At 55.9% G+C, this 115,343-nt stretch carries 90 protein-coding genes (2 of these 90 cut by a window edge); 46 read left to right on the plus strand and 44 right to left on the minus strand.

Features of this window, described 5'->3' with window-relative positions; all coding sequences use genetic code 11:
• Both proB and ypfJ read right to left on the minus strand, forming a co-directional pair.
• A protein-coding gene (proB, locus tag SH410x_RS25280; protein ID WP_473671908.1) for a glutamate 5-kinase crosses the window boundary here: on the minus strand, positions 1-1,035 show its 5' portion. Its footprint begins 177 nt before the window's first position; the window shows 1,035 of its 1,212 coding nt (coding positions 1-1,035); the start codon lies at positions 1,033-1,035; its stop codon lies beyond the left edge, outside the window.
• Positions 1,036-1,066: 31 nt separating this feature from the next.
• On the minus strand, positions 1,067-1,918 hold the full coding sequence (gene ypfJ, locus SH410x_RS25285) for a KPN_02809 family neutral zinc metallopeptidase (protein WP_473671910.1): 852 nt from the start codon (positions 1,916-1,918) through the stop codon (positions 1,067-1,069).
• Between the two features lie 222 nt (positions 1,919-2,140).
• On the opposite strand from ypfJ, the gene rimO reads away from it, so the two are divergent.
• Positions 2,141-3,598, plus strand: a complete 1,458-nt coding sequence (rimO, locus tag SH410x_RS25290) for a 30S ribosomal protein S12 methylthiotransferase RimO (protein ID WP_473671912.1) — start codon at positions 2,141-2,143, stop codon at positions 3,596-3,598.
• Positions 3,595-4,572, plus strand: coding sequence for a hypothetical protein (locus tag SH410x_RS25295; protein ID WP_473671914.1), 978 nt, complete (start codon positions 3,595-3,597; stop codon positions 4,570-4,572). Before rimO ends, SH410x_RS25295 begins: the two co-directional genes overlap by 4 nt.
• Before the next feature lie 222 nt (positions 4,573-4,794).
• Here the strand turns inward: SH410x_RS25295 and SH410x_RS25300 are convergent, their stop codons facing one another.
• The 3 genes from SH410x_RS25300 to SH410x_RS25310 all read right to left on the minus strand — a co-directional run bounded on the left by SH410x_RS25300 (position 4,795) and on the right by SH410x_RS25310 (position 9,437).
• Positions 4,795-5,517 carry a 3-keto-disaccharide hydrolase gene (locus SH410x_RS25300; protein ID WP_473671916.1) on the minus strand — a complete coding sequence of 241 codons (723 nt, stop codon included), beginning with the start codon at positions 5,515-5,517 and terminating at the stop codon, positions 4,795-4,797.
• Between the two features lie 415 nt (positions 5,518-5,932).
• Positions 5,933-8,494, minus strand: a complete 2,562-nt coding sequence (locus SH410x_RS25305) for a PAS domain-containing protein (RefSeq protein ID WP_473671918.1) — start codon at positions 8,492-8,494, stop codon at positions 5,933-5,935.
• A gap of 25 nt (positions 8,495-8,519) precedes the next feature.
• On the minus strand, positions 8,520-9,437 hold the full coding sequence (locus SH410x_RS25310; protein WP_473671920.1) for an ATP-binding protein: 918 nt from the start codon (positions 9,435-9,437) through the stop codon (positions 8,520-8,522).
• 174 nt (positions 9,438-9,611) lie between these two features.
• On the opposite strand from SH410x_RS25310, the gene SH410x_RS25315 reads away from it, so the two are divergent.
• Complete coding sequence (locus tag SH410x_RS25315; protein ID WP_473671921.1) at positions 9,612-10,880, plus strand: nickel-dependent putative hexonate epimerase; 1,269 nt, start codon at positions 9,612-9,614, stop codon at positions 10,878-10,880.
• A gap of 189 nt (positions 10,881-11,069) precedes the next feature.
• A complete protein-coding gene (uppS, locus tag SH410x_RS25320) occupies positions 11,070-11,807 on the plus strand; it encodes a polyprenyl diphosphate synthase (RefSeq protein WP_473677398.1) in 738 nt (245 codons plus the stop codon).
• Positions 11,808-12,014: 207 nt separating this feature from the next.
• Here the strand turns inward: uppS and SH410x_RS25325 are convergent, their stop codons facing one another.
• From SH410x_RS25325 to SH410x_RS25335, 3 genes are all read right to left on the minus strand, one after another.
• Positions 12,015-13,907 carry a sulfatase-like hydrolase/transferase gene (locus SH410x_RS25325; protein WP_473677399.1) on the minus strand — a complete coding sequence of 631 codons (1,893 nt, stop codon included), beginning with the start codon at positions 13,905-13,907 and terminating at the stop codon, positions 12,015-12,017.
• A gap of 121 nt (positions 13,908-14,028) precedes the next feature.
• Positions 14,029-15,672, minus strand: a complete 1,644-nt coding sequence (locus SH410x_RS25330) for a permease (protein ID WP_473671923.1) — start codon at positions 15,670-15,672, stop codon at positions 14,029-14,031.
• Entirely contained in the window at positions 15,669-17,045 is a 1,377-nt protein-coding gene (locus SH410x_RS25335) for a PQQ-binding-like beta-propeller repeat protein (protein WP_473671925.1), read from the minus strand. The genes SH410x_RS25330 and SH410x_RS25335 overlap by 4 nt, the downstream gene beginning before the upstream one ends.
• A gap of 152 nt (positions 17,046-17,197) precedes the next feature.
• On the opposite strand from SH410x_RS25335, the gene SH410x_RS25340 reads away from it, so the two are divergent.
• A complete protein-coding gene (locus SH410x_RS25340; protein ID WP_473671927.1) occupies positions 17,198-19,708 on the plus strand; it encodes a family 78 glycoside hydrolase catalytic domain in 2,511 nt (836 codons plus the stop codon).
• Between the two features lie 83 nt (positions 19,709-19,791).
• Positions 19,792-20,562, plus strand: a complete 771-nt coding sequence (locus SH410x_RS25345) for a PIG-L deacetylase family protein (RefSeq protein WP_473671929.1) — start codon at positions 19,792-19,794, stop codon at positions 20,560-20,562.
• Here the strand turns inward: SH410x_RS25345 and SH410x_RS25350 are convergent.
• Positions 20,540-22,258, minus strand: coding sequence for a hypothetical protein (locus SH410x_RS25350; RefSeq protein ID WP_473671931.1), 1,719 nt, complete (start codon positions 22,256-22,258; stop codon positions 20,540-20,542). The two genes, SH410x_RS25345 and SH410x_RS25350, sit on opposite strands and share 23 nt — an antisense overlap.
• Complete coding sequence (locus tag SH410x_RS25355; RefSeq protein ID WP_473671933.1) at positions 22,255-23,298, minus strand: threonine aldolase family protein; 1,044 nt, start codon at positions 23,296-23,298, stop codon at positions 22,255-22,257. The genes SH410x_RS25350 and SH410x_RS25355 overlap by 4 nt, the downstream gene beginning before the upstream one ends.
• 296 nt (positions 23,299-23,594) lie before the next feature.
• Here SH410x_RS25355 and hisD point away from each other — a divergent pair, with 296 nt between their 5' ends.
• Positions 23,595-24,962, plus strand: coding sequence for a histidinol dehydrogenase (gene hisD, locus SH410x_RS25360; protein ID WP_473671935.1), 1,368 nt, complete (start codon positions 23,595-23,597; stop codon positions 24,960-24,962).
• 140 nt (positions 24,963-25,102) lie between these two features.
• On the opposite strand, the gene SH410x_RS25365 is transcribed toward hisD, so the two are convergent.
• Complete coding sequence (locus SH410x_RS25365; protein WP_473671937.1) at positions 25,103-26,407, minus strand: S49 family peptidase; 1,305 nt, start codon at positions 26,405-26,407, stop codon at positions 25,103-25,105.
• A 117-nt stretch (positions 26,408-26,524) separates the two neighbouring features.
• Between SH410x_RS25365 and SH410x_RS25370 the strand changes: the two genes are divergently transcribed.
• The 5 genes from SH410x_RS25370 to SH410x_RS25390 all read left to right on the plus strand — a co-directional run bounded on the left by SH410x_RS25370 (position 26,525) and on the right by SH410x_RS25390 (position 33,397).
• Positions 26,525-26,902 carry a nucleotide pyrophosphohydrolase gene (locus tag SH410x_RS25370; RefSeq protein WP_473671939.1) on the plus strand — a complete coding sequence of 126 codons (378 nt, stop codon included), beginning with the start codon at positions 26,525-26,527 and terminating at the stop codon, positions 26,900-26,902.
• A gap of 183 nt (positions 26,903-27,085) precedes the next feature.
• Positions 27,086-29,620 carry a DUF1592 domain-containing protein gene (locus SH410x_RS25375; RefSeq protein WP_473671941.1) on the plus strand — a complete coding sequence of 845 codons (2,535 nt, stop codon included), beginning with the start codon at positions 27,086-27,088 and terminating at the stop codon, positions 29,618-29,620.
• A gap of 9 nt (positions 29,621-29,629) precedes the next feature.
• On the plus strand, positions 29,630-30,934 hold the full coding sequence (locus SH410x_RS25380) for a DUF1552 domain-containing protein (protein WP_473671943.1): 1,305 nt from the start codon (positions 29,630-29,632) through the stop codon (positions 30,932-30,934).
• Between the two features lie 3 nt (positions 30,935-30,937).
• Entirely contained in the window at positions 30,938-32,404 is a 1,467-nt protein-coding gene (locus SH410x_RS25385; RefSeq protein WP_473671945.1) for an arylsulfatase, read from the plus strand.
• Between the two features lie 156 nt (positions 32,405-32,560).
• Positions 32,561-33,397, plus strand: a complete 837-nt coding sequence (locus SH410x_RS25390; protein WP_473671947.1) for a histidine phosphatase family protein — start codon at positions 32,561-32,563, stop codon at positions 33,395-33,397.
• A 387-nt stretch (positions 33,398-33,784) separates the two neighbouring features.
• On the opposite strand, the gene SH410x_RS25395 is transcribed toward SH410x_RS25390, so the two are convergent.
• Positions 33,785-35,293 (minus strand): arylsulfatase, encoded by a 1,509-nt coding sequence (locus SH410x_RS25395; protein ID WP_473671949.1) that lies wholly within the window; start codon positions 35,291-35,293, stop codon positions 33,785-33,787.
• Positions 35,294-35,477: 184 nt separating this feature from the next.
• On the minus strand, positions 35,478-36,269 hold the full coding sequence (locus tag SH410x_RS25400) for a phage integrase N-terminal SAM-like domain-containing protein (RefSeq protein WP_473671951.1): 792 nt from the start codon (positions 36,267-36,269) through the stop codon (positions 35,478-35,480).
• 269 nt (positions 36,270-36,538) lie between these two features.
• On the opposite strand from SH410x_RS25400, the gene SH410x_RS25405 reads away from it, so the two are divergent.
• From SH410x_RS25405 to SH410x_RS25475, 15 genes are all read left to right on the plus strand, one after another.
• Positions 36,539-36,817, plus strand: coding sequence for a hypothetical protein (locus SH410x_RS25405; protein ID WP_473671952.1), 279 nt, complete (start codon positions 36,539-36,541; stop codon positions 36,815-36,817).
• Positions 36,818-37,055: 238 nt separating this feature from the next.
• Entirely contained in the window at positions 37,056-37,349 is a 294-nt protein-coding gene (locus tag SH410x_RS25410) for a hypothetical protein (RefSeq protein WP_473671954.1), read from the plus strand.
• Between the two features lie 181 nt (positions 37,350-37,530).
• Positions 37,531-37,887 (plus strand): hypothetical protein, encoded by a 357-nt coding sequence (locus SH410x_RS25415; protein WP_473671956.1) that lies wholly within the window; start codon positions 37,531-37,533, stop codon positions 37,885-37,887.
• A gap of 168 nt (positions 37,888-38,055) precedes the next feature.
• On the plus strand, positions 38,056-38,355 hold the full coding sequence (locus SH410x_RS25420; RefSeq protein WP_473671958.1) for a hypothetical protein: 300 nt from the start codon (positions 38,056-38,058) through the stop codon (positions 38,353-38,355).
• 177 nt (positions 38,356-38,532) lie between these two features.
• Positions 38,533-38,982: a Clp protease N-terminal domain-containing protein gene (locus SH410x_RS25425; RefSeq protein ID WP_473671959.1), complete on the plus strand. Its 450-nt coding sequence runs from the start codon at positions 38,533-38,535 to the stop codon at positions 38,980-38,982.
• A gap of 141 nt (positions 38,983-39,123) precedes the next feature.
• Entirely contained in the window at positions 39,124-39,531 is a 408-nt protein-coding gene (locus SH410x_RS25430; protein WP_473671961.1) for a leucine-rich repeat domain-containing protein, read from the plus strand.
• 140 nt (positions 39,532-39,671) lie between these two features.
• A complete protein-coding gene (locus SH410x_RS25435) occupies positions 39,672-40,106 on the plus strand; it encodes a hypothetical protein (protein WP_473671963.1) in 435 nt (144 codons plus the stop codon).
• 960 nt (positions 40,107-41,066) lie between these two features.
• A complete protein-coding gene (locus SH410x_RS25440; RefSeq protein WP_473671965.1) occupies positions 41,067-41,444 on the plus strand; it encodes a hypothetical protein in 378 nt (125 codons plus the stop codon).
• A gap of 136 nt (positions 41,445-41,580) precedes the next feature.
• The gene (locus tag SH410x_RS25445) at positions 41,581-42,012 is read left to right on the plus strand and encodes an SMI1/KNR4 family protein (RefSeq protein WP_473671967.1); all 432 of its coding nucleotides are present in this window, start codon (positions 41,581-41,583) and stop codon (positions 42,010-42,012) included.
• A 567-nt stretch (positions 42,013-42,579) separates the two neighbouring features.
• A complete protein-coding gene (locus tag SH410x_RS25450) occupies positions 42,580-43,050 on the plus strand; it encodes a hypothetical protein (protein WP_473671969.1) in 471 nt (156 codons plus the stop codon).
• A gap of 230 nt (positions 43,051-43,280) precedes the next feature.
• A complete protein-coding gene (locus SH410x_RS25455) occupies positions 43,281-43,985 on the plus strand; it encodes a hypothetical protein (protein WP_473671971.1) in 705 nt (234 codons plus the stop codon).
• 173 nt (positions 43,986-44,158) lie between these two features.
• Positions 44,159-44,590 carry an SMI1/KNR4 family protein gene (locus tag SH410x_RS25460; protein WP_473671973.1) on the plus strand — a complete coding sequence of 144 codons (432 nt, stop codon included), beginning with the start codon at positions 44,159-44,161 and terminating at the stop codon, positions 44,588-44,590.
• Between the two features lie 159 nt (positions 44,591-44,749).
• The gene (locus SH410x_RS25465; protein ID WP_473671975.1) at positions 44,750-45,181 is read left to right on the plus strand and encodes a hypothetical protein; all 432 of its coding nucleotides are present in this window, start codon (positions 44,750-44,752) and stop codon (positions 45,179-45,181) included.
• Between the two features lie 569 nt (positions 45,182-45,750).
• Positions 45,751-46,050, plus strand: coding sequence for a hypothetical protein (locus tag SH410x_RS25470; protein ID WP_473671958.1), 300 nt, complete (start codon positions 45,751-45,753; stop codon positions 46,048-46,050).
• A gap of 173 nt (positions 46,051-46,223) precedes the next feature.
• Complete coding sequence (locus SH410x_RS25475) at positions 46,224-46,712, plus strand: SMI1/KNR4 family protein (RefSeq protein ID WP_473671977.1); 489 nt, start codon at positions 46,224-46,226, stop codon at positions 46,710-46,712.
• A 335-nt stretch (positions 46,713-47,047) separates the two neighbouring features.
• Here SH410x_RS25475 and SH410x_RS25480 read toward each other — a convergent pair whose 3' ends face one another.
• The 5 genes from SH410x_RS25480 to SH410x_RS25500 all read right to left on the minus strand — a co-directional run bounded on the left by SH410x_RS25480 (position 47,048) and on the right by SH410x_RS25500 (position 50,922).
• Positions 47,048-48,325, minus strand: a complete 1,278-nt coding sequence (locus SH410x_RS25480) for a tyrosine-type recombinase/integrase (RefSeq protein WP_473671979.1) — start codon at positions 48,323-48,325, stop codon at positions 47,048-47,050.
• A 14-nt stretch (positions 48,326-48,339) separates the two neighbouring features.
• Positions 48,340-48,705 (minus strand): helix-turn-helix domain-containing protein, encoded by a 366-nt coding sequence (locus SH410x_RS25485; RefSeq protein ID WP_473671981.1) that lies wholly within the window; start codon positions 48,703-48,705, stop codon positions 48,340-48,342.
• A 49-nt stretch (positions 48,706-48,754) separates the two neighbouring features.
• On the minus strand, positions 48,755-49,759 hold the full coding sequence (locus SH410x_RS25490) for a hypothetical protein (RefSeq protein WP_473671983.1): 1,005 nt from the start codon (positions 49,757-49,759) through the stop codon (positions 48,755-48,757).
• Positions 49,760-50,258: 499 nt separating this feature from the next.
• Positions 50,259-50,534, minus strand: coding sequence for a hypothetical protein (locus tag SH410x_RS25495; RefSeq protein ID WP_473671985.1), 276 nt, complete (start codon positions 50,532-50,534; stop codon positions 50,259-50,261).
• A 55-nt stretch (positions 50,535-50,589) separates the two neighbouring features.
• Positions 50,590-50,922: a four-helix bundle copper-binding protein gene (locus SH410x_RS25500; RefSeq protein WP_473671987.1), complete on the minus strand. Its 333-nt coding sequence runs from the start codon at positions 50,920-50,922 to the stop codon at positions 50,590-50,592.
• A gap of 121 nt (positions 50,923-51,043) precedes the next feature.
• Here SH410x_RS25500 and SH410x_RS25505 point away from each other — a divergent pair, with 121 nt between their 5' ends.
• The 4 genes from SH410x_RS25505 to SH410x_RS25520 all read left to right on the plus strand — a co-directional run bounded on the left by SH410x_RS25505 (position 51,044) and on the right by SH410x_RS25520 (position 57,285).
• Positions 51,044-53,527 carry a heavy metal translocating P-type ATPase gene (locus SH410x_RS25505; RefSeq protein ID WP_473671989.1) on the plus strand — a complete coding sequence of 828 codons (2,484 nt, stop codon included), beginning with the start codon at positions 51,044-51,046 and terminating at the stop codon, positions 53,525-53,527.
• A gap of 147 nt (positions 53,528-53,674) precedes the next feature.
• Positions 53,675-55,111: a TolC family protein gene (locus SH410x_RS25510; RefSeq protein ID WP_473671991.1), complete on the plus strand. Its 1,437-nt coding sequence runs from the start codon at positions 53,675-53,677 to the stop codon at positions 55,109-55,111.
• A gap of 115 nt (positions 55,112-55,226) precedes the next feature.
• Positions 55,227-56,759 carry a copper oxidase gene (locus tag SH410x_RS25515; RefSeq protein WP_473671993.1) on the plus strand — a complete coding sequence of 511 codons (1,533 nt, stop codon included), beginning with the start codon at positions 55,227-55,229 and terminating at the stop codon, positions 56,757-56,759.
• Positions 56,760-56,997: 238 nt separating this feature from the next.
• Entirely contained in the window at positions 56,998-57,285 is a 288-nt protein-coding gene (locus SH410x_RS25520) for a metal-sensitive transcriptional regulator (protein ID WP_473671994.1), read from the plus strand.
• A gap of 484 nt (positions 57,286-57,769) precedes the next feature.
• Here SH410x_RS25520 and SH410x_RS25525 read toward each other — a convergent pair whose 3' ends face one another.
• From SH410x_RS25525 to SH410x_RS25550, 6 genes are all read right to left on the minus strand, one after another.
• Positions 57,770-58,060, minus strand: coding sequence for a hypothetical protein (locus tag SH410x_RS25525; protein ID WP_473671996.1), 291 nt, complete (start codon positions 58,058-58,060; stop codon positions 57,770-57,772).
• 178 nt (positions 58,061-58,238) lie between these two features.
• On the minus strand, positions 58,239-59,393 hold the full coding sequence (locus tag SH410x_RS25530) for a hypothetical protein (RefSeq protein ID WP_473671998.1): 1,155 nt from the start codon (positions 59,391-59,393) through the stop codon (positions 58,239-58,241).
• 108 nt (positions 59,394-59,501) lie between these two features.
• The gene (locus SH410x_RS25535; RefSeq protein WP_473672000.1) at positions 59,502-63,101 is read right to left on the minus strand and encodes an efflux RND transporter permease subunit; all 3,600 of its coding nucleotides are present in this window, start codon (positions 63,099-63,101) and stop codon (positions 59,502-59,504) included.
• Positions 63,094-63,600, minus strand: coding sequence for a four helix bundle protein (locus tag SH410x_RS25540; RefSeq protein ID WP_473672002.1), 507 nt, complete (start codon positions 63,598-63,600; stop codon positions 63,094-63,096). The genes SH410x_RS25535 and SH410x_RS25540 overlap by 8 nt, the downstream gene beginning before the upstream one ends.
• Complete coding sequence (locus SH410x_RS25545) at positions 63,597-65,783, minus strand: heavy metal-binding domain-containing protein (RefSeq protein ID WP_473672004.1); 2,187 nt, start codon at positions 65,781-65,783, stop codon at positions 63,597-63,599. Before SH410x_RS25545 ends, SH410x_RS25540 begins: the two co-directional genes overlap by 4 nt.
• 179 nt (positions 65,784-65,962) lie before the next feature.
• Positions 65,963-66,511, minus strand: coding sequence for a membrane or secreted protein (locus tag SH410x_RS25550; RefSeq protein WP_473672006.1), 549 nt, complete (start codon positions 66,509-66,511; stop codon positions 65,963-65,965).
• 187 nt (positions 66,512-66,698) lie between these two features.
• Here SH410x_RS25550 and SH410x_RS25555 point away from each other — a divergent pair, with 187 nt between their 5' ends.
• A complete protein-coding gene (locus tag SH410x_RS25555) occupies positions 66,699-68,315 on the plus strand; it encodes a TolC family protein (protein WP_473672008.1) in 1,617 nt (538 codons plus the stop codon).
• A gap of 72 nt (positions 68,316-68,387) precedes the next feature.
• Here the strand turns inward: SH410x_RS25555 and SH410x_RS25560 are convergent, their stop codons facing one another.
• Together SH410x_RS25560 and SH410x_RS25565 are read right to left on the minus strand one after the other, a co-directional pair.
• Positions 68,388-68,969: an RNA polymerase sigma factor gene (locus SH410x_RS25560; protein ID WP_473672009.1), complete on the minus strand. Its 582-nt coding sequence runs from the start codon at positions 68,967-68,969 to the stop codon at positions 68,388-68,390.
• Positions 68,970-69,167: 198 nt separating this feature from the next.
• Entirely contained in the window at positions 69,168-69,884 is a 717-nt protein-coding gene (locus SH410x_RS25565) for a hypothetical protein (protein ID WP_473672011.1), read from the minus strand.
• 871 nt (positions 69,885-70,755) lie between these two features.
• Here SH410x_RS25565 and SH410x_RS25570 point away from each other — a divergent pair.
• From SH410x_RS25570 to SH410x_RS25585, 4 genes are all read left to right on the plus strand, one after another.
• Complete coding sequence (locus SH410x_RS25570) at positions 70,756-71,337, plus strand: PepSY-like domain-containing protein (protein WP_473672013.1); 582 nt, start codon at positions 70,756-70,758, stop codon at positions 71,335-71,337.
• A gap of 75 nt (positions 71,338-71,412) precedes the next feature.
• Entirely contained in the window at positions 71,413-72,090 is a 678-nt protein-coding gene (locus SH410x_RS25575; protein ID WP_473672015.1) for a response regulator transcription factor, read from the plus strand.
• Positions 72,087-73,499: an ATP-binding protein gene (locus SH410x_RS25580; RefSeq protein WP_473672017.1), complete on the plus strand. Its 1,413-nt coding sequence runs from the start codon at positions 72,087-72,089 to the stop codon at positions 73,497-73,499. The genes SH410x_RS25575 and SH410x_RS25580 overlap by 4 nt, the downstream gene beginning before the upstream one ends.
• A gap of 120 nt (positions 73,500-73,619) precedes the next feature.
• Positions 73,620-73,805, plus strand: coding sequence for a hypothetical protein (locus SH410x_RS25585; protein ID WP_473672018.1), 186 nt, complete (start codon positions 73,620-73,622; stop codon positions 73,803-73,805).
• Between the two features lie 156 nt (positions 73,806-73,961).
• On the opposite strand, the gene SH410x_RS25590 is transcribed toward SH410x_RS25585, so the two are convergent.
• Entirely contained in the window at positions 73,962-76,466 is a 2,505-nt protein-coding gene (locus SH410x_RS25590) for a heavy metal translocating P-type ATPase (protein ID WP_473672020.1), read from the minus strand.
• 25 nt (positions 76,467-76,491) lie between these two features.
• Here SH410x_RS25590 and SH410x_RS25595 point away from each other — a divergent pair, with 25 nt between their 5' ends.
• Entirely contained in the window at positions 76,492-76,713 is a 222-nt protein-coding gene (locus SH410x_RS25595; protein WP_473672022.1) for a hypothetical protein, read from the plus strand.
• Positions 76,714-76,810: 97 nt separating this feature from the next.
• Here the strand turns inward: SH410x_RS25595 and SH410x_RS25600 are convergent, their stop codons facing one another.
• From SH410x_RS25600 to SH410x_RS25615, 4 genes are read right to left on the minus strand one after another with little or no spacing between them, the layout of a single operon-like run.
• Positions 76,811-77,251 carry a universal stress protein gene (locus SH410x_RS25600; RefSeq protein ID WP_473672024.1) on the minus strand — a complete coding sequence of 147 codons (441 nt, stop codon included), beginning with the start codon at positions 77,249-77,251 and terminating at the stop codon, positions 76,811-76,813.
• Positions 77,252-77,277: 26 nt separating this feature from the next.
• Positions 77,278-77,481 (minus strand): BON domain-containing protein, encoded by a 204-nt coding sequence (locus SH410x_RS25605; RefSeq protein ID WP_473672026.1) that lies wholly within the window; start codon positions 77,479-77,481, stop codon positions 77,278-77,280.
• The gene (locus SH410x_RS25610; RefSeq protein ID WP_473672028.1) at positions 77,478-78,941 is read right to left on the minus strand and encodes a PP2C family protein-serine/threonine phosphatase; all 1,464 of its coding nucleotides are present in this window, start codon (positions 78,939-78,941) and stop codon (positions 77,478-77,480) included. Before SH410x_RS25610 ends, SH410x_RS25605 begins: the two co-directional genes overlap by 4 nt.
• A 2-nt stretch (positions 78,942-78,943) precedes the next feature.
• Entirely contained in the window at positions 78,944-79,834 is an 891-nt protein-coding gene (locus SH410x_RS25615) for a hypothetical protein (protein WP_473672030.1), read from the minus strand.
• 901 nt (positions 79,835-80,735) lie between these two features.
• Here SH410x_RS25615 and SH410x_RS25620 point away from each other — a divergent pair.
• The gene (locus tag SH410x_RS25620) at positions 80,736-81,086 is read left to right on the plus strand and encodes a hypothetical protein (protein ID WP_473672032.1); all 351 of its coding nucleotides are present in this window, start codon (positions 80,736-80,738) and stop codon (positions 81,084-81,086) included.
• Between the two features lie 122 nt (positions 81,087-81,208).
• Here SH410x_RS25620 and SH410x_RS25625 read toward each other — a convergent pair whose 3' ends face one another.
• The 9 genes from SH410x_RS25625 to SH410x_RS25665 all read right to left on the minus strand — a co-directional run bounded on the left by SH410x_RS25625 (position 81,209) and on the right by SH410x_RS25665 (position 93,858).
• A complete protein-coding gene (locus tag SH410x_RS25625) occupies positions 81,209-83,617 on the minus strand; it encodes an efflux RND transporter permease subunit (protein WP_473672034.1) in 2,409 nt (802 codons plus the stop codon).
• Between the two features lie 15 nt (positions 83,618-83,632).
• Positions 83,633-84,724: an IS630 family transposase gene (locus tag SH410x_RS25630; protein WP_473668492.1), complete on the minus strand. Its 1,092-nt coding sequence runs from the start codon at positions 84,722-84,724 to the stop codon at positions 83,633-83,635.
• 70 nt (positions 84,725-84,794) lie between these two features.
• Entirely contained in the window at positions 84,795-85,559 is a 765-nt protein-coding gene (locus tag SH410x_RS25635) for an efflux RND transporter permease subunit (protein ID WP_473672036.1), read from the minus strand.
• A gap of 30 nt (positions 85,560-85,589) precedes the next feature.
• Positions 85,590-85,940: a four helix bundle protein gene (locus SH410x_RS25640; RefSeq protein ID WP_473672038.1), complete on the minus strand. Its 351-nt coding sequence runs from the start codon at positions 85,938-85,940 to the stop codon at positions 85,590-85,592.
• A 31-nt stretch (positions 85,941-85,971) separates the two neighbouring features.
• A complete protein-coding gene (locus SH410x_RS25645) occupies positions 85,972-87,492 on the minus strand; it encodes an efflux RND transporter periplasmic adaptor subunit (RefSeq protein WP_473672039.1) in 1,521 nt (506 codons plus the stop codon).
• Between the two features lie 231 nt (positions 87,493-87,723).
• Entirely contained in the window at positions 87,724-88,242 is a 519-nt protein-coding gene (locus tag SH410x_RS25650) for a putative periplasmic lipoprotein (RefSeq protein ID WP_473672041.1), read from the minus strand.
• 93 nt (positions 88,243-88,335) lie between these two features.
• Positions 88,336-88,680 (minus strand): hypothetical protein, encoded by a 345-nt coding sequence (locus tag SH410x_RS25655; RefSeq protein ID WP_473672042.1) that lies wholly within the window; start codon positions 88,678-88,680, stop codon positions 88,336-88,338.
• Between the two features lie 130 nt (positions 88,681-88,810).
• Complete coding sequence (locus SH410x_RS25660; RefSeq protein WP_473672044.1) at positions 88,811-92,197, minus strand: efflux RND transporter permease subunit; 3,387 nt, start codon at positions 92,195-92,197, stop codon at positions 88,811-88,813.
• A 101-nt stretch (positions 92,198-92,298) separates the two neighbouring features.
• Positions 92,299-93,858 carry an efflux RND transporter periplasmic adaptor subunit gene (locus tag SH410x_RS25665; protein ID WP_473672046.1) on the minus strand — a complete coding sequence of 520 codons (1,560 nt, stop codon included), beginning with the start codon at positions 93,856-93,858 and terminating at the stop codon, positions 92,299-92,301.
• Between the two features lie 1,957 nt (positions 93,859-95,815).
• On the opposite strand from SH410x_RS25665, the gene SH410x_RS25670 reads away from it, so the two are divergent.
• Both SH410x_RS25670 and SH410x_RS25675 read left to right on the plus strand, forming a co-directional pair.
• Entirely contained in the window at positions 95,816-96,376 is a 561-nt protein-coding gene (locus tag SH410x_RS25670) for an STAS domain-containing protein (protein WP_473672048.1), read from the plus strand.
• Between the two features lie 171 nt (positions 96,377-96,547).
• Positions 96,548-96,832, plus strand: coding sequence for a hypothetical protein (locus SH410x_RS25675; RefSeq protein ID WP_473672050.1), 285 nt, complete (start codon positions 96,548-96,550; stop codon positions 96,830-96,832).
• A gap of 49 nt (positions 96,833-96,881) precedes the next feature.
• On the opposite strand, the gene SH410x_RS25680 is transcribed toward SH410x_RS25675, so the two are convergent.
• Genes SH410x_RS25680 through SH410x_RS25695 form a run of 4 tightly spaced genes read right to left on the minus strand, consistent with a single transcriptional unit; the run spans position 96,882 to position 102,913 of the window.
• Complete coding sequence (locus tag SH410x_RS25680; protein WP_473672052.1) at positions 96,882-97,793, minus strand: cation diffusion facilitator family transporter; 912 nt, start codon at positions 97,791-97,793, stop codon at positions 96,882-96,884.
• A gap of 1 nt (position 97,794) precedes the next feature.
• A complete protein-coding gene (locus SH410x_RS25685; RefSeq protein ID WP_473672054.1) occupies positions 97,795-98,289 on the minus strand; it encodes a hypothetical protein in 495 nt (164 codons plus the stop codon).
• Between the two features lie 29 nt (positions 98,290-98,318).
• Positions 98,319-101,438 carry an efflux RND transporter permease subunit gene (locus tag SH410x_RS25690; protein ID WP_473672056.1) on the minus strand — a complete coding sequence of 1,040 codons (3,120 nt, stop codon included), beginning with the start codon at positions 101,436-101,438 and terminating at the stop codon, positions 98,319-98,321.
• A gap of 2 nt (positions 101,439-101,440) precedes the next feature.
• Positions 101,441-102,913 (minus strand): efflux RND transporter periplasmic adaptor subunit, encoded by a 1,473-nt coding sequence (locus SH410x_RS25695; RefSeq protein WP_473672058.1) that lies wholly within the window; start codon positions 102,911-102,913, stop codon positions 101,441-101,443.
• Between the two features lie 847 nt (positions 102,914-103,760).
• Here SH410x_RS25695 and SH410x_RS25700 point away from each other — a divergent pair.
• The 6 genes from SH410x_RS25700 to SH410x_RS25725 form a co-directional block, all read left to right on the plus strand.
• Positions 103,761-105,284, plus strand: coding sequence for an efflux RND transporter periplasmic adaptor subunit (locus SH410x_RS25700; protein ID WP_473672060.1), 1,524 nt, complete (start codon positions 103,761-103,763; stop codon positions 105,282-105,284).
• 7 nt (positions 105,285-105,291) lie between these two features.
• Complete coding sequence (locus tag SH410x_RS25705) at positions 105,292-108,396, plus strand: efflux RND transporter permease subunit (protein WP_473672062.1); 3,105 nt, start codon at positions 105,292-105,294, stop codon at positions 108,394-108,396.
• Between the two features lie 146 nt (positions 108,397-108,542).
• The gene (locus tag SH410x_RS25710; RefSeq protein ID WP_473672064.1) at positions 108,543-109,217 is read left to right on the plus strand and encodes a response regulator transcription factor; all 675 of its coding nucleotides are present in this window, start codon (positions 108,543-108,545) and stop codon (positions 109,215-109,217) included.
• On the plus strand, positions 109,214-110,614 hold the full coding sequence (locus SH410x_RS25715; RefSeq protein ID WP_473672066.1) for a sensor histidine kinase: 1,401 nt from the start codon (positions 109,214-109,216) through the stop codon (positions 110,612-110,614). The genes SH410x_RS25710 and SH410x_RS25715 overlap by 4 nt, the downstream gene beginning before the upstream one ends.
• A gap of 303 nt (positions 110,615-110,917) precedes the next feature.
• The gene (locus SH410x_RS25720) at positions 110,918-112,573 is read left to right on the plus strand and encodes a TolC family protein (RefSeq protein WP_473672068.1); all 1,656 of its coding nucleotides are present in this window, start codon (positions 110,918-110,920) and stop codon (positions 112,571-112,573) included.
• 79 nt (positions 112,574-112,652) lie between these two features.
• On the plus strand, positions 112,653-115,343 hold the 5' portion of the coding sequence (locus SH410x_RS25725; protein ID WP_473672069.1) for an efflux RND transporter permease subunit. Its footprint extends 453 nt past the window's final position; the window shows 2,691 of its 3,144 coding nt (coding positions 1-2,691); its start codon is at positions 112,653-112,655; its stop codon lies off the right edge, out of view.

Consider the following 115,343-nt stretch of genomic DNA (forward strand, 5'->3'; position numbering starts at 1 on the left):
CACGACATTGCCGTGCGAAAACGTACCTTCCACCCGGACGATGCCCACCGCGAGCAGACTTCGGCCCTGTTCGGTGAGCGCGCGGGCGGCACCCTCGTCCACGTGCAGGTTCCCTTGGATGATGGCGGCACTGCCAATCCAACGCCGCCGGCCCTTGAGTGTCCGCTTGGGGGGAATGAAAAGCGTCCCCACCTGGGCACCGGCAAAGATCTGATCGAGCACATCGTCTTGGCGACCCGGACCGATAATGGTGGGATTGCCATGCGAATTCGCCAGCTTGGAGGCGCGCAGTTTGCCTTCCATGCCGCCCTTGCTGACGGAGGACGATTTGTCGTCGGCCATCGACATCACGTCGCCATCGAGATCGTGCACGACCTCGATCTTCTTACTGCCGTCGGCATCGGGATGCCCGTCATAGAGTCCGTGCACGTCTGTCAGCAAAATTAACAACGCATCGTTGAACAAGCCGGCCACATGAGCTGCCAAGCGATCATTGTCGCCAAAGGTTGTTTTCAGCTCCGCGACCGCGACCGAATCGTTCTCGTTAACAACCGCAATCGCCCCGAGTTCGTGGATCCCATTGAGTGCGTTACGAACGTGCAGATAGCCGCTCCGCCGCCGCAGATCACTCTTGGTCAACAAGACCTGAGCGGCTTGGTAACCGTGCTGCAACAACGACTTCTCGTAGGACTTGATCAGGTCAGCCTGGCCGATCGCGGCGACGGCCTGCAGTTTGGCGACCTCGGTCGGGCGAGTTGCCAGGCCGAGCTTGGCAACTCCGGCACCGACGGCACCGCTGCTGACCATGATCACGTGACGGCCCGAATCAGCGATTCGGGCGAGTTGAGCGGCCAGTAGGTCCACACGTTGAAGATCGAGCTTGCCGTCGCTCGTCGTCAAGACGCGTGTGCCGACTTTCACGACGACGCAATGCGTCTGGGCAATCACTTTTGCCCGCAGGGCATCGTTGGTCGTCTCGTTGGCGTTCCCTTTGTCGGAGCTGCCGCGGGAGGGTGTATCGCTAGCGATATTCAAAACGTTTCGGTCAATGGAGGAGAGGAACTGACTACAGCGATTTCGCGTCGAAGGTGTCGCCTTGGCTCATGTCGCCGGTCTTGAGTCCTTTGGTAAACCAGAAAACTCGCTGTTCGCTGGTTCCATGGCTGAAGGTTTCCGGCTGCACGTGGCCCGTGCTGCGTCGCTGCAGTGTATCGTCGCCGATGGCTTGGGCTGCCGTCAACGCTTCTTGGATATCGCCGTCCTCGATAATCTGGTGCATGTTGTTGTCATGATGCAGCATCACGCCCGCATAAAAGTCGGCCTGCAGCTCGAGTTTCACCGAATACTTCAGGTATTCGCTTTCAGGTACCTGGTGACGAATGCGATCGACTTCATCGGTGACGCCGAGCAATTTTTGCACGTGATGGCCGACCTCGTGAGCAACCACGTAGGCTTGCGCGAAATCGCCGGGGGCACCGAGTTGCCGTGCGAGTTGGCTGAAAAACGAAGTGTCGAGATAGACTTTCTCGTCGGCGGGGCAGTAGAACGGGCCGGTTCCACTGGTCGCTATTCCGCATCCACTGCGGACCTGGTCGGTAAACAACACCAATGTCGGCTTGCGGTACTCCCTGCCGATTTCCTGAAACTGCTCGGTCCACACGTCTTCGGTGTCCGCGAAGATGGTCGCCGCAAATTCACCATCTTCTTTTTGCTGGGGGGTTAACGCCTGCGACTGACCCGCAGCCCCCCGACCGACGTCGGCCTGCTGAGCCTGCTGGAGAAATTCGACCGGGTTGCCACCGAGCAATCCGATCACGATCGCCACCAAAATGACGCCCACTCCGCCAACAGCGGCTGGGCTCCCCATCGAGCGCCGGTCCTCCACATTTTCACTCTGCCGTCTGCCTTTCCAACGCATGGTAGTACCTGATGTCTAAGTGATATGAGCGAAAAAGGTGGTTCCAAGTGCGGGAGTGGAGGCTGAATTGTGGCAAACTTGAACAGGCTTCGGAAGGTGCCCGAAAGCAAACGGATGCACACGAATTGCAAATTTCAAATTGTCAATCCCGTTTTTTCTGGTTAAATACACGCTCGCAGCCCTACACACGCCGTCCGCACTCAGCTAACCACCCGTCGTTTGATGCAGCTCCCGATCTACCAAAAGCCCGAACTCAACGTCGCCACCCCCCCGCCGCGGGAGTCCATCAACCCTGACTCCGCTGCCCAGGGGGCGACTGCGACCGCCCGAGCCCGGGGGCAATATGCCGTCATTTCCCTCGGTTGCCCTAAGAACCTCGTCGATACCGAGCAAATGCTGGGCCGACTAGATGCGGATGGGTACCGAATGGTCGACTCGGTCGAGGGCGCTGATTTTGTCGTCGTCAATACTTGCGCATTCATCGATTCAGCCCGAGCGGAATCCATGGAAGCGATCGACGAAATGCTCGCTCTCAAACGCGAGGGGAAACTACGCAACGTCGTCGTCACAGGTTGCTTGGCCGAACGCCAGCAAGGCAAACTGCTGGCCGATCGCCCCGAAATCGACGCCCTGGTCGGCGTCTTCGGACGCAACGATATCGTCAGTGTCGTCGACGATCTGTACTCCGGTCTGGAAGAACAGCGGACCGTTTTCAAACCCGCCGCAGTCAATCCGCTCAGCGACGCGGTTCGCTCGGCCGTCACCCCCCGGCACTTTGCCTACCTGAAAATCAGCGAAGGCTGCGATCGACTGTGTACGTTCTGTGCCATTCCGAAAATGCGTGGCAAACACTTCAGCAAACCGATCGAGCAGATCATCGAGGAAGCCGAACGGCTCGGCCGCAGCGGCGTGAGGGAGCTGGTCGTCGTCGCTCAAGACACAACCTATTACGGCATGGACCGCTACGGGAAACCCCGGCTCAACGAATTGTTGCAACAACTCGATCAAGTCGAATCGATTGACTGGATTCGATTGATGTACTTTTATCCGATGTACATCGACGACGCCCTGATCGACACCATCGCCTCCGCAAAACGGATTGTGCCGTATATCGATATGCCGTTGCAGCACGCCAGTGACGCGATGTTGCGGCGAATGTCACGCAAGACCACACGGAAACTGCAGACGGAGATTGTCCAACGGTTGCGGCAGCGGATCGACTCGCTCGTCATGCGCACCACGATGATCACCGGTTTCCCTGGCGAAACGGAAGACGACTTCAAAGAACTACTCGATTTTGTCGATGAGTCGCAGTTCGAGAACCTCGGCGTCTTCACCTACTCGGTCGAGGAAGACACACCCGCAGCGAAACTTCCTAACCGCGTCGACCCGGAAACCGCCATTCGCCGCCGTGACGAATTGATGGCCCTGCAGCAACAGATCGCCTTCCGGTTCAATGGCAATCGTGTCGGTGGCGTCGAAGACGTGTTGATCGATGCGGCTCTGCCCGAGCAGGACGGAGTGTTCATCGGCCGTACACGCAACGAAGCCCCTGATGTCGATGGGCTCGTGTATGTATCCCAGGTCAGCGAAGAGTCACCTGTCGAAGTGGGACAACTCCGCCCCTGCGAAATCGTCGCCTCGCAGGGCTACGATCTCGCCGCCGCCGCGCTGGAATGATTGTCCCCGAGTATTGGGCGGAGGCAAAATGTCAAGCCGCGCAAGAGAATCACTGCCTAACAATCCGCCGCTTTGGTTGGTCCGACGACAGCCAAGCGGCAGCCCAGCAGCACGCTCAGGACCGGCTCGACAAAGCGATCGAGCGAATCAAGGCTGGTGAACAGACCCTGCTCCGCGAGCCCAAGGTGGCCTACAACGGTGCGGACGGATTGCCGATCCGCGAGGAAATTATCTCGCGACACGGCGACGCCGTCGTGACGCGTAACAGTTACGGTGCGCTATGCCTGAATACGCCCAACGTGCTCTTTGCGGACGTCGATGCACCGGCGAAGAGCAGCTGCTCGCTCTATATCTACTCGCTCTTCGTGTATGCCGCAGCGTACTTCGTCTTCGCCCGACTGTTCGCCGACGCACGCTCGATTTGGCTGTTCCTACTCGGCGCCCTTTTCTTTGTGACGCTCTTCGGCAGCGTTTGGCACTGGATCTTCGATCGACTGGCCGGATCACCGAAAGAAATGGCTCGGCAACAAATCGCCCGGTTTGCGAAGCGTTCTCCGAACTGGAGCCTGCGACTCTACGAAACGCCAATGGGCTGGCGCGTGCTGGTCACGCACAAGATCTTTGACCCGCGCAGTGACGAGGTCCGTGAGTTCTTCCAAGCCATCGGTGCCGATCCGATTTACGTGCGAATGTGCTTCAATCAGAACTGCTTCCGAGCACGCGTCTCACCGAAACCATGGCGTATCGGCATCGCCGACCACTTCCGTCCTCGCCCCAGCGCGTGGCCCGTCCCCGCAGAGCGAGCGACCGCTCGCACGCAGTGGGTACAACACTACGAACAGACCGCCGACGGCTTCGCCGCCTGTCGATTCGAATCCACACTGGGCCATTCCGTGTCATGCCCCGAGGCAAACGCGATCGTCCAGCTGCACGACAGCCTTTCACGTGCTCAGTCACACCAACAGATTGCTTAGTTGTCGCAGGTGCACTCGCCAGAGCGTGGGACCCCACCGCTTGGCGACGGTAGCTACGGGCGAGAATCCGTCACTTGTTGTTCACACAATGCGGTTGCCGCACGGTCGCGGCAACAGCATGAAGAGAATCTTTCGGCTGACAAACGTCGATCGCTTCGGTTCCGCGATCAGCTGCCCAGTCGTGCTCGATCCGCGTTCACTCGCGTGATCGCGGGGCTACCATCATTCACCGGCAATCGGTGTCGGGAACGATTCATCCAGGCGGCGGACGCGGATATTGCGATACGAGACGATGTCACCGTGATCCTGCAAACAGATGTGTCCGGAACCAGCGGCTCCGAAGCCGGGGAGCTTCCCGAATTTGCTCTTGGCGAGCTTCTGATTCCAATCGTCGCTGCCGATTTCGTAGGTGAAGTATTCGACACCGTTGACGACATGCTTGCAGCCTTCCGGCGAAATCACAACGCGTAGTTTATTCCACTGCCCCGCGGGCTTGGTCGCGTCCTTATCGCTCGAATAGAACTGATAGAGCCAACCGCATTTCTGAGGATCGTGTCCCGCGACATTGTCTTGGATTTGGATTTCGGGACCGGAGTACCAAGGTGGGCCGTCCTGTTCAACGACATGGAACATCACGCCGCTGTTTCCCGCCGGCGAGATTTTGAACTCGAGTTCCAGCTCAAACGCATTAAATTTCTCACGAGTGATGATATCGCCGGCACCTTTGTCGGCTCTCACCAGAGCTCCATCAATGACCTTCCATCCGCTGCTCAAGTCGTCTTTCTTGTAGTTTCGCCACGCCGCCGTGGAGTCACCGTCGAACAGCGTTTCCCACGTCGAGTCGGCAGCCGCGGGCGCGCCGGGTTCATCGCCACTGACGGTCAATGGTTGAAACGGGGGTAATAAGAACAGCAGCAGGGTGACAACAGTCCAGGGGCGATTCATGGATGATCTTTGTGTGGGAACGAGTTCGTGACGGGGAAGATTCTAGGTCGCTCGCAGACAGAGCGAGCAACGCGTCACATTGTAATCGATCGGCAGCACGGATCGAGGAGCCAGCCGAACTTCTCCACGTTGAGCGTCCCAGGCTGTCGGGGGCACGGTCGTCGGCGCGATGGCAATCCGCCGTTGTGATGGGCAGGGCTTCACGCCACGAAATACACGCACGACACGAAATAGACCCACGCCGACTTTCCGGGTGATTCGTGTCTGTCGTGGCTCAAACCTCGTGTCGGTTGATCCGTCAGCGAGCATCGTCTCGTCGAACGAACCGTCCTTCGCAACGCCCATCGTCGCCGAGCAAAACCTGAGCAACCCAGCACTTCACCGGCGTCAGAAATCCAAAGGCGGTCATTCCCTGCTACGTTGCCAGCAGGTCGTCGACGGCGTCGAGGACTCGGCCGGCTTCGCCCTGGAGCGACGCCAACAGCCGTTGGGAATGCACGGGGTCGGCCAAACCAAGGTTCCCGGCCTCCGCCTCGATCTCACAGACGACTGTTTGCAATTGATCGGCACCGAGCAAGCTACAGGCACCCTTGAGGGTGTGCGCATTACGGCGTGCCGCGTCATGGTCACCCGCGATGATGTCTTTTTCCAGCTCAGCCACCAAGCACTGGCACTCCTCTCGAAACACAGCAGCCAACCGCAGCACACCGGAAACGCCACCCGGGATCCGCGACCGGGCGGAGTCTAAATCCAAGCACCCCGCGTGGTCCTCGGCGAGTGAGAGCTGCTTATGCGAGGGTGGCGTACCGCCTCCACCACCGGCCAACTGGCTGTATTGATGGCTGCTGCTTTCGGGTGCATTCGCATCCCCGGCCATGGGCGCGGCGGGATGCACAGGATGAATGCAGGCGAGGATTTCCTCCAGGCGACGACGGCGAATCGGCTTGGTGAGGAATTCGTCCATCCCGGATTCACGGCACACGCGAGCATCTTCGGCCATCGCTGCGGCAGTCAATGCGATAATGGGAATATGATTATCACTCCCCAATTCCTGCTGGCGAATTGCACGCGTTGCAGCGGGACCGTCCATGACCGGCATATGCATATCCATCAACACCAGATCAAACGGTTCACTTCGCCATTTCACAAACGCTTCCCGCCCGTCGCTCGCGATAGAGCATTCGTGGCCAAGCGACCGCAACAGCCCCGCGATCACGTGCTGGTTGGTCACGCCATCTTCGGCTACGAGGACCCGCAATCGCTGTGTTGGCGGCGACTCATGGACAATAAGATCCTCGTCCTGGTCGGCATCGTATCGATCCGCTGCGGCGGCATCCGCGGTCAATAGCTCGAGATCAAAATAGAATTGGGTCCCCACTCCCACTTCACTGTTGAGCTGCAGCTTCCCGCCCATCAACTCAACAAGTTGGCGGGTGATACTGAGCCCCAACCCCGTGCCACCGAAACGTCTCGTGGTCGATGCGTCGGCTTGCGTGAATGGGGCCAAAACGGCGGCTTGCTGGGCAGGCGGAATGCCGATGCCCGTATCGACGATACTGATGCGAAAGGCGACCGATGGCGCTGCCGTACCCGAGCCGGACGTCGCCCCCGCCGCGGTTGTCCCCGACGACATCGTCTCACCCGGTGACGACGTGTTCTCGCCCGGCGACGACGTGTTCTCGCCCGGCGACGGTGCGGCAGAGAGTTCCTCGATCTCGATCGTGACACTCCCACGGTCGGTAAACTTCACCGCATTGCCGATCAAATTGACCAGAATTTGACGCAGCCGCCCGGGGTCACCGATGAAGTGATTGGGCAGCGATGAGTCACTCGTATAATGGAGTTTGAGCCCCTTCTCGGTGGCTTGGTACCTCAACGTGGAGATGGCCGCTTGGATCTCGTATCCGAGCGAGAACACGATCGATTCGAGTTCAAGTTTACGCGCCTCAATTTTGGAGAAATCCAGAATATCATTAAGCAATCGCAACAGGGAATCGGAGGAGCGGCGAATCGTATCGACGCATTCACGCTGGTCTTCACTGAGTGGCGTCTGCGCCAACAGGTCGGCCATCCCCACCATGGCATTCATGGGCGTCCGGATTTCGTGGCTCATGTTGGCGAGGAAATCACTTTTGGCACGATTGGCCGCGTCGGCCATACGGACGGCTTCCTGGAGTGCCGCCTCACTGCGTTTGAGTGCGGTAATATCACGGGAAATCCCGCACGTCCCAATGATCTCGCCGGTATCGCTGCGGAGCGGCATCTTCGTCGACAGGCACCACGTATCTTCTTGCTCGGGCCAGGTTTCTCGTTCCACCCGGTCGACCAACGCTTCCCCCGATTCGATCACACGGTGCTCGTCTTCAAGCGCCTGCTGGGCATGCTCGGGTGTGAAAACGTCAGCATCGGTCAGCCCCAAGATCGCTTCGTCGTGAACGTAGCCAAACTTTTCGGCCATCGCGTGACTGACGCGGAGGTATCGGCTTTGCAGATCCTTGAAATAGATCGAGTCAGGAATGGTTTCGAGCAGGGTTTTGAGCAGAGACTGTTCAAAGCGGCTTTTTTCCTCCGCTTCGATCCGCGACGTCACATCCCAAAACAAAACCTGCAGCCCGATCACCCGACCGCTGGCATCATGAATTGGACTCTTGACGCGTTCGATCCATCCGAGGCTGCCATCAGCCATGCGGGTGCGTTCGACATTGTGATTGGAACCGCCTCCGGTAAGCACGACCTGATCGTCGGCAGAGTACTTCTGGGCGATCTCAGGCGGAAACAGCTCCGAGTCAACCTTTCCGACAACGTCCTCCCACTTTACCCCACGCCATTTCAGGTAAGCGTCATTGGCGAACACTCGCCGCCCATCGCAGCCCTTGATCAAGACGCTCAGTGGCAAACTGTTCGCCAGGGCTCGGTACGTGGCCGAGCTTTGAAACTCACGTTCCATATGGTCGCTCGCTGCGTCGGAGTCAGACATTACTTATCACGCCATGGGGAACCGTTCAAACACGACAACGTTTTACTAAAGTGACTTGGTTTCCCTTTTCATTGTAAACCAGTTCATCGACAAAACTGGTCATCAAAATGAAACCCTGACCATGGGGCACGTCGCAGTCTTCGGAAAGTGATTTGGGGTCAAACTGGCCCTTCTTGGGAACCGTCGTCGTGTCGAACCCATTGCCTTGGTCCGTCACGATGACGCGGACTTGATCGGGCTGGGCGATCGCTTCGACGCGGACGGTGCGATCGCGGTAGGGAGATTCCTTGAGTCGCTGCTGCATGGCGGGGCTGGTCTCCCCAAACCTCGCCAAATCGTGGTGACTGGGACTCTGACCCGCCGGGATCTGCAAATTACCGTGCACCATCGCGTTGGCAACCGCGTGTTCGACAGCCACCCCCAAACGCACCATGTCAATGCTCGGCAGCAGTTCCATGCCCGAACTGACCTGCATGAGCAAACCCACCAGCGGCGAGATCAACATCGGATCGTTAGGCAACTCAAAGATGAAAACATTTTTGCGGAGTGTGGAAATCAGTTTCCCGTAACTGGCGTCCGTGCGAATCACGCCCAACACATCCACGATCGCATTGCCGAGCATCTCATCGATACGGTTTTTCGGGACATAACCCGCTGCCCCCAGCTGCAGGGCCTCGGCGGCGAGTTCTTCGCTGCCGTGCCCGGTTACGAGAATACAAGGCACATGCGAAAAATCGTTTCGCATCTGCTCCACCAGTTGCAGCCCATTGAGCTCCGGCATCTCAAGGTCCGTCACGACGATATCGAACGATTGGCTGTGCAACTCGTTGAGTGCCAAACGACCGTTGAGTGCATGGCCGACCTCGTGGTTGGCCGCCTCCAAAAGCATCCGAATTTGAGCCGCCTGGGTGGGACTGTCTTCGACGAGTAGGATCCTAGCCATGATGTTCGTCCTTTGGTGATGAACTATTCGCGAGCAGCTACTTACTCACCTATCTGAAAAACGGGCACCCCCCTTTTCGGATAGGATCGTACCTAAAACAATATCGGGTTGCGGCGAGTAAAACCAGTAGCCGACCCCCGTTCATCCCCTTCAACTTGACTGGATCGCTGAAACGTGACCATCTATTACGCTAACGGATCGCCGACGACCGCGCTGGACACCGACGACCTGCGTGAGGCTCTCAAAACCACATTCGCGGCGATTTCTCGGCCGCAGAAAGTACTGCTGCTGCCGCCCGACCAGACTCGTTTGTTTAGCCGAGCGGGCGAACTGACGGTCCTTTCACACGAGCTTCTCGGCGAGCGAGTGTCCGACATCATGCCCGCGTTGGGAACACACTCGCCGATGAACCCGGCGCAGCTCGACCATATGTTCCCCGGCGTGCCCCATGATTTGTTCCGCGCCCACCGTTGGCGAGATGACGTCGTGCAGCTCGGTGAGGTGCCCTCCGACTATGTCTCCGAGGTCACTGGGGGTATCTACCAGAACGCTTGGCCCGCCCAAGTCAACCGACTGCTCCGCGACGGCAATCACGATCTGATCTTTTCGATTGGCCAAGTCGTCCCGCACGAAGTTATCGGGATGGCGAACTACAACAAGAATGTGTTTGTCGGCACCGGCGGCGTCGAGGGCATCAATGAGAGCCACTACCTCAGTGCGATGGTCGGCATTGATCAAACGCTGGGGATCGCCAACACGCCGCTGCGTCAGATCCTGAACTACGCCCAAGACCACTTCTGCCAAGACCTGCCGCTGCTCTACGCGTTGACGGTCATCGAGCAACTCAAGGACGGCACGAAGCTGACTCGCGGTTTGTATATCGGCGACGATCACGACACCTTCTTTGCCGCCGCGGAACTATCCCGGCAAGTCAACATCACGCACCTGCCTCGGGCCCCTCAACACGTCGTTGCCTACCTCGATCCACGCGAATTCAAAAGCACGTGGCTGGGCAACAAAGCGATCTATCGCACACGCAAGGCAATCGCCACGGGCGGCCGACTGACAGTGCTCGGCCCCGCGGTCGAGGAATTTGGCGAAGATTCGCGAATCGATCAACTGATTCGCAAGTATGGCTATCGAACCAAGGCCGAGGTGATGGAACTCTTCGCTTCGAACGAGGACTTGGCTGCCGACCCATCCGCCGCAGCCCACCTCGTCCATGGCTCACCCGAAAACCGTTTCGAAGTGGTCTACGCGGCCGGCAAGTTGACCGACGACGAAATTCGCTCGGTCGGTTTCATTCCAGGTGATCTCGACGAACTGCTCCGGCGATACGATGTCACCAAATTACAGGATGGGTTTCACGAAGACATCGATGGATCAGAGTTTTATTTTGTGCAAAACCCAGCCTTGGGTTTATGGGAAGCACCGCTAGGATAAGACGCCTCTTGATTGCACTTCCATCCACGCTGGCCTCGAATCGGCGATCGATTCGAGCGTCTTGGTGACGTACCCGTGAGCCGCGCACCCGAAGCATCCGGCGATGCCGCCAGCTCGGCCCGCCTACGCGTCTCGGCTCACTCAATCGACAGCCCACGCATGACATCACACTCGCCACAGTCAACCGAAATGCAGAGTCCGCAGCCCCCATCCGACGATCCGGCATCCATGCCCAAACATGTCGCTATCATCATGGACGGCAACGGGCGGTGGGCACAGAACCGGGGACTGCCGAGAATCGAAGGGCATCGACGCGGTGTCAATACCGTCCGTAGCACGACGGAACTGGCCGCGAAGCTCAAACTCGAGGCACTGACGCTCTATTGTTTCTCCAGCGAGAACTGGAAACGCCCGCAAACCGAACTCGATTTCCTGATGCACCTCCTGCGTCAGTACCTGATCGAGGAGCGGGCCACGCTGATGGAAAACAATCTGCGTCTGCGGTTCATCGGACGCGTCGATCGGCTCGACGCGGGCGTACTCGAGGAGGTCGAGCGGACACAAAAACTGTGCCGCGATAACACCGGTACGGAACTGGTGCTCGCGGTCGATTACGGCGGCCGCGATGAACTCGCCCGGGCCGCCCGCTCGCTCGCTCGAGAGGCCGCCGACGGCCGGATCACCGCCGAGTCGATCGACGAGCAAGCGATCGCACGCCGCTTGGATACCCACGGATTGGCCGAAGTCGACCTGATGATCCGCACGGGGGGTGACATGCGAATCAGTAACTTCTTGCTGTGGCAACTCAGCTACGCCGAACTCTGGTTCACGTCCAAATGCTGGCCCGAATTTGAAGAAGCCGATTTCCGCGAAGCACTCGCCGATTTCGGTGAACGCGCCCGCCGCTTCGGCGGACTCGATTCGTGAGCCAACGAAAACGAAATAGGCCGAGGCGGACTGGCGACAATGGCCCGAGGGTGATGAATGACGCAAGGAGATGAATAACGCAAGGAGAGCGAAGGGCTAACTCAACTCTCCATACCAGCTCCCGGGGAGCACCCCCCCTCGCGTTGGGCCAACCGAGTTCTGCTCCCAAGCGAAGATTTTTAGCTACCCCCCCGCCAGCCCCCTTCATCACCGCCCCAATCGCTCCACCCAATCCCGCAGCAACTCGTTATCGGGAGGCCCGTTCCAATTACCCTGTTCATCGAGCACACCCCGCGGCACCATCGTTTCATCGAGTAGCGAAAACCGCACGCCTGTCCCAAACACCGCGTTCGATCGACGACCGGCTGAGGGAACGAGAATGATATCCCGGCCGACTGAGTTCGAAATGGAAAACACGCGTGCTCGCAACTCAGCCTGCGTGGCCGTCGCTAGATCGAGACCATCGAATTGATCGGGCCGCGAAACCTCGATTCCCGCTGCTGCGAGCAGGGTTGGCAACACGTCCATATGCGTCGTTCGCTCGTCGATCTCGCGGTGGGACAGTCGCGGCCCACGGATCATCGCCGCCGTTCGCGTCTGAACCCGTGATAACTTCGTGCCGTGCCCGACCGTGCCATCGTCGAGAAATGACTCGCCATGGTCACCGACTAACGCGACGACCGCATCGCTGCGGAGCACCTCCGCCAACTCGGCATCGAGCGATCGAGCGGCATTGCGGTACCGGTTCCACACACTGTTTCGCCACGACTCCGGGAAGGGGATGGGATAGCTCGCTGAGGCCGACGGTTGATCGCGTGCTTGAACGTCTGCGACCGCAAAGGGAGCGTGTGTGCTGTAGAGAAACAGCACCGCCAATCTCGGTGAACGGGTCGCGGGCGACTCAGGCTTCCGAAGAAACTGCTTCGCCTTAGCAATCGACCGTCGATCCGACGCCAACCAATCCATCGATTCGATGTCATAGCGATCGAACTGCCGGGGCGATAGAAACGCATCCATCTGGAATGCATTCCAATCATCATGGCCGGCAAAGAACCCCAACTCGTAACCCGCTTGACGAAACAGTCGGTTCATTGCCGGGGCGAAACGAACCTCGGAGCGATAGAACCAGATCGATTCCAAACCACTGACCAGCGAAAAGATCCCCAAACTCGTGGCGTTGCCGCCTGAATAATGCTGCCGCAACCACCACCCCGAACGCGCCGCGGCGAAAGTGTGCGGCATGATACCGGGATGCAGCATTTCGCTACGCAGGGACTCAAGAATGATGATCAAAACATCCGGTCGCTCGCTAGCCTCCGTAGCGGCAGGTCGCTCCATGACCACGTTCATTCGCATCTGTGACATCCTGCTGCTCACGTCCTCGACAAATCGCGAGCGGTCAAACCGAAAGGCCCTGATCGGCTCAACCGAGTGCTGGTCGGAATCGCTCTGGCCAGCGACCGAGATAGGGACGCTGCCATACAGACCAAGAAGGTTCGCGGGATGACGCGTCGCGTGTGCCTGCATCATCGCATGCGTTTCGTCGCGGCCTTGCGAAAACCATAACCATGCACCGGACGCAACCGAGACGATCGACAAGATGGTGGCGAGCCAACACACACGCAACGGCAGCGGATGCTTGACAACCCACCGCGACCACAGCTTCGAAAACGCCAACCCAACAACGACGTAGATCGCGAACCCGAGTATCGGAACAAGCATCCCCCAGGAAACGAACGCAATCAATCGCGGCAGATGCTCACGAGCCAACCCCAGAAAATCACCCTCCGCCAAATGCATCCCGCTACCGCGAAAAACGAGCACATCGCCAGCGAACCCGATCGGCACCCACACAAATAAATAGGAACCGAATCTCTCCGCCGCCAAGGGACGCTTGAGACACCAACCGATCGCAATCAGCAGTGGCACCATCTGCAGCAAAACACACTCTGCCGCAATCCACGCCACCTCTGCCACACCAAGTGTTAAAACGGGCGTTCCGAGCGGATGCAACACCACCAAAAAAAACATCCAAACGCACCACCACCACCACTGCACGAGCAGCATTCGCAGCGCGGTCGATGGGTCACACGGATGCATAAAATTCAATTCGATTCAATTCAATAAACTTGCTCGGCCCACCAGAGTCGCTAGCGCGTACGCCCCTCGCTTTCGCTGCAGCATGCTGGGGGACACTCATACAACGCTCACCCACCACAGCCTATCGACGGGCCCCATCCTTCTCGGCAGGCAAAACCCAACACCACAGCAATACGAACAATCCCGCCAACGAATATCCAACCACATACTGCAGCACTGCCGAGAGCGATTCCGCGGGCAACGCCAGTGGGCTGCCCTCGCCGACCAAGAACGGGACAAACAAACGGTTGCCTTGCAGAGGTGAGTGCATCACGCCGATCGATGTTAACGCGGCGCAGAGAAACAACACACCAGCGGCGAGTTTGAGCTTATGGTCGATCATAGACGCGAGCATCCACGCCCATAGCAGGCCTGTGATGATGAATCCATTGCTCAGCATCCGCAGCGTTTGCAAGTCTTGACGGAGCGGCTCACTGGCGAGATCTCCGATCGACATCTCGGCAGCGAACATCGCCGCATCACCAAAAATACGATCCGGCAAACTGATGGCCAAATACGCCAGGGCTGGCAAACAGGCAATCGCCACCGCAGCATAGTGTCTGCGAGGTGTCGCCAGAAAGGTTTGCGACGTGATCTCCAAGCCCACGAAAACCAAAATCGGATAAACCGCCGGAGCGGGAATCCAAGCGTTCAACCAGGCAAAGTAGCCGAACGTGCCTGCCGTCCCAATGAGGATCGCGGTCGCCAACGTGTAGGCCGCCCGGCCACCCATCGCTTTATAAGCGGGGTGCCCGATGTAGGGCGTGGTCTGGATCACGCCACCGGACAAACCAGCGATCAGAGTCGCGACGGCCTCGACGCCGATCACCACGCGGGTGTCATACTCATCACCGACCGACGCGGCGCTCTCGGTGCAGTCGATCCCGCCGACCACCGTCACCAGTGCAAAGGGCAACACAAACGGCAGGTACGCAATCGCAGCGGGGAGGGCTTCGATCCAGCCACCCCGCCAGGCATCCATCCACTGCACCGAAAACCACTGAACTTCAACAGCCTCCGGGAACTCATAGCCGAACCACCCCAGCCCACACATCAGGTAGTAAACCGCTCCGGCAACAACGAGTGCCCCCAGTGTGCCTGGCGTGCGACCGGGCAAGGACACTCGCCCGATCAATGTCCCCAGCACGATTACCAATGCCAGAATCCCCGGGATCGGCGAACCTAAAATATGCGTCAGCGGAAAAAAGCTAATCAAGACGAGCGCAATCGCTGCGAGTGAACCGAGCAACCCCGCGCGCGGCACGACGGAACGCACCCACTGCGAAAACGGAGCGCAGGCAAGTTTGACGACCGCACAAAAAACCATGCACCAAATCCCGATATACCAGGTGTGCAGTGCGGCCGCCTCGACCTCCATCCCCGTCGCCCGCGCGGCCGTGAATGCAGGGCCGAGCACCAACAGAATCATCCCGAACGTCGATGGGGTGTCCAACCCCAATGGCATCGCCGTCACATCGACCCGCTGTTCGCGACGCGCCAACGACAGGGCAATGAAGAAGAACGCCAGATCGCCGACAAAGACGCCGATCGCCGTTCCCGGAACCATGTGCGTCACCACAAACGAGGCGGGCAAGCCGAACCCGGCCAGCAACGCCACCATCAACAGGAGACCTGCCAGGTTGTCGAGCATCAACCCAAAGAAGGCATTGATGTCACCCGCTGTCGCCCACCAAAAACGCCCCGGCGTCTGCGCGTCGTCGGTCATGAAGTCGGGCCAGACTTTTCAAACCGATACAGGGCCGTGTCAGTGCGCAGGATCAATGCATTGTCGATCGCGGCAGGAGACGCCATGATTTGCCCATCCACTTGATTCGTCTGAACAATCTCGCTCTCAGCGCCCAACGTCAATACAAAGACTTCACCCTCATGGTTGCCGAAGTAGAGATGCCCGCCAGCGAGTAAAGGGGATGCCGAAAACTTACCCCCCAACCGCTTCTTCCACACCATGTCGCCCTGCGCTGCGTCAAAGCACGCTGCGACGCCATTGTCATCGACGAGATAAATCAAACCATCGTGCAGCAGCGGCGATGACTTCGATGGGATGCCTTTTTTGACTGCCCAAACCGCATGGGTATCCGTGACATCGCCCTCACCGTCGATCCGCCCAGCCCAAAGCTCCGGCTTGCCGAATCCGGTTGCAAAGAATACGACGTCGTCGAGGACAACCGGACGCGGCACCACCGAAAAACCTTTGCCGTGATACAACCGCCAGTACTCCTCGCCGCTCTCTGCGTTGTACGAAACCATCCACTGCGATCCCATGCACAACAATTGCTCGCGTCCTGATGAATCAGTGGCGACGACGGGTGTGCAGTAAGACTTTTTCGAGTCGCCGGTAGGCGCTTCCATGGGCGGTCGCTGCGTCGTCCATAACGTCTGCCCTGTCGCCGCATCTAAAGCGGTGACGTACTGTTGATCCATTCCGTCTTGGATCAATATCAATCGTCCGTTGTGAACGATGGGTGAACTGCCGGGGCCCACACCGTGCTCAAGCGGCAGGGTTCGCTGCCAAACAATTTCTCTCGACCGGCGATCGACACAAAACGTCCCAAAGGTACCGAAGTGGCAGTAGACAAAGTCACCCTCAATAAACGGGGTAGGGGAGGCATACGAGTTGGTGGCATGAATGGCATCGGGTGCTTCCACCGTCTTCAGGTCCACGGCACCGAGCAGCTCCCCCGTCTCCACGTTGACGCTGAGCAACTTCAGCTCAATCGCTTTGGCAATCGCCAGACTCTTGAATTGTCGCTCGTCCGCATTCGTGTTGCGAAGCAGTGCTTCACGTTCGTCCTCCGTCGCCGTACGCTCGATGGCCGTTGTTAACCAGGCGACGCCATCGGCGATCACCGGTGAAGACCAAGCCTTGCCGGGGAGTTCCGTTTTCCAAACCAGGTTTTTATCTTCGCCAAATTCAAGGGGTGGCGTTTGATCGGCCGCGATCCCGTCCCCTGCGGGACCTCGAAACTCCGGCCACGCATCGGTCCCCGAAGCGGTTGGCGCCAGACCGATGAACAGTATCCAAAAGGAGAACGCGGCAGCCAAAGGGCCTAGAAAAGGCGGTTGGTGACAAAACGACATATTGGCTGGCAGCAATCGAGATGGGAAAGCAGGGAAACTCCGCGGGGAGGGCCCCGCTAAGATACTCGATTTCCACTCTCCTCACAAAGAAGCACGTTTGCACAATCACGATAGGCTGCTGAGAATCCGCAATTTCCGTATACTGCTACCTTATGAAAACACTCTTCATCACGCTGCACGCGTTCGCCCTATCGTTGTTCGCATTGGTTTCCGTGACAAACGTCTCAGCCACCGATCCGACGGTTTCCACCCTCAGCAAACCTAACATTGACGTCGATCCGGCATTGACCTGGGATGCCATGCTCAGCCGCGGCTACACACCGCTGTTCAACAAGCAGAACCTCAACGGCTGGCGGAACCCGTACTCCTACGGCAACGCCGCTGTCGTTGACGGGGAGATCCATCTCACCGCGGACAAAAAGTTCTTCCTCGTCACGCAACAGAAATTCAAAAACTTCCGACTATCGGTCGACATCCACCTGCCCGATGGGCCCGCCAATTCGGGTGTGATGTTTCGCTGCCACGTCGACCCGGAGCAGCAGAAAAAAGTCTATGGCTATCAAGCCGAATGCGATGGTTCGGATCGTCGTTGGTCCGGCGGTCTCTACGACGAAGCGCGGCGCGGCTGGATTTGGCCAAGCACGGCAGGTCGATCCGAGGAGCAATTCCTCAAGCATGAACAAAAATCGAAAGCGGCGTTCGCGAAACCCGAAATTCGCGATGCCCTTCACCGAAACGGCTGGAACCGGTATGTCATCACCTGCATTGACGACTGGATCACGATTGAACTCAACGGCGTTCAGACCGCGAAACTGCGTGATGATACCGATGCGTCCGGATACATCGGTATCCAGCATCATGGCGAAAAAGATCAAACCTATCGTTTTCGCAATCTATTCATCAAAGAACTGCCAGTCATTCCTGCCACTGAAACGGTCGAACTCATCGAGCAGTCACCCGTCAGCGTTCGCAAGATCAATGAGACCACGAGCCTCGTCGACTTTGGCAAAGTCGCCTTTGGCAACGTTGCGATCGATGTGCCAGACTCCGTCACGATATCAGGAACAGTGAAAGTTCACTTTGGTGAAAAACTCCAGGGTGACCGCATCGACCGCCAACCGCCCGGTACTGTGCGCTACGGCGTTAGCGAAGTATCACGGGCGGAGGCGTCACGGGCGAACACGTCGGGCGCGACAATTGTTCCGGCCCCCATCGTTGGACGCAACACCGAGCAGACCAATCCCGCTGGGTCCCACCCTCCCGCAGTGCTAACACCGCCCGAATGGCAACCGGTCATGCCCTTTCGCTGGGTAGAGATCGAGGGTTTGACGGGCGATTTGCCACCCGAGTCGATCACCCGCCGGGCCGCGTTCGCAGACGGCTGGAACGACGACGCGAGCTCTTTCGAGTGCTCCGACGAAACTCTCAATCGCATCTGGGAACTATGCAAATACAGCATCAAAGCGACGACCTTCGGTGGCGTCTACGTCGATGGTGACCGCGAGCGGATTCCCTACGAAGCCGACGCGTACCTGAATCAACTCAGCCACTACGCCGTTGATGATGACGTAAAAATGGCGGCGAGAACTTACGACTGGCTCATGGAAAACGGCACCTGGCCGACCGAATGGGCACCCCACATGGTTTTCATGGCCTACGCCGAGTGGATGAATCACGGCGATCCCGAGTGGCTGGCCGAGCGATACGAATCACTCAAAACGAAGACGCTGCTCCAGCGTGCGGGCACGGATGGGTTGGTCCGTAGCGACCAGCAAGACCGCACCAAGCACGACATTGTCGACTGGCCCCAGGCCGAACGCGACGACTTCGTCTTTACCGAGATCAATACCGTCGTCAATGCGTTTCACATCGAAGCGCTCCGCGGCATGGCCGAAATGGCTCGCGTGGTCGGCAAAGACGATGAAGCGGACCTCTTCGCAGCTCAAGCCAAACTCGCCACCGCAGCATTCCAAGAACAACTCTTCGACGAGGAGGCGGGTGTCTACCGCGACGGTGTGGGCACCGACCATAGCAGCGTCCATGCCAACTTCATCCCGTTGGCGTTTGATTTAGTACCCGATGACAAGGTCGCCGGTGTGGTCGATTGGCTGCGGAAACGCGACATGCAGTGCTCGGTCTATGCGGCTCAGTATTTCCTCGATGGTTTGTTCATGCACGGCGCGGATGATAAAGCCATCGAGTTGATCCTGGCGGACAACGATCGGAGCTGGAAACACATGATTGAGAGCGGAACATCGATCACGTGGGAAGCGTGGGACATGAAGTACAAACCCAACCAAGACTGGAACCATGCATGGGGGGCGGCCCCCGCCAACCTCTTGCCTCGTCACGTGCTCGGCGCGCAGCCGGCTTCACCGGCTTGGACGACTGCATCGATTCGACCTTGCACCGGAGGTTTGGAATACGCACGCGGCAAAGTCCCCACGCCCAATGGACCGATCGAAATTGATTGGAAATCAAAAGAGGGATTCGACATGGAGCTGAGACTCCCCGACGGGACGGACGCCTTCGTGAATGTCCCCGCGAGCGAAGGCAGCACGCAGGTACTCGTCGATGGAACACCCGTCAGAGCTACTCGGGTTGCCGATCGCTGGGTGCTCAGCGATAAAGTCAGTGGAAATGTAGTTGTCAGCGTAAAGTGACCCAAACCGAGCGGGCGTCCTGCTCGGCCGAGCTCTACCTGACATCCTGAACGCCTGTCTTACGCTATGCCAAGGAACCCACCATGCCGTCTGCTCTCGCCATTGCCGCTCATCCCGATGACATTGAGTTCCTGTTCGCCGGGACGATGCTATTGCTCGCCGAGCAAGGCTGGGACCTGCATTACATGAACATTGCCGACGGATCTCGCGGCAGCACAACGATGGACCGCGAAACCTGTGCGGCGACGCGGCTCACCGAAGCACGAAACGCGGCAAATCTGATCGGCGCCAGGTTTTACGAGCCGATTTGCCACGACATGGAAATCGCCTACACGACCGAAAATTTGCAGAAGGTCACCGCGGTCGTCCGCCAGTCCAAAGCGTCCGTCGTGCTCGTCCACTCGCCGATCGACTACATGGAAGACCATGAGATCGCCTGCAAGCTCGCCGTCAGCGCCGCGTTTAGCCACGGGATGCCCAACCTCGAAAGCATTCCGGCAACGGCGCCGTACTACGAACCGGTCACCGTCTATCATGCCCAGCCGCTCGGTAACCACCAGCCCACCGGCGAGTACGTCCGACCCCACTTCTTCGTCAACACATCCTCGGTCATCGAGAAGAAAACCCAAGCGTTGGGCTGTCACGCCAGCCAAAAACAATGGCTCGATGAGAGCCAAGGCATGGAGAGCTATCTCGAGACGATGCTCGAAGACTCCCGGAATGTGGGCCAGTTCAGCGGAAAGTTCGAGCATGCCGAAGGCTGGCGGCGGCGCGAGCACCGCGGATTTTGCGGTGCCCAAGACGATCCGTTGCGTGCGGTACTCGGGGACCTCATCGTCGAATCAAAACCGTAACGCTGCCAAACCGGTATCCTGCAATCCCAGCAGGCAGTTGTTCAATTTGTCGAGATCGACGCCGTGTGAGTAAAAACTGCGGCGGGTCGGCCGAGACGCCCGGCGATGGGGCGAGCCACGCTGAGATCCCGCCGCGTCCGATCCCGATCGCGCGAACCCCCTCGCCCAAACGATACGGCCCCGCCGTGACGTATCTCAAGTAAGCTTCTCGTGGCCGATCGGCCACGAGCGTCGGTAGCCCGTTCTGTTCGATCAGACCAGCATCAACCCATACCTGATCACCGTCGGTCGCCGACCTGCGAATGAACGCCACCGCCGAACTCCAATTCTCGCCACGGCGCGCCAATTGCGATTCGCCTCGCAGCCACGCAGCCACGGTCCCCTGGTGATAAGTCAGCAGCAGGACGCAGGCGAATGCGAGCCCCAATGGGTAGATCGGGAATCCAGGTCGCTCACAGGTACCTTCCAACCGCCCCCTGGGGGATTCGAGCGTAGCGGGAAGAGTGCTGGGCGTGGAATCAGCACTCGCGTTGCCCGGCCTGAAGCGGCCCGTTCCTCCCCGCCGGTGGGCAACAGCGACGCCTGAATTTCCGATCGCTCCGATCAACCAGCCCATCGACGCGCACAACAACGGGAGCGCCGCGATCAGGTATCTGCGATGCCACAGCGGGATGCCCGCGTAGGCGGTCAACAGATAGCACGCGACCGTCGAACCGATCACCCCCGCCAAAACCAACAAAGCGATCAGTACGTTTCGTTGACCGAACGCTTGACGCAGAGAGCGACCTGGCAATCGACATCCTATCACCGCGCCCGCAACCGGGACCAATACAAGCGCCCCCCACGGCCACATCTGCCACACGTCGCGCCAGCCATGAACCGTTGCAAACGCACCCCAATTGCCGCGTGATTGCCATAGGCCAAGATGCGAGTTGAGCCACCACAGAGCCACCGCGCCCCACGCCAAACCAGCGCATACATGCGTGAGCACGACGGCGCGGCGGGACGGCGATGTCGCGGGACGTTGCCACACGTCACCGATCGCAAAAATCAACATCTGCGGCGCCAGCACGATCAGCGAGGTGATGTGAATCGCCGCAGCCATCAGCACAACTCCATGCAAGGCAACCCGCGATAGGCAGCCACCCATTCCGATCGCCCCTGGCGGAATGAAACTGCCGACCGAACGAGTCGCGTCGGGCTCGGCCAGCCGACGACCAAGGGCCAACGCCGCCGTGGCGAGAAACATGATCGCTGCGTAGGGACGCAGTTCGGTGCCGAAAAAAATCGCGTTGCGTTCGAGGCTGAGAGCCAGTCCTGCGGCAGCACCACCGACGAGCAGGCTGAGGTGCGATGCCCCTCGTTCGACGGCCACGCGGTTGTATTTCCCACTCACGATCGCCACTAACCAGGCCGCTGAAAACGAGGTGAGGAACACGCTCGTCGACCGCAGTGCCGCCTCGGTACCGTAGATCGCAACCACGCTCGCAGGCAAACAGAACCGCCACAGATAAAGAACGCCAAAGTAGGCAGGCTGCTGATTGCCAATCGCCGCCCGATCCACAACTTGATCGAACGTTCCAGCGATACACCACGCCGTGTGCAGTTCATCCACCCAAAAACTCTCGCCGCACGAGGGCCATCGCGCCGCCACAGCAATCACGAAAACCCCGGCGATGATGGCCAACCGGATCAAGAGGGACCTCTCGCTGTGGTCAGGGCATCTCGCAGGATCCGGCAAGCCTGATCAACTTGTTCGGGCGTCACGTCCAAATGCGTGACAAACCGAATCATTTGCTCTCCCATGGCAAAACTATCCACCCCCGCAGCGAACAGCCGTGATTGCAAATCCGCAGCCGACCCCCACGACGGATCGATCTCCAGCATAACGATATTGGTATCGACCCGCCCGCCACGCACCGTCACCGCAGCGTGAACCGCCGCGGTATCAGCGAGTTGCTCAGCCGCCTCGTGATCAAGGTGCAGCCGATCGCGATGATGTTGCATCGCGTACAGGGCTCCAGCGGCAATGATGCCGGCTTGCCGCATCGCGCCGCCGAAGAGCTTTCGCGCCCGACGAGCTTTGGCAATGAAATCTTGCGAGCCAACCAACGCCGAACCCACAGGCGCGCCGAGCCCCTTACTGAAACAGACGCTAACCGAGTCGAAAGGCGCGGCCATCCGCGATGGGTCCATTGCCGTGGCGGCGGCCGCGTTCCAAATCCGAGCCCCATCCAGATGTGTTTTCAATCCGTGGTCGTGCGCCCACTGACAGACCTCATCGATCGTGTCTTGAGGCGTCACACGTCCCCCCCATCGATTGTGCGTATTCTCCAAGGACAACAATCGGGTCCGGACCATGTGGTCATTTTCGGGACGAATGGTCCCGCTCAGATGATCGATACCGAGCACCCCTTCGCACCCCGCGATGGGCTGGGCTACCAAACCGGACAATTGAGCAAACGCTCCCTGCTCGTATTGATAGATATGGCAGTCCGCCTCGCACAAAAACTCGCTGCCGCGGTCGCAGTGGATCCGAACACCAACCTGGTTCGTCATCGTGCCGCTGGGCATGAACAAAGCGGCCTCCTTGCCGAGCAACGCCGCTGTCTCACGCTCGAGCAGGTCCACGGTGGGGTCGATATCAATCACACCATCGCCCACCGGGGCGTTGGCCATCGCACGCCGCATCTCAGCGGTGGGTTGGGTGACCGTGTCGCTACGCAAATCAATCATGGCAGGGCGGGGAGACTGGGAGAGCCTTAGCAAACGGGGACCGCGTCGCTAAGATGGTGGATACTACGGAAACCGTTGGAACGAATTAAAAGTTGTGAAATCCAAGCTGCAAATTGCCCCCCAAATCGCGTGACTGGGTTTGACAATTTGCAACGATCATTTTGCAATTTGCGATCGTGGTCAGCCGATTTCGATCTCGTATCGCTCCGCAGGCTTGCGGGGACGTTCACGTTATCGCATAGAGTCCCTTTCCTCCGCCACCACACCACTTCCGCTACCAACCCCAAATCTTCAAAATGTCTGAACGAACTGAAACTGTGATCCGATACGTCGATGCACGCGACGGTGGCGAGGGCGTGCTGGCCGAGCTTCGTGAAAAGCTCAGCCCGCGCGGCGACTTGGTCAGCCCCCGCGGACGCGAACTCACTCAGGCCGTCTTCGGCAAACCGCTCAGCCCCGTCGAAGTTGTCGAGACGATTTGTCGGGACGTGCAGACGGAGGGGATCACTGCGTTACTGCGATACACCCGCGCCCTCGACGGGGCGGAATTGACCGCCCAGAGCTTACGCGTCCCCGCCGCCGACTTGGCCGCCGCTCACGCCGCGGCCGATCCGGAACTCCTGCAATCGATTCGGCGAATTCGCGACAATATCATCCAGTTCCAGACCGCGATTCGGCATAGCGACGTAACGATTCAACCTCGACCAGGCGTGCGTTTAACGCAGCGATACGTCCCTCTCCGGCGAATCGGCATCTGTGTTCCCGGTGGCGCAGCAGCGTACCCTTCAACCGTACTGATGACAGCGGTGCCCGCCCAGGTCGCTGGCGTCCAGGAGATCGCAGTGGTCGCGCCGCCCACCCCATTTGGTGCCTATAACAACGACATGCTGGCGACCTGTCACGAACTCGGGCTGAGCGAAGTCTATCGCTGCGGGGGAGCGCAGGCGGTCGCCGCGATGGCGTACGGGTGTGATGGCCTGCCCGCGGTCGACAAGATCGTCGGCCCCGGCAACCTGTTCGTGGCACTGGCCAAGAAGCATGTGTTTGGCACCGTCGACATCGATTCCTTCGCCGGCCCCAGCGAAGTCATCGTGCTGGCCGACGAAACGGCGTCCCCCGCTTTCGTCGCCGCCGATCTACTCGCCCAAGCCGAACACTCGCCCGGTTCGGCGATCTTGATTACATGGCATCCGCAGCTAATCGAGCAGGTGCAACGAGAACTGACCTCACAGCTCGCCGATTTGCAGCGAAGCGATCTGGTGCGGGATGCGTTGGCTGATTTCGGCGCACTCATTCTGGTCCGCGACGCCGAGCAAGCCTGTGCGTTAACGGACTCGTTTGCTCCGGAGCACCTCCACATCCAAACGGCCAGCCCAGGCGAATTGATCGAGAACATTCACAACAGTGGTGCCGCGTTTCTGGGCCACCACACCCCGGTTGCTCTGGGCGATTACGCTGCCGGACCGAGTCATGTCCTGCCCACCGGCGGGACATGCAAATGGGCCGAAGGGCTGTCCGTCAACAGCTTTTTGCGGTCCGGCAGCGTCACGTCGTTTGCGAACGATGCCACGCATGCGATCTCATCGGACGTCATTCGATTGGCCGAGAAAGAGGGACTCACCGCTCACGCAAACAGCGTTTCCATCCGGTCCCAAGCGAAATAACAAAGGCCGCATCGAGACATTCCCCGAGGGCGTTCGCTTTGCGAAACCACCGGCGAGTCTCTCCATCGCCCGGCGACGTGAGGCTCTTCACGCAGAGTTGTCCCGCCGAAACCTCACGCCGAAACCTCCAGTCGCGACAATCATCCAGCCGCAGTGACGAAACTGGGCTCGGGTTGCCAGAGGTACAAGAAGGTTGGCATTTTGGCCCGATCGAGCCCCGGAATGCTGATCGGCAATAGCGAACTCATCGGCGAGTTCGGCGTGACGTCAAATTCGCTCAACGCCCGATCATTGTCCCGTCGCAGCAGCACCACGGGAGCGTCGGCGGGCAACCCGGCCATGCGGCCCGCGATATCAATCGCATCATCGAGGTACCCCGTGCTGTCGACTAAACCCTGCTCAACGGCTTGCAGACCCGACCACACGCGACCGTCAAAAATCTCATCGACGTCACTAGATGAATTTGGCTCGTCGCCGTCGGGATCGCTACCCAACTTCTGATCGCTCAAGCCGAGTGCCAATGGCGATTGCCCCACGCGGAGTTTGGTACCGCGTGAACGCTGGACTTGAGCAATGAAACGCTCATGAAATTGGTCCGCCATCACTTGCAAGATTTCTCGCTCGGAAACCTTCATCGTCCGCTGTGGTGATCCCAAATCGATTTTTTCGCCGGATTTCACCGGCACCGGAATAATGTTGTACTGCCCCAACGTGTCTTCCATGTTGTAGCTGTTCAGGATCACGCCGATGCCCCCGACGACCGAAGTCGGATGAGCAATGATTTGGTCGGCATGAGTGGCGAGATAATACCCACCGCCACAGCCTGTGGTCATCAAACAGGCGACGACCGGGATGTCCCGGGATTGTTTCAATCGGGTCACATCATGTGCGAGAATGTCCGACGCTGTCACACCACCACCGGGTGTGTTGATCCGCAGCACCACGGCGGAAATCGACCCATCACATTCGATCCGTCGGATCTTTTCCCGAAAGATCGCAACCGGATTTTCACCCATCGAGTTCAGGCCACTGAAGTTGCGGTTGACGATCAAGCCGTCCACATCAACGATCGCAATCCGACCGCCCGTACTTCCTGCCCGACCGTCAACCACCACGCTTTGAATCGGCGAGGCCGTATTGTCGCTGCGTGAGACCGTCACCATCTCACCGCTCATCCTGACGTCGCCATCGATCCCCATCTTGCCAGCAAGGTCCATATTGCCGCCCACGAGCGCCCGGATCGGCGTCTGGCAACCGGCGACCGCCACCACAAGTACAATGCAGCCCACCAGCCATGATGCCGCCCCGCGAGAACTGGCGTGTTGGCGAGACGGGCGGCAGGAAGTAATCGGCGAAAACATACGAGTCCATTCGTAATCGAACGTGGGGACAATCTCCGTAGCGTGTGAGTTGCCCGTACCGACCTCATCATCGTCGCCAATCACCGATTGCCTCAATGCGCACTGTCAACTCAATTGCGATCGCTACGTTGCGGCCAACCGGAATAACCGGCATCGCAAACGCAACCCACACACCCTCTGCGAACCCTTCGAGCCCGCCGCATGAATGCCCCCCCAAACGCCACCGCTGACCCCAATGACGACCATACGACCGTCGAGCAACTCAAAATGGTTGTCGAACAATTTGTCGACGAGCGAAACTGGCACTCATTTCACAACCCGAAGAATCTGGCGATGTCGTTGGCCATTGAAACGGCCGAATTGATGGAGCACTTCCAGTGGCTCACGCCCGAACAATCGCTCGCCATCATGGACGATCCCGAGACGCGTGTGGCCGTGGGTGAGGAGGTCGCCGACTGCCTCGCCTACCTCCTCTCGATTGCCAACCAACTCGATATCGACCTGGCAACGACACTCCGCGCCAAAATGATCCGCAACGCAGAAAAATATCCACTCCCCGATGAGACCGGGGCCCATTGAGCGTTTTACCTGCCCCTGCCGAGGCAATGCAATTGCTTCGGAAACGAACTGACGCGATGCGAATTCGATTCCAATAGCGTATTCAATACGTTAGAATTGAGGTTCCCCTGGACTGCTCGCACCTTTCCATCCCGCCGCGCACCGCAGTCACCCGCCCGCCCTTCTATCACCGTTCTCTCGATCATGCGCACGTTTTTTAGCCTGCCGGTCGCTCTCGCGTGGCTTGTCGTCTGCGGCCTTGCCCTGCTGGTCGATACGGCTACGGCCGAGTCGCCAGCGGCACGTGAAATCCCAAAATCGTCCGTGAATTTCCTACAGGATCACTGTCTTGATTGCCATGACGGGCCGGGGGGCGAGGGTGATTTCGATGTCTCGTCCCTGACGAGAACGCTCGACGACCCCCAGGACTACGAATCGTGGGTGCGAATTTACGACCGGGTTGAAAAAGGGGAGATGCCGCCGCCAGAGGACGGCGTTTTGGAACGCCGGGAGCTGAAGTCCTTCCTGCCCGCCACCGGCGACGCCCTCAACAACGCCGCTCGGTGGTACCGGCAGCGCGACGGTCGCGTCCAAGGCCGCCGGCTGACGAACATGCAGCTGCAGAGCAGTTTGCAGGATCTGCTCGGAATAGACGTGCCTCTAGCCAGGCTGATGCCCCCGGAAACCCGTACCAGTGGCTTCGTCCATTTGGCGGATTCGCAAACGATGTCTCACTTCCAATTGCAGACTCACCTGCGGGTCGTCGATGCGGCGCTCGACGCGGCAATGGATCGTGCGATGCTGCCCCCCAAAGACCTGTCGCTTGATTACGGGCCATCCAAAATCGCGGACAAGAAACCAGGACGCCGCAATCGCGAACCGGAACTCCGCGACGACCTCGCCGTGATCTGGTCGAGTGGCATGACTTTTTACGGCCGCATCAACTCGACGACCGTTCGCCATCCAGGTTGGTACCGGATCACGTTAACCGCATCCGCCGTCCGACCGACCGCTGGTCAAGCGGCGAAAACGAGTTCATTGTCCTCCGAGCCTGGTGTGTGGTGCAGTGTTCGCAGTGGCGAATGCGTTTCGAGCGCTCCGCTGCTGAACTGGATCGGTGACTTCCGCGCCACCGAGCAACCCCAGACAATGACCTGGGACGCATGGATCCCGAAAAATCACAAGCTCGAAATCCGCCCCGCTGATGCCACGCTGCCACGCGGCCGTTTCCAAGGCGGCCAAGTTGGCTTCGGCGAAGGCGAAAGCCAGGACATCCCTGGGCTGGCAATGCATCACCTGAGGATGCAACAAATTCATCCTGGCGGCGACATCCCAACGGTTCGATCTCGTTTGTTCGATCAGGATTCATTTCGCTACGACAAACCGACAAAACGCAGCCTACCGGACCTCTCCGATCTTAGCGATGCCGACGTCGAGTTGCGACTGAGTGAACAGATCGAACGTTTTTCCCAACGTGCCTTTCGCCGGCCGACCCCGCGTGAGGATCTGTCGCCATTCATCGACTTCGCCACCGCCACGTGGAAACAAAATTTATCCGCGGGTGAGGGTCGTGAACCCGCCTACGTCGAAGCAGTCCGCGCCGGATATCGAGCGGTCCTCTGCTCGCCACGATTTCTGTACCTCTGCGAATATGCCGACGCGAGCGAAAACACCGACGCGAGCGGGCGACTCGACGATTGGTCGGTGGCGTCTCGATTGAGTTATTTCCTATGCGGATCGATGCCCGACGACCAGCTTCTTGACGCCGCTTCGCAATCCAAGGTGCACACGCCGGCCCAGCTCCGCCGGCAAACCGATCGACTGCTCGCGACGCCCCGCGGGCAGCAATTTATCGCGAACTTCGCAGCCCAATGGCTTGATCTGGTTGATATCGATTTCACCGAACCGGACCGGCGACTGTTTCGTGATTTCGATCCTCTCGTGCAAAACGCGATGCTCGCCGAGACGCATCTCTTTCTGCAAAAACTGCTCGACGAAGACCGCCCCATCGCCCGGCTCGTCGATAGCGATGAAACCTTCCTCAACGAACGGCTGGCGCGGTACTACGGCATCAGCGTCGATGAGATTCGTGGTGCAGCGACGCTCGGCGGGCAGATGCAGAACGTAGCCCTCGATCGTAGTTCGCATCGCGGTGGCCTACTCAGCCAGGGATCCATTCTCAAAGTCACCGCTAACGGCAACGACACCTCACCTGTCGTCCGTGGCATTTGGGTTTGTGAGCGTTTGCTTGGGGAAGAGATCCCACCTCCTCCGAGTAATATCCCCGCAGTGGAACCTGACATTCGTGGGGCGACCACGATCCGTGATCTGCTTGCCAAGCATGAATCGAATGCGTCTTGCGCAGCATGTCACAAGAGCTTTGATCCGCCGGGCTTTGCCCTTGAGGTCTTTGACGCCGGTGGGCAATGGCGAGAGCGTTATCTTCAACTTCAAAAGGGCCGCTACAAGCCTGGCCCGCGCGTCGATCCCGGCCACACCATGGTCGACGGACAATCATTTCAAACATTTGATGAGTTTCGTCAGCTCGTCGCCGCTGACGACGAACGGCTCGCGGCGAATCTGGCTGCCCAGTTTCTCGTGTTTGCAACAGGAGCAAAAATTCAATTTTCAGACCGCCCCGTTCTCGATCGGATCGTCGATCAAACGGGCGACACGGACCACGGATTCCGTTCGATCTTGCATGCTGTCGTGGCGTCGGACACGTTTCTCAATAAATAGGATCTCGCGATGAAATCGCAGACAACTCAGTTTAATTTCCAAAAGCAATTGCATCGCCGGGCGGTGCTCCGTGGCAGCGGTGTGGCGATGAGCCTGCCGTGGCTTTCGGCGATGCGGCCTGCCTTCGCCCGCGACGTCGATGGCCTCGATCGCCCCCGCGACCAACCACTGCGATTCATGGCCGTGACGGTGGGCCTCGGTTTGGTCAGTGAAAACTGGATGCCCAAAGAGGAAGGTAAACAATACACACCCTCTCCCTACCTTCGCTCGCTCTCAGACCTACGCGACCGATTGACCGTTGCCTCGGGCGTGTCGCATCCGGATGTGACGGGCGGACACCGGGCCGAAGCAAGCATTCTGACTGGCACACCGATGGGTTCGGCGGGGCGCGCGGTCAACACCATTTCCATCGACCAGTTGCTGGCGAAGCATCTTGGCGATGCGACCCGGTTTCCCTCACTCGTGCTCGCGACAGGCGGCAGCAACAGCCCCTGCTACACCGATAGCGGCGCGACCATTTCACCGACGACCTCGGCGGCGGCCTTGTTTGCCGAGCTGTTCATTAATGATTCGCCTGTAGAACGAACGAAGCAGGCCGCGCGGGTTCGCCAGGGACGCAGCATCATGGATGTCGTTGCCGACGACGCTCGATCCCTACAACGAACGCTCGGACGTGGCGATCGCGATCGACTCGATTCCTATTTCACTAGCGTCCGGGGCCTTGAGCAACGGATGCAGCAATCCGAAGCATGGGCGCAGCGCCCCAAACCCGAAGTGGATGCGGAACAGCCGGTCGATATCCGCAACCCAAACGACTTAATCGGCCGATTCAAAACCATGTGCGATGTCGTGAAGTTGGCGTTGCAGACGGACTCCTCACGATTCATTACACTGCACCTGCCGGGCACGGGCGGCGTGGTGCCCATCGATGGGGTCAGTCAAGCCTACCACTCCCTCAGCCACCATGGACGTGACGAAACCAAACTCTCACAACTCGCGATCGTCGAAGAGGCCATCGTGAACCAGTGGGGCGACTTCATGCGTTCGCTCGCTCAGGTCGATGACGCCCATGGCAGCCTGCTCGACGACACCACGACGATGTTGACGAGCAACCTTGGAAACGCCTCCAACCATAGCAACCAGAATATGCCCGTGATGATCGGCGGCGGACCGTTCCAGCATGCCGGGCACCTGGCGTTCAGCCAGCAGAACAATTACCCACTCGCAAACTTTTACGTTTCCGTGTTGCAAAAGTTCGGATTGGAAATCGACCAATTCGCCAGCAGCACCGGCACCATGAACGGATTGAGCTAAACTATGCGGTACGTCACTCTCATCTTGCTCGCCTCAGTAACGTGTGCTGTGCCGTCGGGCGTGTTCGCCGAGCGACCACAGGGCACACCGCCCAACATCGTGCTCTTTGTGGCCGATGATCTGGGCTACGGCGAACTCGGTTGCTACGGCCAAAAAACCATTCGCACCCCGCGGATCGATGCCATGGCGAGCCAAGGGGTTCGCTTTACAAATTTCTACAGCGGCAACGCGGTCTGTGCCCCCAGTCGCTGCTGTCTGATGACCGGCAAACATCCCGGCCACGCATTTGTGCGCAGCAACGGCAACCCAAAACACGATCCCGATTTTGCCCGAAAAATGGGATTTGAATTCCCCGGCCAAATCCCGATCCCAGCGGAGGAGACCACGCTGGCGGAATTACTCCAACAGCGCGGCTACGCAACGGGTGCCTTCGGCAAATGGGGACTCGGCCATTTCGGTACCTCCGGCGATCCGAACACACAGGGATTTGACCTGTTTTACGGTTTTAACTGCCAAGTCCACGCCCACAATCACTACCCTACCTTCTTGTGGCGCAACCGCGTCAAAGAACAACAACCGGGCAACACGAGGGCGCTGCGCGGTGAAACGTACTCGCAAGACCAATTCGTCAATGAGGCTTGCAATTTCATCGAAAGCAACGCGGCCGGACCGTTCTTTGTCTTCATGCCGATGGCGGTGCCACACTTGTCGATCCAAGTTCCCGAAGAGTCGCTCAAGCCGTACCTCGAGACGATTGAGGAAGCCGACTATGTTCACAAAGGCTACCTCGAACATCCCCATCCACGAGCTGGGTACGCCGCGATGGTCACCCACATGGACACGGGCATTGGGCGAGTCATCGATCAAGTCGAATCCCTGGGCTTGAGCGAAGACACATTGTTCATCTTCACATCCGACAACGGCCCTACCTACGATCGGCTGGGCGGATCGGATAGCGATTACTTTCATTCAGCCGGACCGCTCAAGGGACTGAAGGGCCAGATGGACGAAGGCGGCATTCGCGTGCCATTGGTCGCCAGCTGGCAGGGACACATCACCGGACCACGTCAAAGCGATTGGATCGGGGCCTGGTGGGATTTCTTGCCCACACTCTGCGAAGTCGCTGGGCAAACCCCACCGGATGCCACCGACGGCGTCAGCTTCCTGCCCACGCTACTGGGCAATACCGAGGAACAACCCCAGCACGAATTCCTGTACTGGGAATCGCCCGGGTATACCGGCCAACAAGCGGTCCGCATCGGCAACTGGAAGGCGATTCGCAAAGGACTCTCAAAACGCCCCAAGCGGGGCGAAGCGATCCCAGGTTGGCAGCTCTACGACCTGGCCAACGACATTGGCGAAACCACCGATATCGCCACCGACCATCCCGACGTGATCGAGCAAGTCGAATTGATCGCTGACCGCGAACACACACCCAGCAAACAGTTTCCCTTGCGCGCGATCGATTGAGAATGTCGCTCGGCTCCCCGAGGCAAAAGCCGAGCAACGGAGAGGCCCCGTGCGACACATGCAACCCCGGATGGACCGCGTGCGGGGGCATCGAGATGCCAGGGGCGATCGCTCATCCATAGATTCTGCGCCCCCAACCAACGAGATCAGAACGTGATGGAAAGCCGAATGATTCAGAGAATGCTGTCCCGTGGCCTACGGAATGGCCTGCTACTTGCCGTCGCCAGCGTGTCGCTGGCAACAAGTGCTGCTCAGGCGGAAGGGCTGAAGATCTTCTACATCCGTCATGCCGAAGGCGGACACAACGTGACCCAGGATTGGGCGGATGTGCCGCAGGAGCAATGGCCCGCCTATGTTGGGGATGCCAATGCCTTAACGCCCAAAGGAAAAGAGCAACAGGCCGCAGTGTCGGAGAAGCTTCAGGAGTTTCAGCCTTTTGATTTCATCGGCGTCAGTCCCGCTTGGCGAGCACGCAACACGGTGCTGCCCTACCTCAAAGAGCTGGGAATCAAGGGCGAAATCTGGCCGGAGTTAAACGAAATTTACGCCAGTCACCTGGTTATATCCCCCGATCTAACTCCGCCCGTGGAAAAGATACTGGGGGCAGGGGCGCCGGTAAAACTGCCCTCCGATGAAGCCCCCTATTTTTCCTTGCGAGAAGGGGGCGAGAAGATGTTCAAGCGGCCTCGCTTCCCAGCAGACCATAAGGACATGGAGGGCGAAGCGGCGGTGGCCCAACGGATCCTCCGGCATGTGATTGACATGATTCAGGAGCGCTTCGGTGGATCGAACAAAACCATTCTATTGGTGGGGCACGGTAGCAGCGGCAAAGGGCTGCTCCGACTGCTCACCAACGACCGGCAGTCGGACCTTCCCGCCGGCATCGCCAACACGGGTATTTGGATGGTGGAGGAACAACCCGGCGGCGAATTCAAATTGAAAATGTACAACGACGTTCCTATCGAAAGCGAAGAGCCGGTCCCTGCTCAGTAGCGCACTTCGTATGCCGGACGCGACATCTCACCTCATCGCTCCGCTGCCCGGTCAGGCACCATCGACGAACCGACCGGCGGCAACGCAGCCGTCACTTCCGCTTGATCCAGACTCCGCAGCCTCGCGTAGCTGGCCGCAGGATTAAAAAACTACGTTCTTCACGGAATTGAGTGGCACGCTACCGATTGCGCAGACCGATCCAACGTGATGGACTTTCTAAGTACTTAGAAAATCTCGCATCCTGGATGACGGCCACTCATTTCCGAGAAGAACCCAAAACGAAACACCTCAACGCAGAAACTCCAGGCGGGCGCAACCGGGGGCGGAGCATGTGACGGTAATGTCACGCACCGCCGAATGATGAACGTCAGCCGGAGATCTCTTGACTCATAGCGCGGAAGGCGTCCATCGAGGGATGCCTCGTTCTCTGAGCTGTTTTTCATAGCGAACGTCCTGGGGATGCTCCGCCGCGTAGGGTGCATCCTCGTTGACCATCAGCGGCAGCGTCTCGGTCCACCATTGATCGTAGGCTGCTCGCATGTCGGCCACGACGTCGGCATGCGACTCCGCGACGTTCACCTTTTCGTACGGGTCAGAAGAGATATCGTACAGTTCGCTGTTGTTGACGAAACGCCATCGCTGGGTTCGCACCGCACATTTATTAAACTTGCTGTCCGACGGAGCCGCACCCTTTTCCCAACGACCAACGTGAACGAACAAGTGGCGATCCGGCCACGCCGCCTTCGGGTTTTCTAACAGCGGTAGCAGGGAACGCCCATCGATTGGCTGGGCGCCATTGGGGATTTCTGCCCCGGCGAGATCACAGAACGTCTTGTAGAGGTCGATCTGCGCCGTCAGGGCTGGAATATCGACTCCTTCGCCCAGTTCACCTTTCCATCGCCAAAATGCGGGCACGTGGGTCCCACCTTCGTAGGGCGAAGCCTTGCCAGTCTTGAAACCCGCGGTAAACATCGCCTTGCGTTTGCCGTTGAGCTTTCCGCTCCGCCCTGCTTGGCCATTGTCCGTCATGAAGATCACCAGCGTATTGTCCCACAAATTCCACTCGTCCAACTTCTGCATCAGCACGCCAAAATTATCGTCGATATTCTCGATCATGCCGTATCGACCCTGCGTGCCGGCATCCCAGCCCAAGTCCGCGAACCGCTCCTTGTACTTCTCGGGAGCCAGCATCGGTCCATGCGGCGCATTGGTACTGACGTATGCAAAGAACGGCGTCTTGGCGTCATGTTGCTGCTTGATCCAGCCCAGTGCTGCCTGAAAGAACACGTCGGTGCAGAACCCTTCGGTCTCGACAATCGTGTCGTTGTGCAGAATCAGGTTGTCAAAATAGCGCCCCTGTTTCTCGCGATTCGGCGGGAAGTCCGCACAACTCCCCTCGTAGGCCTGCCCAATGCCTCCCGCCCCATGGATGAAGACTTCACTGAAACCACGGTTGTACGGTTGGTACTCGTCCTCGTCGCCCAAATGCCACTTGCCGAAGATGCCCGTCTCGTAGCCAGCATTCCGGAGCAGTTGCGGAAATGTGATTGTCGAAAGCGCCATCCGCTCCCGCTCCTTAATCGTGTGTGTCACACCATTTCGGAATTCATGGCGGCCACTGAAGATCGCCGAACGAGACGGAGCGCATGTTGGACTGACGTGAAAATCGGTAAACCGAGTCGACATTTTATAAAAGCGATCGATATTCGGCGTCCGCAACACCGTGTTGCCCAGGCACGATAAATCACCCATCCCCTGGTCATCAGTCATCACCAGAATGATGTTTGGTCGTGAACCAACCAGCGTTTGCGCATGTGCCCTTGGAGCTGCGACCATGGAGGCCATCATGCCAAGCCAAGCAAGGACCAACGTTGCGTATACTGAGAAAACTTTCATGAATCATCTACCTTTCATTCTCTATCTGACACCGGTTTTGTCCCGGCACACCCAGTCACATTTCCCGGCAAGCAGTCTAACGCTGTCAATCCAATCCCACAAATAGATCATTGGATACTTGAGACAGTACTCCAAAACATCCGACGCACCCTTCCGTCGGATGATCCCGAAATGGTCGTTGTTTCTAACCTGGCATGACCCAGTACTTTCTGGATGCGGCGAATACCACAACCGTCTTAAAAACGGTGGGTGGCGAAAAAGTAACGCAAGCTGTGCGGCGTGGCAGGCTTGGTGATCCCCGCAGCGTCACGGCAGCCTCAATCAACTGCCGGACCTCGTCCTTACTCAACACAATTGGTTTCTTTTTGTCTCGCTTGGGTGTCTCAATCCCCAGCGTGATATCGAGAAAGCAAAACTTATCGAACGCATCTCGGATCGCCGATAGATGAACGCCCAGATGAGAAAAGCCGCGGTCTGTCTCGACGAGGTATAGCAAGTATTCCTTGACCGCCTCTCGATCCATTTCATGCGGGAGTCGCCCCGACCAACGCAGAAACGATTTCAGTGCGGCGATGTAGGGCTTCACCGTCCTCCTCTTAAAATTCCGAATCTTCATCTCACGGTACATCAGCCGGACAAATTCCTGCTGGGTTGGGCGCTGTGTTCTCAGATCGACGGCTGCCATCTCACTGCGAAAATCCCGTGTATCGATCACTCGATCGCGCGGCGCATCGCGTCCCATCGCAGCACGGTACGCCGTCGCGTCGCGATAGCGATGAATCGGATCCCGCAGCGGTTTCTCTGTTCGTTCCTGACCAGAGGCCTCATTCGACCTCAGCGTCTCCTGGGAACTGGCACTCCCCAGAGCCACGGGGGAGGAATTACCCATCAGTGAACGCTGCTCCTCGCAGGCTACCGAGACCGCATTTCGCGAGGTGATCTTCGCCGCCTCATCAAACAGATCATTCGGGTCCATCGCCTCGCTCCCCCTACGCGGCCGGCAGTCGTCGGCGGCCGCATCCGATAAAAGCCTTCAGCTCAAATAGCCAAAATATCCATCTCGAATCTAACGCTCGACACTCACCAATCAAGAAAAAAGACGTCGAATCCGTTGGAAAATCAAGAAAAGCAAAAACCAACCTTGCACACCGCTACCCAAACCACCAAAATAACCCACTTTCCGACACCTTGCGTTTAATGCGACAGGGTGTCGCCTATAAACATGTTAGGCGACCTAGATCAATCGTGACTCAACGCCAACCAACTGCTGCGGAACTGACGTCAATGGTGCGTTTGTCCCTCTGGCGCGATTGGGACCCAATCGGAATCAACGACGTGTCACCTGCTGATGACGAATACGACTCTTACGTCGGAGGCGTTTGTTCACTACTGCTTTCCGGCGCAGACGCCGTTAAACTTCGCCAGCATCTCGCACACATCGAGACCGACAACATGGGACTCTCGTCGCCATGCTCGCATCTGGACGCTGTCGTGACCAAACTTTTGGCGATGGTTGGCCGATAACCAGTGGCAACGGTCGCCTAACATGGTTTTTACGCAAGGCCGCGGCTTCGTCGTTGGAGAATCGTTTGGCTTGTCACGTAGCTCGCTTCGATGACGCGTTTAGGTTTGCCACGCCGTGGACACCGCCTCTTTGGCAACGTCCATTCTTTTTGGTAAACTGTTTGGTGTTGCGACGCTTTTTGCCTTCGGAGAGAAGCGGTGTCGTAAAAACCTTCCGTTGCACGACCTCAGGTATTCGATGGTTGACAATCCCATCACCATCGACGATTCGCTTCGACTCGTGTTCGCCCGCCTCGAAGGTGCGCTCGGCGTGTTCTTCCCCGCCGCCGAGATTGACAGCGTTTTCCTTGATGCCCGCGAGAATCAGCGCGACGAAAAACGCTACGTATTCTTTGACTCGCCCAAAATTCGCGTTTCCGGCTACGTCGAGGATTACGAACCAGAGACTATTGAAATCACGGTTAGTGCGTCGCGTCCGCAGATGGCACGCGTGAATTCGATTATCGCGGATGCTTGCAGTCGTGGACTATGATTGCGGCCGTTTTGGCGGCGCGGCGGTCGTGCAACATGGTTTTTACGCTAGGCCTTCGGCACACCTTCTTTGGTTGGTCACGCACGCTTGCCTTGGTACAATCTCTCGTAGTTCAGACATCACTCGCTTCGTTCAGGGCGGTGTCGTAAAAACCTTCCGTTAGGCGACCTACCGTATCCAGATGACTGACATTCACGATTCTGTTCGCGACAAAGTACTCGCAATCTTCCGCGAGGGTTTCGGCGATCTTGCCGGCCGCCTCGACGGTTCTGTGATGGCAACCCCCGCGATGGACGCAATCACCGCTACGCTGATGGATGAACACGGCGTGGATCGCGCCAATGACATCGCGCTGCACATGGCCGACTGGAATTGGGACGCCGCATTTATCGTCGCTCTTCACCTCTACCCCGAACGATTCACCAAGGAGGAGATCGACGCGGGGCTCGGACTGTTTCTTTGTCATGCGCCAAACCACATTCGCGAAGCATGCCGCCTGACTGACACTTACGTCTGGGAATCGTGGCCGGAATCGTAGTGCACCGGTCGCACAACATGGTTTTTACGCTAGGCCTTCGGCACACCTTGGCTCTTTGGCAACGGGCCATGGCATTGGTATAATCCCTCGTAGTTCAGGCGTTGCTCGCTTCGTTTAGGGCGGTGTCGTAAAAACCTTCCGTTGTCGGACCCTAGTCGGTTGCATCCGATGCCAAACTGGCTGCCACGCCGAATTCGTTTGCGAACTTTGTTCGTCTTGGTCGCAATTGCTGCCGTTCTGATGGCATACGCCGGACGCTACGTTCAACTACGACAACGCTCTTACGCCGAGAGCGTCGAGCATGGCATGGTCGGGATACTCTACACGCCTTCCGCCGACGTATTCCGGACTCAAGACTTGTCGCTACACTATCGGCGTTGCGTGATCTTCGCGCCCGCCAACTGGGTTGACCAAACATTCTTTGGCGGTGATGGCCCGATACGTTGCATCATGTTTTCGCTCGAATAGCGATTTGCGCAGTTCAGCCGGGGCGGACAACATGGTTTTTACGCTAGGCCTGCGGCACACCTTCCCTGTTTGGCGACGCGGGCTGGCCTTGGTACACTTTCCCATAGTTCAGGCATCGTTCGCTTCGTTTACGGCGGTGTCGTAAAAACCTTCCGTTAGGCGACTCAGGTTTCCCCGATGTTTGACCGTTTTACCGAACGCGCCAAAGCAATCATTGCAAACGCACGCGAACTTGCATCGCAGGCTGGCGAGTCCGAACCGCGAACGACTCACTTGCTGACCGCAATGCTGTCCGAGCCGCGCGGAATAGCGGGCAACGTACTTCGGGATCGCGCCGTCGATGCCGCAGCGATCGAAGCCGCAGGGCCACATTGCGGAAATCCTGATGCAACATTCTCTGAACTTGCGTCTGCCGCAACGTCGTCGGCGGTTTGGCTCGGCCACAATTTTCCCGGTACCGAACATCTGCTACTTGGTGTGTGCAATCTACCGCACTCCCATGCGTACGCTTGCCTAACTGCGTTTGATGTTCCACCTTTGACGTGCTGCCAAGACGTTCTGGAAATTCTGGGCCATCACGATGACTGGGATCGGTGGCAACGGGATCACGCGGGTAACGTCGCCTAACATGGTTTTTACGCTAGTCCCTTCGGGATCACCTTCGTCCTTTGGCACCGGGCGCTCGCATTGGTACAATTTCATTTACTCAAAGTCGCTCGCTTCGTTCACGGCGGTGACGTAAAAACCTTCCGTTAGGCGACTCAGCTAATGGCAAAATTCGACGACGAATCCCTCGTGGAACACGGATTGAATATGCCTTCGATGGTCAAACGTGATGAAGATGGCAGGATTGTCGACGCAGACTTTACTTGCGGCCTGTTGACGGATGGCGCCGTCAAATTGCTCGCAGCTCGCAATGATGTGGCTAGTATTCTGATTCTGAATCTCAGCTGGTGTCCAATCTCCGACGATGCACTTGCATCTCTGACCGTTCTCCAGTCCCTTGAAACGCTCGTACTTTGCAATACCCGGGTGACCAACTCCGGCTTGGCCTTCCTCGCAAAGATGCCCAACTTGTCTCACATTGCCCTTGAAGACACCGATGTTACACATGACGGCGTTGCCAAATTACAACAACAGTTGCCAAATTGTGTGATTGGCGCGAGAGTCGCCTAACATGGTTTTTACGCAAGGCCGCGGCTTCGTCTTTGGACAACTATTTGGTTTACCATATTGACCGCTTCGATGACGCGTTTTGGTTTGTCACACCGCGGACACCGCCTCTTTGGCAAACTGGTTTGTTTTTGGTAAACTGCTTGACGCTGCGACGCTTGTTGGCTTCGGTGAGAAGCGGTGTCGTAAAAACCTTCCGTTATGCGGCCTACGCTCGATTGAAATCCGACCCATACCGCAGCCCAGCCGTAACACCCGACGACAACGTCGTCCCCTCCGTCCCGGAACGTGGTTCGCGTTTCATCCGCTTCACGCTCTACGCACACCTGTCCGTCGTCGTGCTGACTGCGATTGCATTGGCTCACGACTCCGCAACGTGGGTGTGGTCTGATTGGTGGGAACCGATCCTCAAAGTCCTTCTCATGATCGGACTGCTCGGGTTCATCGCTTGCCCTATTTTGCTGATCGTCGCGGTATTGCGTTCCTCTCTCTCGCCCGCTCGACGGTTGGTGGTTCTCTGTGTTGGCGGCGCGATAGCGTTCGCCCACTTCGTTGCTCTCCTCCCCGGCGTCCAGTAGTTGCCGGCCGCATAACATGGTTTTTACGCTAGGCCTTCGGCACACCTTCGCTTGTTTGGCAACGGGCGTTGGCATTGGTACAATCTTTCGTGATTCAAACTCCACCACTTCGTTTAGGGCGGTGTCGTAAAAACCTTCCGTTAGACGATGCTGGGGTTTGGTTGCGCGGACGGGCTGGTTGACGTGGAGCATCGAATCACGGGCTTGAGTATCAACCGCTTTGGCGGCGTCGTGGGACTCACGACGAGGCCCCCCTTGCGCAGATCGGTGCTCTGACCATCCGTGTAAATCCGTGCCGATCCGTGGCTTAAAACGTGTCCGATGTCGTGCCACGAATGCACACCGGTTTGCGCGGTCGGCTTGCACATCTTTCGCGAGTTGATACTGTCTTGGCACTTCAACGCATCGTCTAACATGGTTTTGCCGCAGAGGCCCTACGGGCACGCCTACGTTGGTAATTCACCTTCCCCCAGCGTATCATTAGCTGTTCGCAATTCCACGCCGCTCGCTTCGGTCACCACCGGCGTCGGCAAAACCTCCCGTTAGACGATGCTGGGGTTTGGTTGCGCGGACGGGCTGGTTGACGTGGAGCATCGAATCACGGGCTTGAGTATCAACCGCTTTGGCGGCGTCGTGGGACTCGCGACGAGGCACCCGTTCCGCAGTTCGGCGCTCTGACCATGCGTGTAAATCCGTGTCGATCCGTGGCATAAAACGTGTCCGATGTCGTGCCACGAATCCACACCGTTTTGCGCGGTCGGCTTACACATCTTTCGCGAGTGGATACTGTCTTGGCACTTCAACGCATCGTCTAACATGGTTTTGCCGCAGAGGCCCTACGGGCACGCCTAAGTGGTAATTCACCTTCCCCCAGCGTATCATTAGCTGTTCGCAATTCCACGCCGCTCGCTTCGGTCACCACTGGCGTCGGCAAAACCTTCCGTTATCCGCTCGCAGCCAATGGATGCTCCAATCGCCGAGACCACGTTTGATTGCGTCGACCGTGAAGGTGCATCGTTCACGCTTCACGTGCGCATCGGAGACCGCCACGATATCCCAACGAAATCTGGTGACACCGACGTCGGTTTCTACGTCGAACTCGACCCTCTGATGGAACGCCGGCGTCAAGGTGGTCACGACACTCTCACCGCGATGTGTTTCAGCATCCAAATGGTGCGAACCGCACTCAAGACGTTTGTTGCGCACGGTGGGGCAGTGTACTTCGCGGGCACCCGTTCACCGATCGACCTCGACGACTACTGGTTCGCGCCGATTCACGGCCTAATTCGTACTGAATACCTGCTACCCGATCCGGATTCCGCTCCAAGCGGCGGATAACATGGTTTTTACGCTAGGCCTTCGGCACACCTTCCTTGGTTGGTCACGCGGGCTGGCATTGATACAATCTCCCTTAGTTCAGGCATCGCTCGCTTCGTTTAGGGCGGTGTCGTAAAAACCTTCCGTTATGTGACCTATGTCGATTCGTCTTCTTGCCGCTGCGAACCTTGAACGCTGGGTCGATGCTAACGCTGGTGCGACGGATAGCGACATCGACGCGTTGACTAACACGTCACCTCATCCGCTCCCCAACACATTTCTTTCGCTGCTTCGCACCGCCAACGGCGGCGAAGCTGAAATTGCGGGCACTGACACCAGCGATGAATCGTACCTCGTTCTTTGGTCGGCCTCCGAGTTTGTACCATTTAACGCCGAATACGAACTGCACGAACATGCTCCTTCTTTCGTTGCGTTTGGCTCCAATGGCGGCGGCGAACTCTTTGTCTTTGACTCTCGGCTGTCAAATGATGCCGTTTTCATACTGCCCACGATCGGCATGTCCGACGACGACGCAACGCCTTTCGCTGATTCGATGGACGCGTTTGTGCGACGCATAGCGGCGACGTAGCGCACCGGTCACATAACATGGTTTTTACGCTAAGGCCTTCGGCACACCTTCCTTGGTTGGTCACGCGGGCTGGCATTGGTACAATCTCTCGTAGTTCAAACATCGTTCGCTTCGTTCAGGGCGGTGTCGTAAAAACCTTCCGTTAGACGATGCTGGGGTTTGGTTGCGCGGACGAGCTGGTTGACGTGGAGCATCGAATCACGGGCTTGAGTATCAACCGCTTTGGCGGCGTCGTGGGACTCACGACGAGGCCCCCCTTGCGCAGATCGGTGCTCTGACCATCCGTGTAAATCCGTGCCGATCCGTGGCTTAAAACGTGTCCGATGTCGTGCCACGAATCCACACCGATTTGCGCGGTCGGCTTGCACGTCTTTCGCGAGTGGATACTGTCTTGGCACTTCAACGCATCGTCTAACATGGTTTTGCCGCAGAGGCCCTACGGGCACGCCTAAGTTGGTAATTCACCTTCCCCCGGCGTATCATTAGCTGTTCGCAATTCCACGCCGCTCGCTTCGGTCACCACCGGCGTCGGCAAAACCTCCCGTTGTACGCCCCAGTCACTCGTTGATGCAGCCATCACCTCCATTTGACGACGCTGTTTCGACGTTTCGCGACTTCCTCCGATCGCAGAACGTGTCGGACACTCTGCGCTGGATTTGGCGTGACTCTATCATCTCGCGCCGCGGTGTTGGCTCCCGCTATCTGGCGACTCGGCCTATCTACATCGACCAATCACAGCTCGCCGCCGAATCCGACATCCGCGACTACTACCAAACTGGCGTTGACCGCAATCTTGGGATTCGACTCGCCGTATTCTGTGTCGCCAACGACGATCCATACTGCTACATCGAACTTCCTGAGGACGAGGCTCATGCCTCGAACATGATGATGTCGTCCCTCAAATGCTCAATTCCCGATCCACCACCAAACGGCACGCTCATTTGGTTTGCGCTTTTCGCGCGGTTTATGCGTGTATTCAATCGCATGCCCGAATCGTCTTGGGCCAACGAATGTGTCCCGCCAAAACCCAGCGAGTAGGGGCGTACAACATGGTTTTTACGCAAGGCCGCGGCTTCGTCGTTGGAACATCGTTTGGTTTGCTATGGCCTTCGCTTCGGTGACGTGTTTTGGTTTTTCCGTGCCGCGGACACCGCCTCTTTGGCAACGTGGTTTCTTTTTGGTAAACTGTTTGGTGTTGCGACGCTTTTTGACTTCAGAGAGAAGCGGTGTCGTAAAAACCTTCCGTTAGTGGCCACTAGCGTTCCCTGATGCAAACCGACCTTTCCGCAATTGAATCCGCTCTGGCTGAACATCGCGTCAACTTGGATGCATGGCTGGACACCGCATACGACCAACCACACGCTGACCGTGAGTACTCCGGCGAGCTTGATTGCTCCTACGACCTTTGGGGCCACATTGAATCTACCGTCGGCGTCGTTTTCGACTCCGAACTCACCCAACAGCTATCACCGGACGCACTCGATTCCGTACTCTTCTTCGCGTCACGCAACGAAGAAATCGGCTGTGTCATTGCGTGGTTGGGGCGTATCGGCCCGTTTTCCCACGCTGGAAATCTCACACTTTCAGATTTCACGTTTCTCTGTGAAACCTCACTCTCCCGACACGAGGATTACGTCGACTACGAACTCGTCAACTGCTTCCACAAACTCTCTGACCTAACGACCGCACAATTCGACATCGTTCTTCGATTTTTTCGCCGCGACTATGCTTACACAAAGCGATGCGCCATCGACGTTCTCGCCACAAAGGGTTTCGTCGGTATTCCTGACCTTGCTCGCGACTTGTGGGCGCACGACGACTGCGAATACACGAAACTTAGTGCCTTAACCGCCCTTAAACATTCATCTTCGGACGATTCGTTGTTTCGTGACCTGCTTGTGGACTTCAAGACGCAGTTTCCTGTCGACGAATGCAAATACCGCGTCAAAAATGTCGCATACCTTGAATCTTAGCCGACCGTCTTTCACAGGCCACCGTGGCCACTAACATGGTTTTTACGCTGAGGCCCTTCGGGCACACCTTCCGCGTTTGGACACGCGGGCTGGCATTGGTACAATAATTCGCAATTCAGACATCGTTCGCTTTGTTTAGGGCGGTGTCGTAAAAACCTTCCGTTATGTGACCTATGTCTATCGGTGCTATCATTGCCTCCAGCCTGTCGCGTTGGGTTTTCGCCAACACTGGCGCAACCGACGACGACATCCGTGCGCTCACCGGTGCTACATCGTTCTCCCTTCCGCCCGCATATCTCGATCTGCTTCGCGCGGTCAACGGCGGTGAGGCCGATATCCCTGATTTGGACGGCGACGACGGCAGTTACCTCGATCTATGGGCGGCCGCGGACGTTGTTCAATTCAACACGGACTACATGCTGCCCCAATTCGCTCCATCTTTCTTCGCGTTCGGGTCCAACGGTGGTGGCGAGCTTTTCACGTTCGATTCTCGCCGCAACGACGACGCCGTGTTCATGGTTCCCTCAATTGGCATGTCCGACGACACCTCACTGCCCTTCGCGGATTCGGTTGACGCTTTCGCCCGGCGCATAGCGGCTACGTAGCTCGCCGGTCACATAACATGGTTTTTACGCAAAGCCGCGGCTTCGTCCTTGGAGAGTCTTTTGGCTTGCCGCGTCGTCTGCTTCGTTGACGCGTTTTGGTTTGCCACGCCGCGGACACCGCCTCTTTGGCAACGTGGCTTCTTTTTGGTAAACTGATTGGTGTTGCGACGCTTTTTGACTTCGGTTAGAAGCGGTGTCGTAAAAACCTTCCGTTATGCGGCCTACGCTCGATTGAAATCCGACCCATACCGCAGCCCAGCCGTAACACCCGACGACAACGTCGTCCCCTCCGTCCCGGAACGTGGTTCGCGTTTCATCCGCTTCACGCTCTACGCACACCTGTCCGTCGTCGTGCTGACTGCGATTGCATTGGCTCACGACTCCGCAACGTGGGTGTGGTCTGATTGGTGGGAACCGATCCTCAAAGTCCTTCTCATGATCGGACTGCTCGGGTTCATCGCTTGCCCTATTTTGCTGATCGTCGCGGTATTGCGTTCCTCTCTCTCGCCCGCTCGACGGTTGGTGGTTCTCTGTGTTGGCGGCGCGATAGCGTTCGCCCACTTCGTTGCTCTCCTCCCCGGCGTCCAGTAGTTGCCGGCCGCATAACATGGTTTTTACGCTAGGCCTTCGGCACACCTTCGCTTGTTTGGCAACGGGCGTTGGCATTGGTACAATCTTTCGTGATTCAAACTCCACCACTTCGTTTAGGGCGGTGTCGTAAAAACCTTCCGTTAGACGATGCTGGGGTTTGGTTGCGCGGACGAGCTGGTTGACGTGGAGCATCGAATCACGGGCTTGAGTATCAACCGCTTTGGCGGCGTCGTGGGACTCACGACGAGGCCCCCCTTGCGCAGATCGGTGCTCTGACCATCCGTGTAAATCCGTGCCGATCCGTGGCTTAAAACGTGTCCGATGTCGTGCCACGAATCCACACCGATTTGCGCGGTCGGCTTGCACGTCTTTCGCGAGTGGATACTGTCTTGGCACTTCAACGCATCGTCTAACATGGTTTTGCCGCAGAGGCCCTACGGGCACGCCTAAGTTGGTAATTCACCTTCCCCCGGCGTATCATTAGCTGTTCGCAATTCCACGCCGCTCGCTTCGGTCACCACCGGCGTCGGCAAAACCTCCCGTTGTCGGACCCTAGTCGGTTGCATCCGATGCCAAACTGGCTGCCACGCCGAATTCGTTTGCGAACTTTGTTCGTCTTGGTCGCAATTGCTGCCGTTCTGATGGCATACGCCGGACGCTACGTTCAACTACGACAACGCTCTTACGCCGAGAGCGTCGAGCATGGCATGGTCGGGATACTCTACACGCCTTCCGCCGACGTATTCCGGACTCAAGACTTGTCGCTACACTATCGGCGTTGCGTGATCTTCGCGCCCGCCAACTGGGTTGACCAAACATTCTTTGGCGGTGATGGCCCGATACGTTGCATCATGTTTTCGCTCGAATAGCGATTTGCGCAGTTCAGCCGGGGCGGACAACATGGTTTTTACGCTAGGCCTGCGGCACACCTTCCCTGTTTGGCGACGCGGGCTGGCCTTGGTACACTTTCCCATAGTTCAGGCATCGTTCGCTTCGTTTACGGCGGTGTCGTAAAAACCTTCCGTTAGCGGACATAAACTAAATGGAGTTCGACGCTTTTCGCCAGTTCGTTGAATCCAACGCCGACTGGTTTCGCGGGCGTCTTCCCGAATCCGATTGCACATTGGCGCAATACGAAGCTGACCTCGAATGCCGCTTCCCACCTTCAATCAAGTGGTTGCTCACGACCTACGGCTACTGGCACGCAACGGGCATTCCCAACCTTTCTGAATCGGTTGCCCTTACTCTCGAACTGCGGCATTCAATCTCTCTTCCGCACCATTTTGTGATCCTCAACGACATGGGTGATGGCGGCGTCGTTGTGCTCGATACTTCTTCGCGTACGCTTGGAGATGAATTCGCAATCCATGACGTTGATGCCGCAGAACTGCACAATCTCAATTCGCGCCCCTTCACTCCTGATATCGTGCACGAATCGTTTGGCCTTTACGTCAAATCCGTCTTGGAAACGGAGCGGTCAATCATCGACCCGCCAAATGTTGTGTACGATCCGGATGCTTATGGTGATTGATGCGTCTTCTCCGCTCCCATGTCCGCTAACATGGTTTTTACGCAAGGCCGCGGCTTCGTCGGTGGAGCATCGCTTGGCGTGCAGATTCGTTCGCTTCGTTGTCACGTTTTGATTTGCCACGCCGCGGACACCGCCTCTTTGGCAACGCGGTTTCTTTTTGGTAAACTATTCTGTGTTGCGACGCTTGTTGGCTTCGGTGAGAAGCGGTGTCGTAAAAACCTTCCGGTGGGATTTGGTGTTTGTTTTTGTGCGTGTTTTGCGGGGTCAAATGCGTGGTCGGAGCTGGCACATTCTTGATTGTGACAGGAGTGTGACAAATCGCTCGCCGTTGCTGCCTATGTTTCGTCTGTGTCAGGTGCTTTCGAGTCGCCAGCCTCCGGTTCATCGGGGTTCAAAAGTGTGTCGTCGGTACAGCCCTCGGACACGTCCAAAAGTGGTTCGAGTTTTTCAATGTTGCGCAGGGAGGCTTCGTCGTTGCGGTGGAAGTATCGCTTTGACATTGAGTCGGTACGATGGCCCATCCACTCCATCACTGACTGCTGAGCGATGTTGTTGGCGGCGCAGTTGGAGTTGAAGAAGTGGCGAAACGAGTGTGCAGTGATTTTTTGAAATTGGGCGTGCGGGAAGCGGCTTTTGAGGGGTTGCAGCGCGTGCGTCCGCAGGTGATTTGCGAAGGTGTCACACCGAAGTTTGCCACCCCGTGGTCCGTGCATGAGTTGGTCATCATTGCTGTCTCGGCTTAGCCCGTCGAGGATTTCCGCAACAAAGCTATTGATCGGAACCTTGCGGCTGTACTTGGACTTGGTCTTCTTCGTTCCTTGTCCGGATTCGTGTCTGACATGGAGAAACCCCTTGCCAATTGGTTTGTCTGACTGGATACGTTCGACATCATCATAAGTCATTTGAACCAGTTCGCCAAACCGCAGGCCGGTGTGGCTGAGGATTGCCACTGTGTCATACAGCCATTTCTCTGCGGGCAAGTTTCTCAACGTCTCCAAGATCGTTCTCAGTTCCTCGGTCGATGGACAGTATCGGGTCGGTTCACCGGAGCGATGAATCGGATAGTCTAGAGCATGCCTCGGATCGAGTCGCTTTTTGCGAATGAGATAGCGATGAACTTGACAGAATAGCGTTAGCTCAGTCGCCACCGAACTTTCGGTGCAATCGATGGATCTCCAGTTAGCATACTCGTCGAGAAAGTCCTCATTGATTTGTTCCCAATACCGAACATGTCTAGTTGCGATGAAGCGTTCGATTGCTTTGAGACCGCGTTCATAACGACTCTGCGTGCTAACTGCGATTCCCTTTGAGGCCTTCGGGCGTTTCATATGTTCGCGGAATACCACAAACCCGGTTTCGATCGGCAATCCAAAGCCTGTGCTTTGCTCGAGCAGCCGCGGTTCAGCCAGGCCGAGCTTGACCGCAATGTGCAGGTCCAAATCGTGAGTGAGTTTCTTGGCCTCTTCAAAGTCTCGCGTACCGAGACTGTGTCGCTTCAAATCTACATCGTTGCTTCGTCCATCTGCTTGGTAGACTCCATTGCGTGCTGTGAGCAGCCAGGTGAAAAATCGCCCGTCGACTCGGTAGGATTGGTTTCTCTTCTTCTTGCCCATGAGGTCCTCCTATATTATTTGCCACGCAACCAATTTGGGCGTCGGCGTGGCTCTGGTTTTTGACTTGGAAAACTGGCTTTGCCGCGTTTGGCTTTCGGGCTGCCAACGGGTACAATTGCTAGACGTTCTAGCGCGTCGGCGGGCACCAGGATTTTGGTGTTCTCGCCACCGGGCTGAATCGATGGAATGTGGCCGGCCTTAATTCGGCGGCGCACGGTCGATTCCGAAAGCGGGCAACTTTGGATAAATTGCCGCAAGGTCAGGTAGTCGTGCGCAGATTGTGGATCGTCCACGTTGGGGTCTCCGTGAGTGTGGGCTAACAGTTCACGGATTTTGCACTGGCACAGCGGTATGTCGAAGTGGAAATGAATGTCGCTCATTTCCACTATTTCTTAGGCGGCAATTCGAAGCCACGAAAGCAATCGACGTTTATCTCTCGCTCAGGCGACGGTCAAGCTGGGTGTCCAACTCACTACGATCGGACTTGATCATGTCAGTACTAACATCAAAAAAGGATGCGAACAAACTGTCCAAAACGCCCACTTTCCGAGCGAGCGGCCCCGGGTAACGCTGGGTAAGGATTCGCCAGTAGTGCTGGAGTGCGAATCGACGACGGTATGTGTCGAGCCGTTTTTTTGATCGCGAAGAGGAGGAGATCAAGTCTTTCCACGACTCAAGATGGGGTGCATGGACACTTCGACGTGCCGCTTCCAGAGATCGGTTTAGGATCCCGCTTCCATCGATTGGGAAAATGTCGGGAATTACTGGATTGACCGTTCCTGGCAGGGAAGCGAGATTGTAAACCGTGGTTGCTGTCAGCTGTGGAGACAGACAAACGGGCAAGTCGTGTGTCGCGAGAGACTGCAGCCTCCACTTTTCGTAGAACTCTTGGTATCGCTGCATGACAGCAGCCTGCTCAGCAGTTGCAGGAGGTAGTGCTTCTCCTCCAAGAATTGCTGGCACAGGCGCAGGTAGCTTGGACGATTCGATATCCTCTTGCGCGACCAATTGATCCAAGTCGGACCAGAACGCGGTCTGGCTCACGAGCCATCCGCAGTAGGCTTGAGAATATCGAAAATAGTGTGGCAATGTGTCGCCAAGTTCTTCGAGTACTTTTTTGGAATCTTTGGCCCCGGCCGCTTGGAGAACTTCAATGGTAAGAGCGGGACTACGGTCAATCAGATACGGGTATTGAACCGCCACACCACCTCGAAGAGCCGCGGCGCCTCGCTGGTCGGCAAGTTCGGCGATCTCACGTTCATCTGCGACCGCTACTTTGCCGATGATTTGCGCAAGCTGCTGGTCAACGAGTTCGACCAGCGGCATCGGCAATGGATAAAACAGATGACCACTCAGTTGCAGACGTTGGGACAGTGCATCCGGAAAATCCGGATGCCGTCGAACGTCTCCCTGGGTTTGGGCTGCAATTCGCATTTCAAGGTTCCACGAGTTCTGGATCGAGTGTGCCAACACGAACTTATCCATACACCAATGGCCACGCAAACCCTTCAACGACCCTTGTTCGTTTTTTTGCAGAGCGGAGGTGGCACCGACAGTCGCAGGCGGAGCCAATTGTGCTAGGCGATTGGTTGGACCTCTGAGAGCTAAGTGGTCTCTCAAGTAATGATGACACCGATTCGACCGAAATTCGGGTGCGTTTCCATCCATGAATCACGAGGCGATCTTTGTCAATCGGGCATCACCACCCAGGCCAGTTTTTGCTTCCAATTTAGCAAAATCGCCGTCAAAAAGGCTCTCGCCCCCGGGAAAATCGCGTTTTTACCCCGCAAAACACGTGAAAACGACATCAACGAGTCGTCCGCGCCGACATCTGCGGGCGCGCATGAATCGTTGATTTTGTTGTCATCCGTGCACCTACGCAACCGCTGTTCCTCACGCGATAGATCGGTGGCTGCCAGCAACGCCATCGAGCCTAAGACGATTCCGCGTCATCCGCCGGTGGCGTATCACTTTCCGGTGAGTTCTGCTTGCTCTCACCTTCGAGCATGCGCGACTCCGCTACTTTCTGCAACTCCGTCAATGTCTGGGGATAGTCGCCAGCCAGATAGCGGACGCCGCGCGCTTTAACCAAAAGGACCCTCAGATAGAAGACCGAGAGAACCAGGATTAAAACGTTCTTCCCGTGGACCTCGTCGATCTGTTTGAAGTCCATGGCCAGTGAATCCATTTCTCGCTGCAAACGAGCCATGTCAATAGACGACAGCCCGCTGACCTCCCATGAGGCAGCCTTGTCAAGATTCTGTTTAACTGGCCATTGCTGAACAGCTTTCGTGGCACTTGCGGCAGCACTGGACGCACTTGTCCATGTCGCCCACCTTTTCGCAACTGTCAGCACATGCCTTGCAGATTTCCGCACACGCTTTGCAGTAATGAGCGTGGTGATCGCTGTTTCGGCTCATGAAGTCGATGCAGGCGGCGCAGGCCGCCGCACAATCGAGCATGAGCTTGACGTGTTGCTGCTCGACGTGTGCACCGCCTTCGGCAAGGCAGTGGTTTGTCAACATTTCGTTGAGGGTGGTTTGGCATTCTTGGCAGTTTTTCAAGCAGTTTTGCATAGAGGCGGTTTGGCTTTCCATCTGTTTTTCCTGTGAATTGTGGTGAACGATTGGCGAAGTTGCCGTGTTCTTTGGAATGCAACTTGCATACCATTACGGGGTATAATGCAGCCTGACAAATTGACACCTGAGGAATTCCCCGATGGACCATGCTCAACACGATCACACTTTGCCCGTTACCGATTGGCCTTCGAAGGTGGCCCCGGTATGCGGGATGACCGTACCCGCTGACAGTCCGCGTTCTGCGGATTTCGAGGGGAAGAGTTACGCCTTCTGCAGCGATGGTTGTCTGAAGAAATTTGAAGCTGATCCCAAAGGTGTGTTGGCGGCCAGGAGGAAGAAAGAGGGGGAGCAGAAAGAAGTGGAAAGGGCGAGACAGGGAGAAGGGGAGCATTCGTGTTGCGGTGGATCGTCGAACACGGAGAACGTTAGTCGCTCAAGCTGCTGCTCTCCCGCCTCCCAGTCCCCCAACTCCCAGTCCCCCAACTCCCCCTCTCCCGACTCCCAGTCTGTTTACACCTGCCCCATGCACCCTGAGATCGAACAGCTTGGTCCCGGTGACTGCCCGATTTGCGGGATGGACTTGGAGCCGAAGTTCGTCGATATGACTGATGACGGTGATGACAAGCAGTACACCGACATGAAGCGACGTTTTTGGGTAGGCGTGGCATTGTCGGTTCCGCTGCTCATCATCGCGATGGGGCCGATGGTGGGACTGAATGTCGCGGATTGGATGAGCAATTCCGCGAATGGATGGTTGCAGTTGGCGCTTGCGACGCCGGTGGTGTTTTGGTGCGGTTGGCCGCTGCTGGTGCGGGGCGCAAAATCGTTTCGCACCATGAACCTCAATATGTTTTCTTTGATTGCCGTGGGAACGCTGGCTGCGTATCTGTTCAGCTTCGTTGTTGTCTTGTTGCCAGGTGTGATCCCCGAAGCGTTCTTTGAACATGGTGTTCCGCCGCTGTACTTCGAGGCTGCCGCGGTGATCATCACGCTGGTCTTGCTCGGTCAGGTACTGGAACTGAGAGCACGCGAACAAACCGGCGGAGCGATTCGGGAGTTGATGCAGCTCGCGCCCGAGACGGCACACCGAATCACCGACGACGGCGAGGAAGTGGTGTCGCTCGATGCGGTTCACAAAGGTGATCACTTGCGAGTTCGGCCTGGCGAAAAAGTGCCAGTAGATGGACGCATACTCAGTGGATCCAGCAGCGTCGATGAGTCGATGCTCACCGGCGAGCCGATCCCGGTCAAAAAGTCGGAAGGCGATGATGTCACTGGCGGAACGCTGAATCAAACCGGCGCACTGGTGATGGAAGCGGTTGGTGTGGGCGGTGATACCGTGCTCAGTCGTATCGTGCAGATGGTTGCTGACGCGCAGCGAAGCCGGGCTCCGATTCAAAAGTTGGCCGATGTGGTTGCTCGGTATTTTGTTCCGACGGTGATCGCATGCTCGACTGCCGCGTTCTTCGGCTGGGCCGTTTTTGGGCCTGAACCACGACTCGCTCATGCGTTTGTCGCAGGAGTTGCAGTGCTGATCATTGCGTGCCCGTGTGCGTTGGGATTGGCGACACCGATGTCAGTCATGGTTGGCGTCGGGCGTGGAGCAACGGAAGGCGTGCTGATCAAGAACGCCGAAGTGCTGGAGGTGATGGAGAAGGTTGACACCATTGTGGTGGACAAGACCGGAACCCTGACGCAGGGCCGGCCGGAATTGACGGCCATCGAAGTTTTCGGTGACTCTCAGGAGGCGGATGTCCTGAAACTCGCCGCTGCGGTGGAGGCACAGAGCGAGCATCCATTGGCTCAAGCCATCGTGCGACGTGCGAAACACGACAATCTCAATATTTCCGAAGCGACAAATTTCGATAGCATCACGGGCGGTGGCGTTCACGCATCCGTGGATGGTCGCGATGTCATGATTGGGAAGGCCGCATTGTTAACCGATCGGAGAGTGGACGGCGTGGAGGCAGGACGCGAGCGAGCAGATACACATCAGTCCGAAGGTGCAACGGTCGTATTCGTTGCAGTCGACGGAGCGTTGGCCGCCATCATGGCGATCACCGATCCGATCAAAGAGTCTACACCCGCCGCACTGCAAACACTTCACGATCTGGGCCTGCGCGTCGTGATGTTGACGGGAGATGCGGAGCCCACCGCCAAGGCTGTCTCAGCGAAGTTAGGAATCGATGAATTTCACGCGGGCGTCTCGCCTGAAGAAAAGCATGACTTTGTGCGAGAGCTGAAAAAAAGTGGCAAGACGGTCGCAATGTGTGGTGACGGAATCAACGACGCACCGGCGCTGGCGGAGGCCGATGTCGGAATCGCAATGGGTACGGGAACCGGTGTCGCGATTGAATCGGCAGGGGTAACGCTCGTCGGTGGCGATCTGCGTGGCGTGGCGGCAGCGGCGAATCTGAGCCGCAAGACAATGAGCAACATTCGGCAAAATCTGTTCTTTGCATTCGTCTACAACGCGTTGGGGGTCCCTGTCGCGGCGGGACTCTTGTATCCATTCTTCGGTGTGCTGCTGAGTCCGATGATCGCTGCTGCGGCGATGAGCTTCAGCAGTGTGTCCGTAATCGCCAACGCGTTACGATTGAGAGCGGCAAAACTGACCAGCTAGGATAGATTGCCCAGCCCGTACAACCGGAGCTGCGATACGGAGCGAGTCCATTCCGAGTCGAGTTCAATGTACCCCAACAGGGTATCGGTCCGAAAAGACTTCTGCGGCGAGATTGCCGATTCCAAGTCTGAGCAGGGGCGAACAACTATGAAACGACAATTCTCACGATCAAGCGTGCTGGGGACAATTGCATTGGTAGCCTGCGCATCGCAAGTTACGGCTCAAGACGGTTCATTTCGCCAAAACGCGGTGGGTGGGGTCGCCGCTCGTCACGTGTTGCCCAGCAGCGACTTGCCGCCGCTTCCCGAGATGCCGTCGGGCTTCATCGACGCCGATCTTGCCTTTGCCGAGTCCGATCCTCAAACGATGTCGAGTTACACGCTCGACGGACTGCTCAGCATGGCGGCAGCCAATAATCCCACGATTCGGCAGGCACGATTGCAAATTGGCGGCGAAACCGCGAAAGCTTTGCAGGCAGGCTTGTATCCGAATCCCGTTTTGATGTACGTGGGTGAGAAAATCAACAGTGATGGAACAGCCGGTGAATTCCAAGGGTTTGAAATTCAACAGCGGTTCGTTACCGCGCACAAACTGCAGCTCAGCCGCCTGAAGTACCGGCAACGCGCACGCGTCTCGGAGCACTTGGCCATCGCGCAACAGTATCGCGTCAGCAACGACATCCAGCGACATTTCTATCAGACGCTCGCCGCCATGGAGCGAGTGAATCTGCAGTCGGAGCTGCTTAAAACCGCTGAGGATGGCAGCGTCACGTCACGTGAATTATACAATCAAGGTCAAACGAATCTGCCGGGTATCCACCGCTCGAACGTCGAATTGCAACAACGGCGACTCGATCTGCTCAACACCCAGAATGAGTTCGCTGAATCGTTTCGGCAATTGACATCGGTCGTCGGCTGCACCATGCCGATCGGACGAATCGAGGGTAGCCTGCGACCTGAAGAAGCAATGCCACCATTTGAAACCGTGTACGCCGCCTTGGTGGAGGACAGTCCAGAAGTTCTCGCGGCCAAAGCAAAACTCGTTGCCGATCAAACGACGCTACAGCGAGAATCGGTACAGTGGGTTCCCGACGTCGTGGTCACCGGCGGACCTGGATACAATTTCACCAACAACGATCCAGTTTACAACGCCGCCGTGCGGCTCGAATTGCCCATCTATGATCGAAACCAGGGTACGGTCCTGCAGGCCCGGCGTGATTTGCAACGTCAGCAGGCGGAAATTCGTCGCGTCGAATTGCAACTGCGTGAACGACTAGCGATGGCATATCGCATGTATGCGACCGCCTTGCAACATGCCACGGAGTACGATCGCGTGATCATTCCACAGCGACAGCATGCCTATCGAGAGCTGTTGGAAGGCTACCAAGACAATCGCGTCGATTGGCCTGATGTCTTGCACGCACAACGCGAGTACTTTGCAGCTCGCTTACAGCAGATTGATCAGTTCCGTGACGTCCGAATTCAGGAGGTGATGATCGATGGCTTCCTGCTCGAAGGCGGACTGATGGCCGCCAAGGGACCAACGCCTCCTGGCCACATCGATGCCGTTGCGAAACCAAGGTAGAAGAAGGAGGGGGGAGACACGGAAGTGCTAAAAACGGATTCTCTCTCTCAGACCTTTAGCTTCCAACTTGCACCTTTTGTCCGCCACCACCAACATTCTCGCAAAGATTAAGAAAATGTCATCAACTGAAGACCGTCGCAAATTCTTAAAGCTCGGGTCGCTCGCTGCGGCTGGCGGATTGGCCAGTGGACTACTGGCCGACAATACCAAGGCCCAGAAGCCGATGGACGTGGAAATGGAGGATATGCCGATGAAGAAAGGGCATACACAGCATTCCAACCATCCTGAACCGAAAGTGCCTGCGGATTCGGATGTGAAAGCCGAATACGATGGGTTCTCACGATTCAAGCCTTCGCGTGGCAACGATCCTGACAGCGACTACTACCTCGGCAAATTGATGCCGGGATTTCGCAGTGCCGCTGCGGGACCAGCCCCCTTCGAAGCGCCTGACTTAAAAAAACTGGCTTGGAAAATGGTGCGAGGCGCGAAGGAGTTTCATTTGGTCCCGATGGCGGTCGAGCGGGAATTCTTGCCCGGCTACACGATGAATGTCTATGGCTATAACGGCAGCATGCCCGGGCCGACGATTGAAGTCACACAAGGCGATCGCGTTCGCATCATTGTTACCAATGAGTTGCCTGAACAAACGACAGTGCATTGGCACGGATTCGAATTGCCGGTTCAGTACGACGGCAGCGAAACGCTGACTCAGAATCCAATCGAGCCGGGAGAGTCATTCGTCTACGAATTTGATGTTCACGAGGAAGGGACGTTCTTCTATCACTCGCACGTGCCAATGCAGGAAGCGTTTGGCAGCGTCGGATGGTTCATCGTCCATCCAAAGAAGGTATTTGATCCGCCGGTCGATCGCGACTTCGGGCTGATCTTTCAAAACTTTTTTATTGATAGCAATCAAACCATCGCCGATAGTTGGCGGATGGATTGGAATTGGCATACGATCAACGGACGTAGCGGTCCATACACAACGCCACTGGTCGTCAAGCATGGAGAACGAGTGCGCGTTCGCATCATGGATTTCTCACCCATGCAACATCACCCCGTTCACATGCACGGCCACACGTTTTGGTTGACGGGACATGAAGGCGCGCGCATTCCGAAATCGGCTTGGATACCTCGCAATACGGAATTGATTGGAATCGCTCAAGCAACCGACTTTGAGTTCATCGCCAATAATCCCGGCGACTGGATGTTTCATTGCCACATGGTCCATCACATGATGAACCACATGACTCGTCAAGTCGGTCCGCGAATCCGTCAGAATGCTTCCGTGGAGAGTTACCTCGCCAACATCACGAACCGGCCTCCCGTCGACGCGGCGCGAACCGATCCGGGTTTCGCGACACCGGGATACCCGCAAGAAATGAAGTCGATGAATATGTCCGATTCGATGATAGAAGCGATCTGGAATCGTCGCGAAGTCAAGGGCATGCGTGCAATGTGGCCGATGTCAGTCATGGGGCTGATGACAACGCTGAGAGTCTTGCCGGACGATCTATACCACCGTGTGATGGAAACGGACGAAGAGATTCCCAAAGGCAGCGTATTCGAGGAAATTGTCAATCGTTTCGGCAATCCCACTGACTACGAACCCGGGAAAATGAACATGATGAGCGGGATGAAGATGTAGCACAGACAGGGGCGAGTGGTTGCTATCTCGCTCACATCTCTTCTTTGATGCCTTTCCGGATCAACCACTGTCTTACCCGATATCGATCCTCAGGTGGGCCAAGCGTTCGATCGGGAACGTGGAGTTGGGCATTTTCAGCGTCTAGTGACGCCTTTTGCGGTAAGTTACACTGGCGGCTCGCCCCGGATAATTTGCGATCCCATTTCCGCGTTAGTTCTCGATATTTCCCTATATTCCCATGCTTGACGACAACGAGAAGAAAAAACTGAGTCACCGATTGGCTCGGGTTGTTGGACAAGTCGAAGCGGTTCGCCGCATGATTGACGAGGACAAGTACTGCGTCGATGTCCTGATGCAACTTTCGGCGGCGACGGGAGCACTCGGGAAGGTCGGGCAGATCGTTTTGGAAAATCATCTCAAAACATGTGTTGCCAAAGCGATGGAGGATGGTAAATCCGCTGATCGCGATCAAAAGTTGGAAGAGCTCGTTGCGTTGTTTCGAAAGTATGCGAGCATTGTCGATTGACGTGCCACTCGCACGAGAAAGATGGAAGCGATCGTCGAGTAACAATCGAATTGTGCCCCTGCATCATTCTTCCCACTCTCCACTGGTATAGGTGTATCAGACATTCAAAGATCGCTGGTATCAGTTACCGATCAGTCGCCAATTTGCTAATCCTTGGAAATTCAATTTTGCTGGGCTTGCTCGTCATTTTTTTTCTGTTGACTATCGAGTGCGAACCGCCCGGCGACTGCATGAAAAGCAGACTGCGCTGACAGAAGAAGCGAAGACGATGTACGAATCGCTTTTAGCAGTAGAGCATCACGGAGCTGAGGCCGTGCAAGATTTAGTCGACAACGTCTGTGCTCGCATGAACTCGAAGGATTCTCCCGGCCATCACATTGCGGCGCAGTGGAACGATCGTTTCTTTCAAGCACGATCACACGGTCACGATTCCGCTGAGATGTTCTCCGGATACTCACGTCATCGATGCGTGGAAAAACACGTATCAGTTGCAGCAGCCATTTGAGCAACTTCCACCCGATCCACCACTTGGCGGTGCCGTTTTTGGAGCGGTGTAGCTTGCCGCTGGTAGTGTGCTCGGCTGATAGTTGCTGTTGAAGTCAACGGCAGTGTCGTACTGAATGTTGGACGCAGATTGAGCAATATAGCTATCCATCGATGACACGTCTTCGTTTTTCGCGAACCATGGTAAACGAACTGCTGTGCAGCCTGTGGTAGCGACCAAGAAGCCAGCAGCGACCAGAAGTATTGCGATATGTTTGATGTTCGTATTCATTTTGACAATCCATGTCGTTACAGAGTAAAAAGGCGAGGACGGCGTGACTTTCAACCGCGAACATGCCGCGATTTCCAGGGACACCGCCCCCGCGTTGCTTCAGTTGGAAGACAAGGAGTATTCGTCGAAGTCACCCTCCGTGTCTCCCCCTCTCCTGTCTCCCCTCTCACTTTCGTTCCTAGCGAAGCATCGGTGCGTCGACTCCCTGTTCGGCGAGGACCGCCAACCATTTTTGAGGTTCCGCTGCAATCTTCTTTGCGCATCCGGGACAGCAGATGTAGATCGCCTTGCCCGCAGCATGCACTTTGTACGGTCCGCCCATTGCATCGAGCGGTTCATCCATCACAGGGCACTTCTTCTGGGCAGCAATGAAGGGGGCATCGGCTGCCGATACTTTGAAAATTCCTTCACGCACTTGCTCAGTTCCTGCTGACACACTTCCATTTTCGTGGGTACCCGCTTTCCTACTCGCATCCCCATAAACCATCGCCAGATACTTTGCGGGTTCGGCTTCCAATTTCTTGATGCAGCCCTTGCAGCATAAGTAGATGGGTTTGTCGCCAACGGTCACCTTGATCGGAGTGCCCATGCCTCCGAGCGGCTCGTCCATCACGGGGCAGACCTTTTGACGAGCGATCGCGTCGGCATCGGCGGCCGTTGCGGTCGCGACCGTGATCTGCGGCCGCCCGGCAGCATATTTGGCGGGATCCGACTTAACGGCGTTGACACAGCCAGCACAACAAACGAATACACGCTGGCCATTGACGTCCACGGCAACGGGATCGCCCATGCTGCCGAGCGGTTTACCACTGACCGGGCAAATCTTCTGGCGAGCGATGGCAGCGGACGCCAGCTGAAGATCGCTGGCGGGCACCGTAGCGACTTCGTTCAGTGTCAATGCTTGGCCACGAACAGCGTCAATGCCAACCAATTGAATATCAATTTCGATTTGACGTCCAGCAATCTGGGAAAGGTTGACAGGTGCGGTCAAGCCATCTTTGCCGTCAGGCAGCAGGTCGTAGCGATAGCGTTTCGCATTGCCTTCCACACGAAGTGACGCAGCACCACGTCCACGATCGACCTTCACCGGTTGGCCGTTGAGGTCAAAGACGAACATCTGGATGCCCGCTTGAGACACTACGGTTTCGAGCTGGACGGATCCAGATTGCTTGAGCGAGCCGCCGTGTGGGCCAGTCGCCGAGCGACTCACCTGAGCAGTTGCCGTTTGTCTGGGCATCGCATGGGCATGACCGGCGTGATTATGCTGTGCACTGGCGGTCGACACAGAAGTGACTGCGATCAGTGCGGCAGAAAGTAAGATTTTGCGTTTCATAATTGAGACTCCGTTAAAGTTTCACGACCAATCCATTCGGTCGCCCGTTTCGTTAGTTTTGGTTTAGATGCTCGATCCGATTCGTTTCTTCACGAGCTTTTCAAAAAATCATGCTGCTTTCATCAATTCCTCCTCGGGCATGTCCTCAGTCCCGTCCCAAAGTTCATCCTTCATACCGAATCGCATTTTCATTTCCAAATAGGCCGAATAGAGTGTGGGCACGATGAACGACGTGAATGGCTCGGCAAGCATGCCACCAAACACGGGGATCGCCATCGCGCGGGCAACGTCGGCACCACGACCGGTGGCAAGTAAAACAGGAATCAACGCCGCGAGTGTCGTCACCGTCGTCATCATGCAGGGACGAATTCGCTTTAAACCGGCTTCATAGACGGTGTCTCGTATGTCCTGCACGCTCTTGATCCGGCGTTTCTGCAGAAGTTGATGGATGTACGTTGCCATCACGACGCCATCATCGACAGCCAAACCGAACAACGCGATGAAGCCGACCCAGACCGCGGTATTGAGTTCGACGTGCATCCAGGCGACCAAAATCATGCCACCTGCGAAGGCGACCGGAATCCCAGTGAACACCGCCATCGCGATGGGCAAGTTTCGGAACTCAAAGTAGATCAAGAGCAGATTGATCAGAATCACCACCGGGATGATCCACATCAGCCGCAGATTGGCTTCAATCTGGTTTCGAAAACTGCCAACCGGTTCGAGGGAATAGCCAGTCGGCAGTTTCAAATGATCCGGATTAAATGTCGGCAACGACTGTGCTGAACGCAACTGTGCCTCGATTGCTTCGACCGACTCCAGGTCGCCCATCGCACCATTGGTCATGAAGGCAACATGAGCAACCAAGCGACCATTCTCGCTGTTGATCGCCCCCGGACCCCAGGTGGTTTCTAACTTTGCAAGTTCTTCGAGGGGAACCACCGCGTCGCTGTTTGTGACGACAGGCAGCCGGTTCAATTGATCAATTCGCTCTCTCAGGTCGCGATTGTATCGCAGTCGAACCGGGTAACGCTCCCGGCCTTCCACGGTTTTAATCAGGTTCATCCCGCCGAGAGCGGTTTCGATCACTTGGTTCACCATCGAGGCGCTCATGCCGTAGCGCGACGCGGCGTCTCGATCGACCGTGAATTCGATATACGGTTTCCCCAGGACGATGTCTGGGTTGACGGTGCCGGCATTCACTAAAGGTGACTTCTTCAAGGTCGCTGCGACATCCATGGCCGCCGTTGCCAGTTCGCTTAAGTCGTCGCCGTAAATACGAATCGCCATCGATGCTTTGATTCCGGATTGCAGCATCACGACGCGGCCTTCAATCGGCTGCAATGCCGATGCCGGGGTGACACCTGGTAGCGTTGCGACGCGGTTGATCTCGTCCCAAATGTCTCGCGACGTCACGCCTTCACGCCACTCGCTTTCAGGTTTCAACATCACGTAGGTTTCCACCATCGCCGCCGGAGCAGGATCCAGCGCAGAATCAACGCGGCCGATCTTGCCGAGCACGTCTTTGACCTCGGGAATCTGCCCGATCAAAACGTCTTGCGTCTGCAACACCTGCATCGCTTGTGAGAAACTGGCGGCCGGATACAGGGTCGGCATGTAGAACCAACTCCCTTCGTCGAGGGCAATCCAATCATCGCTCTGCAATCCGGTAAAGACATGTTTGGCATCGACGTAGCCAGGGAAATCATTCAGTTCCGCACCGAAGACGCGGGCCACACGCTCGACGGGTTGCAATATTGTCGGCATTCCAAAAAAAGCACCGACGCCGATAAATAGCAGGATTACCGGAAACGACAGAGCAAACGCTTTGTGATTCAGAGCGTGTTTCAATCGTGCTGCGTAAACCCAGTGTACGAAGCGACTTGAAGGGATCTCTTCGATTGGCCGGATGCGTTCACGAAACAGTTGCCAACCGAAGACAAATGCTAAACATCCAGCCGCAGCAGTAATGATCCAGGTGTCGACACCGAGGTAGGCCGCCAAATCATCGCCCCACATGAAGTGAGATGTCGCGGCCAACAAGCCAGCAAACGAAATCCCCGCAGCCAGTGCCGTCCGCTTTCGATAGTTCGCGCTCTTTAGCAATAGCCGACTAAGGGCGGGCACAATCGTGACCGCTGTAATCATCGCAGCAGCAATCGCAAACGTTTTGGTATACGCCAGCGGCGAGAACAGCCGGTAGTCCCGTCCGGTCAGGAAGAACACGGGAAGGAAGCTAACAATGGTTGTCGCCACCGCAGTAACGACGGCAGGGGCTACTTCGATCGTTGCTTCATAAACGACGTCGCTCCGTGAACGAGAGGGGGAGTCAGGGAGACAAGGAGACACGGAGCTATCACTCGCCTTGTCTCCCTGTCTTCCTCCCTCCGTGTCTCCTCGTCTCCCCCTCTCGATGTCCCCTACTTCCCTCTCCCAGTCGGCCAGATGCTGATAGATGTTTTCCGAAACGATGATCCCCATATCGACCATGGTGCCGATTGCGATTGCGATGCCAGCCAACGACATGATGTTGGATCCGACACCCACGACGTGCATGGCGATGAACGAGATTAACACGGCGGCAGGCAAGCAAATCGCGACCACGAAGCTGCTGCGGATGTGCATTAAGAAAAGTAGAATGATGATCGCAGTGATGATGATCTCATCACGCAGAGCGTGGGTGAGCGTCGCCATCGTCTCGTCGATCAAGCCGCTGCGGTCATAGACGCCGTGGATTTGCACACCTTCGAGCGCCGGCGTGATTGCAGCGATCTTTTCCTTGACCCGATCAATCACGACGCGAGGATTCTCGCCGTATCGCATCACGACCACGCCGCCAACCGCTTCGGATCCGTTGTAATCGAGAGCACCGCGTCTGAAGTCGGGACCAAGTTGGACTCTGGCGACGTCACGGACGCGAACAGGAACTCCGCCGCGCTGCATGATCACGGTGTCTTCGATATCGGAAATCGCTTTCTCTTTATTTCCGTCGGTACCCAAGAAACCTTTGCCGCGGACGATGAATTCCATGCCAGTCGTCTCGACCGTCTTAGCGCCCACGTCAACGTTCGACCCCTGGATTGCCATCGCAAGTTTATCGAGCGAGATGTTATGGAACCGCAGTTTGTCTGGATCCACTTCAATCTGGTATTGGCGAACGTAGCCGCCGATGGACGCCACCTCACTCACACCCTCGACAGCTTGCAATTCGTATTTGACAACGAAGTCTTGCATGCTGCGAAGCTCCGCCAAGCTCATGCCGTCTTTGGGTGGCTGAAGCGTGTAGTAATAGATCTGCCCGAGACCGGTGGCGTCTGGTCCGAGTTCCGGCACGACACCATCGGGCAATTGAGACGCGGCCGAGCCGAGTTGTTCAGAAACGCGACTGCGTGCCCAATAAAAATCAATCTCGTCTTTGAATGTCACCTGGACGAAGCTGTAGCCGAACATACTCTTGCCACGTACCGATTCCGCGCCGGGAACCGCCAGCAAGGACACACTCAATGGGTAGGTGACTTGATCTTCAATATCTTTCGGCGAACGGCCAGGCCACGGCGTCAGCACGATTACCTGGTTCTCACCGACGTTGGGAATCGCGTCGATGGGAACCGCTTTGAAGGCAAAGTAACCACCGACGGACGCGGCAATGGTTAGTAGGACGACTAGCCATGGTTCTTTCACGCAAAAGCGGATGATGAGGTTAAGCATCGCTTCGCTCCGAGTTGGGAGAAGGGGAGTTGGGAGCTAAGAGAAGTTGTTGATCGAGTACTGGGCAATCAATCTCAATAGAATACGTCTCCCTAATCTCCTTCACTCCCACCTCCTTGAAATCAACGCACCACTTCGATGATCCGTGAATCATCGCGACGATCATCCGCAGAATTTCGTCGTAGAACTCGATGGCTTGTTTAGTTGTTTCGGCATCAAGGTAGCCATGGGCGGCGGCGTATTCGATCCAAACCTGTGTTTCGGCGGCCTCTGCCTCAGAAACATTCATCGTGCCGCAAAAGTGTTTCTCGTAACGCCGCTTCCTCCATGCTTCCGCAATGTTGGCACCTACGCTTCGTGAAGACCGTCTCACCTGATCTGTCAGCGAATACATTTCTTCACGAGGAAACGATTTCGACAATTTAAAGATTCGCTTTCCCGCCGCGAAGGACTTCTGATAGACGATTCGATCTCGATGCGTCTTAATTCGCTCACTCATTTCATCACCCCTAACGACCCACCAACGGCGAGCTGTTTCTCCCCACGCCCAGCTCCCAACTCCTCCACGACTTCCCCGCACTCCAGCATTTGATTGCCCCAGTACGGATTGCGAAGCTCAGCGTTGGATTGCATCCAATCTCCACCGCCTCCTGGGACCATCGGGCAATACATGTGGTAGATGCCACCTGCCGTGTGTGGCCCCATTGCAGATATCGTGGCCTTCAACATCGCGTGACTCACGCTTCGGTAGGCAGTGCGAGCGGATTCGAGCGAACCGCCCATGCGACCGGCACCGCGTCGCGCTGCCGCAAACTGTGTCTGGGCGTCGTCGGGAACGTCAGGCAACATCTCTAGCTTGTTTAGTGAATCCAGCAGCGTGTTGAGCGCAACTGGTGGAGGCGTCAAGTCGGCAGCCATCGCACACTGAATCTCGAAGTAGGCGTCGTAGGCTCGGTCGAACTGCTCGCCGGATTCGCCTGCCAACATGGCCGGGTCGCGTGTGGGAAGGTTAAGCGGTCCAGGTGAAAAGCTCGGCGCTCTACTGGGATCCATCAACGATGGATTGCCTGCGAGCTGCATCTGCGAGTCGATGAGGAAATTGCCGTTCGTTGCAACGGTCTCGCCCGCTGCCATCCCCTCGACAATGATCGCATCATGATCATTCATTGCGCCAACGGTAACGCGGCGAATTTCAAACCGTCCCGGTTCGGTTTCAACATAAATAACACCGTATTGCCCCGTCAGTAGCACTGATTCACGTGGTACGGTGACGACACGTTGAGACTCAACGGGTTCGGATGAATAGCCCAGTTGTGACGTCGGGATTAGGTCCATGCCGCAGAGCGGACACTCACCCGGTTCGTCGCGGATGACCTGGGGGTGCATGGGACTAATGTACTTGTCTGCCAAAGCGGGATCGTAGACCATGTCGGTCGGGATGGCGGGGACGCTGATGCGCGCCGTCGCGAAATCTCCGGGACGAAGTTTGCCATCAAAATTCATCACTTCGACTCGTACTCGCACCGTCCGAGTCGTCGGGCTGACAGTTGGATCGATAAACGCGACGCGACCGGTAAATACCTCGCCCGGCATCGACTGAATCTCCGCTTCGACTTGTTGACCGAACCGCACCGATGCGGCATCGTCAGGGAACAGATCCAGCATCATCCAAACGGATGCCAGGTCGGCGATGCGATAAATCTTTTGCCCGGTTTTTACATAGTCGCCCTCGACAGCAGCCTTCTCTAAAACGGTTCCCGTCTGCGGCGACTTGATACGGATACGCGATTGCGGCTTGCGGCTTTTACGCAGATCTTCGATTTGAGCGGTGGTCATTCCGAGTTCATTCAGATTCTCACGAGCCATCGCCTTCATGTCAGGACTGTTAACACTAAAACGCCCCATCGAATTGCTTTCTAGGCTGGTGATATACTCGGTCTGCGCGGAGTAAAGTTTCGGGCTGTAGATGAGTGCGAGGTCATCGCCCTCTTTCACTTCGACACCCACATAATCTGCATACAACTCTTCCAATCGCCCGTCGATATAGGCGGAGATCGTGGACAGTCGGCTTTCGTCGAAGTCGATCGAACCGATGGTGCGAATCGTGCGATTGACTTCGCCCATCTTGCTGGTCGCGGTTTGAATTCCAACCAAGCGACGTGCAGACGATTCAATCGTGACCGAAATGCCGTCGCCGCCACCGCCTCCAGTCGCTTCGACTAGCTCCATCGCGCACACCGGACAACGTCCCGGTTCCGTCGACGGTGGAGTACACATCATGGGACAGATGTAGCGTTTTTCTTCGCCTCCATCCGTAGCGGCAACTGATTCGCCGTCGCCGCCACCGGAAAACCCATTTGCCGTCACCCATTCAGATCGCTGTGCCACACCGATCATCAATAGAATGAGTGCAGCGAGTGCAGTGACAACGACCGCGTTCACACCGACGCGGAGCAGCCATCCGAAACCACCAACGCGCGTCTCGACGACCGGCGAGTCAATCGCGGCCTCTTCATTCGGTTCTGTTTCACTCGCAGATGTCTCAGGCGTCGACTCGTCCTTTGGATTCGCGGTTGCGATAGGCACACCAGCATCAACGTTGATCGCATTGCTCGATAGCGAGGTCGCCGACGTTCCCATCTGATCAGGCTGGATATCTTTGTTGGGGTTATCTTGGTTCATATTCAGATACCACCTTGTCAATTAAAAGGGATTGTGGACTGCTCGAACGAACTAGCTGCGGATATTGCGTGGGAAGAACGGCATACAGAGGTCCCAGGGCTTACGCCGTTGGCTCAGTACGTCCACGCGACTGTAGACTGCGTCATGAAACGCCTGTGAAACTGCCTAAACAGTTACAATCACAGTCGCCAGATACAGAGCTGGATTTGAGAGAAATGGGGCCGCATGAAATCCTCGCTACGAACGCTGCTTGGGCGTTGTGGAAGAAGCGGGCCACCGAAGAGGTCATCCAATTCCGAGTGTCGGATTGCAACCGAGTCTCGGATCGGAAGCGTGGGGCGAGCAGGCGCAGACTCTCCCAGCGGCGAGCTTTCCACTCCGCAACGACAGGTGGAAGTGAGTTCGACGTCCGCAATTTCGCCGCTCATGGCCACATCCGAATCCGCAGCAACCGAGGGTTCGGCTGTACTGATTGTGATGACCTGGAGTTCCAGGATTTCGTCGGACTGCGTCATCTCAACAGAGCTGTCTGCCGCGCTGTCTGATTCTGCTTCGCCCATGCAGCAAGTTTTTTCGGCCGCGGCAGGTTCGCCGCCATCGCAGCAAGAGCACTTCTGTTCCGGTGAGGCGACTTGGCAGCATCCACAGCCGTCGCAAACGTAGGCGGAAGCACACTTCACGCTGCAATCATTCGCAAGGGCCAACGCAATCCCCGGCTGAATCATCATTACGACGATCAGTGAAAGATTAGCGACAGTGCGAATTAAACGCGAGCGATACACCTGGTTTTCCCGAAACAGATACCTGGACCCGGTATGCCAAAGTATATCGCAAATCGGGCTCAAAAGTTCAAGACGGATTTCAATTCGTTCTAAACTTTGTAATCGAAGAGTAACTGGATGGAGCCAGTTTGTCATGCCACAGCGTCAAAAAAATAATATTTCTAGCTCACGAAAACGCCGATTTCTGGCGTTATCGCTGATCGCATGCTCCACAGGTGGCTGTGCCACCGGACCGTCGAAAACCAGTTTGGCGACGCACGCGACATCGCCTCCGGTAGTCAGCCGTATAGCTCCGGAAGCCGCCGGGAATGACGCCAAGGAGCAATCCAGTGGGGAATTATCCGACCTTCGATCGGTCGGATACGAAGACGTTCAATTGGTAAATGACAGCAACGAAGGTGCTCCGGTCTTCGCTGCGCCCGTAGCGCAACCTCAAGTCAAAATTGTAGAAAAGCCATTCAGCAAACTTCTCGAAACAGGCGGCGAGACGAGCGACAGTGACTCCCAGCCTCCCTCCCCCTCTCCCACTCTTCCCTTCTCCCAACCTTCCCACTCTGGCCAACCGGTCGACTACTTTGTGCAGCAAGCCCTGGTCACACACCCCAGCATCCGAGCAGCCCGTCAACGGGTCCAAGCCGAAATGGACCGAATCCCGCAGGTCACCGCCCTGCCTGATCCGCAGTTCAACAACACGTTCTGGCCTTTAGAGAACAATGCAACCCAAACGGCAGCGGGTCGCGTCGCCAACCAAATGTCGCTGCAACAAGGCGTGCCGTTCCCAGACAAACTACGCACGAAGGGTGCTATTGTCAGCCGCGAAGCTCAGATGGCTCAGGCTGAACTCGAGGGCATCGAACGACAGATCACCGAATCGGTTCGCCTTGCTTATTATGAAGTTTGGTACGCGACTCGAGCGATGCAGATCATCGAGGAAACCCGGGATCTCGTCGACGACCTGACCAGGGTCGCCGAAGCTCGCTATCGTTCGGGCGGCACACAGCAAGACGTACTCCGCGCTCAACTAGAGATCGATCGGTTGGACGATCAGTTGGTTCAGCTTCGGCGACAAAAAGAGGTTTCTCAAGCTGACCTCGCGGCGTTGTTGCAACAGCCCGTTTCATTGATGGCCGAAGCAACGGAAGAACTCGGCGTTGCCGACGCACCGATGCAGCTTGACGCATTGATTGCGCAGGCCGAGCAGTGCAATCCCAATCTCCGTGGGCTCGCAGCCGAAATCCAACGCGATCGCCAAAAGCAGAAGCTTGCTTGTTTGCAACAGTATCCCGACTTCATGGTGGGGTTGAATTGGGGCATCATCAGCGACAACCATAATGTGATCAGCCCCGTCGCCAACGGCAACGACAATCTCAGCATTAGCTTCGGCACGACCCTGCCGATTTGGCGAGAAAAGATCAATGCAGGTATTCGCGAAGCCAGCCGCCGCACGAGCAGCACCCAAGATAGGCTCGAGGCCGAACGGTATGAGATTTACGGTCGTTTGCGCCGCCTGCTCGCTCAAGCAGACTCGCTTGTCGAGCAGACCGATATCTACCAAACGCGACTCGTTCCGCGAACGGAAGACACGTTGAAATTGGCGATCGCCGACTATCGCGGCGAGCGCACCGACTTCTTTACGCTCGTCGAAACCTACCGGGAGCTATTGATGTTCGAGACCCAGCTCGCGCGTATCAATGCCACGCTTGCCGGCACGATCGCCCAAATTGACCGCACCGTCGGCTGCCCGTACTGAGACACGGAGAGGGGGAGACATGGAGACTTTGATCCCGTTTTCTCTTTGCCTCCCCCTCTCGCCTCTCTCTTCTCAACCCCACCCGAGCCTCTCAACGTGGTCACGCAACTCGCGTCGCGCTCGATTCAATCGCGACCCGACCGTGCCCTCGGGAATGTCCATGATCACAGCGATCTCGGCGTAGGAAAGCTCCTGCACTTCTTTCAGTGTGAGCACAACACGTAGCTCCGGCTCCAGCTTGGCGAGGCCAGCATCGAGTATCTCTGCATCCTCCATGCGTAGTTCACTTTGACTCGCTTCGGATTCCGGGTCGAGGCTGAGTGAGTCGACCTCATGTCGTCTACGACGTCGCAGCAATTGCAAAGCCTCGTTGGTCGCTACTCGATAAATCCATGTTTCGAGACTTGACTTACCGCTGAAGCGATCAAGCTTGCGAAAAACCTGCATGAACGTCAACTGCATAGCATCGTCGGCGTCCTGCCGCCCCACCACGCGAACCAGCAACGCATAGACGCGGATGCTACACAGCTCGTACAGCTGTTCCATCGCATCGTGGTTTCCCTCGATACACCGGCGAACCAGCACTTCGGTAGTTGCAGAGTCAGCGGTCGCTTCAGCCAATTCCTGGTCGTTCGTTTTGCGTGGGTTGCTCAACAAGTGGCACTTTCAGGCTAACAACAGAGTACCGAGCTGTATGGCACAAGAAATAGAACCGCGAACCAGCTTAAACATACCCGGAAAGGGTATCAAGGGCGGGTTGCTGCTTACATCGAGACGAATATCGCATCGTGGATATACCGCCAACACAGCCTTACTGTGTCTTCGTTCGATTCGATTTCGACAACTGGGACGTCACGCAACATTGGGGTGCTTCGATTCGTTTTGCTCATGCGATTGGTGGCCAATTGCTTGGCGAATACGACTTGAAAGCCGGAAGAGGTCGCCGCCATACTCGATCAGTTGTTCGATACCCAGGAAGTCAGCCATCGCGTAGTCGTAGATAGCCACTTCAACATCATACAGTATGACCTGCGTATCCACGCCGAACGTCGCGAGCCTCGGAGCCAACTGCCACGCATTTAAATACGGAAACGCGAGCGATGCCACGATCACCCTTGGCTGATAGGTGCCGCAGGCTTTGATCGCATCGGTTGATGCCATGGCTCGCACGACGCGATAGCCAGTTTCGATCAAGTCTCCAGCCAGCCGAGCGTAAACCTCATCACATGGCTCGATGACGAACGCGACTGGCTGCAGGCTTGATTGGCCACGTCGACGCGGTTGGGGAAGCGGTTCGCGGGTTTGCCGCGTCGATGTCGAACGGCGCTGTGAGGCCGGTCGTTGTGCCTGGATGACGGTCGATATTGATCGTGCGATCCTGATGCCATTCAATTGTTCGGTCACGATAAAGGTGCCGTTGCAGTGACCACACGCGACACTCTCGCCAATGAGTTGCTGACGTATCTTCGTGGGGCGTCCGCAAACTGGGCAGTCGATTAGGAGTGGCTCGCTGGTCGTACGCTGATACATTGCGGTTGCGACGGGCGCATATTGTTCTTGCATGATCATATAGAAATCACTTTCCGTTTGAGAATGTCGTATAGTTTGCTTCCGTGGGGCGAACGTCGAAAGGACGTCCGCTACAAACGAAAACGACACAAGAAAACGCAAAGCGAGGAGCCCGCCAGAACGACGGGCGACGCCTGTGCTGTCACGAGAGATAGTGAATGACCGGTCCGGTATGAAACGCGAACTCGTTCGCTCGCGAAGTTCAGCGACGGTGCCTCTGACTGCGGCTTTAAGCCTTGGTCAGGCGACGCCTCCCGGCACCCACACGGACAAGGTTGACTAGGGGGTAATGGATCCATCCCGCAGCAATACTCCGACGCACACTCGCCACCAGTGACGGATGTGCCCGTTTTTGATGGGCATTGTTCGCACTTACAAGTCGAGGGCTGCGGCGCCCCCGCCGAGAAAAGGACGACGGCGATTAGAGCTGAAAGTTTCATCAGGCTAAAGAACATTGGGTTCATGTGATCGTCCGTGATCGCGAATGGGTCAACGCCCTGGTCTGGGGCCGGTCTCGCGTGGTTGGATGCACCGGCAGCTTCGGTCCTTCACGAAATTGCGAAAAATTTGGCGAACGACTTTTTTTGTGATTTGTTGCCGATCAGGTTGGCGTGAAGTCGATCGCTGGGGCGACAGATCGGAGCAGCGGAGTTTCCTCCAGTTAAACTTGGTGAAATTGGTGGATCGAATCGGTTTTTCCTTTTCTTCTCATCTTCCTCTCATTTGCCATTCCTAAGATGTCACTGATGTCGCGATTCAGGACGTCTGATTGCGAATGAATTCGTCGCTGGCTTCGTCGCCTGACATTGAGTGAAATCACTGATTTCTGGCGATACAGTCTGCTGACTACTCTCTCTTGAGGAAGAATGTAATGTTGAAACGAATCGTACTCTCGCTGGTATTGGCGACAACGGCAACGTCGGTCTCGTGGGCGTTGTTCGAGGAACGCGAGGAAAAGAGCGAATCCTCTGAGTCCGCAAAGATTCAGTTGGATCAGACACCGGCGGCGGTCCAGAAGGCGATCCGCAAGGCCGCTGGTAAGGCCAAAATCACGAAGGTAGAAAAGGAGACCGAAGACGGTCGGACCTGCTACGAGGCTGGTTGGAAGGTGGGTGACGTCGATCAGGAAGTTGTCGTCAGCAAAACGGGGGACGTCATGGAAACGGAAATGGCCCTCACTGCAGATGCCGTTCCCGCAGCCGTTCGAAAGGCTGCCGCGAAACACTCTCCGAAAGGAGCAACCACCAAATTTGAACTCAAGACCGTGACGCTTTATGAGATCGAAGTCATGGTTGACGGCCACGAAACCGAAATGCTCGTGGACGCTACCGGCCGCGTGGTAGAACTGGAAGCTGACGATGAACACGACGAAGTCGACGCCGATGAGGAACACGAGGACGATGATGATGATGATGGCGACGACGACGATGATAACGAAGAAGAAAATGAGTAGTTTCTACTGAGTATCTGTAGAGAGATTTGGTTTCCAGGGCGTGCCACCGCGTCCATTGCAGTCGTAGGCAATTCTGTGCGTGTATTGGTAATCGAGGACTACGAACCGGTTCGCAGCGCGGTCGTACAGTCGCTCACAGAAAATGGCTTCGCGGTCGATGATGCGGAGGATGGAAACGCCGGCATGTGGCTGGCGAAGTCCGGGGAACACGACGTGATCGTCTTGGACATCATGTTGCCGAATATCTCGGGAATCGAGATACTCGAATCGATGCGGCAGCAACAACTGCACACGCCCGTGCTGTTGTTGACGGCCGCTGACGAAGTCGACCAGCGGATTCGCGGCCTCAATAGTGGAGCGGATGACTATCTGGTAAAGCCATTTGCGATGGCGGAACTGATAGCGCGAGTGCGCGCGTTGGTCCGCCGCAGTTTTGGCGATGGTGTGTCGATCATCCAGGTCCGGGATCTCCGCATCGATACCTCTTCACGATTGGTGTATCGCGGCGACAAAATCGTTGAACTGAGCGCTCTCGAATACAACTTGCTCGAGCTGCTGGTTCGGCGGCGAGGCACAGTGGTTTCCCGAACCGATATCTGGAAGAGTCTTTACGATATGGACAGCGATGCAACAAGCAACGTGGTGGATGTCTACATCGGTTATCTGCGCAAAAAGCTGGACCTGCCCGGCGAACCGTCGCTGATTGTCACCCGTCGCGGCCACGGCTATCTCATCGAGAGCAGCGATTCATGATCCAGTCCCTGCATGCACGTCTGATCACATTGATTGGAATCAGTGTGATGATCCTGTTCGTGATTAGCGGTTGTGCTGTGTGTTGGTTGATCGAAGCATCGTTGTGGGCTGAATTTGATCGCGGGCTACGCGACCACGTGGAATCACTCAGCCAACTGGTGGAACGCGATCAGCAGAAATTGGTCTTTGAGTGGCAAGAGGCTGGCGGCGTCACTCCGCGAATTGACGACAAATGTGAGGTATTGGAGATCTGGGATGCTGGCCACCTTATCCTTCCACTAGACGATCAACCCGCCCGGCTGAGCATTCCTCCCGGCACATACGCGGGAATTTTCAGCGTCCAGCTCGCGGGAAATCAGCCGGGACGTGCCGTGATATTGACGTTCCAGCCGCGTGTTGAGAGCGAAGCTGTGGAGTTCGGTGCTGGCGATGGAAAACCGTCAGCTGATGTCAGAATGGTGTTTGCCCGTCCCACTGCACGCCTCGACGCCACGATCAATCGTGTACGAGGAGTTCTGGCTGCCGTTGGAATCGGTGGTGTTCTGGCGACACTCGTCATCGTTTGGTTTGCGGTCGGCTTGGGCCTCAAGCCGATTGATCGCACCGCGGCTGAGATCGCGGCAATTGGCTCCGAGTCAATCGATAGACGTATCGGCGACGAGAACGATCAGCCTTGGGAACTGCGGCCGCTGACACAAACCATCAATCGGTTGCTCGCACGGCTGCAGGCGACGCTCGAACATGAACGCTCCTTCTCTGCCGATGTTGCCCATGAGTTGCGGACCCCGATGGCAGGATTGCGTGCCAAACTCGACGTTGCCCTCGCCAGGTCTCGGTCGGTCAGCGAGCACGAACAAACTCTGGAAAAGTGCATGGCGATCACCCTGCAAACCTCAGCGATCATCGAAAGCCTGTTGGCGACGACCAAGCTCACCCAGCGAGATTCAGCGAAGACATCGATTGACCTGCGGCGAGTACTCCTCGACATGATCCAATCCAGCGACGACGTAATGAACGAACGTCAATTGACCGCTTCGACTGATCTCCCTAACGACTTGATGATTCTGGGGCAACCCACGGCCATCAAAATGTTGCTCCGTAATTTGATCGACAACGCGCTGGCGTACGCCGACGTTGGCTCGGCGATCAATATCTCCGCCCACGAGTCACCAGAGTCATGGCAGGTACGGATCAGCAACGCAGCTCGGGGCTTTCCTGCAAGCGAAATTGAAAGAGTCTTTGAGCGATTTTGGCGTGCCGATACATCGCGAACGGCGACGGGTCACCATAGCGGACTGGGGCTGCCGCTATGCAAGCGACTAGCCGAATCACTGGGTGGACAGATCCACACTTCATACTTGGAGCAACAGTTCATCGTTGAGGTCGAGTTCAGCAAACGCGGTGTTTGACACATCTGGGATTCTCTGAAGATTTACGTGCCGAACTCATCGTGCTCTCATAAAGCGACTCTATCATCGCTTAAGGAACTATTATTTCACGAAGCAGAGCGATTGAACACGGCAGAAAATATGAGTGTCAGTAAGGTCCCCGAGATTACCTTGCTATTTTGCTTCATCAAGATCGCGGCGACAACCTTGGGCGAGATTGGAGGGGACTCGCTCGACGTTGACTACACGTTTGAGGGAGAAGCTGATTCAACGACCGAATCGACGTTCGTAAAAACTGAATCACACAGCTATCATCAAGGCAAGTGACCTGCGCCTTAATGGAAGGCTTGGTACATACGAATACACACAGTATTGATCTGAAGGCGTGACGAAACCTGTCCGCCCGCTGTGCTGGTGAAATCTTGGCCGAATGATAACGCATCGCTCCGTGTCGAGCGATCGTTGCGAAAGAATAGCTAAGCACTATTTTTCATCGGTTGAAGACGATTTGTAAGCCAACAACCTCAGTGCATTGAAGACGACGACGAGGGTACTGCCCTCGTGCAGTGCGACGGCGGGACCAATATTGAGACCTAGAATCGTCGCGGGCACCAGAAACGCAACCATGCCTAAACTCACCCAAAGGTTCTGACGGATGATGCGGCGAGTGGCTCGACTGAGGCCGATGGCAAGTGGCAGGTGATCGAGATTGTCTGCCATTAATGCTACGTCGGCGGTTTCCAGAGCCACATCGCTGCCAGCCGCCCCCATTGCGATGCCGACCGACGCGGATGCCATTGCAGGGGCATCATTGACGCCATCGCCGACCATCGCAACGCCGCCTTCACTTTGCAGTTTCTTGATCTCGGCGACTTTGTCGTCGGGCATCAAGTCGCCAATCGCTTCGTCAAGGCCGACTTCTTTGGCGACCGCGTCGGCGACTTGTTGGTTGTCGCCAGAGATCATGATCATTCGCTCGATGCCGAGTTCACGCAGCCGAGCAATCGTTCGCTTGGACGCTTCGCGAGGGGTATCCATCAGCCCAATGACGCCGAGGTAACGGTCGCCGCGACGAACGATCATCGTGGTACGCCCATTCTGTTCGAGTGAATCAACAGTCGAACGCACGCTATCGGGAAGCGGTGGGCCATCGACTTCCGCGAACAAGTCGTCCTTCCCCACATGAACCAACTCCCCTTCAACCATCGCCTGAATCCCACGCCCGGTAATGCTCTTCAAGTCAGTCGCAGCCGGAGAATCTCCCCCACTCCAAGACCTCCCCTCTCCCAACTTCTTCGTCCCGTCGCGGACGACGGCCTTCGCCAACGGGTGTTTGCTGAGTTCCTCGACTGCGACGGCAATCCGCAGGAGTTCGGATTCGTCTACCCCATCGGCGGTGCGAACGTCGGTTACCTTGGGATCGCCTTCGGTCAGCGTTCCGGTCTTATCGAATGCAATCGAGTCAAGTCCACCAAGACTCTCCAGTGGCCCGCCACCTTTGACAAGGATGCCTCCGCGAGCAGCCCGAGCGACGCCGCTTAGCACGGCACTGGGCGTGGCAATCGCGAGAGCGCACGGACTCGCCGCAACCAGGACTGCCATCGCTCGATAAAAAGAATCGCTAAAACTCTCGTCGATGACCAACGGTGCAAAAATCAGCATAACGACCCCGGTGATAACGGTCGGGACAAAGTATCGCTCAAACTTTTTAGTGAACTTCTGCGTCGGTGAAACTCGCGTTTCCGCCTCACCTACCATCGTGACGACGCGGGCGAGCGTGTTCTCCGCAGCAGTCTTTGTTACCTGCATTTCGATTGCCCCAGATTGGTTGATCGTCCCAGCGAAGACACGATGTTCAGCGGAAAGTGATTCGGGAGCAGCCGCTGCGACGTTGACGTCGTCGACCGGGCGTTTGTCGACGGGGACACTCTCGCCGGTAATGGGCGCCTGGTTAATGCTCGATTCACCTGCGATGACGAATCCATCGGCGGGAACCCGTTCATCGGGTTTGATGACAACGACATTACCAACGACCAGCTCTTCGACGGGAATTTCCATTTCCGTGCTGCCTCGACGAACACGCGCTACTTTCGGCGCGAGTTCCGACAAAGCTTCGATGGCGCGCTTAGCTTTCCCCATTGCATAGCCTTCCAGCGCATGCCCGATGCTGAATAAGAACAGCAATAGAGCACCTTCGGCCCACGCACCGAGTGACGCTGCACCCGCCGCCGCGACGATCATCAGGAAATCGATCTCGAACTTACTCGATCGAATCTTTTCGATCGCTTCGGTGACGGTGTAGTAACCGCCGAACAGGTAGGCCGTGATATAACATCCCAGCGGAATCCATTCGTTCAGTTGAGCAAAAGTCTCGATCAGCCATCCGACCAGTAAGAACACGCCACAGAGGATTGCAAAGACCAGTTCGGACTTCGGACCAAAAATGCCGCCATGTGCATGATCGTGACTGGCATGGTCGTGATCATCATCGTGGACTTCCTTGTCGTGTTGGTGCCCCTCGTGCTGGTCGGCAACGCTGGTGGGCTTTGACGCCCATTGCCCGAAAGCATCCTCAATAGCTTGCTCGGATGTTTGGCGCCGGTCGTACTCGACACGCACCGCACCGTCCGGTGAAACAGCGGCTTCCAGAACGCCTTGAATCCTTGATAGTCGGGCTTCAATGGCCGACGCCCGACGGGAGTGCATCGCGTCCGACTTGCCAAGCCAGTGTCCATATTGCTGATCCAACTGCGATCCAGTTCGCCTGGCCAGTTCTCGGACATCGCCCGTGGAAACTACGTTGCTGTCGTAGTGAATGCAGATACTTTGCGGATCGTCATCAGACGAATGTGTCACGTGAGCTGCGTCAACACCAGCTCTCGATACAAGCAAATCGGTCAGACGCTGGATGCAACGATCGTTCGCGTCGGTGACCGATGGCAAGAGCAATCTCATCTCGATCTCGTGTTTATTCAATTCTTCTGGCATAGGTCAGTTTTGTCAGTAGGCTAAGATGCTTGTTACTATTTATATGAATCTGATACAGCGACCGGCTGAGACGCTGACGTCTCAGCACGATATCGCCCTATTCGTCAGGGTTGGCAACGTCACGATCATTCAATCAAGCAATTATCATGCCCGCGAGCACACGCTTGTTGTCGCCAGCACTGTACATCGCGACACAGGTGATGAAGATAGTGCCTGCGTCCGGCAGCAAGTTCGGTTCGTGGATTAGTTCATCATTAGGTTTGTCAACCCGAATCGGAGTGTTTCGTCGAAGTGCTCGCAGGTCCGGTAGCTCCACCACGATGGCGGACCTAACGTTTCGTAGATCAACGAACCTCCGCATTGCAGGTTAGTACCGGGCAGGTTGCATGACGGACGACATGCTCCGCGACGCTGCCAAGCAGGAATCGTTCGAGGCCGCTGCGACCGTGGGTTGACATCACAATTAAGTCAATGGCCGTGTCTCCTACAAATGTGACGATTTCTTCACCAGCGACACCGCGAAGCAGTACGTGTTCGTAAGCCACAATCGGGTCATCCGGCGTAACGCCCCTAAGTTGTTCCGACAGTTCGTCATGATCTGGAACAACGGGTGGCAACGCGGTTGCGGCTCCAGCCGGTGGAAGGACCGTGACCGGCACGGTCGTTTCAGCGACATGGACAATGAATAGTTTGGCCTGATATTTTGCCGCGAGACCACTGGCCAAGGCCAAAGCACGCTTCGAATCATTTGAAAAATCAGTCGTGTACATTAGTTTTTTGAACATAAATGTCTCCTTTAGTATCGACGTCGTTACCTAATTACAGTTATCTCGCTAAGGACTTCTTGCACGCCGGGAGTGGTGCGGGCGATCGCGACCACCAATGCACGGTCATTGATGTCGCTGACGCTACCGGACAGCGTGACTTGTCCTGTTCGCCCATTGCCAACCCGAATGGTCCCAAAGCCAAACCGATGGACGATGCGTTCTACTTTTTGATGCAGTTCTTCTTTCATGACTGGGGCGTCTCCGAGCACGGTTGCTGTTTGGCGTCGATGCGGCGGCATTCGGCGATCAAGAATGTGACATCGTCCTCAATCGGCGCGGTGCCGCGATGTGCCGTGATTTCTCTTTCCAAATGAGCCGCAAAGTCTTCAATTTCACGCGAGTGGCTGTTGTTGAACAACTCCGCCAGTCGTGATCGACCGAACTGCTGGTCGTTAGGATCATGCGTCTCCGCAACACCGTCGGTGGCCAACAACAGCCGGTCACCGGGCAACAAGCTATGATGTCTCGTTGTCCAACACGCGGAGGGATCAATACCCAACGGGATGCCAGTCGCGTCCAGCTTGTTTAGCCTCCGTTGGGTGGTCAGCAAGATCGGCTCATGTCCCGCACTGGCGCAGGACAGTTCTGCCTTCTCCGGATTCCATCGCAGGATTGCTGCGGTCGCAAACTCACTGTCGGAGAGATATTGCGGGAGTATCCGATTGACGCGATTCATGATTCCGCCTGGATCGGTCGTCCCACCTGCTGCGGAGTCGATCACCATTTTCAACACCGCCGCACTGATCGCAGCGGGAATGCCATGCCCGACCAAATCCGCGATGTAGATCAACCACGACTTGTCCCGCATTTGCATGACACCATAGATATCTCCCGCAACATCTTCGGCTGGCTTAAAACGAGTTGCAAACGCCAAGCCGGGAACACTGATACGCCGCGGTAGCAAATGATTTTGAATGTCGCGAGCTCGTCGCATGGCACCGATTCGGTCGACTTCCGCATCACGCAGCGATTTCGCCATCCGGGCAATCTCAAAACTCAAGTCGTTCAGCTCACGACTGGCAAACGAAGGCGGTTCCATGTTGAAATGGTTTGACTGGAGTTGTTCAACAGCTTCAGTCAGTCGTCTCGTCGGGTTGGCGATCAAGCGAACCAAGACGATGTCGACGATAATGGCCGCAAGTGAAGCCAGACCTAATATACCACTAAGGTGAATGAACGTTTCGCCTCTGGCACTACGTCGAATCTCGGCGGCCCGCTCGGTAACTGCGACCTGCAAGTCGCTGGCTGCATATCGACCAACGATCACATCTCCTCCCTGACCGAGAGTTGGTTCGCTGTTCTGTTGGGTGCCCGGTCCTGTATGGGTGTGCAGTCGCTTACCATTCCACCGCACGTCGATCCAGTGTCCAGGCGTATCCGGTCCTGCGGTTTCCGAGCAACTGCTCTCCAGGAAAGCCGTGATCGCGGTCTCGTCATCGGGATCGCCCAGATTCAACAGTGCGTTGCCGATCACGCCGGCTTCATCACTGAGCGTGGTCCGCCGAGCTTCGGTCGCCCGCCGCATTTCGACTCGATAGTCGCTGACGAGCAAAGCGACGACCAATATCGCTAGCGGAATGTTGACCGCCAGCAGCAGCAAGGTGACCGTGGGATACGATCTCGACCGGTTTTTGGTGATATTATCCAAAATCAAATCTCGCCCGCGAGACGCTTCTCAACGATCTGCAAGATCTCTTCGCAAACGAACTCACGCGTAAAAACGGGTTCTATGTCGCGCTCGTTGGGCTGTGGAAAGTTCAATAGAACGACCGGCACCGAAATAAGCTTCGGGTCGCTTTGCATGACTTCAGCGACGCCATCACCACTGCCCCAAAGCAGATGCCGATCCAGGACCAGGATGCCGAACGTTTGATCGCGGAGTGCCGACAAACAGGACAGGCCATCGGTTGCCACGGCCACCCGGTAGCCCGCGGCTTGAAAGGCGTCGGCATAACGGAGACGTTCCTCGTGATTCCCGATCGCAATGAGCAGTGAACAAGCATTTGGTTGCCTCGATGGTCCTGTTGCGGCCGGTTGCAAATGAGCTGCGAAATGGTCTTCCACGCGTCTATTTTCGTCATCAGCCGAGTGTCGATTTCCATAACAAACAGCGAAGTCATTTGAAATATCGACGGATACCTCAAGACGCGATTGAGATGGCAGGATTTGACTCACATGTTGTTCGATGAGACGCTGGAGCTCATACTCATCAATTCGTTGTTTAAATCCTTCGACGGTACCATGACTTGCCTCGATGGGAACGCACTCCACGAGGATGGTAGGGATCGTACCGATGCGATCTTCGTTGAGCATCGCTTCGACAATCCCCTCACCATTTTCCCCTGGTAAGTTGCGGTCAACGATCAACAATGCATAAGCATTTATGCGAAGTTCCTGCAAGCAGGCTAACCCATCCTCCACTTCGACCACCGTCAACCCTTCATCGCGAATTCGTTGAGCGTAATCACGGCGGATCGTTAAGTCGGCGATCGCCAACAGCACGGTGGGCGCTGTGTCGGTTTGCCGCTCCGTCGGATGCATTGGTGGGTCATGTCTAACGACTGTTACCTCATTGCCTGAGTGAAGGCTTTGGATGGATAGAGGGACACCACTGGGGTCATCACGCCAACTTGGGGTTTCTGACGATGTTGGCTGAGCTGAGGCGGTGACATTTGATGTGTAAGATGATGCGACTTCGTCTTTACTGGTTTCATCTTTGTGGGCGAACATTACGTGCTCCATGTCGAACATTGGTTCCGGGGTGATGTTTTTTGCGCTGGTCATGATCGCGGTCATCAAATCAGAAAACGACATAGCCAAGCACATCGACCGAGACTCCTATCAAGCGAACAGAGCATGGGACGCCTCAGATGCTCCGAGCCTCCCAACACTTCAATCGCCTTGGCTGCAAGTTCGGTGAAAGGAGATGTGCGGGCAAATTGGCGTCCCGATAATTGCGGCTTCACTGCTGGTAGTTCTGTTTCGCCGCGACACGAACAGGGGGGCATGGTCGGCGGTGAGAAATGACTCGGCGTCTTTGTCTCGTAATCGCAATCACAGCAGATCGCTGGACCGACGCTGGCACAGCATCCCGCCGCGTTGTTCATCAGGCGCGAACACTCGCAATTTGACATCCCACTGAGCAGCGCGGCGGTCAAGACGACGAAAGGCATAGAAGAGTTGAACAACGTCTGAAGACTGCGACGCGAAAACCAACGCTTGATTAACCGCTGCATACGCTCACTCCTTTTTTCCCGATCGTCATTCCAGTCCTATGCATGTCCCGTTTTCGCGACACTTCTGATTCAATTTGATGGCACTTTTGGCCTTCGGGAAATGCAAGGCAGCGGAAAACACCGCCTTTTCGGTCTGCTTCACGGTTTGGCACAGCGGATGCGTATAAAGACCGCTGTTCCTTCCCTCTCACTTCAGGATGACGAAGATGAAACGTTTTTTGATAATTGCCTTTGCTACTGTCGCTTTGACGCTTGTGGTTACCTCGGGTCGAGCAAGCGCGGGTGACCACCACTACGGCGGTGGGCACGGCTACGCTAGTGGCCATTCCAGCTACGGGCGTGGCTACACGGGCGGATACGGGTATTCGAGTTACGGATACTCCGGCCATGGTCGGGCGACGCCATATTATGGATCTGCCTATCGCGGAAATGCACCGAGTCACGGTGGCGGACACTATGCTCCCAGCTATCGTTTTTACCGACCGGTCGCTGGCGGTCATGGAGGCGTCCATTTGGACGTCGGTCGCTTGCACCTCGGTGTTGGTGGACATCACTAGGTTTGAGTTCAGAAGCCCCTTCGCTTTAACTCTCTCCCCTGCAAAAACGAGGAGGGAACTGGAGCACAACGGCTGAGTGTTGATATGACTAGGTTTCTCTTCCCAATAGGCTAATGGCATTGCTATTTCTCGGTAGATGTGTTTGTGGATGAATGTTGCGTTTCGAAGTCGTCGTCATCTTCTTTTGCTTCTGCCGACGGTTCGAACCAATGGTAGATCGATGGCAGTACGATCAGCGTCAGTAGGCTGGACGTGATCACGCCGCCAATGACGACGGTTGCCAACGGGCGTTGCACCTCGGCACCACTACTGGTCGAAAACGCCATCGGCAAGAATCCCAGCGCGTCGGTAGTCGCCGTCATTAACACGGGACGCAGGCGGTCGACTGCACCGGAGAAGACAGCGTCATCGACGTCTTTTCCGGAGCCCCGCAACGCACGGATATGTTCGATCAGCACCACTCCGTTCATAACCGCGATGCCGAACAACGCGATAAAGCCTACACCAGCGGAGATCGAAAAAGGCATGTCACGAATCCATAGCGCCAGAATCCCGCCGACCGTGGCGATGGGCACGTTCAGGAAAATAAGCAACGCGAGCTTGACCGAATGGAAGGTCAGATAGAGCAGTGATCCGATGAGAAACAACGCCAGGGGAACCGCGATTGACAATCGCCCCACGGCATCTTGCAGGTTTTTGAACTGTCCGCCCCAAGTGATTCGGTAACCGGGCGGCAATTTGACTTGTTTCTCGACGGCGGCTTGCGCCTCGCCCACGAAGCCGGCAAGATCACGACCACGAACATTGACTTGTACAAGAAAACGTCGGCGGATGTCATCACGACTGATTTGCGCAACGCCTGGACCGACCGTAATCTCCGCGAGTTGTTCCAAAGGAATTTGTCGACCGGTCTTGTCCGCGATGCGTATTTTTTTGAGCGACTCCAGGTCTTCGCGATACTTTGGTGCAAGCCTTACCATCAGCGGGAAACGCTTCTGGCCTTCAAAAACTTCACCCGCCGACTTACCACCGATCGTGGATACCGCGTCGAGCACGTCGCCCGCGTTGATGCCATAGCGTGCGATCTGGTCCCGCAATATTTTCACTTGAATGTATGGCAAGCCGCCTGTCTGCTCGGGCTGGACGTCCGCCGCACCTGGGACCTGAGATACCACGCTGGCGATTTGATTGCCAATCGTTTTGAGAGTTTCAAGATCGTCACCATAGAGACTAATTCCAATGTCGCTGCGAACACCCGACAGCAGTTCTTGAACCCGTAACTCGATTGGCTGAGTGAAGCTGAAGTTGTTACCAGGAATCCGCTCATTGAGCGATTCGCTCATCGCCGCGATCAGTGCTTGCTTGTCGTCGAACCGCCACTCGCCCCGCGGCTTCATGATCACAAAGATGTCACTGGCTTCGACTCCCATTGGGTCCGTGGCGATCTCCGGACGTCCCGTTTTCGACACGACCGATTTAACCTCGTTGCCGAATTCGTCCAACAGTACCTGCTCGATGTCGGTGGTCAGCTCAATCGAACGTTCTAGCGAAACGCTGGGCAAGCGGACAGCTTGAATCGCCATATCACCTTCATCCAGTTTGGGTACGAACTCCGCACCGAACCGAGTTGCCAAGAAGATACCGATCACCAGCGAAGCGGTCGCGATGCAAACGATGACCACGGGGTGCTGCATACTCCGACGCAGCATCGGCTCGTAGCCGCGTTTGGCCCAGCGAATCAAAAATGGATCTTTTTGCGTAAATTTGCGAGCCAAAAACAGCGATGCGAGTACCGGCATCACTGTCAACGAAACGATCAACGCGCCGACAAGTGCCGACATAAAGCTGAACGCCATCGGGCCGAACATTTTGCCCTCGATACCCTGCAAAGACAGGATTGGAAAGAACACGATGATTACGATCGCACCGGCGAACAGAATCGGGCGGGCGACTTCGTGTCCGGCGTCCCGAAAGACTTTCAGCGGTGCCTTTTGCAAATCAGGATTGCGTTGTTTCGATAACCCGACTTGTCGGATTACGTTTTCGATCATCACGACAGCCCCGTCTACAATGATCCCGAAATCGAGCGCCCCCAGGCTCAACAGGTTGGCCGAGACACCGAAGTACTTCATGGCCATGAAAGTGAACAAGGCGGACAGAGGAATTGCCGATGCAACGATCAAACCGGCTCGCCAGTCGCCGACCAGCAGGAATAGCATGATGATGACCAGGATGGCTCCACCACTGACGTTTTCGACCACCGTTGCGACAGCACGTTGGACCAGGTCGGTGCGGTCGTAGAATGCGTCGATGTATACGCCTTCGGGAAGAGATTTCGCAATCTCGGCGACCTCTGCCTTGACGTCTTCGACAACGACGCGGGAATTCTCTCCGATCAACATCATCACGATCCCAACGACTGCCTCGCCCCGCCCATCGCGGGTGACATAACCTTGCCGCAATAGTGGCGCAAATCGCACCTCGCCGATATCGCGGATGTGGATGGGCGTACCATCCTCGCGACTGTCCAAGCACGTCGGGTGAATTTATTCGGCATAATTAAAAAGCGTAGGCATATACGACACTTCTCCAAACTCATTGAGTGTTTTCGTAAGTGTGTTTAGCAGTGTACTGAAGCGCTCCCAGGCGCCAGCGGGGAGCAGTTGGTACTTGAGTTTTTTCCAAAGCATTTCAATTGCATTCAGCTCTGGACTGTATGGCGGCAGATGGTAGATGTAGAGTCCTTTCTCTGCCCAGTCTTCCATGCGAGTTTGAAATGCTCCGCTCGTGTGGACTGAGGCATTGTCAAGGACCACAACAGTTGGACCGTCGATTGTTTGGCAATAATCATCGAAAATTGCAATCACCATTTCGCTGTTCACGTAGCCTTTGTGGAGATAGGTGTGGGTTTCACCGTCTTGACCCTGAAACCCAATCGCTTGAACGTTGCTGCCGTGTGCCCCGGTTACGGGTATTTCGTAGCGTCGACCGATCGGTTGCCATCCGTAGGGAACAACTCCTTTGAGCGAGAAACCCGCCTCGTCAAAGTAAACAACGTTCAAATCCGGTTCTTCGAGAAACTCGGCTAGCTCTTCCTTGGCCAATTGAAATTTCTTTTCATCCCGTTTTTGCCGCAAACTTCGACGATAACGTTTCCAACTCAGCCGAAACCGCCTCGCGTATTCTCGCAGAGTGGGTCGCTTGATTTCCTTGCCGGTTTTTTCTTTCAGCTCTTTCAGCACCTTGGCTGGTCGATTCGGGTATTTTCGAAGTAGTCGCCGGAGAGTTTGCTGCTCTGAGGCGTTGAGTATCGGCGGCGCACCGGGATGCTCGGAGTCTTCAAGTGCGTCGGGGCCGCCTTCTGAAAATCTGTCAATCCAACTGGATACCGAATCTCGATCCACGCCAAAGATATCGACAAGGGAACTTATTTCGTACTGTTGGTCGCTGAGTAAGATTGCGTGCGCACGAACTCGCGTATAGTGGCAATGATGACTTTTCCACATTTCCGTCAGTTGCTGTTTTTGCTCGACTGAGCCAATTTGTGCGAATTTTGTAGAGGGGCGTGCCATTTGAATCTCCCGGTTCGTGAAACAGGGAGAAACATGATGCTTCGCATAATCTCGACCATCGAGCATTTGCTAGCAAATCAGAAAGGATTCCCAACTCAACATGGGTGCAAAAAGCTTGCCAGTTATACCGAAATACTTACCCAGATGTGCTCAGAACGATGTCGCCGATATCGTCGAGCGAAGACACCAAACCTTCCGCTCGAATTAACTGTTGTTCGTCGTAGTGTTGGATATAGCCGCCACCAGCATTGGCATTGTTTCGATCCAACGCGTCGAACACGTCCTGCAAGTTGATGCCATAATTCAGCATCAAGGTCGGATCGACTTGCACCTCGTAGGTTTTCAATTCACCGCCGAACGAATTCACTTCAATCACGCCTGGTACACCGCGAAGCTGGAACGCGACGTTCCAATCCAGGATCGTCCGCAAGTCTTGCAGGCTGTAGTCATAGCCTTCTTTCGCTCGCACCTCGAACTGGTAGATCTCACCCATGCCAGTCGCGATGGGGCCCATCGTGGGCACACCGATATCCGCTGGAATCTGGGCGCGGGCTTCGGTCAGCCGTTCGCTAACCAACTGCCGGGCCCAATAGATGTCAGTGCCTTCCTCGAATACGACGGTCACGTTGGAAAGCCCGAATCGCGTCACGCTGCGAATTTCAGTGACCTTCGGTATCCCACTCATGGAGGTTTCGACCGGAAAGGTCACAAACTGCTCCATTTCAACTGGCCCCAGTGCAGGCGATGTCGTCAGCACTTGAACCTGCACATTGGTCAAATCGGGCACCGCGTCGACGGGCAGGCGCAGCATTGAATAGATACCGGCGATGACCAGTAATACGACGCTCAGCAGGACGACGATGCGATTATTCAGCGAGATGTCGATGATACGGTTAATCATTGGAGATTGCAGATTGGAGAGTGTTCATGGCTATTTCTTGCTGGCGGGCTTTCTTGAGGCGATCATGATTGCAGTGATTTGATTGGCTTCGTCGAGTAGTTCTTCGATTCGTGGCGCTGGCAGCAACTCGCCTTCGATGATGAGTTCCAACCAGTAGCAAATTTCGTCAGCTTCCTCGATCGCGATTTGCAGCTTCGAGAGAAATCCTGCTTTAATTCGACCGCGACATGCCGCTCGATAGTTCGCGCCCACAGACGTCGCACAGCGAACAATCTGTTTCGCAATCACCACTCCCGTCGTCGTTTTCGGCAACGCTTCAATCATCTTCATCACACGCAAAGGAATTACCTGCGTCTGCCGTTTCAACTCACGGTCATCCACTCATCAATCTGCAATCATCAATCTCCAATTCCTAATGCCCGTGGCTGATCTCCCCCTTCATCATTTCCGATTTCAACGCAAACGCGCCGGACGTCACGACCTTATCGCCGACTTTTAGACCTTGCCGCACTTCCACGACACCGTTGCTCGTCGTCCCCGTGACCACGGCAACTTTGCGAAACTCGGTTTCACCCTCCTGCACAAATACAACCTTCTGGTCATCCACTTCCAAAACGGCCGATCCTGGAATCGCTAGGATGTCCTGCGAATCCTGAGACGGTATCTCAATTTCGACAAACATTCCTGGTTTCAGGTGCCCGTCCTTGTTCTCGGCAACAGCTTGCAGTCGCATGGTCCGCGTGCCCGGATCGAGTACATCACCGCGATAGAAAATCGTAGCGGTGTGCGTATGCAGCGAACCGTCTTGGGCCGTGGGAGCCCGAAACGTCATGGTGTCGCCAAGCCGCGCGATCGCGGGCAAGTCCTTTTGGTAAATATCCGCTTGCACCCATACGGTCGACAGATCAGCCAGGCGAAACATCTCGGTGTCGGTACCGACGCGTTCGGCCATCACCACATTTTTAGCAATAATGGTCCCGGCGAACGGCGCGACGACTTCGTAGTGAGACAGGTGTCCGCTCTTCTGATCCGGTTGGATATCCGTGAGCTGCTTTTCCGAGTATCCCAGAATTTCGAGTTTGGCCTTGGCGACTTCCACTGCTTGGCCAGCCTCTTGGAGTGTCTGTTCGGCCTGCAGAGCATCTTGGGGCACCGCAAATCGCAACTGCTCGAGGATCGCATTGAAACTCGCTTTCGCGGTGTTCAGATTCGCCTCAACCTGAATCAGTTGTTTTCCCGCAATCGCTCCCGTCTCTGCAACGGACTGGATCCGATCATAGTCCGCCCGTGCTTGGACCAGCATGGTGTACGCACCCAGCAACTGCTCGCGGTATTTTCCAATCGGTTTGTCACCAAGCTTCTTTTCGATTTGCTCCGGAGAGTCCTGCTGATCGAGCGAATCGATCAGTTGCAAGGCATTGGTCTTTATCAATTGGGCAAAATCGTTCGCTTGCGTTGCGAACTTTTCCTGCAGCCTCGCTTGATACAATTCCAATTTTGCGGTTCCGACTTCCCGGCTATCAATAATCGCGAGTGTTTGTCCTGCTTTGACACGATCCCCAAGTTTGGCGGGAACCTCGTCCGCTCGCCCCTCGGTTATAGAAAAAATATTGGCACTGCGATCTTCGTTGAGGGTTAGCTTTCCGGTGGCCCAAGTTTGGACGTTGATCGTTTGGCGAGCAGCCGGCTGGACCTTCAGCTTCGCCGCTTCCCACATTTCTTTGGGCAACTTGACAACGGTTTCTTCGCCCTCCTCGTGCCCCGCTTCCTCGTGTCCGTGTCCGCCTGCGTGACCTTCTTCAGCCGGGTTTTCTTGGGTTTCTGACAATCTCGACCAATAGGGAACGCTCAAATAGACAACCGCTCCCGTAATCACCGCAGAAACGAGGCAGGCACCGATGAGGGTGAAGTTGAAAGAGGATTTCTTTTTCATGGTGGTAACCGGACTTGGCAAATGGGAGTTTTCTGACCGATCGAAATCCTTTTCGTCGAGAACACTGAATTTGATATAAAAGCGGTTCCCGGCCTCACGAGGCTAGTCGTATCCGAGGCCGGGAACCTTGCCGACCGCGGCAACGCACCGCGAGCGACTGAGTTGATTGACGATTGTTGATTTCGGATCGGAGTTTGAAAAACGTAGTCTTCAATCTGAAATCTCCAATCTTCAATGGCTGTGCCCTTCGTGGTCATGGTCATGTGAAATCTTGCCGTTGAACGACTTGCCTTGGATCTGCAAAATGACGACTCCTTCGGCTCCATATTCCATCCATTCAGCCATCTCGGGATCAATCGAGGCGAACCGAGATGACTTGCCCGGTTCATCATCTGCTTGCCTGTCCGCCAGTAACTCGAACGTCTTGACTTCGCCGTCCTTCTTAAGACTGACGGTCACCTTGTCAGCTTCGATCGCAACTGGTTTCGTAGCCGAGTCGTCGAGCACATAAAATGCTACCGCATCGGAAACGTGTAGCATTTCAATGTGGAAGGCTTCGTTGCCGAGCTCGATTAATTCCCCACCATGTGGTCCGTGTTCAGGATGGCCGCCCGTATCGAACATTGGCGGCATTTCGTCCATGACGATCGGCTCCGACGATTCGGCAGGCGCGTCGTCGAATTGAATGTCTTTCTGGGAACAGCCCGTTAGGACGAAGCATGCCAGCGTGACGGTGAGGAGTTTTTTCATTGTAGATTGCCGATTGGAGTTTTGAGATTGGTAAAAACGAAGGGCAAGTGAAGATCGCAATCTGCAATCTTCACTCGCCAATCTTCAATTCCCTTAGTGAGCGTGCTTGGTTTCGAAGCCGTACTTCTTCAACCAACTCTCCCACTGATGAGCTTCCTTGTGGCTCTTCAGAGCCAACTGCTGCCACTTCGGACAGCGGTAGTTCACATCGGCATGTCCGCCGTGTGAAGCGATTTTCACTTCGCAGCGAAGCTTTTTAAGCGTTGCCGCCAGCTTGTCTTTCTGGTCGCCTTCGGCGTGCATCGTTTTCCACTTTTCCAAGCGGTATTCGACAAGCTCTGAGGCGGCGGTGCTTGGCTCGGCGGCGCGAACCAACATGCCGCCCATCGTGACCGATGCAACCAAAGCCGCGACTGCAAGTATCCGTACTTTCAACATTGACATTCCTTCGTGGGAGTCTTCTGCAAAACAAACATCATCGTCTCGGCAACGTACCGAGACGGCAAACCATATCGCTCGCTACGAGAACGAGCGCGAGGAACCATTCCCCGGATCAGTGATTCTTTTATCATGACGCGACCGCCTCCGGCGGACCAAGGCTGCGGTGCTTCTCCGCATGTCCATAGTCTTCATCTTCCATGGCCTCGATGTGGTCGCGAACAATTTGCTTCCCAGCGCCACGGCCGATTGTCCAAAACAAGGCTGGGCGAACAAAGAACTCGGCCAGGGTGCTTGTCAGCAGACCACCCACGATCACCGTCGCGATCGGGTACAGAATCTCTTTGCCGGGTTCACCCGCAGCGAGCGCGAGTGGCAGCAACCCGATTCCGCTCGTCAGCGCGGTCATCAACACCGGAGCCATCCGTTCTTGGCCAGCCCGCTTGACCATCTCCCGCGTCCAAGATTCGCCCTCGTGCTCGACCAAATGGATGTAGTGATTGAGCAGTAGGATCCCGTTTCGACTGGCGATGCCGCATAGGGAGATGAATCCGACCATTGCGGCGACCGTTAAGTTCTGGTCCGTGAGCACGAGTGCCGCGACCGCTCCAATGAACGCGGTCGGTAGTGCCACGAGAACCTGTAGTGAGAAGTTCGTGTTACCAAACAGCGTGTATAGAACCAAGAACATTCCTAACAACGCGACCGCAGATAACACCATCAGCCGCCTCGACGCAGATTGCTGACTCTGAAACTGGCCCCCATATTCAATAAAGTAACCTGGCGGGATTTCCATGTCGGCCAGTTCGGCTTTGATATCACCCACTGCATCCACCACGCCTCGCTCAGACACGTTGGCTTGCAAGACAATCCGGCGTCGAACCTGTTCTCGCTTGATCATGTTTGGTCCGCCACTCTCGTAAATATTCGCAACCGTTTCAAGCGGCACGCTGCCGCCATCAGCCAACGGCACCGCTAATCGCTTCAACTTCGAGACATCTTCGCGATAGGGTTCGTCCATCCGTATCATCAAGTCAAACGTTCGCTGGCCAAGCAGCACTTGGCTGACCACGGTTCCGTTCATTGCCGTCTCGACAAGTTCCATGACGTCGGCTGGACGCAGGCCGTATTGATTCAGCGAAGTGCGGTTGAGCTCTATGCGAAGTTGAGGGATATTCGTCTGCTGTTCGATGACAATGTCAGTGAGGCCTTCGACACCGGAAATTCGCTGCTTCATCTCTTCCGCTTTGTTGCGAAGCACATCGAGATCGTCACCGTAAAGCTTTATCCCGATTTGCGCTTTGACACCCGAGATCATGTGGCTGATCAAGTGCGCCAGTGGTTGCTCGGTGCTGGAGACCACGCCTGGGATATCTTCCATCGTTTCGCGGATCGTTTCGAGCGTTTTCTCGCGATCTGCGTCATCGTCCATTTCTAGGAACAGCTCCGTGACGTTGACGCCTTCGGCATGTTCGTCCAATTCCGCCCTGCCCGTCCGGCGAGCGACGGACTTGACCGAATCGATCTTCATCAACTCCTCCTGCACCGCGATGCCGATTTTGTTACTGGTCGCTAGTGATGTGCCCGGGGCCAGCAACGCATTCACCTGCACCGCACCCTCATTGAATGGCGGCAGAAAGTCGCTTTCCAGTTGTGTCACCGCAATGAAGGCAAAGACCGCCATCACACCCGCGACACCTAGGACGGGTCCCGCAAATCGCGTGCTGAAATTGATAGCCAATCCCGCGATCCCTTTGAGCCCTTCCAGCAGTTTGCCCTCTTCGGCTTCTTCGCCACCGAGCAACCATTCAATGACGACCAGCAGAACCCATATCACGGGCGTCAAAACGATCGTCCACCATAGTGGATCGCCAGGCAGTTCGACCGGCAAATGCAGTATATGGATCACACGAGGCACGACCCAGTACATCGTCAATCCCGCAATACCCAACGCAAGCACGGGAACGACGAATCGCCAGAACTTCTTGCCCGAGAGTAGCAATGACGCCAGCACCGGGGTGACCGTTAGTGAAACACCGAGCGAGGCGATCAGCGAAACGACATAGCCCATTGCCAGCGGTACGAACAACTTGCCTTCCATGCCTTCGAGCGCAAAGAGCGGGATGAAGACAAGCACAACGATTGCCGTTCCGTATACCACGCTACTTCGCACTTCGATACTGGCTTCGTAAACGACTCGCAACACCGGTCTGGGATGATCGGAATGACGATTCTCCTTCAGCCGCCTGAAGATGTTTTCCACATCGACGATCGCGTCGTCGACCAGCTCTCCAATCGCCACCGCTAATCCCCCTAGCGTCATCGTATTGATCGATAACCCAAAGGCTGCGAACACGCACGCGGTGGCAATGATGGAAAGTGGAATTGCGGTCAGCGTGATGAACGTGGTGCGAAAGTTCAGAAGGAAGAGGAACAGGATCACGAGAACCAGAACACCGCCATCGGCCAAGGCCTCGACTACATTTTCAATCGCGCGATCGATGAACGCTCGCTGCGAATAGACATTTGCTAAACGTATGTCATCAGGCAACGAAACCTTCAATTCTTCGAGTGCCTCGGCGATCGCAGTATCCACGGCGCGAGTATCAGCGCCGGGCTGCTTGTTAATAGTCAATACAACCGCTGGGCCGCCTTCGATTTCACCGTCCTCAGTCCTTAAGAAAGTTGACGAGTCACCCCGCATAACCTGTGGCCCCTGAACCACATTCGCGATATCGGCGAGCGTGACAGGGCGACCTTCCCGCATCGTGATAGTAACCTGCCGTAGATCGTCCAATGTTTTGATGCGTCCCAAGCCGCGGACCAGCAACTCATTTGCGCCGCGTTCGTCCAAGTATCCACCCGTCGCATTTAAGTTGGAGCGTGATACAGCTTCATGGACATCGCCCATCGTCAACCCAAATGTGCGAAGGGCGTCTGGATCGACCAGCACTTGATACTGCATCCGTCCGCCGCCCATTGTGAATACTTGCGACACACCAGGAATCGTTAGCAGACGCTGCCGCACGACCCAGTCGGCCAGCGTCCGAACTTCCATCGGCTCGGTGACATCGCCCTCGCTCCACATGCCGTACATTAGTATCTGGCCCATGATCGACGAGATTGGGGCAAGCGTGGGGCTGACATTCGACGGCAGGCTCTCCGACGCGAGCTGCAATCGCTCGTTGACGATCTGACGGTCGTTGTAGATATCCGTTTCCCAACCGAACTCGACATAAATCACCGACAGCCCGATACCGCTGCTACTGCGAACGGCTTCGACGCCACTAGCACCGTTGAATGCTGTCTCCAGTGGAAACGTTATCAACGCTTCGACTTCCTCGGGCGCCATCCCCGGCGCTTCGGTCATGACAACCACGCGCGGTCGGTTCAAGTTGGGGAATACATCGATCGGCAACTGCGTCGTTTGCCAAGCGCCGACCCCGAGCATGATGCCGGCCACAGCCAGCACGATCAGTCGGTTGTTCAGCGAGAATTGAATGATTTTATCTAACATGATCTTTTCGCGAGTCGATTGAGTTGTTCAAATATTGAAGTTTGGGAGACAAAGGAGATGAACGCTCCTTGCCTCCCCCTCTCCTTGTCTACCGCTCATTCTTAATGGTTATGTCCTGCGTGTGGATCAATCGCGCCACCTGATTTATTCTTAAGCGCCATTTGCAATTGATGAGCACCATTCACAGCGATGGACTGTCCTGGCCAAACTTGACCATCATTCTTGATGGCAACATTCATTGAATCGCTCGCTAAAACCTCGACGGCAACTCGATCGAAATGATCGTTGTTCTCCACAAAGACAAAACGCTCAGGGCCTTCCTCGGCCACGGCTTCCTTCGGGACAACGATGGCGTTGTCGAATCCCGCGACCGGCACGCGAAGCTGCAGGCGTTGGCCCGGTTTGTAACGCCAGCTGACGTACTTGTGCTCACCGACTTTTTCTGACCGCTCTATTTCGTTCGTTAGCGACACATAAAATGGCAAAGCTCGCGAATTGCGATCGACCTCATTGCCAATGTAGATAATCTTCAGATCGTCAATGATTTGCGGTTGACCTTCTCGTGATTCGATGACCGCCTGCAGTTTCGCACCTGACTTCGACGCTTTTTGCAACGCCTCACCGTCCCGCTGGTAGGCTTGGCCCTCGATCAAAATCTGACTGTAGTCGGAGAGCTGCCCCAAATTCTGCCCCGCTACGACTGACTCGCCGCGTCTCACGCTCAGTTGGGTAACCAGGAACTCCGCCTCAATATGAGCCGGATGTGCCGACACCGGCGGTTGCATTGACGCGAATCGGGCACTCGTCGATTCCGTCGCATCGGCAGATTGTGGATGCGTCGGAGTCGCTGACTCATGCAACGATTCATGATGCAGGGATCGGTCTGAATGAAGGGAGGGAGCGTAAGTAGTAACCTCGCGAACTAGCTTTCGCGACTGCTCGATCCCTTGAACCTGGCCCTCAGTCAGTCCGTGCAGCAACAAAGACTGCTTAGCGGCAGCGAGGTTTGCCAGCAGCTTGTCCCGCTCGTATTCACGGGTTAGCAGCGTCTTGCCAGCAACCGCTCCGGTCTCGGCGAGAGTGCTCAAGCGAGCCACCTCGCGTTTCTCAACGTCCAATTGCCCCAGCGAGGCCAAAAATAGCTCTTGAGTTTGAACTAAGTCCTGGTGCGTCAGCCTTAACGTAAACATGGGCTGGCCACTTTCGATCAACTCCCCTCGCGACACGTCGATTGCGTTGATGACCCCCGTCAGTGGTGCGTTGATGGCAACGTGCGTCCGTCCTGGCCAATCGGAAACAGCAGCCGGGACTTCGATGTACTCGTTGAAGCGACCCACCGACACCGTTTGCGTCGTTAACTTCAAATTAGCTCGTGCTTGGGCACTCAGCTCGATCGAATTGGATTCGTCATGCCCTTCATGTTCATGGCCCGCGTGGTCGTCAGTACCAGCATCGCCGTGGTCATGACCCGAGTGATCATCGTGAGCATCTTCGCTATGGTCATGTCCTTCGTGGCCAGCCTCTTCGGATGCGGTAACAAGACCCAGTTTTTGAGGGAAATCCGTGAAGGCAAATCCGCCAACGATGATCGCAATCAAGATTGCGACGACCGTTAAGACTGGCCCAGCGAGTCCCGCAAAGAACGATTTTATCTTTGACATGTCACTTCCAAGGTAGAGAAATGGTGAACGGAGAATTAGCGAATATGCAGGCGCGCAATCGCCTGCTACGAACCATTTTGGGAGACCTCGTTTTCAAACAATCGCAGCACTTATGCTACGAGGACTGAATACGAACGATCGCTGAAGAACAGAAGTGGATCTTACAAAGAGACGTATCAGGCCTAGCCTGCACGAAGCTCCTCGCGCCCAAATTCTTCAGTTAGATACGCCAAGTGCAGAGAGATGCACATCGCGAAAGAGAGCTTTCCACGCCAGAAAACGGTCGCAGGCGATCGTACTGCGATGCATACGCGCGAACCCGCACCGCGCTGAGATCGATATCGTACGAGATCAACCCCACCAAGGTTGCGTCGCAATGAAAAACGACCCCGCTGGCAGGAACGAAGCTGCAACTTGCATCCGAATGGCAACCCGGAGAGTTTCCGTCGCAGGGGCCCGGTTGACACCCCAAACATGAATGAGCGACGTTCAACTCGCAATCGGAGTCAACGTCGCCTGCGCAGGAATCATCCGCCTCACAGCCATGGTCGTGCCCAAAATGGCTGTCGCAGCAATCATTTTCTACGGCGACTGTTGCGTGATCGCCTGCAGAACCGGCGTGGCTACAAAGGCCATGAGCATGTGAATCACAACCCACAGCATGATGCAACGAACACCCGAATAACGAGTGCAGCAACATGGCTACGACAGTGGTGATTCTACAGACGGCAAGCACGAACCGGCTCCTGGATTTTGAGTTACCGCGATTATCGGCAGAAATGGCCAGAAAGTCCATAGTGATTGAGGTCGCTGCGGTTTTTTTTGGGAAACTGCCGAGGTCTACCTGGCCGAACGCCGCAGCTGACAGAGTAAATCGCATCGAATCAAAGCTGGACTAAGCTCGCCAGAGCAGTGGAATCCACGTTCTGGCGAGCGCTGTAAACCGACTTATTCATTTGTGATCGCTAATATCGCTCGCGTGACGCGAAGGAGTGTGGCAGGCGGTTTTAACCCAGCTCGATCTGCGTAATTCGAAGAATGTCGATTAGCGATGCACAAAAAACCTGGCTCAGATCCATTGAAGATGCCGATCAATTGACAAGCAGATCCCACATACCGTCAATGCAACAGTATTTTCCAATGATGACTCGGTGCCGCAAACGAATCGCTCGACCAGCCATGCTGTGGCTGTTAGTGGCGATCTTTGCACTGCCAACATCGTCTGTCCGGCTTTGCCCCTGTAGCCTGCTAAGCTGCAAAAGTCAGTGTGACTGCCATGTACTGGTGACCGATCTCTCCGCTAACAATCAACCGAGCTGTTGTCGCACAAGTCACGCGTCAGCTCCGTGCAAAGCGGCTGAACCGCTTTCCGATCACGGTCTTGGTTTCAGCTTGCCTATTTGTCACTGCACAAATCACTGTCCGTGTGATTGCGAACGTGATGAACGAAAGGTTGAGAGAACGATCGGCAGTCGCCGCTTCGACCTTCGACAATCGATTGGGCGGACGCTTGAGGTCGCAACGGAATATTCTTGCGCGCAGCATCGCCAAACTCGCACCTCACGTTTCGACTGCGCACCGATCGTATACGGCACAACTGCTCAGCAGCGCTGCGCAACTCTTTCGCGTTTTCTCATCTAACGCCACCCGCTGTGAATCCTACGGGGTAGGTCATCAAAATCTAGTTTGATGCGCCTTCCGTATTGACCCCTTCCAGGTCGGTTCGCATTCATTCGCTGTGCTGTGAGTTTCGCTCACACCTCCGTCCTGGGCTGCTGCTACTGCACGCACGTTGGCGGCTGGTTGGTCACATCTAGCGACAGAATCCTCGTAGGATCGAGCCGTTTTCCTGGCTCATCTTTCGCTATGCGAGAGCAACGTCCTACGCAACTTTCGTGGAGTGAAACGCGAAAGTATTTTTCCGATCAATTATTTCATCACACAACTGGAGCAACGGATGTCTACATCTCTGGACCACCCCATTCAGCCCCATCAACAACCCAGCGAGACATCACTGGCTCGGACCCGTTGGCAGTGGACGCACGTATCACCTGCAATGTTCCTGGCCACACTCTCGCTCTGCGCCATCACGGCACTCGCATTGCATCTTTCGGCATGGACCGGAGTGGCAATCGGAGCGGTACTGTTGGTGTGTGTATCACTCTATGAACGCTCACGTCTTGATGTCCTATTGGTGCATGGTGAAGAACGCTACTGCCTCGTCGAGCTTCGTGGTGCGGCGACCATGCTGCGATCGCCACTACTGACCAGGACACTCAACCGGCTACCGATTGCCAGCGACGTCCACGTCGACATGACAGGGTTGTCACGCGTCGACCATACGTGCATCGAGTCGATGATGGCGTGGGCCGAACGACATAGGCGATCCGGTGGAAGTTTGGCGGTCGAATGGGGGCCGCTCCATGTTGACTTCAAGAGGGAGGCAATCAAAGGCGGTCGAGCACAAACTGACGCCACGCCGATAGAGCCCATTGCGGCGTGTCGCAACGCTGCCTAACAAGTCACTCGTAAACTTTTTAGTAACCACTTCCCTCACCTCTGATAAGCGACAGCGAAACAACAAAACGCGCCAAATGGTAGTGGACGAGGCGACGAGTCCCGTTATTCAGGACTCGTCGCCTCGTCCACTACTCAGGTTATTGATTCGCTGTCGCTAAGGATATCAAAAATGAGTATTTCTCAATTTCGCGGCATTTTAGCCTCTCTCGTCGCCCTAACCCTGATCGCATCGAGCGTCGGTTGTGGTTCGCTGCCATGGAAAAAACACTCAGCTCCCAAGGATATCGCATACCAAGAATACGTTGACCAGTCAGTGACGAATTCTGACTATCACGCCTCCGCTGGTACCCCTCCACCACCCGTCCGATTGTCGGGCTTGCCACCGGCCAGCCCATCGGATCGCATCACCGCAGCGGCTGATGGCGAAAGCTGCACCAGTGGCTGTTGTCATTAGGCGGTCGCGGGAATGATTGGCGGATGCCTGATGTGGGGTTGCCGCTCATTCAAGATCCCGATTCACGCGATACAGGCTCTTTGCTGGGCTCTAGATGGACGAGGACATCTCGTAAAATGGGGAATTCACTCATTAGACTCGCCTTGGCCACATGTCCGATTCGGTGGCCATCGGCCACCGTCCGCTGTGGATCGACCTCGATATGAATGTCCGCGAAGTACTCAATGCCGGATTTGCGAACCCGGAATTTCTCCACACCCAGCACACCATCGATTTGTATAGTTGTGTTACGCATCTCAGCAATCAGGTCTTCGTCAGCTTGGACATCCATTAACTCGTTGGTGCATTGACGCAAAAGAGCAATCGAGGTCCACAGAATCATGCCGACAACAATCAGTGACGCCGCTTCGTCGGCCCAAATGTAAGGTTGCCCTCCGAAATGAACAAAGGCAAGCCCGATGAGAACAGCGAGCGAACAAAGCGCGTCGCTGCGATGGTCCCAGGCATTTGCAATGATCGCGAGCGAACCCGTCCGCACGCCGATTCGAATCTTGTAGCGGTACAGGATCTCCTTCACGACAACATTGCCACCCGCGATCCATAGCGTCCAAAGGGGTGGTATCGGATGCGGCGTCGCAAATCTATGGATCGCCTCCCATCCAATCCATATTCCCGAAACAATGATCAGGACGGCTACGTTCGATCCCGCGATCGCTTCAATCCGCGTATGCCCATAGGGGTGTTCTGCGTCGGCTGGCTTCTGTGCAAGCCGAAGTGCGAACAAAACAACGCAGGAGGTCAGCACGTCCCCCAACGAATTCGCCGCATCAGAAAGCAATGCGAACGAATGGCCAAGAATGCCGCCAGTGAGCTTGACAACGGCCAATATCAAATTGACCGTCAGCCCAATCCCAGCGGCATGCGTGACTTCACGGTAAAGAGAGTCGCGACTCGGTTTCACATCAAGGTTTCAATTGATGCTCGCCATTGGCGAATTGCTGATGGCAGGCGTTGCAGTTGTCGAGCATCCTACGATAGACCTTTTGCGACTGAGGTTCATCCTTCTGCTTCGCTGCTCGATAAAGCTGTCCGCCGAACTCACGAATCTTTGTGGCATGCTCGTTCCAATCCGTTGAGTCGGATTTGGGGCTACGTATCAACAGTAGGTTGCCGCCCTCCGCCAGGATTAAAGAATCTGACTTGATGCTTTTCCAAGCTCCGCCGTCTTTCTCCGTGCCTGCCATCGATGCTTTGAGCCGCTTGTAGGTCGGCTGGAAAACGTATTCCATGAATTCATGCATGTCGTCTTCGACCGGCTGTACGCCGGCTGCCGATTCCGCATCGGGCGCCTGGGCACGAGCAGTCAGGTTAGATGATTGTGGCAGCAGCAGCAGTGCCGCCACAGCAATCAGAATCAGCAAGATTGTGATCGTCTTTGCAAAGCGTTTTTTCTTCATCAGTAAAGTTCCTTGGGTAGCGAATGTAGTTAGCCTTCAAATTGTGCTTTGTCGACCACCTCCGGTTCAACGTGTCGCGGTTCAAACCAGCGATAGATAGTTGGCAGCACCAGTAGCGTCAGTGCGGTCGACGTGATCAATCCGCCGATCACAACGGTGGCCAGCGGGCGTTGTACCTCCGCACCGGAACTGGCTGAGACCGCCATCGGAATGAAGCCAAGGGCACCGCAGCAGGCTGTCATCAGCACGGGACGCAACCGGTCGATGGCCCCGTTGATCACAGCATCGCGTTGCGAATCGCCTCCGTGACGTAGATGCCGGACATGCTCGATCAGCACGACGCCGTTCATCACTGCGATGCCAAATAATGCAATGAATCCAACACCTGCCGAGATCGAAAACGGTAAGTCACGTGCCCATAAAGCGAAGATGCCACCGGTCGCGGCAATCGGCACGTTGAGGTAAATCAGCAGGGCTAACTTGACGGAGTTGAATGTCATGTACAGCAACGCAAAGATCAGGATGAGTGCCACTGGAACGGCAATGGATAATCGCTGCGTTGCTTGTTGCAAATTTTCAAATTGGCCGCCCCAACGAAGTGTGTAACCGGTTGGCAACTCGACTTCGTCATCGACGACACGTTGAGCTTCGGCGACAAAGCCGGCCAGATCTCGCCCGCGCACGTTGCACTGGACCAACAAGCGGCGGCGAACCGCTTCGCGACTGATCTCAACGGGTCCGTCCTCCGTAATGATGTCTGCGACTTGTGAGATCGGGATGGGCCGTCCCTGCGAATCATCAATTTTGAGGTTCAGTAATTGCGAGGTGTTTTCACGCGACTCGGGACGCAGCCTAACCTGTAGTGGAAATCGTCTCTGCCCTTCAAACACTTGTCCGATCGGCATCCCGCCAACCGTGCTGACGGCATTGAGTACATCGCGAGTGTTGATCCCGTAACGTGCCAGGTCACCGCGACGCACCTTGACGCGAAAGTAGGATAGTCCGGCAATCTGCTGCGCCATGACATCGGCAGATCCTGGCACCTGGTTCAAGGCACGGACTAGCTCATCGCCCTTGACCTTGAGCACGTCTAGATCGTCGCCGTAGAGGCTCAGTCCGATATCCGAACGTACGCCAGCAACCAGTTCCTGGACTCGCAATTGGATCGGCTGAGTGAAACTATAGGAGTTCCCGGGAACCTCGCTGATCAACGCAGCCTTCATCTGTTCGATTAAATCGGGTTTGGATTCTCCGTCAGCATATTCAGCGTGCGGATCAAGTCGTATGAACATATCGGTTTGATAAACTCCCATCGGATCATTGGCTATTTCAGGGCGACCGGTCTTGGAAACTACCGTTTCCACTTGCGGAAATTTCAGCAGTGTCCGTTCCATGGCCTTAGTCATCTCGGTCGAAGTCTCCAATGAGACACTCGGCAAGCGTACGGCCTGAATCGCGATGTCGCCCTCGTCGAGGGTGGGTACGAACTCGACTCCGAAACCGCTGGCAAGCAAGACGCTGCCGACGAACAAGATCGCCGAACCCGCAAACATGGCCGCCGGTCGCCTCATCGAGAACATCAACATCGGACGATAGGTTCGCTTGAGTGAACGCACCACGAAGGTCTCATTCTGTTTCACCCGGCGGGCGAGGAACAACGAGGCCAATACGGGCATGACGGTCACGGACAAAATTAACGCTGCAGTGAGCGCAGACATGAAAGTAAACGCCATCGGACGAAACATCTTGCCTTCCATTCCCTGCAAGCTGAGAATCGGCAGGAAAACAATGATCACGATCAGGCCGGCGAACAAGATCGGCTTGCCGACCTCCTTGGCCGATTCACGAAAGACACTTTCAGGAACCTTTTCACCACCGTGGGCTTTCTGATACTGCATTGCGCGTCGCACGCAGTTTTCGACCATCACGACAGCACCATCTACAATCACACCAAAATCGATTGCCCCCAGACTCATCAAGTTAGCCGATACGCCTGCGTAACGCATGGCAATGAGCGCGCACATCGCCGATAGCGGGATCGCTGCGGCGACGATCAAGCCCGCCCGCACGTCGCCCAGCAATACAAACAAAGTCACGATTACCAACAGCACGCCCAAGCCGATGTTTTCGCCAACCGTATGGATGGTTTTGGCAACCAACTCGGTACGGTCGTAAAACGTGTCGATGCTCACGCCTGCGGGCAATGATTTCTGAATCTCGGCAATCTTGGCTTTCACATCACCGACGACTTGCCGCGAATTGCCGCCCATGATCATCATCACCATGCCCACGACCGCCTCGCGATCCCCGTCCCGGGTCACGGCACCTTGTCGTAACATCGGGGCAAACGCAACGTTGGCCACGTCAGCGATCCGAATCGGTTTTCCGTCGCGGTTGTCGACGACGATGTTGCGTATGTCATCGAGCGAACTTACCAAGCCTTCGCCGCGAATCAATCGCTGCTCAGCATTGTGGGCGATGTAGCCGCCGCCGGCGTTCCCGTTATTTTGCTCAAGTGCGTCCGTGATTTGCGTCAAGGAGATGTCATAGTTCTGCATCTTGTTGGGATCGATCTGGACCTCATAGGTTTTCAACTCACCGCCGAACGTGTTGACTTCGATGACGCCGGGAACACTTCGCAATTGAAATGCGATTTGCCAATCGAGAATGGTTCGCAGATCCGTGAGCGAATGATCAGAACCTGGATCGGCGCGGACCTCGAATTGATAGATCTCACTCATCCCGGTTGCGATCGGCCCCAATTCAGGCGTACCCATGCCGGGAGGAATCTCTTCGCGTGCTTTCAATAATCTCTCATTGATAAGATTGCGAGCCCAGTAGATGTCCGTGCCATCCTCGAACGCGACCGTCACGGCCGACAATCCGAAACGACTGATCGAGCGGATTTCATCCACCTTCGGAATCCCACTCATCGCATTTTCGATAGGAAACGTGATGAACTGTTCCACCTCGACGGGGCCGAGCGAGGGCGAATTGGTCAGTATCTGCACCTGCACGTTCGTTAAATCAGGCACCGCATCGAGCGGAATCGTCGATGCAGCAAACACACCCATGCCCAAAATCGCCAACGACAGCAGCACGACGATGAAGCGATTGTTCAGAGAGAAGTCGATCAGATGGGTAACCATGATTATTCCTCACCCATCAAATCGGCGAGCAATTGCGATTTAAGTACAAAGCCGCCTTGGACGACGATCGCGTCACCTTCGGCCAAGCCGTCTTCGACGACAACAGAAGTCTCATTGGCCATCCCGAGTGTGACATCACGTCGGTGAAACTCGTTCGCTTCTTTCAGAACGAATACAAACGTTTGGCCCTCGTGTTCTTGCACTGCCGACGAGGGAATTGCGATTGATTTGATTGATTGCGTCATTGGCAGTTCAATGTTGATGAACATACCCGGCTTCAGTTGACGACCGGCATTGTCAGCAATGGCCCTCAGTGAGATCGTTCGCGTAGCTTCGTCCATAACATCGCCGGTGTAAAACACTTTCGCGGTGAATTTCCCATCTGGTAACGCATCATTGCGAAGCTTAATCGTTTGATTCTTGAACGAATCGAGCAGCGGCAAATGCTCTTCATAGACGTTGGCAGTAACCCAAACCGTCGACAGATCGGCAATGCTGAACAAAATAACGTTGGGGCGAATCTGTTCGCGCAACACGACGTCTTTAGTTAACACGGTACCGTCGAAGGGGGCCCGGATGGCATAATGCGATATCGTTTCACCTTGTTTGACCGGATCGATATGCTCAATTTCATCTGCAGGGACGTTCAGAATCCGTAGGCTCGTTGCGGAAACAAGTGCTTTGGCTTCAGCCATTTTCACCGCTTGGGATGACATGATGGTGGTGGTGTGGAGTTCGTGCTGAATTTGCTCGATGCGAGACTGGAACGTGGCTTGATCGGCATTGCGATTTGCTCGCGCCGTCAACAAAAGCTTTCCTGAAACGGCACCTGTCTGAGAAATGCCTTCCAGCCGCAGGACATCCGCTTCCGATTTGAGAAAGGCTGCGTATGCGGCGACAACCCGTTCGCGGTAGTCGTCCATCGGTCGATCACGAAACTGACGCTCAATTTCTTCGATCCCGGTCTCCTTGCGAAGTGCATCCAGCAATTCATGGGCGTTGCTAGCAACTTTGGTTTGCATCTGGTGCTGGATATTCGCTAGTTCCACTTGCAAGCGATCTTGAAAAAGTTGCAGTTTTGCAACACCAACCTCGCGGCTGTGGATGACCGCCAGCAGATCATCGCCTTGTACGTGTTGCCCCAAGTTCACAGGAATATCACTGACAGTCCCTTCGACCATGGAATAGATGTGCGCAATGCGATCCTCATTGAGTGAAATCTTGCCCGTCAATCGCAGGGTATCCTGAAAAGCCCCGCGTTCGACCGACTTGATCTTGATCCCGGCGGCTCGCCATTGCTCTTTGGGAAGCTTTACGACAGCGTCACTCGCAGTGGTAGAGTCAGCCGATTCGTTCGAGGGAGATTGAGCGTTCGCAGACGAAAACGCGGCGAGCATACCGAGAACGATTAGCGAGAAGATCTGCATATTTCGCTTGTATCGACGTACTTTCATCGCGGGGAATGATTTGTTCATTTGGCGTTATTCCGATTGGCGGATTGACTGTATGGATTTTGGTTGTCGTCACTATCGTCGACAGACGGTGAATACCACGCGTTAGCGAGCGCAGATAGTCGCTGATCGCTCCGCCGATCAGATGCCGTTCGGGCACCGCTGAATCTGACGCAAGAGACTAGCTGATCACAAGAACGTTGGATCGGCGGAGCGATCCACGACTATCCCGCCGATTAGCAGCGGGTGACGCCCAAGAGTTCGGGCAGAGATTGACGGCTGTGCAGCAGCGCGACGCTTTGGAACGAGCACCGGCGATGCAACGGAATCGAGGGCCTGGCGAGTCGTACCTTGGTCGCAATACAGTCCAATGGCGAAATACGGGGCAAAACGAAAGTGTCGAGGGGACGCCCCATCACGATCTGGTCAGTCCGTAGTTGTGCGTCATCAACGTTCAGTTGACCGCAATGGTCCGTCGGGTAGACCCAGTGCCAATGCCAATCGTTTGGCCAGTTTTCAGAGTTTGAAAAACCGCCATGGTAGCACGCAAGATGGCGAGCCATTTGCTGACCCGACACTCGCGATGAGTAATCGCAGTGGCGATGTCCCAACGGGATCGGCGCAGGCCACATCATCAACGCGAGAAGGATAATCTCGGTCAACATGGGAACAGACGAGCGAACGAACTTCGGAAACATGCGTGCCACGCAAAGAATGGTGAAAGCAATCTTATGGCTTGGCCTTTCAGTGTAGTTTCGCGGCAGCGACTGTCAACACAACAAAACCCAACCCATTTTCCCGGTAAGATGACAGAACTGTCATGTTGCCGTCATCGTGTCGGTCGGGGACGGAACTAAAGTATGACCGCTGAATGCACAACATTCGATCGCTACTCGGAAACTACTCGGCTTTGAAAACCTCCAAAACACGATGGAAATCTATTATCTGCTTGGCGATGGCGATCGCCGTTGTGGGCGGCTTTGGCGTGTTTCGGCTATTTCGAGTGGTTAGCAAAGCCAAGGATGCGACCACGGACACAATCATCCTCGGCGACGAGCAAGTCGGTGCCAGCGATCGATTCACGTTTCCCAAAACGAAGTGGGACGTTGCTGGCATCGAAGTCCAGGCTGCTGAGAAGCTGACCATCTCGCAGGTCGTTCGCGTCACGGGAACTTTAGCTCTCAACGAAGATCGGATCGCCCAGATATCTCCACAGGTCGAGGGCGTCGTTCACGACGTTCCTATTCAATTCGGCCAACAAATTCGAGTCGGCGAGCCGCTATTGATCATCGACAGCCAGCAGATTGGTGCGGCCAAACTGGAGTTGATCCGAAACCGCTTGGATCGGAAATTGGCGGAAGTCGATCATCGATGGAAGGAGTCGGTCGCTGGCGGCGCGTTTTCATTAATCAAGTCGCTGCAAGACAACATTCCGCTCGACCAGATCGAAGCGAAGTTTGCCGACCGGGATCTGGGTGACTATCGATCGCAACTGATCACAGCCTACGCCCAGCTTTTCAAATCGCGAGCCGACTATCAGCGATTGAGAGGCTTGTCCGATCAGGGTGCCACGGCGGGCAAGGATTCGCTGGCGGCGAAGGCGGCATTTGAGGCTGATCGAGCAACGATGCAGGCGCTGCTCGAACAAATAAAATTCACAGCTAATCAGAATGAGATCGCAGCCAAACAAGCACTCGAAAAGGCTCGCACGGCAGAGTCGATCAGCGAAACGAACCTGCGGATACTTGGCGTATCAGATACCGCGTCAATCGGCGACACGCCGCCGGAGTCAGACGAGCAGTTTGCTCACTACACACTCACCGCACCGCTAACCGGAACGATCATCGCAAAAGACGTTTCATTCCGAGAGCATGTCGACCCAACGTCCCAACTGCTGACGATCGCAGACCTGTCAACGCTCTGGCTGCGCGCAAATATCTTTGAGAAGCAGGTGTCGTTGGTAGAAAGCTTGGTCGACAAAACCGTTAGCTTTCTCACCGCCTCGTACCCCAACAGAACCTTTCGAGGGAAGGTGTTCTTCACAGGTTCAGTGATCGATCCACAAACGCGGACGCTGCCGATGACGGCGCTGGTTGAAAACAGTGACGGGCTGCTCAAAGCGGGCATGTTCGTCGACATCGAGTTACCGGGCGAAGCTATCCAAGACGTGTTGGCCGTCGGCACTGATGCGCTGTTGGATTCTCCATCAGGACCGACATTGTTCGTGCAAGTCGCCGAAGAGACGTTTGAAATGCGTCAAGTTTTGACGGGGGCGTCCGGCGGCGGGCTGACGGAAATCAAAGCTGGCTTGAAATCTGGTGAATCCGTGGTGGTCAAAGGGGCGTTCTTTTTGAAGTCCGAAATGCTGGCCGATCAATTCGCGGACGAAGACTGAGGTCACCATGATTCAGAGTGTTATCGATGCCTGTCTTGCCAATCGCTTTGTGGTCATTCTGCTGACCTTGGTGCTCATAGTGGCCGGGACGGTGTCGCTCATCAACCTGCCGATTGATGCGGTCCCTGACTTGACCAATGTGCAGGTTCAAGTACTGACCCAATCCGGTGGCTTGGGGCCGGTCGAAGTGGAGCAGTTCATCACGTTTCCCGTCGAAACGTCGCTCAGTGGTCTGCCCCAAATCGAAGAGATACGTTCGCTCTCGTTACCCGGTATTTCAGCCGTCACGGTAGTGTTCGAGGAAGGCACGGACATCTATTGGGCGAGAAACCTGATCAACGAACGATTGCAAGAAGCCCGTAGCATGATCCCCGCTTCGATCAGCGATCCGCAGATGGGACCGATTGCAACGGGACTCGGCGAAATTTACCACTTCGAGGTTCGAAATGCACCGGGTTACGACCATGACCTGATGGAACTGCGAACGATCCTGGAATGGGAGATCGCGTATCAACTTCGGAGCGTCCCCGGCGTGATCGAAGTCAATACGCAGGGCGGCGAACTGAAGTCATATGAGGTGCAGTTCGATCCCACCAAGTTGCTCAACTATAATATTTCGTTGACGCAGTTATTCGACGCGTTAATGCAAAACAACGGCAACGAAGGCGGCGGCTACATCGTCCATGCGGACGAACAACAACTTGTTCGTGGCGAAGCTCTGATCACTAGCCTGGATCAAATCGCATCCATCGTCGTCGACAGTCGCAGTGAAGGCACTCCGATCACCGTCGGCGACCTGGGCGACGTTCGCTTTGCCCCCATGATCCGCTACGGAGCGGCCACGCGCGATGGACGCGGTGAAGTCGTCACTGGGACTGCAATGTTGCTGATTGGCGAAAACTCTCGCGTCGTCGCCAAGCGGGTTCGCGACCGATTAGCTGAGATTCAGAAGACGTTGCCCGAAGGCGTCGTAGTCGACACGTTCTACGATCGTACCGCGCTGGTGGATCGAACGATCGCGACGGTGCGTGAAAACATCTCAAGTGGTGCGATCTTGGTGATTGCGATGCTGTTCCTACTATTGGGGAACTTTCGCGCCGGGCTGATCGTCGCCGCGTCGATACCGCTGTCCGCGTTGTTCATGTTTACAGCTATGTATCTGGCGGGCGTACCAGCGAACCTGATGAGTCTCGGAGCGTTGGATTTCGGCATCATCGTCGACGGCTCAGTGGTCATGGTGGAGCAGATCGTTCGCCGTCTTTCCCTTGCGGGGAAATCGCAAAGTGGCAAGGCCCGAATGTCTGTGATTCGCGGCGCCGCAGGCGAAGTCGGGCGACCAATACTCTTCGCCGGTATCGTCGTCATCATCGTGTTTCTGCCGATCCTCAGTCTGCAAGGCATCGAAGGCAAGATGTTTCGTCCGATGGCGTTCAGTTTTATGTCGGCTCTCGCCGGGGCGTTGGTGTTGTCGGTGACGGTCATACCAGTGATGGCATCGTTGTTCCTGGCTCGAAATATCACGGACAAAGAAACTTGGCTGGTACGCGTTTGCAAACGAGGCTACGGCCCGATCCTGCGAGCGTCGATCGCCCATCCGGTAGCTGTGACTGGTATCGCCATTGGTGTCTTTGCCAGCAGTGTGATCATCGCAACTGGATTCGGGGCCGAGTTCATTCCGAAGCTCGATGAAGGAGATCTGGCGATGGAAGGCGTGCGTTTGCAAAGTGTTTCGCTGGACACGTCGATTCGGCTGAGCACCGATATCGAAAAATTGCTGCTGACCGAGTTTCCTGACGAAATCAAATCAGTCGTGACCAAAATCGGGCGTCCAGAAATCGCGACGGATCCAATGGGTGTCAACCGTAGCGACATCTTCGTAATGCTGAAGCCTAAGAGTGCATGGACGCGTTTCAGCGACAAAGAAAGTTTGGTCACGGCGATGGAAACCTTACTCGCCGAACGCATCCCTGGACAATCGTTCGGTTTTAGCCAACCGATCGAATTACGAGTTCAAGAATTGATTGCTGGTGTCCGAGCCGACCTCGGCATCAGCGTCTATGGACCTGACTTGAAGGAACTCTCAAGGCTGGGCGATCAAATCGCGACCGTCGTGGAGCGGGTCGATGGAGCTGCGGATGTCCGCGCCGAACAACTCGGCGGCATGTCATACCTGCGAGTCAAAGTGCGTCGCGACTCGGTGGCCCGTTACGGCATCAATGCCCGCGATGTTCTCAACGCAGTTGCGGTTGTCGGCGGCTACAAGGTCGGTGAAGTGTACGAGGGGCAACAACGGTTCGCGTTGCAAGTTCGCATCGGATCGCAATGGCGACAGAGCGCCGAGACCCTCAAGAGCATGAAAATTTCCGACCCACGGGGCCGACAGATTCCGCTCGAACAGGTCGCCGACATCGTTGTCGAAGAAGGTCCGGCGATGATCAGCCGCGACTCGATCCAGCGTCGCACACTGGTGCAAGCGAACGTCCGCGGACGTGACTTGGCCAGTTTCGTCGCCGATGCCCAATCAGCCGTCGAATCTTCCGTGACGCTGCCAACGGGCTACCGCATTGTGTGGGGCGGTCAGTTCAAGAATTTACAGGAAGCAAATCGTCGGTTGATGATTGCGGTTCCGGTGGCATTGTTTCTGATCTTTTCGTTGCTCTACATGGCGTTCAAATCCGTTCGACTGAGCTTGTTGATCTACCTCAATGTTCCGATGGCGGCTACCGGCGGAATTCTGTTGCTATGGTTTCGTGACATGCCGTTTTCGATCTCGGCGGGGGTGGGTTTCATTGCTTTGTTTGGCATTGCCGTGATGAACGGCGTCGTATTGATTGAACACATTCGAGAACTACGAAAGCAACCAAAATCGTCGAACACGGCAATTTTCGACGGAGCGATGGACCGTTTACGCCCCGTCTTGATGACGGCAACCACCGACGCGCTCGGGTTTCTTCCGATGGCAATATCGACCAGTGCCGGTGCCGAAGTCCAACGACCGCTGGCAACCGTCGTGATCGGTGGGGTGCTGACGTCGAGTCTGCTGACTCTGCTCGTACTACCAGCACTCTACCGTTGGTTTGAGGGGAAAAACGAATCTCAACCCGTAAAGTGAATTCGAGTTTATATTGGTGCTGCAGGGCTTATGTTCCCTGCTTCGCCAACCGATAATCGGTTCGGACATACGAGGCGATGATGCCATCGCAACTCTTGCCCGCTCCAATCCGAGCCACTCGATGGCGAGAGCTCACTGAATTTGCAATGCACCAAATCCTTGTCATCGAAGATCAACCGAATTTACTCAGAAGTGTTGCGCGCTCACTCGTGGAATCGGGATTCGATGCTCTCCAAGCCAATTCGTTGCGATCTGCTGAGCATTTGTTGACGCCGGATGTGGATCTTATTGTCCTGGACTTGATGTTGCCTGATGGAAATGGATTGGATTGGTTGCTGAAGTTGCGGGCGATCAGCCGGCATCCACCGGTGCTGGTGGTCACGGCACGCGACGCGATCAAGGACCGCGTGGCGGGATTGGATGCGGGGGCCGATGATTACCTCGTCAAACCATTCGCGATGGATGAATTATTGGCTCGCATCCGGATGCTGTTGCGCCGCGAGCACGCTGATTTCAGTCGACTGGTAACGTATGGTGACTTGCAGGTCGATCTAGTTTCGCGGACCGCCAGTCGAGGCGGTCAACTGCTGGATCTTCAGAATCGGCAAATTGAGTTGCTGGTATTTTTGATGCGAAACCCCAATCAAGTCGTGACACGAGAAAAGATCGCCAGTTCGGTGTGGAAGGAAGACACCGCGACCTGGACGAACGTCATCTCGGTCCATATCAATCAATTGCGAAAGAAACTGGAGGCGAACGGTCGGCCCACGATCCTGCATACTATCCGTGGACAAGGCTATTTATTAGGCGAGATTCCATGAACAAACTGTCGATACGTTGGCGACTCACGTTGTGGTACGGACTGGCTTTGGTCGTTGCGTTGGCGGGATTCTGTCTGTTGATTCTTGTGATTGCGCGGCATCATGCGTTGGCGAACGTCGATGCGTCGCTCGAGGAGGAGCTAACCGAGCGTGTGCTGGAGGTGCAGTTGGCTCGCTCGTTTCCAGAACTCGACTCCCAACTTCGCACTCGATTCTTCCAACAAAATCTATATGAGTTCCGGGTGATTGACGGCACCGGAAAAGTAGTTTTCAGTAGTGTCAATTTGACAGAGTATGCAGGGGCCTTGCCAGGTCTCGATTCACCCCCAATCGCGTCACCGAATTTTGAGACGATCACCGTTGGCCGAAACGGTGACTATCGCGTTGCGACGGAGTTGGCGAAAAGTGAACTCGGTCAGTTCATCGTCCAGACGATGGTTTCGATGAAACCGTTTTACTCTGAAATTCACACGCTCCAATCCATCATGCTAGTTTTACTGCCGCTCGCGGTCGCATTCGCGTCAGTTGCTGGATATTGGATGGCGGGGCGAGTTTTGACTCCGATCCAACAGATCATTAACGCCGCAGATGCTATTACAATTGATCGTTTAAACCGACGCATCGAGATCGTCAATCCAAACGATGAGATTGGACGGATTGCGACGACTTTGAATTCGTTAGTTGCACGACTTGAAAACGCCGTCACGGAGATCCAGAGGTTTACCGCCGATGCGTCCCACGAATTACGCACACCCTTGGCTGCCCTCCGCGCCGAAGCTGAAACGGCATTGAGCGTTCAACGCTCACCTGAGGAATACGAACAATCTCTCAATGTTATTGTCGATGAAGCGACAAGGCTGGGACGCCTCACCGATCAATTGCTGCATCTCAGCCGTCTCGACGCAGGAACGATGGACGTTTTACCTGAAGCAGTTCGGTTAGACGCGCTGCTGTTGGATGTGACAGAGCAGTTGCGCCCCGTAGCTGAGCTACGAGGTGTGACAGTTCAAATGGGCAAAGTACAAGCTTGTGAGATCCAGGGTGACGATATTCGGCTAAGGCAATCCCTTTTTAATGTTCTCGAAAATGCTCTGAAATACACGCCAGCAAAGGGACGGGTTGAAATAACTTGTCGACTTTCCGCGCGTTCGGTTCTCATCGAGATCGAAGATACGGGCATTGGTATTGCAGCGGAAGAACTGCCCCATGTGTTTGACCGTTTTTACCGAGGTGATCCGTCACGTGACTGCACGATAGGTGGAACTGGCTTGGGGCTTGCGATTGCTCGCGCCGCCGTTCACGCTCATCAGGGGACGATAAAAATAAGCAGCCAACTGGCAGCGGGCTCGACCGTGTCAATTCAGTTTCCGAACGCCCGTCCGGTCGTAGACGAGTGAGACGGATCGCTAAATCGTTTCTCTTAAGCAACCCGCCGTATCATCGGCCATTCCATTCGGATGGGGTGATTTGCAAAGCTCAGGCGGAGAAAAAGGGCCAGCCACCGCCCTGAGTCGCTTGGTGAATTCGAGTTTATGTTCTGTGTCAAAATAGATAGTTTGGCGTACAATGCCGATATTGAAGAAAAGGACTTGTCGCACGATTGCGACGTTGGATCAACACTTGCCGTTAAAACTTAATCAACCGTTTCAAGCTGCCATTGGTGTTGGCGTTTTGATGAACGGACCAAGGAGCATAGAGCTATGAATTCTTTATTGACGACTCTTCCGAGTCTTGGATTGGGAGCACTGATGGTGCTGCTGCTTGGGCCAGGATGCAAGAGCGGCAGTTCTCGATTTGCGTCGGTTAGTGATTCAAATGTCATGGCGTCGCCTGTCTCGTTGCGAACGCCTGGTGAAGAGCTAACGCCTGGTGAAGAACTAACCCTTGGTAAGAAGGCGACGACTGCCGACAGAGTTTATCTCTCGCAAAAGCCGGTTGTTGATGAAAACGTGGCCACACCGTCGAGCTTCGAGGTTCGGCTCGCTTCGGTCATTTCGCCAGCGTCGCAACTTGAAGCAGTTCAAAGCCAAGATCTCACCATCGAATCTGGTGGTTTCGTTGATGTTTCCAGCGATCCGCTAGCCGTGCCATCGCCGCAATCCGCGGAGTTGGCCTATTCGCTACAGGGTGCCATTGCTACATCACTGATGCAGAATCCTGACCTAGTTGCGGCACGCGGGCAAGAGCAGGTCAGTAGCGCCGCTGTGGGTGTCGCAGAGACCTACATTTGGAATCCATTTGTGCAGTCGCAGATCCGACCGGGTGATGGTCGCGGCGGTGAATACAATTACTACATTTGGCTGATGCAGCGTTTTGAGCTTGCTCATCAACAGAGTTATCGCGAGCAGAGCGCGACGTCTTTTCTAAACCAAACTCGCTGGACCATTCATCAAACGGAATTGACCAACATCGCGACAACCACCCAATTTTACTTGACGGCGTTGTATCAACGTGAATTGCTGGATCTGGCGAATCAAACGAGAGATTTGAACAAAGATTTGCTAGGAGTTGTCGACCGACGTTACAACGCCGGTGTTGGCTCGGCACCGCAAGTCACGACCGCGAAGGTCGCACTTCGTCAATCACGAAACCAAGCCCAATTGGCGAGTACAAATTTCCAAACGGCATTGTTGGCACTCCGGCGACAATTGAATCTGTCTCCATCCGAGCCGTTGGCCCTAACGGATCGTCTGCCCGCATTCTCCTGGAATCCCGCTAGCGAGTTTTCCAGTAGCAGAGCGCAGTCGGGGTATTCAAACGAATTGGCAATGCGGCTGATGGCTGAAGAATTGGCCGAAGGGCGTCCCGATGTTCTGGCCGCGTTGGCAGGCGTGAGCGTCGCCTGCGCCAATGCACGCTTGGCCAAGGCCGCGCAAACACCCGACGTTCAGATAGGTCCGATTTTAGATAAGAATGCGAATGGATCCTATGACGTCGGCGCTCGGATTCAACGGGACTTATTCGTTTGGAACAACGGCCGGCCCTTGACTCGCCAACGCAATGTCGAATGGCAGCAGCAGAATCGGGTTTACACGCAACTTAAAACGCGTGCGTCGCGAGAAGCCGAAACTGCGATTAATCGCTATGAGCGGGCACGGCTATTGGCGGAGGACACGCAAGTCGATTTGTCACCGTTCGATGAGGCGATGCCGCAGGATCTCAAAGACATCAAGAGCCAGTTCGAAGCTGGTCAAGCAGACATTCTAATGGTTTATGCCACTCAGAATTCGTTGCTTCAGGAGCGTAGGATCTATCTGGACTCGCTTAATGAGCTCGCGTTATCGGCGGCGACGGTCGTTCAGTCGACCGCGTTACCTGTCGACCGAATTGTTACCTTGAAGGACTCCAGATTTTAGAAACATGGGCGAAATCGCTCGCGATTTCGCCGTACCACGCGGGCACCATGCTCGCACATCAAGACCGCACTGAAAGACTATGATCGAACCGTCCGAGATTTCCGCCAATTATAGTAAACCGGGGCTAGTGCTGCGATACAGCAAGGCGATTTTGTTTATCGTGATTGCTTTGTGTTTCGCTGGGGTTTACGCCGGATTCACGATGCCGTCATCGGTCTTTCCGGAGACCAACTTCCCCCGTGTCGTGATCTTAATCGACAATGGTGTGATTCCCGGCGACGAGATGATGGCAACGGTCACGCGACCCGTCGAAGAGGCCATGAAGAACATTCCTGGCACCACCAACATTCGTTCGACAACCGGACGTGGATCAGCCGCTGTTAACGTGTTCTTCGATTGGAAGACCGACATGAGCGAGGCGGAGCAGTATGTGCTCGGTCGACTCGCTCAGATCCGCAATACGCTGCCACCCGCAGCGGCGATCCAGGTGCATCGCATGACGTTCTCCGCGTTTCCGATTCTCGGTATCAGCTTGACGAGCCAAACACGTCCCAAGACCGATATTTGGGAGACGGCTCGATATGACATCTATCCTCGCTTCCTGCGGATCCCTGGTGTCGCGCGCATCAATTTGGTCGGTGGCCGCGTTCCAGAATTCCATGTCATCGTGGATCCCTCCAAATTGGATGCCAATAATCTGACATTGGGCCAAGTCAGTACGGCGCTCGCAGGAACAAACCAATTCACTTCGGCGGGGATGCACGAGGAGAACTATCAACTCTACTTATCGGTGGTTGATAATCGTTTGCACGATCCCAAAGAAATTGAAGATGTCGTGATCGCGTGGGTCAATCAGGCACCGATCCGCATTCGTGATGTCGCGACGGTGCAGCGGGGGGCGGCACCGCAATTCAACCGCATCTCTGCGAACGGTAAAGATGCCGTATTACTGAATATTTACGGTCAGCCGAATTGCAATACGGTTCAAATAGCCGACGATCTCGACGAAGCCTTGCTACGACTTAAGAAAGAGTTGCCACCGGACATGCAACTCGGATTTTTCTATGATCAGTCGCAGTTCGTCCGCGAGGGCGTAGGCAGTGTATGGGAGGCCATCATCCTCGGACTCATCCTCTCGGTGATCATACTTTACCTATTTCTGCGGAGCCTGGCGTCGACCATCGTAGCGGCGATGGTGATTCCCGTAACTGTGATTCTGACACTGATTGGACTCCGTCTGCTGGGCATGAGTTTCAACCTCATGACGCTTGGTGGTATTGCCGCCGTGATCGGCATCGTGATTGACGACGCGATTGTGGTGGTGGAATCGATTTATGCCAAAGTGTTGGCCGGCTATCCGTCGACCGAGGCTGTCGCACTGGCCATGCGCGAGGTCGGACCGGCGTTGGTGGGCAGCACGATGACACCAGTGGTGGTGTTCATTCCACTGGCGTTTCTCGATGGCGTCGCGGGCGTATTTTTTCGTGCTCTCGCGGTGACGATGGTTGTCGCCTTGCTGATCTCATTGGCCCTGGCGGTGACGTGGACTCCCGTCACCGCGGGGTTGTTGATTCGCAGGCGAAAAGGACAGGAACAAGGCCAGCATGAGTTGGAACAGGGTGGTCCGATCTTGCGACGATTGATTGACCTATATGCTGCCGTGATGAATGCGTTGCTTCGCGTGCCGGTAGTCGCGACGATCGGAATGGCGTTGGTGGCCGTGGGAGGCTTTTGGATGTACAGCCAATTGGATTCCGATTTCCTGCCCGCCCAGGACGAGGGCGCGTTTATCATCGACTATTACTCGCGTCCCGGCACAAGTCTTTCAGAGACCGACCGGATGCTGCAACACATCGAGGAGATTCTCAACGATACCCCCGAGGTGGAAGGTTTTTCACGTCGAACCGGGGCTCGTTTGGCGCTCGCGATTGCGGAACCCAACACGGGTGACTTTTTGGTCAAACTCAATCGTCAACGTGACCGCAGCACCGAGGAGGTGATTGAGGAGGTGCGGGCGAAGTGCAATGAGGCCGAACCGGCATTGAGCTTCGAATTTCCTGGCGTGCTGGGTGACTTGATTGGCGACTTGACGTGGTCTCCCAAACCGGTCGAAATCAAGATCTTTTCGACTGATACGAAACTGTTGAAGGAGAAGGCCGAGGAGATTGCCCAAACAATCGAACAGATTCCCGGTGTCGTCGATGTCGAGGACGGTCTCGTCGTCGCCGGTCCCTCGATGCGACTGAAGACCGACCTGGCCGTTGCCGCGCGTATCGGAATGACTCCCCAAATGCTGGGCAGCGAAATTCAGAGCACCCTCCTGGGGACGATCTCATCTTACGTATTGCAAGGCGATCGTACCTATAACGTCCGCGTGATGTCGGCACCCGAATCCCACCAACGCGAGCGTTCCCTGAGCACGCTGCCGATTCACACCGCCACCGGCGCGAAATTGACGGTCCGTGACGTAGCCCAAATCGAACACGAACCGGGTTTGCTCGAAATGCACCGAGAAGACTTGCGGCAATTGGTGGCGGTCTCGGCCCGATTCGAAGGCATCGATTTGGGACACGGCATCGCGACGATCAAGGATGAGCTGGCCAACAACGTCACGATCCCGCCCGAAATGACGATCGAATTTGGCGGGTTGTTCCAGCAGCAGCAAGAATCCTTTCGAAACCTTAGTTTCGTGCTGATCGCAGCCTTGGTGCTAGTGTACGTTGTCCTGATTCTGGAATTTCGAACGTTTCTCGCGCCATTGGCAATTTGG

The organism is Rhodopirellula sp. SH410, assembly GCF_055811895.1.

What these genes read in the sequence shown, in the direction of transcription:
- ypfJ (WP_473671910.1), bottom strand. Translation starts at nt 1,918, where the DNA reads ATGCGTTGGAAAGGCAGACGGCAGAGTGAAAATGTGGAGGACCGGCGC.
- rimO (WP_473671912.1), top strand. Translation starts at nt 2,141, where the DNA reads ATGCAGCTCCCGATCTACCAAAAGCCCGAACTCAACGTCGCCACCCCC.
- SH410x_RS25295 (WP_473671914.1), top strand. Translation starts at nt 3,595, where the DNA reads ATGATTGTCCCCGAGTATTGGGCGGAGGCAAAATGTCAAGCCGCGCAA.
- SH410x_RS25300 (WP_473671916.1), bottom strand. Translation starts at nt 5,517, where the DNA reads ATGAATCGCCCCTGGACTGTTGTCACCCTGCTGCTGTTCTTATTACCC.
- SH410x_RS25305 (WP_473671918.1), bottom strand. Translation starts at nt 8,494, where the DNA reads ATGTCTGACTCCGACGCAGCGAGCGACCATATGGAACGTGAGTTTCAA.
- SH410x_RS25310 (WP_473671920.1), bottom strand. Translation starts at nt 9,437, where the DNA reads ATGGCTAGGATCCTACTCGTCGAAGACAGTCCCACCCAGGCGGCTCAA.
- uppS (WP_473677398.1), top strand. Translation starts at nt 11,070, where the DNA reads ATGCAGAGTCCGCAGCCCCCATCCGACGATCCGGCATCCATGCCCAAA.
- SH410x_RS25325 (WP_473677399.1), bottom strand. Translation starts at nt 13,907, where the DNA reads ATGCATCCGTGTGACCCATCGACCGCGCTGCGAATGCTGCTCGTGCAG.
- SH410x_RS25330 (WP_473671923.1), bottom strand. Translation starts at nt 15,672, where the DNA reads ATGACCGACGACGCGCAGACGCCGGGGCGTTTTTGGTGGGCGACAGCG.
- SH410x_RS25335 (WP_473671925.1), bottom strand. Translation starts at nt 17,045, where the DNA reads ATGTCGTTTTGTCACCAACCGCCTTTTCTAGGCCCTTTGGCTGCCGCG.
- SH410x_RS25340 (WP_473671927.1), top strand. Translation starts at nt 17,198, where the DNA reads ATGAAAACACTCTTCATCACGCTGCACGCGTTCGCCCTATCGTTGTTC.
- SH410x_RS25345 (WP_473671929.1), top strand. Translation starts at nt 19,792, where the DNA reads ATGCCGTCTGCTCTCGCCATTGCCGCTCATCCCGATGACATTGAGTTC.
- SH410x_RS25355 (WP_473671933.1), bottom strand. Translation starts at nt 23,298, where the DNA reads ATGATTGATTTGCGTAGCGACACGGTCACCCAACCCACCGCTGAGATG.
- hisD (WP_473671935.1), top strand. Translation starts at nt 23,595, where the DNA reads ATGTCTGAACGAACTGAAACTGTGATCCGATACGTCGATGCACGCGAC.
- SH410x_RS25370 (WP_473671939.1), top strand. Translation starts at nt 26,525, where the DNA reads ATGAATGCCCCCCCAAACGCCACCGCTGACCCCAATGACGACCATACG.
- SH410x_RS25375 (WP_473671941.1), top strand. Translation starts at nt 27,086, where the DNA reads ATGCGCACGTTTTTTAGCCTGCCGGTCGCTCTCGCGTGGCTTGTCGTC.
- SH410x_RS25380 (WP_473671943.1), top strand. Translation starts at nt 29,630, where the DNA reads ATGAAATCGCAGACAACTCAGTTTAATTTCCAAAAGCAATTGCATCGC.
- SH410x_RS25385 (WP_473671945.1), top strand. Translation starts at nt 30,938, where the DNA reads ATGCGGTACGTCACTCTCATCTTGCTCGCCTCAGTAACGTGTGCTGTG.
- SH410x_RS25390 (WP_473671947.1), top strand. Translation starts at nt 32,561, where the DNA reads ATGGAAAGCCGAATGATTCAGAGAATGCTGTCCCGTGGCCTACGGAAT.
- SH410x_RS25395 (WP_473671949.1), bottom strand. Translation starts at nt 35,293, where the DNA reads ATGAAAGTTTTCTCAGTATACGCAACGTTGGTCCTTGCTTGGCTTGGC.
- SH410x_RS25400 (WP_473671951.1), bottom strand. Translation starts at nt 36,269, where the DNA reads ATGGACCCGAATGATCTGTTTGATGAGGCGGCGAAGATCACCTCGCGA.
- SH410x_RS25410 (WP_473671954.1), top strand. Translation starts at nt 37,056, where the DNA reads ATGGTTGACAATCCCATCACCATCGACGATTCGCTTCGACTCGTGTTC.
- SH410x_RS25415 (WP_473671956.1), top strand. Translation starts at nt 37,531, where the DNA reads ATGACTGACATTCACGATTCTGTTCGCGACAAAGTACTCGCAATCTTC.
- SH410x_RS25420 (WP_473671958.1), top strand. Translation starts at nt 38,056, where the DNA reads ATGCCAAACTGGCTGCCACGCCGAATTCGTTTGCGAACTTTGTTCGTC.
- SH410x_RS25425 (WP_473671959.1), top strand. Translation starts at nt 38,533, where the DNA reads ATGTTTGACCGTTTTACCGAACGCGCCAAAGCAATCATTGCAAACGCA.
- SH410x_RS25430 (WP_473671961.1), top strand. Translation starts at nt 39,124, where the DNA reads ATGGCAAAATTCGACGACGAATCCCTCGTGGAACACGGATTGAATATG.
- SH410x_RS25440 (WP_473671965.1), top strand. Translation starts at nt 41,067, where the DNA reads ATGGATGCTCCAATCGCCGAGACCACGTTTGATTGCGTCGACCGTGAA.
- SH410x_RS25445 (WP_473671967.1), top strand. Translation starts at nt 41,581, where the DNA reads ATGTCGATTCGTCTTCTTGCCGCTGCGAACCTTGAACGCTGGGTCGAT.
- SH410x_RS25450 (WP_473671969.1), top strand. Translation starts at nt 42,580, where the DNA reads ATGCAGCCATCACCTCCATTTGACGACGCTGTTTCGACGTTTCGCGAC.
- SH410x_RS25455 (WP_473671971.1), top strand. Translation starts at nt 43,281, where the DNA reads ATGCAAACCGACCTTTCCGCAATTGAATCCGCTCTGGCTGAACATCGC.
- SH410x_RS25460 (WP_473671973.1), top strand. Translation starts at nt 44,159, where the DNA reads ATGTCTATCGGTGCTATCATTGCCTCCAGCCTGTCGCGTTGGGTTTTC.
- SH410x_RS25470 (WP_473671958.1), top strand. Translation starts at nt 45,751, where the DNA reads ATGCCAAACTGGCTGCCACGCCGAATTCGTTTGCGAACTTTGTTCGTC.
- SH410x_RS25475 (WP_473671977.1), top strand. Translation starts at nt 46,224, where the DNA reads ATGGAGTTCGACGCTTTTCGCCAGTTCGTTGAATCCAACGCCGACTGG.
- SH410x_RS25480 (WP_473671979.1), bottom strand. Translation starts at nt 48,325, where the DNA reads ATGGGCAAGAAGAAGAGAAACCAATCCTACCGAGTCGACGGGCGATTT.
- SH410x_RS25485 (WP_473671981.1), bottom strand. Translation starts at nt 48,705, where the DNA reads ATGAGCGACATTCATTTCCACTTCGACATACCGCTGTGCCAGTGCAAA.
- SH410x_RS25490 (WP_473671983.1), bottom strand. Translation starts at nt 49,759, where the DNA reads ATGCGAATTGCAGCCCAAACCCAGGGAGACGTTCGACGGCATCCGGAT.
- SH410x_RS25495 (WP_473671985.1), bottom strand. Translation starts at nt 50,534, where the DNA reads ATGGCTCGTTTGCAGCGAGAAATGGATTCACTGGCCATGGACTTCAAA.
- SH410x_RS25500 (WP_473671987.1), bottom strand. Translation starts at nt 50,922, where the DNA reads ATGGAAAGCCAAACCGCCTCTATGCAAAACTGCTTGAAAAACTGCCAA.
- SH410x_RS25505 (WP_473671989.1), top strand. Translation starts at nt 51,044, where the DNA reads ATGGACCATGCTCAACACGATCACACTTTGCCCGTTACCGATTGGCCT.
- SH410x_RS25510 (WP_473671991.1), top strand. Translation starts at nt 53,675, where the DNA reads ATGAAACGACAATTCTCACGATCAAGCGTGCTGGGGACAATTGCATTG.
- SH410x_RS25515 (WP_473671993.1), top strand. Translation starts at nt 55,227, where the DNA reads ATGTCATCAACTGAAGACCGTCGCAAATTCTTAAAGCTCGGGTCGCTC.
- SH410x_RS25520 (WP_473671994.1), top strand. Translation starts at nt 56,998, where the DNA reads ATGCTTGACGACAACGAGAAGAAAAAACTGAGTCACCGATTGGCTCGG.
- SH410x_RS25525 (WP_473671996.1), bottom strand. Translation starts at nt 58,060, where the DNA reads ATGAATACGAACATCAAACATATCGCAATACTTCTGGTCGCTGCTGGC.
- SH410x_RS25530 (WP_473671998.1), bottom strand. Translation starts at nt 59,393, where the DNA reads ATGAAACGCAAAATCTTACTTTCTGCCGCACTGATCGCAGTCACTTCT.
- SH410x_RS25535 (WP_473672000.1), bottom strand. Translation starts at nt 63,101, where the DNA reads ATGCTTAACCTCATCATCCGCTTTTGCGTGAAAGAACCATGGCTAGTC.
- SH410x_RS25540 (WP_473672002.1), bottom strand. Translation starts at nt 63,600, where the DNA reads ATGAGTGAGCGAATTAAGACGCATCGAGATCGAATCGTCTATCAGAAG.
- SH410x_RS25545 (WP_473672004.1), bottom strand. Translation starts at nt 65,783, where the DNA reads ATGAACCAAGATAACCCCAACAAAGATATCCAGCCTGATCAGATGGGA.
- SH410x_RS25550 (WP_473672006.1), bottom strand. Translation starts at nt 66,511, where the DNA reads ATGATGATTCAGCCGGGGATTGCGTTGGCCCTTGCGAATGATTGCAGC.
- SH410x_RS25555 (WP_473672008.1), top strand. Translation starts at nt 66,699, where the DNA reads ATGCCACAGCGTCAAAAAAATAATATTTCTAGCTCACGAAAACGCCGA.
- SH410x_RS25565 (WP_473672011.1), bottom strand. Translation starts at nt 69,884, where the DNA reads ATGATCATGCAAGAACAATATGCGCCCGTCGCAACCGCAATGTATCAG.
- SH410x_RS25570 (WP_473672013.1), top strand. Translation starts at nt 70,756, where the DNA reads ATGTTGAAACGAATCGTACTCTCGCTGGTATTGGCGACAACGGCAACG.
- SH410x_RS25580 (WP_473672017.1), top strand. Translation starts at nt 72,087, where the DNA reads ATGATCCAGTCCCTGCATGCACGTCTGATCACATTGATTGGAATCAGT.
- SH410x_RS25585 (WP_473672018.1), top strand. Translation starts at nt 73,620, where the DNA reads ATGAGTGTCAGTAAGGTCCCCGAGATTACCTTGCTATTTTGCTTCATC.
- SH410x_RS25590 (WP_473672020.1), bottom strand. Translation starts at nt 76,466, where the DNA reads ATGCCAGAAGAATTGAATAAACACGAGATCGAGATGAGATTGCTCTTG.
- SH410x_RS25595 (WP_473672022.1), top strand. Translation starts at nt 76,492, where the DNA reads ATGCTTGTTACTATTTATATGAATCTGATACAGCGACCGGCTGAGACG.
- SH410x_RS25600 (WP_473672024.1), bottom strand. Translation starts at nt 77,251, where the DNA reads ATGTTCAAAAAACTAATGTACACGACTGATTTTTCAAATGATTCGAAG.
- SH410x_RS25605 (WP_473672026.1), bottom strand. Translation starts at nt 77,481, where the DNA reads ATGAAAGAAGAACTGCATCAAAAAGTAGAACGCATCGTCCATCGGTTT.
- SH410x_RS25615 (WP_473672030.1), bottom strand. Translation starts at nt 79,834, where the DNA reads ATGCATCCGACGGAGCGGCAAACCGACACAGCGCCCACCGTGCTGTTG.
- SH410x_RS25620 (WP_473672032.1), top strand. Translation starts at nt 80,736, where the DNA reads ATGAAACGTTTTTTGATAATTGCCTTTGCTACTGTCGCTTTGACGCTT.
- SH410x_RS25630 (WP_473668492.1), bottom strand. Translation starts at nt 84,724, where the DNA reads ATGCTCGATGGTCGAGATTATGCGAAGCATCATGTTTCTCCCTGTTTC.
- SH410x_RS25635 (WP_473672036.1), bottom strand. Translation starts at nt 85,559, where the DNA reads ATGATTAACCGTATCATCGACATCTCGCTGAATAATCGCATCGTCGTC.
- SH410x_RS25645 (WP_473672039.1), bottom strand. Translation starts at nt 87,492, where the DNA reads ATGAAAAAGAAATCCTCTTTCAACTTCACCCTCATCGGTGCCTGCCTC.
- SH410x_RS25650 (WP_473672041.1), bottom strand. Translation starts at nt 88,242, where the DNA reads ATGAAAAAACTCCTCACCGTCACGCTGGCATGCTTCGTCCTAACGGGC.
- SH410x_RS25655 (WP_473672042.1), bottom strand. Translation starts at nt 88,680, where the DNA reads ATGTTGAAAGTACGGATACTTGCAGTCGCGGCTTTGGTTGCATCGGTC.
- SH410x_RS25660 (WP_473672044.1), bottom strand. Translation starts at nt 92,197, where the DNA reads ATGTTAGATAAAATCATTCAATTCTCGCTGAACAACCGACTGATCGTG.
- SH410x_RS25665 (WP_473672046.1), bottom strand. Translation starts at nt 93,858, where the DNA reads ATGTCAAAGATAAAATCGTTCTTTGCGGGACTCGCTGGGCCAGTCTTA.
- SH410x_RS25670 (WP_473672048.1), top strand. Translation starts at nt 95,816, where the DNA reads ATGTCTACATCTCTGGACCACCCCATTCAGCCCCATCAACAACCCAGC.
- SH410x_RS25675 (WP_473672050.1), top strand. Translation starts at nt 96,548, where the DNA reads ATGAGTATTTCTCAATTTCGCGGCATTTTAGCCTCTCTCGTCGCCCTA.
- SH410x_RS25685 (WP_473672054.1), bottom strand. Translation starts at nt 98,289, where the DNA reads ATGAAGAAAAAACGCTTTGCAAAGACGATCACAATCTTGCTGATTCTG.
- SH410x_RS25690 (WP_473672056.1), bottom strand. Translation starts at nt 101,438, where the DNA reads ATGGTTACCCATCTGATCGACTTCTCTCTGAACAATCGCTTCATCGTC.
- SH410x_RS25695 (WP_473672058.1), bottom strand. Translation starts at nt 102,913, where the DNA reads ATGAACAAATCATTCCCCGCGATGAAAGTACGTCGATACAAGCGAAAT.
- SH410x_RS25700 (WP_473672060.1), top strand. Translation starts at nt 103,761, where the DNA reads ATGCACAACATTCGATCGCTACTCGGAAACTACTCGGCTTTGAAAACC.
- SH410x_RS25705 (WP_473672062.1), top strand. Translation starts at nt 105,292, where the DNA reads ATGATTCAGAGTGTTATCGATGCCTGTCTTGCCAATCGCTTTGTGGTC.
- SH410x_RS25710 (WP_473672064.1), top strand. Translation starts at nt 108,543, where the DNA reads ATGCACCAAATCCTTGTCATCGAAGATCAACCGAATTTACTCAGAAGT.
- SH410x_RS25715 (WP_473672066.1), top strand. Translation starts at nt 109,214, where the DNA reads ATGAACAAACTGTCGATACGTTGGCGACTCACGTTGTGGTACGGACTG.
- SH410x_RS25720 (WP_473672068.1), top strand. Translation starts at nt 110,918, where the DNA reads ATGAATTCTTTATTGACGACTCTTCCGAGTCTTGGATTGGGAGCACTG.